The sequence below is a fragment of the Nocardia sp. MDA0666 genome, assembly GCF_003023875.1.
GTDB lineage: Bacteria > Actinomycetota > Actinomycetes > Mycobacteriales > Mycobacteriaceae > Nocardia > Nocardia aobensis.
The window spans coordinates 57672-145046 of the sequence record NZ_PYHT01000018.1; the positions used below are offsets into that span (position 1 = coordinate 57672).

Below are 87375 nucleotides of genomic sequence, written 5' to 3' on the forward strand. Positions count from 1 at the left end.
GGTTGCCGCGGCGGCAGAGTCGTCGGTCGCTGTCGCGGCGGTGACCACTCCGTATGCCGCGGCCGGCTCGGCGGGAGCCGGCCCCCGTGTGGTCGACGATGTGTTTGCCGCGGTCGTGCTGGCGGCTGAAGGGGTCGGTGCGGTCGAATCCCGGGACGACGTCGCGGGAGAGTCGACAGTCGGCGAATCGGCGAAAGCCGCCGTGCCCGCTTCGCCGGATGCCGGAACCGGCGATTCGAACGCCACCGAAACGGCCGGTGCGGTGCGCGCGGCGGACTGCGGTGGTGAAGACACGGGTGCGGGCGCTGCCCCGGCCGCGTCCACCGTCGCGGCCGTAGGCCGGCAACTTTCCACCGCGTCCGCGAGCAGCAGCGAGGCATTCCATCCCGCCACCGACACAGGTTGCGGCACAGCCGTCGACGGGAGCTGTGGATAACTGGGGAATTCCGCGGTCCCGGCGGATTCGGGCAGCGGACGCGCCTCCGCCCATTCGGGAAGGTCGTCGGGCCGGTAGCTCGGGCGGTACCCGGTCGGCGGTAGGTCGGAGTCGATGTCCTCCATCGGGATGTCGTCGATGAGCTGGGCGTAGCGCGCGGAAACCCAGGCGTGCAACCAGATCACGACGCCCACCATGACGGGGGCGACGGCGGCCTCGGCGGCGCGTGCCGGTGCGCCCGCGACCAGATGGGGGCCGGCGTTGAGGGCGATGGTGACGCCGAGCAGCGCGGTTTCGAGGAATACGACCTTGCCGCGGTCGATATCGCGGCCCCACCGGGCGGCGGTGGTGGCGACCACCATGATGGTGATGATCGGGATCGAGATCATCGCCTCGAAGCCGTAACTGAGCCAATACAGCGGATCCGACATGTCGCCGCTGGGCACGAGGTTGTGCTGGACGTTCACCCCCGCCCACACCATGCCGAGGACGACGACGCCGATCAGTGCCCGCGACGACCATTCGGCGCGGCGGAACAGTTGTGCCAGGCGCGCATCGGGATTCGACACCCGCATACGCGCCGCGCGGGCCCGCCGGTGCCAGCGGGCGTCCGCGTCGTCGGCCCGGCGCAGGGCCAGGGCGACACGGCGATCGCGCTTCTCGGCCGACAGCTGGGCCGTCACCGCGCGTTTGCGTTGCCGGCGGCGCTGGGTGCGAATCCATTCGGCGAGATCGCGTTCGGCGGCGATCTCCCGGTCGGACAGTTCGGCGAACAGCGCCGGGTCTGCCTGCAGGGGCAGCTTGCCCCGTGCGGTCGCCACCCGGCGGGCCAGCGCGTTGAGCTCCGCCTGCGGGGAGTGCTCGGTGGCGCCCCGCCGCCGGGCGGCCTTCGGCGAGGCCGGGGGCAGTGCGGCGTCGTGGGTCGGAGGGTGCGCGGAGTCCGCCGGAGGGACGGCGGTCGTGGTGGTCGACTGCTCGTCGAGCATGGCGTGCCTTTCCCGGCAGCAACCGCGCTACCGAGGTCGATTACCCGAGTACTCGAACATATGTGTGATCGAAGTGAGAGAGTAATCGCCGACCATCGGCGCGGTCAACGCTTTCACCGAACATCAGTTCGGGTGAATATGCAAATGGGCTGTTCGGCCCGGCGATTGGCGAATTACGCTGCGACAGCGGAATTTCAGTGCACCGCGGTATGCCAGACAATCGCCGCCGCGAGCGCGCCCGCCCCGTTGAGCGACCAGTGCAGTGCGATCGGCGCGAGCAGACTTCCGCTGCGCCGGCGCAACCAGGTGAAGATCACACCGGCGGCCGCGGTGGCCAGGACGGCCAGTGCGATTCCGGCGATCTGCCCGCCGACACCACCGCCGAGCAGTGTGCTCAAACCGCGGTTCCCGCTGGTCAAGCCGAGTGACGAGGCGATATGCCAGCAGCCGAAAAGCAGTGACCCGACGATGAATACACCGCGTGCGCCGGTCGCTCGATCCAGTGCGCCGTGCAGGACGCCGCGGAAGGCGAGTTCCTCCGGGATCACGGTCTGCAGCGGAATGACGATCATGGAGGCGATCAATGCGCCGGACAGGGTCGCATATCGATTGGCGAGAAAGAACGGCCGCGTAATCGGCAGCAGTGCGCCGATCACCACCGCGCCCACGACAATCGCGACCGCGCCGAGCGCATAGAGCGTTCCGCGCCGCCACTGCCGCGGCGAAAGTCCCAATTCCGCCCAGCCGAGCCCGCGTCGCCGCATCAACAGCACGAGAATCACCGCGGCCGCCGGAACGGTCGCGATATTCGCCCATTGCGAGGTGAAATGCGCGATGAGATTCGTACCGGCGAGCACCGCCACCACGACGGCGACGTCGAGGTAAGCGTGTAACCGGCGCCCCGGGCCGACCGGGGCCGAGGACTGCGCAACCCCGTTATCGTTTCGAGACATCGCCGCCAGTCTACGTTCATCCGGGCGGGCGTGCCGTGTTCGGCGGGTCACGATCGACCCGTCGGACGCCGGGGCCGCGGCTCGCGGGCGAACGACCATTCGCGCTATCCGGTCGATTCGCCGCTCCAGCCCGCGTAGTCGGTCCACGCCTGCAGGGTCCGCGTGGTCTCGAACACCCGCTCGGCCCCGCTGATCGGGTCGGTGAAGGCGAGTCGCGCGGCCAGCAGTTGCAGCGGCCGGGTGAAATCGTCCACGGGGCGATCGGTGAGGTGGGGATAGAAGTCGTCTCCGAGGATCGGCACCCCGAGCCCGTTCATGTGCAGTCGCAGCTGATGGGTGCGGCCGGTGTGCGGGCTCAGCCGGTAGCGGCCGAGGCCGTCGCGGTGGTCGATCAGCTCGATCAGCGTTTCCGCGTTGGGTTCGCCCTCGACCTCGAAGGCGCGAAGGATCGTGCGCTCCTTGACGATTCGGCTGCGCACCGTGCGGGGCAGGGCCAGTTCGGGATCGTAGGGCGCGATCGCCTCGTACTGTTTGTGCACCCGGCGCTTGTGGAACAGGGTCTGATACGCCCCGCGCCGCGCCGGATCGACCACGAACAGGATCAGTCCGGCCGTGGTCCGGTCCAGCCGGTGCGCGGGCACCAGATCCGGGAGGTCCAGATCGCGCCGCAACCGGACCAGTGCGGTCTCGAGGATGTGCTGTCCGCGCGGAATCGTGGACAGGAAGTGGGGTTTGTCGACCACCAGCAGATGGTCGTCGCGATGCACCACGGTGACCTCGAAGGGCACCGGTGTCTCGTTCGGCAGATCACGGTGGAACCACACCGCGCCCCCGGGGACATAGGGCGCGTCCGGCTCGATCGGACCGTCGAGGTCGACGATGTCGCCGCCGGCGAGCATCTCGTCGATGCGCGCGGCGGGGACCCGGGGGAGCCGATGGACCAGATGGTCGCGAATCGTCGCCCAGGTTCCGTCTTCGGGTAACCGCAGCCGCGCCGGATCGAGTCCGTGGCGCTTGGGCAGCGGCGGCTGTTGCCGGCGTCGCACGTAACGACCCTAACTACAGCGCCGCAGTGCCTCGGATCAGAGGTCGCGGTCCCGCGCAGCCGATCGGTCGTCCGCCATTCGATAGTGGCCGGCCTCGAGCCGCTCCAGCACGCCGGCCGTCCACTGCGACAGGCTGTCGAATGTGCCGCTCCACAGCTCGAGCAGGTCGGCGGAGTGCGGAGCTTCGTACCGAGGCGGGTAGTCGGCCTTCATGGCGAGTAGTTCGTCTCGCACCTGCGCACTGCGTTCGCGTTGCTGTCGCAGCAGACCGATGACGTGCGATCGCGGCAGGGTGTCCATGAACGCGATACCGGCGCCGAGTTCCTCCATATCGATGCTGACCAGCGCCGCGTCCAGGAGGGTGCGGAACTCGGCGTCACCGGCCTCGGTCATTTCGAAGAGGGTGCGGCCGGGCCCGGTACTGCTGGCTTCGGTTCCGCTCGCCTGCAGTTTGCCCTCGTGGGTGAGCTGTTTGAGGGCGTGGTAGATCGAGCCCGGCTTCACATTCGTCCACGTGTCGGCGCGCCAGGACAGCAATTCGCGCCGAACCGCGTAGCCGTACGTCGGCTGCCGCAACCGGATCACGCCGAGGACGAGTAATCGCACTGTGGACACGAATGGATGATAGCCTCCACTAGTCAAATTTGAATACTGGAGGTATGTGGGATGCCCGAGAGTGCGGTGCCGTTGTTGTGGAGCCGTAAGTCCGAGCTGTCCGAATTGCTCGACTTCTACCGCGGCCTCGGTTTCGAGGTCACCTATGAGCAGACTCGCCCCTACGTGTACGGCGCGGTCGCGCGCAGCGGGTACGAACTGCACTTCACCGCCCGGCCCGACGGCGTCGACGCGGAACTCAGCTGTTTGATTCTCGTCGACGACGTCGGCGCCTATCACGGCGAATTCACTGCCGCGCTGCGCGCGCGGCTCGGCAAGGTACCGGCCAAGGGGATGCCGCGAATCACGCGGTTCAAGCCCGGGCAGACCCGCTTCACGATGGTGGATCCCGCGGGCAATCACGTGCTGGTGATCCAACGGGACGAGCCGCGCGAGCTGGAGTACGGCGGGTCCGCGGCGCTCGAAGGTCTCGCTCGGGTGCTCGACAATGTGCGTATACTGCGTGATTTCAAGAACGACGACGCGGCGGCGCTGCGAGTGCTGGAAGTCGGCCTGCGCAGATACGGACAGACCGCCACGCCGGAGGATCTGGAGCGCGCGCGGCGGGAGCGGACGGAGTTGTCGGGCGAGTTGCCCTAGCGTCCGCGATGGCGGTCCCGGGCACGACGGCGGGCGCCCGGGACCGTTTCGTGCGCTAGACGGTGCAGGGCAGGTTCGCGTAATAGGCGATCGTGCACTCCGATTCGCGGGTCAGCTTCCAGGTGCCGTCGATGTCCTTCCACTTCAGCTCGATGTACATGGCATCGAAGCCGGGGACATTGATCTGCAGGTTGTGGGTGAGGGTGTCGCCCTGCACGTTCACCGGAGCGACGGCCTGCCACTGGAATCCGGGCACCGAGGCCATCACGCCGCCGACCTGGTCGACCAGGCTCAGACCGGCCTCGCCGGCCTCCAGCTCGTTGGCGCGAGCGGACCGCGAACCGTTCGGGTCGAGCACCAACTGCAGCTTGCTCTGCAGCTCGCCGACGCCCGGAGCGGCGGCGTGCACAGGGGCGGCGATCGGCGCGGCGACGGCCGGGGTCACGGAGGCGACGCCGCCGGCGAAGACCACGGCGGCCAGCGAAAACGCCGCAACGGCACGGGATTTGATCTTGATCATGGTCGTATCCGATCAGTTGGGGGACAGGAGTGCCGTGCCTCGCAATCGTTCCGCAAGGGCTGGCACCACCAAGCAATATAAGGTAAGCCTATGCAAAGGTAGGTAATACTCAGTCGACTTCGGGCGGATCCGCTCTTCCCGAGATGTCGGATCTGCGCAGCTGAACGCCCCGGCGACCGGCTGGGTGGTGGCTGGAATCACAGAACGGGAGTACCAGTGAAGACGCTTCTCGTGGTCGGAGCCGGGCCGAAAGCGATGGCAGTGGCGGCGAAGGCTCGGGTGCTGCGGGACCTGGGGTTACCCGCTCCGCGCGTAGTCGTGGTGGAACCGCATGCGGTGGGCGGCAATTGGCTGCCCAGCGGCGGATGGACCGACGGCCAGCACCGGCTCGGTACCAGCCCCGAAAAGGACATCGGCTTCCCGTATCACTCCACCTGGGCGCGCGGCCACAACCGCGCGATCGACCGGGCGATGATCGCCTACAGCTGGACGTCGTTCCTGGTCGAGAACGGCACCTATGCCGAATGGGTCGACCGGGGCCGGCCCAGTCCGCACCACCACGTCTGGGCCAACTATCTGCAGTGGGTCGCCCGCAAGGCCGAGGTCGAGATGGTGACGGGCGCGGTGCGCCGGATTCGACCGGCCGCCGACGGCTGGCTGGTCGCGGTAGCCGACAACTCCGGCGTGGAGACCGAAATCGATTGCGACGGGCTGATGATCACCGGCCCGGGCGACAGCCGGCGCGCGCTGGCCGAACATCCGAAGGTGCTGAGCATCGCGGACTTCTGGGATCTCGCCGGTAAGCGCCGGTTGCCCGTCTCCTCGCGGGCGGCGGTGATCGGCGGCGGTGAGACGGCGGGGTCGGCGGTGGACGAACTGGTCCGCCACGACGTCCTCACCGTGTCGGTGATCTCGCCCGCGGCCACCATCTACACCCGCGGTGAAAGCTATTTCGAGAATGCGCTGTTCAGCGATCCGGCGAAGTGGCGGGCGCTGAGCCTGCAGGAGCGCCGCGACGTCATCCGCCGCACCGATCGCGGGGTGTTCTCGGTGCGGGTGCAGGAGAACGTGCTGGGGGACAATCGCGTTCATCATCTCCAGGGACGCGTGGTGCGGGTGACCGAACGCGGCGAGGGAGTGGCGCTCACCTTGCGCAACGAATTGCGCCCCGATCAGATGCACGCCTTCGATCTGGTGATCGACGCGACCGGCGGTCAGCCGCTGTGGTTCCTGGATTTGTTCGATGCCGATGCCTCGGACCTGGTGGAGCTCGCCGTGGGCGGTCCCGTCACCCATGCCCGGCTGGAGGCGGCCATCGGCCACGATCTGGCGGTGTCCGGCCTCGACGCCAAGCTCTACCTGCCGAATCTCGCGGGGATGGCGCAGGGGCCCGGTTTCCCCAATCTCAGCTGCCTGGGCGAACTTTCGGATCGGGTGCTGGGTGAGGTGCCGGTTCGCCGGGCCGCCGCGGTGGCGCGGATCGGGGCCGGGCAGCGCCCGGAATGATCACCCGGGAAACTGTAGGCTAGGCTACCCTTAGTTCGAGGGAAGAGGTTCGGTTCATGCGTATCGTGTCGTTCGGTTATCAGACCTGGGGTCGTAAAACGCTGCAGGCCCTGATCGATTCGGAACACGAGGTGGTACTCGCGGTCACCCACCCCGCGAGTGAACACGCCTACAAGGGCATCTGGTCCGATTCGGTCGAGGAACTGGCGCGCGAACACGGCATTCCGGTCCACCTGACCGAGCGCGCCGATGCGGAGACCATCGACCTGGTCAAACGCGCCGAACCCGACATCATCGTGGTCAACAGCTGGTACACCTGGATGCCGCCGGAGCTGTATCTGATGCCGCCGCACGGCACGCTGAATCTGCACGATTCGCTGCTGCCGAAGTTCACCGGATTCTCGCCCGTGCTGTGGGCGCTGATCAGCGGCGAATCCGAATTCGGCCTGACCGTGCACCGGATGGACGAACAGCTCGACACCGGTGACATCCTCGTGCAGCGCTCGCTGCCGATCGGCCCCACCGCCACCGGAACCGAACTCGTCCTGGCCGGAATGGAATTGATTCCGGGCGCGCTCCAGGAGGCGCTGAGCGCGATCGAATCCGGCACCGCGAACTGGCGGCCGCAGGACAAGGCTGAGCGCACCTATTTCCCCAAGCGGTCCGAGCGCGACAGCCGCATCGACTGGCACTGGGACGCGGTGGATCTCGAGCGTTTCGTGCGCGCGCTGTCCGAGCCGTATCCGCGGGCGTTCTCCTACTATCGCGGCGAGAAGGTGGAGATCACCGCCGCCACTCTGTCGCGGGCCCGCTACGGCGGAACGCCGGGCCGCGTCGTCGTGCAGGAGGGCGGTGGCGTGGTGATCTGCGGGCCGGACGCACATCGCGGCGGCAATCCCGGCCTGGTCGTCACCCGGGTACGCACCGCCGACGGCGCCGAGCACGACGGCGCCGAATTCTTCGCTCGCGGTGGATATCTCACCGACGCCCCGCGATGACTGCGCTCTCGGCGCAGCAGCCGGCGGCGGGGCAGCTGTCGGCGGGGCAGCGTCGGATCTGGTTCCTGCAGAACCGCGATCCGGAGGACACCACACTCAACTGCTGTGCGGTCCACCGGCTCGAGGGTGCGGTGGACGCCGCCCGGCTGCGGGACGCGATCACCGAAACCGTTGCGCGGCATCAGGTTCTGCGCACGGTGTACACCATCGACGAGGACGACGAGCCGCGGGCGGTGGTGCGTCCGGACGCGACGCCGTCCTGGCAGGAGGTGGATCTGCGCGATCTCGCCGCCGCCAGTCGCGAGCGCCGAGCCGAGGTGCTGATCCGCCGCGAGGCGGGGCGCCCCTTCGATCCGTCGTCCGAGACACCGTTGCGCTGCCTGCTGATTCGCACGGGTGAGCGGCAGTATGTTCTCACCCTCGTGGTGCACACGATCGCGTGGGACGACGACTCCTGGCAGATCTTCCTCGACGAGGTCGGTCAGCGCTACGACGCGGGCGCGACCGTGCGGGCGTCCCGCGAAGACCGCGCGGTGCGCAGCCGGCGCGACGGCGCACCCGTCCCGGCGGCCGAGGCCGATCGCACATACTGGCGAAACGCACTGTCCCCCTTGCCGCAACCGCTGGAGCTGCCCGGCCGCGTCGTCGCGACCGTGCCCTCGCTGCGCACCGGCCACGTCCGCGCCGGGCTCCCGGCCGACGTGGCCGCGCGGGTAACCGAGTTCGCGCACCGGCAGGGAACCACACCGTTCGTCGTGCTTCTCACCGCCTTCGACGCGCTGATCCACCGCTACACCGCCGCAACCGATTTCCTCGTCTGCGTACCGGCCACCGTGCGGCACGCCGACGACACCGGTATCGGGTACTTCGGCAATACGCTGCTCCTGCGTACGACGGTCGACCCGGCGGACAGCTTCCTCGACTACCTGCGTGCGGTGAACGTCCGCACCGCAGCGGCTTTCGAGCACCGCGGCACGCCGATCGACCAGGTCGTCGCCGACCTCAACCCCGAGCGGGGCAGTGGCCGCGACGGCCTGGAGCAGCTGGCCCGCATCGAATTCGGCGTCCGCCGTACCGCGACGCTCTCTCTCGACGGCATCGCGACCGCTGCGGTCGATGTCGGCTGCCCCACGACGCGGATGCCGCTGTCGCTCACCGTGATCACCGCCGGCGACATACCCGAACGCATCGACATCGCCTATCAGGCAGACGAATTCGACGCCCGCATCGTCGAACAGTTCCTCACCCACTATGTGCGGGTGCTCGCGGCGGCGATCGCCGAACCCGAGCGTCGCGTCGGCGAGCTGGATATCTTCGGGGCTCGCGACCGCGAGGGAATTCTGGAGCAGTCGCACGGCGAACTCGTCGCCGTCGCTCCCACCACGCTGGTCGATCTGTTCGAGCGGCAAGTGGCGGCGAATCCCGAGGCGGTCGCACTCGTCGACGCCCGCGACGGAGATCGTGAACTGAGCTACGACCACCTCGACCGGCGCGCGAATCGCCTGGCGCATCACCTGATTCGACAGGGGATCGGCACCGAGGACGTGGTGGCGCTGCGGCTGAATACCTCGGTGGAGTTCGTGGTCGCCGTCGTCGCGGTGTTGAAGGCCGGCGCGGCCTATCTGCCGATCGATCCGGCCTATCCGGCGGATCGGGTGGAATTCCTGCTCGCCGATGCGCGGCCGGCGCTGGTCCTGGATGCCGGTGACCTGGGCGCCGCCGAAGCGGCCGCCCGCACATCGCCGCAGCACGATCCGCGCGACAGCGACCGAGTACGCCCGCTGCGGCCCGGCAATCTCGCCTACGTCATCTACACCTCCGGCTCCACCGGAACGCCGAAGGGGGTCGCCGTCTCCCACGCCGCGATCGCCGAACACGTCGTGGGATTCTGTGCGCAGTGGGGTGTGGGCGCGCAGGATCGGTTGCTGCAATCCTCGTCGATCGGTTTCGACGCCTCGCTGCTCGACATTTTCGTGACGCTCACCCTCGGCGCCGGCCTGGTGATTCCGAAGGTGGACGCCTTCGACGACATACCCCATGTGGCGGAACTGATTTCGCGCTGCGGCGTGACCGTGCTGCATATGGTGCCGTCCATGCTCAGCACCCTGCTGATGCTGCCGGAGGTGAGTCAGTGGCGCGCGCTGCGCCATGTGCCGGTCGGTGGTGAGGCGCTCTACGGTGAGGTCGCCGACCGGTTCGCCGGCGTCTTCGAGGCCGAACTCCGCAACCATTACGGGCCCACCGAGGCGGTCGTCTCGGCCACCCACCTCACCGTGGAGGGCCCGCAGGGAACCGGGATCGTGCCCATCGGCCGCCCCAACCGCAATGTCGATCTGTATCTGCTGGACGAGCGGCTGCAACTGGTGCCGACCGGCGTGGTGGGCGAAATCTGCCTCGGGGGAGCACAATTGGCGCGCGGCTATCTCGGCCGGGCCGCCGCCACGGCCGAACGTTTCGTGGCCGACCCGTTCGCGCCCGGGCAGCGGCTCTATCGCACCGGAGATCTGGCGCGCCGCAACGGCAACGGTGAACTCGAATTCCTGGGCCGCGCCGACGAACAGGTCAAGGTGCGCGGCTACCGCATCGAACTCGCCGAGGTGCAGGCCGCCGTCGCCGCCCATCCGGACGTGGCGCACTGCGTGGCCGCCGCGGTGGCCGACGAGACGCTCGGCACGGTACTCGCCGCCTACCTCGTACCCGCGCGCCGCGAGAACGGCAGCGCCGCAGTGGATGTGGAGGCGGTCCGCGTACACGCCGCAGCCGTCCTGCCTCCGTACATGGTTCCGGGCGCCTTCGCGATCATCGACGAGATTCCGCTGACCGAACACGGAAAACTCGATCGCCGCGCCCTGCCGCTGCCACAGCGGTCGCCGGTGGAGTTGTATCGGGAGCCCAATACCGCGGTGGAGACGCGGATCGCGGAGTTGTTCGGCCGGATGTTCGGCCGCGAGCGGATCGGCGCCGAGGATTCGTTCTTCGAACTCGGTGGTCATTCCCTGCTGGCAGTGCGGCTGCTGGCCTGGATCCGAGCCGAATTCGGCGTGCGGATCGGCGTGCGCGCACTGTTCGAGACTCCGACCGTGGCCGGATTGGCGGCCCGGGTCGAGGCATCGACGACAGTGTTAGCTTAGCCTAAGCTACGATTCCGAGAGGCCGGGATCGCGAGTCGCCCGGAGCGAAGTACAAGGAGCTGTGCAATGAACCCAGGTCGAACATCCGCGCGCCGCGGCATGCGCGCACGCGGCGCGGTGCTGCGAACCACGGTGCTGGCGCTGATCCTGGGTCTGGTGACGGCCGTGGCCGCCTGTGGATCCGGTTCGGACGAAGCCGATTCCGGTGGGGCCGTGACGATCGAGCACAGCATGGGCACCACCACCGTCGACGGCACGCCCAAGCGCGTGGTGACCCTCGGCCCGGCCTGGCTGGACGCGGCCGTCTCGCTCGGGGTCACCCCGGCCGGCTATCTGGTGCCCGGCGCCGGGGCCGGGATGACCGTGCCGTGGCTGCCGCCGTCGCTGCCACAACAGTCCAAGGCCCTGAACATGGGCGGCGATGTCGTCGAGCAGATCGCGGCGCTCGAGCCCGATCTCATCGTGGCGCCGGGTTACCTGATGGACAAGGCCATGTACGACAAGCTGTCCAAACTGGCCCCGACCATCGGGCCGCTGTCCTCGGCGCAGATCGATCCGTGGGAGGACCAGGTTCAGGCCCTCGGCAAGGCATTGCACAAGCAGGACCAGGCCGAGAAGGTGGTCGCCGATGTGCACGGCAGGATCGACGCGGTCGCGGCGAAACATCCGGGCCTGAAGGGCAAGTCGTTCCTCACCTGCATGCTCACCACGCCCACCCAGCTGATGGTGCTGGCGGATCCGAAAGACGGTTCCGCGCAGGTGTTCACGCGGCTGGGGATGACGATGCCGGCGAAACTGGTCGCGGAGGCCCCCTCGGGCGGACGGCTGGCGCTCTCGCCGGAACGGCTCGGCGATCTGACCTCCGATCTGCTGGTGTGCGGCGCGGCGCCGGGCCTGCAGGAGAAGTTCACCCAGCTGCCCGGCTACGCGGATCTGCCGTCGGTGCGCCAGGGCGGCATCTCGTTCGTCGACATGATCACGATCAACGCCATCAACCAGCCGACCGCACTGTCGGTGCCGTATCTGCTGGACAAGCTCGAACCGACATTCGCGACCGTCGGCAAGTAAGGACTGATTACCCATGTCTGATTCGCCCGTGCCGAAGACGACCGCGCCGGCCCCGTCTGCTCCGAAAACCGCTGCGGCCGGGACGGAGTCGCGAACGAGCGGGCGGGGCACCCCGTTGTCCCCGGCCCAGCAGGCCGCCCTGCTGCCGGAACGACTGCGCGGCGTCGCGGCGACGAATCTCTTTCTCGCCCTGGAGATCACCGGTGACCTCGGTCCGGCCGATCTGGACCGTGCCGCGGTCGCCGCGGTGAGCCGGCACGACATTCTGCGTACGGTCTATCCGGACGATCGCCGGATTCCCTACCAGCGTGTCGTCGACGCGCCCGACACGGTGGTCGAGACGGTCGAGACCGCCTCCGCGGACCTCGACGCCGCGCTGCGCTCCGACGCCGCCCGTCGCATCGATCCGGTGCGCGAGCTGCCGATCCGGATCAGACTGCACCGCACGCCCGATCGAGACATCCTGTCCGTCACCGCTCATCCGGTGGCCGCCGACGATCGCAGTCTCGAACTGCTGGTCGCGGAACTGGTCGAGGGGACGGTCGCCGAGCCCGTGACGCAGTACCGGGGCTACGCGATGGCACAGATGAAGTCGCTGGTCGGCGATGCCGCCGCCGATCCTCACCTCGGATATTGGCTGGATCGGCTGGCCGATCTGCCGGAGCGGGCGACCGTGGCGGTGGCCGCTGGTGCGGAATCGGGACCGGCCGCCGCGACGCGCACCCTGCGGATCCCGGCGGCTGCCTTCGGCGACCACGACGTCGAACTGTCGGTGGTCGCCGCACTGGCCGCGGTGCTGGGCGCGGCGGGTCTCGGGGACGATGTGCCGATCGGCATCGCCGACGCGGGACGTACCGGCGCACAGCAGGATTCGGCGCTCGGCGCCTACGCCAACCATCTGGTGCTGCGCGTCGACACCGCCGCGGCGGCCACCCCACGAGCACTGCTGGCGCAGGTCGCGGAGCTCGCGGCGCCCGCGCGCGCCCATGCCGCGGCCCGGATCGAGCGGATCACGCATCAGCTGCGCGGTGCCGCCGCCGTCGCCGCCGGTGCGCCCTTCCAGGCCCTGGTCACCACCCGAACCGAGGTGACCGGCGCGAATGCGCGCGAGATCGCCCGGCGGGTGGCGCGGCCGCACGGCGTGGATGTCGTCGCCGATGTCGTCACCGGAGCCGAGGAGGTGGCGGTGATCCTCGAATTCCCGGCGGTATTCGCCGGGAGTGCTGAATTCGACGCGCTCGCAGGCGGAATCGAGCGATGGCTGCTGAATTGCGCTGCGGCCTCGGAGAATCCGCTGCGCGATGTGGACCTTCCGGCGGTGTTCGAACGGAACGCGGCATATTCCGGTGGCACCGGCCTCGGTGGAGAGCCCAATACCGATGCCGAACGGTTGATCGCCGACACCATTCGCGAGGTGCTCGAACTGGACGCGGACGACGAGGTCGGCCGCGCCGACACCTTCTTCTCCCTGGGCGGTGACAGCATCGCCGCACTGCGCATGGTCACCCTGCTCGGTGAGCGAGGCTATGCGCTGGACGTGCAGAAGGTGTTCGAATTCCCGGCTGTGCACGAAATGGCCGCACAGCTGACCGAGGCCGAGGCGGCCCCGGCCGCCGAACAGACCGCCCCCGTCGCGCCGATGAGCGCTTCCGGTCTGGATCCGGCCGCGCTGGCCGCACTCGGCAAGAAGTTCGCCGCACGGTGAGCGAAGTGGAGATTCTCGACGTCGTCGCGCTGTCGCCACTGCAGCGCGGGCTGTATTCGGTCAGTTCGATGGCGCAGGGCATCGACCCCTATCTCGTCACCTTCGCGGTGCGCGTGGAGAATCTGGCCGATCCGGCGGCACTGCGCGCGGCCTTCGACGGCGTCCTGCGACGCTACCCGCATCTGGGCGCGGCGGTACTGGCCGAGGATGTGCCGCATCCGGTGCTGGTCATCACCTCGGAGGGCCGGATCGGCTGGCGCGAGGTCGATCTGCGCTCGGCCCCCGATCCCGAGGCGGCGGCGCGGGATCTCTACTGGCAGGAAGCGCGCCGGCGGCTCGACCTGGACCGCGGCCCGCTGTTCCGGGTCGTCGCGGCGCGGGTCGGCGAGCGCGAGTACGAAGTGGTGTGTACCGCACACCATATCGTCGTCGACGGCTGGTCGATTCCGCTGTTGTTCTCCGATCTGATCGCTCTGCATCGCGGGGAGGGCGCGGCGCTGCCCCCGGCTCCGCCGTTGCGGGAACACGCGGCCTGGCTGGTGAGCCGCGATACCGAGGCCTCGGCGCGGGCGTGGGCCGCGGCACTGGCGGGTCTGGCGCCGATGCCGATGCTCGGGCCGCCGGCTCCGGCGGATCTCGACCTGCCCGTCGTGGGCGAGGCGCGTGTGGACGCGGCGGGCACCGACCTGCTGCTCACCTGGGCGCGGGGGAACGGCCTCACGCTGAACACCGTGCTCCAAATGGCTTGGGCGCGTATTCTTTCCGGCCTGACCGGGCGCGACGACGTGGTCTTCGGTCAGACCACCTCGGGTCGCGATGCCTCACTGCCGAATGCGGAGCGCCTGGTCGGTGCGCTGGTCACCACCATTCCGGTGCGGGTGCGGATGGACGAACGCGCGCCCGCGCAGGTCGGCGCCGAACTGCAGCGCTCGGTGGCGCAGTTGCGGGCGCACGAATATCTGGGCATCGCGGAGATCACCCGCCACGCCGGCGCCGGGCAGTTGTTCGACAGCCTGCTCGTCTTCGAGAACTCACCGGTCGGCGCGGTCGCACAGCGAATGCCGATGGGCGGCGGCGCCACCATGACCGCCCGCCGCGTCGATTCCCCGAGCCACTATCCGATCGCCGTCGTGCCGGTACTGGAACACGGCGAGCTGATCTGCCGCGTCGAAACCCGCCCCGACCTGCTCACCACCTTCGACCCCGACCGGATGGCGCGCCGTTTGCTCGCCGTCGCCACCCGGATCGTCAGCGCGCGGCAGTGTAGTGCGGTCGATGTGCTGCTCGACGACGAGCCCGCCGCCTTGATCGCTGAATATGGCTGTGGTGCGAAGCCTTCCGATACCGCGAAAGAGACGGTCGGCTCGTCCGTCGCCGAAACGGGTGCCCCCGCATACGCGCAGGCGGCGCCGGGCGGTGCGGCGAGTTCTGCCGCGACGGTTCCGGAAGCGTTGCTCAACGCTGCTCGTGCGGCCGCCGATCGGATCGCGGTCGTCGACGCGGCGGGCGAACACAGTTTCACCGAATTCGGTTCCGCGGTCCGCGCCTTGGCCGACCAACTCCGAGCAGCCGGTGTCGGCACCGGTACCGCGGTGGCGGTCATGCTGCCCCGTGACCGCCGAGTCCTGCACGCTCCCTTCGCCATCGGTCTCGCCGGTGCCACGTGTGTTCACGTCGATCCCGCCACACCGGCCGACCGTCTGGCCTATCTGCTGAGCACCAGCGGTGCGCGGATCGTCCTGGCCGATGCGGATCGCGCCGAGACGCTGGCCGAGGTCCGCGCGCAAGCGGTGGAATGCCGCCACGGGATCACGGACAGCGACGGCCGCCTCCTGTTTCCGGGCTCCGAGGCGGTTTCGGCGGGCGACCGTGGTGGGCGGGGGGTACCGGCGCCGGAACGGAACGGCGAGTCGGTCCACGCGACAGACCTTGTGCCGCACAAGCATTCGGACGCACCGTTCTACGTGGTGTTCACCTCGGGCACGACCGGCAGGCCCAAGGGCGTCGCGGTATCGCATCGCGCGCTGCTCAACCACTGGGGCAATCACGAGCGGCGGATCTTCGCGCCGATCGCCGCCGCCACCGGGCGCACGCTGCGCATCGGGCACGGCTGGTCCACCGGGTTCGATGCGGCGTGGCAGCCCACGGTCGCCCTGCTGAGCGGCCATACCGTGGTCCTGCTGGGTGACGAGGTGCGCACCGATGCCGAGCGCATCGTCGGCGCCATCGGCGAATTCGGGATCGACATCTTCGACACGTCGCCGTCCATGCTGAACCGGCTGATCGCCGCCGGACTGTTCCGCGCCGATCCGGAGTCCGGCGCCGAGTGCTGTCCGCTTGCCGTGCTCGCGCTCGGCGGCGAGGCGATCAGCCCGGACACCTGGCGGCGCCTGCAGGGCTTGGCGACCACCCGGGTCATCAACTTCTACGGCCCGACCGAGGCGACCGTCGAGGCGCTGATGGCCGATGTGCACGACCATGCCGCGCCCACCATCGGCCGCCCGTTCGACGCGATGACCGCCGAAGTGCTCGATCACCGGTTGCGACCGGTGCCGCCCGGCGGGCAGGGCGAGCTCTACCTTTCCGGGCCGCAACTCGCGCTCGGCTATCTGCGGCGGCCCGCCACCACCGCGGCCGCCTTCGTCGCGGGCGAGGACGGCGAAAGAAGGTATCGCACCGGCGATCTCGTGCGCCGAGCCGACGACGGGACCGTGGTCTACGAGGGTCGCGTCGACCGGCAGGTGAAGATCAACGGATACCGTGTCGAACCCGACGAGGTCAGCGTGGTGTTGCGGGAACTCGACGGCGTCCGCCACGCGGCGGCGCTGGCCTTCACCGAGAACGGACGGACCCGGCTGGGCGCGCTGGTGGTCGGTGACGGCACCGTCGCACGGCTGCGTTCCGATCTGGCCCGGCGGCTGCCGCAGTTCCTGGTCCCCACCCGCATCGTGTTCGTCGACGAGATTCCGTTGAACCGCAACGACAAACTCGATGTGCACGTCGCGACCGAACTGCTGGCCCGCCCGGACGGCACCGGCGCCCACGCCGAACCGCGCACCGAGACCGAACGCACCCTGCTGGCGCTGATCGAGGCGATGGGCGCGGGGTCGCGGATCGGCATCCTGGACAGCCTGGTGGACCTGGGGATCGACAGTATCGGCGTGATCGATCTGGTGTCGCGGCTGCGCGGCGCCGGCTATCGCGTCTCGGCGCGAGAAGTGCTGGCGGCGGCCGATCTTCGCGATCTGGCCGAGCGACTGGACGAACCGTCCGAAGCCGCCCAGGCCGATGCCGAGGTGACACCGGCGGGAACCGTACTACCGCTCACCGCCCTGGCGCACGAGATCCTCGGCTACGGCGACTATCGCTTCCTCGCCCAAACCCAGGTGATCTCGCTCGATCCGGAGATCACGCACGAGGCGATCGTGCGACGGCTCGAGGACTTGGCCACCGCCCATCCCACCCTCCGGTCTCGCCTGGAGTTCGGCGACGACGGGCGGCCGGTCCTGATCGCGCAGGACCGCTCGAGCGCGGCCGCATCGTTCGCCGTCGCGGCGCCGGACGAAAGCCGGAGTGCGGCAGATCATCTGGCGGCGACCGTGCAACGGCTGGATCCGGACGCCGGCCGGATGGTGGCCGCGACCTTGTTGCCCGGCGACCGGCCGCGACTGGTGCTGTCGATCCACCATCTGGCGGTGGACGTGGTGTCCTGGCTGATTCTCGTGGACGATCTGCGCCGGCTCGAGCAGGGCGATGGCGCGGTGAACGAGACCGGGGCCGAACGGGTTTCGGATTCCGGCCCCGACGGCGTCCGGTCCGGCATTCCGCCGACGCTGGGCACACCGCTCGGCGGCCGCTACACCGATCCGCGCAGCGATCGGGCCGGTAAGGCCATCCAGCGAATCGTCGAACTGGGCCCCGACGACACCGAGGCGCTGCTCGCCCGGTGCGCGGACACCGATGTCCCCCTGGACGATCTGTTGCTGGCCGCGTGCGCGCGACTGGTCGCCGATACCGCCGACGCCACCGGTCGCATCGCGGTGACCCGCGAATCGCACGGCCGCGACCCCGGAGACGACACCCGCCGCGTCGGCTGGTTCACCGTCGAGGAGACGGCATTGGTGCCGGCGGCCGAACTCGAGACCTGGACGCCGGCGACCGGCCGGGCACCGGTCCACGATCGAACCCCGCACGCGCGCGGGCAGATTCGCCTCAACCACCTGGGCCGCTTCGACGTGCTGCAGTTCGGCAGCGGCCCGTGGACGCCGGTGCCGTTGCCGGAGCTCACCGCCGAATTCGGTGCGTCCGGACATCCGGATCTGCCGCTGCGCTTCACCATCGACCTCAACACCGCGGTGGTGTCGAAGGATGCGCGTCCGGTTCTGGTCGCGCACATCGACGTGAACTCGGCGGTGCTGGACGAGGCCGGGGCAGACGCGCGAGCCGAGCGCTGGCGCACCATACTGTGTGATTTCGCCGTCGGAATGTCCGAATCCGGTGCACAGCGACAGGCAGGGTGACAGCTATGGGAGGGAAGGACTGATGACGGTTCAGACCGTGGATCCGGCCGAGCCGGAGGCGGCGCGGCAGGTGCCGCCGAGCACGCCCGACGCACCGCTGGAACCCGACCGGGTCGCGCTGAAACAGCAGCGCCGCGCCGACGGCCTGGCCCGCAAACAGGTGCTCGCGCCGGTGAACGGCGCGCTGTCGCTGGCGAGTCTGGTCGTCGTGGTCTCCTCGATCTGCGCGGTGGTGCCGTTCATCCTGATCGTCGAGGCCTGCCGGGAACTGCTGTCCGCGCCGATCGACAAGGACCGGGTGTGGACGCTGGTGATCGCCGCGGTCGTGGTGCTGGTGCTGCGCGGCCTGCTGCAGGCTGCGGCGCTGGTCTGGACCCACATGGTCGACGCGAAATTCCAGCTCACCCTGCGACAACTGCTGGCGGCCAAGCTGACCCGGGTGCCGCTGGGCTGGTTCACCGATCGCAGTTCCGGTGAGGTGAAGAAGTTCCTGCAGGACGATGTCGAGGCCCTGCACTATCTGGTCGCACACGCGCGATTGGAATTCGTCGGTGCGGTGACGGTGCAACTGGTGGCGCTGATCTACCTGTTCACCGTCGACTGGCGGCTGACGCTGATCCTGCTGGTGCCGCTGGTGCTCTACACCCGCGGCCTGGCGGCCATGATGGGTAAGGCGCATCAGGAACGCTTCGCCGTCTTCGACGCCAACGAACGCGCCATCGAACAGTCCATCATCGAATTCGTCGACGGCATCCAGGTGGTGCGGGCGTTCGGCCGGGCCCGCAAGGCGCACAGCACCTTCCAGCGCGCGGTCGACAACACCGCCGAGAGCCTGCTGGCGTGGAAGACGCCGATGACGAAATTGCAGTCGGCCGCCGAGATCCTGCTGACCCCGGCGCTGCTCATGCTGGTCGTGGTGGTGGCCGGCGTGGGCTTCGCCGATCTGGGCTGGACCGATCCGGTCGACATCCTGCCGTTCCTGCTGCTCGGGATCGGTCTGGGCAGCGCGCTGCTGGGCATCGGCTTCGGCGGACAGGCGCTGCGCGAGGGCGGTGCCGCGGCGTTGCGCCTGCACCAGTTGCAACAGACACCCGAACTCGAGGTGCGGGCCGACGGCGACGAGGCTGCCGATGCGGATGCGGCCGGTGACCCTGCCGCCACGGGACTCGCGGTCCGGTTCGAACAGGTGAGCTTCGGCTATCGCGCCGACCGCACCGTCCTGCGCGAGGTCGAATTCGAACTCGCGCCCGGGTCTATCACAGCCCTGGTCGGCCCGAGCGGTTCCGGCAAGTCGACCCTGGCCCGGCTGCTGCCGCGCTTCTACGACGTGACCGCGGGCCGGATCACGATCGGCGGCAAGGATGTCCGGGAGTACTCGACCGCCGAGCTCTACCGCACCGTGGGATTCGTCCTGCAGGACGTGCGGATGATTCGCGGCACGATCCGCGACAACATCGCGCTGGCCCGGCCGGACGCGGATGCGGCCGCCGTCGAGCGAGCCGCACGCGCCGCCCAGATCCACGATCGGATTCTGGAACTGCCGCGCGGCTACGACTCCGAAATCGGTGTCGACGCGGTGCTGTCCGGTGGTGAGGCGCAACGCCTGTCGATCGCTCGCACCCTGCTGGCCGATACCCCGGTGCTGGTGCTGGACGAGGCCACGGCCTTCGCCGACCCGGAATCCGAGGCCGCGGTGCAGGACGCGCTCGCCGTCCTGGTCGCCGGGCGCACGGTACTGGTGATCGCGCATCGGCTGCACACCATCACGGGCGTCGACCGAATTCTGGTGCTGGACAACGGCGAACTCGCCGAAACGGGTGACCACGCGACGCTGTCGGTGGCCGGCGGGCTCTATCAGCGCCTCTGGGAACAGAATCAGGCGTCGGTGGGCGTGCCGGCCGTTTCCGACTCCGAAGGAGAACTGCGGTGATCAGGAAGATCTTCGGCCTCATTCCGCCGGAGCTGCGCCGCTACGTGCCGCGCCATCTGGCCCTCATCGGCGCGGGCGCGCTGGGCCAGATCGCGGCCTATCTGCTGCTGATTCCGGTGCTGCAGGCGCTGTTCGACGGTGATTTCGGACGCGCCTGGCGCTGGACCGCCTGGCTGGCGCTCGCGGTGGTCGTCGCCTCGGTCTGTTCGTATCAGCAGTTGCTGGTGGGCCTGCGGATCGGCGTGGGCATGCTGCGCGGCGTGCAGACCCGGCTGGGCGACCATCTGAGCACGCTGCCGCTGGGCTGGTTCGCCACCGCCAACGCCGGATCCCTCTCCCGCATGGTGGTCGGCGGCGTGCGCGAAATCCTCAGCGTCGTCAACTATCTGCTCGCACCGGTACTGACCGCGGTCCTGGTTCCGGTGGGCGTCGCGATCGGGGTCGCCTTCATCGACTGGCGGATCGCGCTGGTCATGCTGGTCAGCCTGCCGGTGCTGCTGGTGGTCAGCAGCTGGGCCAACAACAGTTACACCCGCGCCGACCGCAGGCTCGATGCCGCTGCGGCAGAAGCCAATTCGCGGGTCGTGGAGTTCGCGCAGGCGCAGCCCGTACTGCGGGCCTTCGGTGCGGTGGGCGCGGGCAACCGGGCACTCACCCGGGCGTTGCGCGACCAGGAGGCCGCGTCCAAGCGCATGATCGTGGCCAGCGTGCCGGGGCTGATGGTGTTCGCACTGTGCGTGCAGATCGTCTTCCTGATCGTGGTGTCGGTGGTGGTGGCCCGCGGGACCGGCGGCGACCTCTCTATTCCGGCCACGATCGCGTTGATCGCGGTGACCTCGCGGTTCATCGAACCGATCAACCGCGCCGCGCAGCTCAGCACCGCGATCCGCAGCGCCGGCGACGCCGCCGACCGGATCACGAACTTCCTCGCCGAGCACGATCTGGCCGAGGCCACCGAACCGGTGACCCCCGGTGCGCCCGAGATCGTCTTCGACAATGTCGAATTCGGCTACCGTGCTGGTGAAAAGGTCGTCGACGGTGTGTCTTTCACCGTGCCGAGCGGCACCACCACGGCGATCGTGGGCCCCTCCGGCGGCGGTAAGACCACGCTGCTCAAGCTGGCCTCCCGATTCTACGACGTCGAATCCGGCAGCATCACCGTCGGCGGCCACGACGTGCGCCGGCAGCCCTCGGAAACCCTGCTGCGCCAGGTGTCGCTGGTCTTCCAGGACGTCTATCTGTTCAACGAGACCATCTCCGACAACATCCGCGTCGGCAATCCGGACGCGACCGATGAGCAGGTGCGCCGCGCCGCGGAGATCGCCCGCGTGGACGAGATCGTCGGCCAACTGCCCGACGGCTGGGACTCGGCGGTGGGCGAGGGCGGCGCGGCGCTGTCCGGTGGTGAGCGCCAACGGGTCTCGATCGCCCGCGCGCTGCTCAAGGACGCACCGATCGTGCTGCTCGACGAGGCGACCAGCGCGCTCGACCCGCACAGCGAGGCGGCGGTGGTGCGCGGCATCCACGAACTGACGCGGGACAAAACCGTCGTCGTGGTGGCGCATCGGCTCGACACCATCGCCCACGCCGATCAGATTCTGTTCGTGGAGGCGGGTCGGATCGTCGAACGGGGCACGCACGCCGAACTTCTCGAACTCGGCGGCCGCTATGCCGGGTTCTGGTCGGAGCGGTCCCGCGCGACCGGCTGGCATCTGGTGCCGGCCTAGGCTTTTCGCGCCGGACGGCTCACCGCCAGTAGCCGCGGGTGGCGATATTGTGTTTCGGCAGTTTGGCTTTCAGCGATTTGGTGATCGCGCGCGTGGTGGCGGCATCGCAGGCGGCCCAGCCGAACGCGTCGGGGGAGCAGGTCACCGAGTCGGCCGCCTGTCGCAGCAACTGGCCGTAGTTCACCCGCTGCACCCACGTCACCTCGGTCTTGGGGCCGGTGCGCACCGGCAGCGACTGTTCGGACTCCTCTTGCCATTCCAGCCAGACCCGGGCCGGCGTCTCACCGATCGCATCCAGCAGCGAATTGATCGCAGGCAGCGAGGCGCTGTCGCCGAAGATCAGGAATTCCGACGGAACCGGTTCGGGCACCGCGAATTTCGAGCCCATGACGGTGGCGTCGATCTCGTCGCCGACCACGGCGCGTGCGGCCCACCGGGAGGCCGGGCCGCCGTGCAGTGCGAATTCGATATCGAATGCGTCGTTGCCGGGATCGGGGTCGACGAGGGTGTACCCGCGCTGTTGCAGAGTGCCGCTCTCGTCGGGGAACCAGATGCGGATCCACTGCGTGGGGTGCACGGGATGGTCGGCCAGCAGACCGCCACCGGTGAAGCCGAGTCGCAGGTACTTGTCGCCGATCTGCCTTACGGAGGTGACGGTCAGCCGGTAGTCGTCCGCTCGCAGCGCCTTGAGGATGACGCCGTTGATGCCTTTGCCCATGGGGTTAGGGTAGCTGGGTTAGGTTAGCCAAACCACATCCCTACGGCAGTCGAGGTCGTGTGGGCTACTATGCTTGCAGGTTAGGCAAGCCTAGCCTTTGAAGTAGGTGGTGAGGCCCGATTTCCGGCCGGTGAGGAGTTTGTCTGATGCTCGGCAAGGCTGACGTTCGTGACATCGTGGCGGCGGAGCTGGGCATCCGGCCCGAGGCGATCGGATACGACGACGATCTGGTCGGCCTGGGCATGCATTCGATGAAGCTGATGCGCCTCGCCGGTCGCTGGCGCAAACAGGGCCACGAGGTCCGCAGTTCCGAACTCGCGCTCGCGCCGACGATCTCCGCGTGGGCCGAATTGCTCGGCGCCACTCCCGAACCCGCGCCCGCCGCCACCCCTGCCGAAGGCGGTGCCGCATTCGCCGACGGCGAGGAATTCCCTCTCGCTACCATGCAGCACGCCTACTGGGTGGGCCGCCGCCAGGATCAGCGGCTCGGCGGCGTCGCCGCCCATCTCTACGTCGAATTCGACGGCCGCGGCCTCGATGCCGAGCGCATGGGCCGTGCGGTCGAACGCCTGGTCCGGCGCCATCCCCAGTTGCGCGTGCAGTTCACCGATGCCGGCACGCAGCGCGTGCTGCCCGAGCCGCTGCTCCCGGTGTTCCGGGTGGAGGATCTGCGCGCGGCCGCCGATCCGGACGCGGAACTGGAACGCCTGCGCCAGGCCAAAAGTCATCAGCGGATGGATGTCGAGGCCGGCCAGGTCGTCGACATCACCCTCACCCTGCTGCCCGGCGACGCCCACCGCGTGCACGTCGATGTGGACATGCTCGCCGGAGATGCGTTGAGCTACCGGCGAATTCTCGACGATCTGGCCGCGCTCTACGACAGCGACGCCGATCCGGCCGATACCGTCGGCTACACCTTCCGCGAATACCTCGACGCCAGAGCGCGCCACACCCCGGACAATTCGGCGGCCCGGGCCTGGTGGGAGCAGCGACTCGCCGACCTGCCCGATATCCCGTCTTTGCCGGTCCTGGCCGAGGACGAGCGCGCCGACCCGAGCCGCAGCATCCGGCTGCACCACTGGTTCGAACCCGAGGCCAAGGCCGGATTCGACAAGCTCGCCCACAGTCACGGTGTCACTCCGGCGGTGGCGTTGGCCACGGTGTTCGCCGAAGCCATCGCGCGCTGGTCCGCGCGGCAGCGTTTCCTGCTGAACGTCCCGCTGTTCGACCGGGAGCCGCTGCACGACGATATCGACCGTGTGGTCGGCGACTTCACCAATTCGGTTCTGGTCGACGTCGACGCCCGCGCGCCGGAATCGATGGTCGCCCGCGCCAAGCGCCTGCAACGCGAATTGCACACCTGCGCCGTGCATTCCGTATACGAGGGCCTGGATGTGCTGCGCGATCTCGGCCGCTTGCGCGGCGGTCCGGTGACGCCGTCGGTGGTCTTCACCTCCGGCCTGGACCTGGGCGAGCTCTTCTCCGAGCGGGTCACCACCCTGTTCGGCGAGCCGGTGTGGATTCTGTCGCAGGGCCCGCAGGTTGATCTCGACGCGCAGGTCGCCGAACTGGGCGGCGGTCTGCTGGTCAACTGGGATGTGCGCCGAGACGCCATGCCCGAGGGCGTGGTCGCGGCGATGTTCGCCGAATTCCGCCGCCTGCTGCTGGCCCTCGCCGAGCCGGGTGCGGACTGGACCGCACCGCTGTCGATCGAGCTGCCGGCGCAGCAGCGTGCGGTGCGCGAGCGGGTGAACGACACCTTCACCGACTGGCAGGCCCGCACGCTGCACGGTGACTTCTTCGACCGGGCCCGGCGCAAGCCGGAGGCCGAGGCCCTGCGCTGGCGCGGCGGTGCCTGCGACTACGGCGATCTGGCCGATCAGGCGCTCGCGGTGGCCGCCGCGCTCACCGATGCCGGTGTGCGGCCGGGCGATACCGTCGCGGTGGTGATTCCCAAGGGCCACCGGCAGATTCCGGCCGTCCTCGGTGTGCTGGCCGCGGGTGCGGCCTATGTGCCGATCGGTACCGGTCAGCCGCCGGCGCGACGCGACCGCATTCTGGCACGCGCGGGCGCCCGGGTCGCGCTCACCGATGCGGCCCTCGAGCTCCCGGCCGACGTCACCGCCGTCGAATTGACCACCGCGCTGGCCGGCCGTCGCCTCGAGCGCGCCTACGCCAGTGATCCGGACGCCGTCGCCTACGTGCTGTTCACGTCCGGATCCACCGGTGAGCCCAAGGGCGTGGAGGTCAGCCATCGCGCCGCCGCCAACACCATCGACGCCCTCGCCGCCTCTTTCGGCCTGGATGCGAGCGCTCGGCTGCTGGGCCTGTCGTCGCTGGAATTCGATCTGTCGGTCTTCGACAGCTTCGCCCCGCTCGCTCTGGGCGGTGCGCTGGTGTGCGTGGACGCCGAGATCGAGCGCGACGCCCAGGCGTGGGCCCGGCTGATCGCCGAAGACGAAGTGAGCGTGCTCAATTGCGCGCCCGGCTTGATCGGGATGCTGCTGGACTCCGCCGACGCGGAGGCATTGCGCACACTCCGGGTGGTCGTCACCGGCGGCGACCGGGTCGACGCCGAACTCGCACATCGCCTGCGCGCCTCGGTGCCGGGCCTGCGTTTCGCCGGTCTCGGCGGAGCCACCGAGGCCGCGATCCACTCGACCGTCTGCGAAGTGACCGACGACTTCCCGGCCGACCGTGCCACCGTGCCCTACGGCACGCCGCTGGCGAATGTGGCGATGCGGGTGGTGAACGAGCGCGGCGAGGACTGCCCGGACTGGGTCGTCGGCGAATTGTGGATCGGCGGAACCAGTGTGGCCGACGGCTACCGCGGCGACCCGGAACGCACCGCGCAGCGCTTCGTCGAATACGGCGGTCTGCGCTGGTACCGCACCGGCGACCTGGCCCGCTATCTGCCCGACGGCACCGTCGACTTCCTCGGTCGCGCCGACCATCAGGTCAAGATTCGCGGCTACCGCGTGGAACTCGGTGAGGTCGAAACCGCGCTGACCACGCTGCCGACCGTCGCGCAGGCCGTCGCCCTGGTGACCGGTTCCGGCCGGTTGGCCGCCGCGGTGCGGGCCGGCGGTGTCACCACCGACGACTTGCGGGCAGCGCTGCGAGATCTGCTTCCCGCCCACATGATCCCGGACCTGATCGAGATCGTGACCGAGATCCCGCTGACTCCCAACGGGAAACTGGACCGGGCCGCGATCCGGCGGCTGGTCGAGGCCGGCGCCCCCGATGCCGGCGCGTCCGCGGTGCCGCCCGCGAACGAGATCGAGGCGGCGCTGGCCTATATCGCGGCGCAGATCCTCGGTGTCGAGACGGTGGGTGTGGAAACCGATTTCTTCGAGATCGGCGGCAACTCGATCCTGGCCACCACGCTCACCGCCAAGGTGCGCGGACTGCTCGCGGTCGAGAAATTCGGTGTCACCGCGGTGTTCGGCGGACGGACCGTGCGCCGCATCGCCGCGCAGCTGCAGGCCGACGAGACCACCCCGGGTCGCTTGGCGCAGGTGTCGCGAATTCTGCTGGAGCTGGCCGAAGTGCCTGTGCCCCAGATTGATTCGACCCTCGCTCCGCCGCGGAACTGAGCTCCCCGCAGCACCGGGCCCCGAGTTTTCGTTGTAGACAGATTGGTTCGTCAGATGCGTTCGCTGGAAGACCTGCAGGTAGCGATGGCGGCTCGGCTCGCCGAGGAAGGTTTGGCCACCGCCGCGGCGGTGCCGGTACGCCGGAATCCGCAGCGGGCGCCGTTGTCGTTCGGACAGCGTTACGTGTGGGCGCATCAGCAGATTTCGCCCGGCAGCTCCGCCTACAACCTGTGCCTGGCGCTGACCTTCGAGAGCGCGGTGCACGCCGAGCCGATCGATGTGGCGGCGCTGCGCACGGCCTTCGCCGCGCTCGTCGAGCGGCACGAGGTGCTGCGCACCACCTATCACACCGATGAGGACGGTGAGCCCTATCAGCGGATCCACGCCGACCTGCCGCCCCGGCTGGTGGAGGAGGATCTGTCCGGTCTCGCCGAGGAGCAGGCCCGGCGGCGTTTGCGCGAGCTGACCGAGGCCGCGGCCCGCGAAACCTTCGATCTGACCGCGGAATCCTCGCTGCGAGTGACCTTCGTCCGGATATCCGCCGCGGAACTGGTCGCGGTGGTGGTGATTCAACACATCGCGTGGGACGGGATGACGCTGCCCGCCCTCTCCCGGGATGTGGAGAACTTCTACCGGCAGGCACTGACCGGCCCGGTCACGGTGGAGCCGCTGCGGTTGCAGGTCGCCGATTTCGCCGAATGGGAGGCCGACCGGTTCGCCGCCGAGGACCATGCCGAGGATATTCGCTTCTGGCAGAGTCGCTTCGACGGTGAACTCCCGGAGCTGCAACTGCCCTACGATCGCCGTCCCGTGGCGGCCGCCGAACGCGGCGCCCGCTGCGATCGCCCGCTGAGCGCGGCCGCCGACACCGCGCTGCGCCGCCTCACCGCCGAACTGCGCACCACCCCGTTCTCGGTATTCCTCGCCGCCTACTATGTCGCGCTGCGCGAGATGACCGGGCGCGGCGACATGGTCATCGGCACCACCGTCGCCAACCGCGAAGAGTCCGGGATGGAGTTGCTGATCGGCAATCTCAGCAATATGCTCCCGCTGCACATCGCCGGCCGTGACGATCAGCGCTTCGCCGAGCTGGTCGAACAGGTGCGCGGCGTGATCACCGACGCGTTCGGGCACAAGCATTTCCCGCAGGAAGGCATCGTCCGCGCGGTGAACGCCGCGACCGGCAACGTCGGCTCGAACCTGTTCGACACGATGGTGCTGTTCCTGCACCAGAAGATCGACGGCCCCCAGCTGCCGGGCGTCACCACCAGCTGGGAGCTGATGGACAACGGCGCCGCCCTGCTGCCGCTGGTGGTGGAGACGTTCATGCACGGTGATCGGACCGACGTCCAGATCACCTATCGCACCGACCTTTTCGACGCCGTCACGGTCGATCGCCTGCACGAGTACATCGATCTGGTGCTCGCCGCCGCGACCGCCGATCGGCGGGTATCGGAGCTGGCCACGCTGTCGCCGACCGACCGCGCGGCGCTGGCACAGTGGTCGCACGGCGCCGCGGTGCCGATCGAGGCGGAGACCGCCGACGCGATGATCCGCGCCTCCGCGCGCACCTATCCGGACCGCACGGCCGTGGTGTTCGGCGATATCGAACTGACCTACCACGAATTCGATACCCGGGTGAACCGGCTCGCGCGACTGCTGCTGGAAGACGGGGTGCGACCCGGCGATCGCGTCGGTGTGTACGCCGAACGCAGTGAACGGCTGCCGATCGCGTTCGCGGCGGTGCTGCGCGTCGGCGCGGTGTATTTCCCGATCGACCCCAGCTACCCGATCGACCGCATCGAGTACATGCTCGGCGATGCCGAACCGGCGCTGCTGCTGACATCGGCCGACAAGGCGCTGAGTGTCGAAACCGTGGTTCCCGCAATCGATCTCACCGCCCCGCAGGTGATCGAACGATTGTCCGCACTCGACGGCTCGGAGCTGTCACAGGCCGCACTGCCGCGGCCTCTGCATCCGCTCGACCCCGCCTATCTGCTCTACACCTCCGGCACGACCGGCCGCCCCAAAGGTGTCGTGATCCACCACCGCGGCATCGCCAACCACGTGCAGTGGATGCGCGACTATCTCGGCTTCGGCGAAGAGCGCATCCTGCAGAAGGCGCCGATCGGCTTCGACGTCTCGGTCTTCGAACTGGTGAACGCGCTGTGCACCGGATCGGCGACGGTGCTGCCGCCGCCGCAGTGGTGGCAGGCCGACGTGGAGGCACTCGCCGAGATCATCCACCGGCATCGCATCACACAGATCTCGTTGGTGCCCAGCGTGGTTCGCGCCTTCATCGACGCCGGACCGGATCCGGCCCGGCTGCAATCCATGCGTTACGTATACCTGGGTGGCGAGGCGGTACCGCCGGCGCTGGTCGAGGAATCGAGCCGCTTCTTCGGCGGAACGGTGCTCGGCCTCTACGGCCCCACCGAGGGCTCGATGGACCTCATGCACGAGGACTTCGCCGGCCGCACGACCACCGAAGCCACGGCCGGCGCTGCGCTCGAGCCGGCGCTCATCGGCCTGCCCGAATGGAATTCGTCGGTCTACGTGCTGGACGAGCGGTTGCGGCAGGTCCCGCCCGGCGTGATCGGTGAGCTCTACCTCGGCGGTGTGCAGCTCGCGCAGGGCTACCACCGCCGCCCCGATCTGACCGCCGGAGCCTTCGTGGCGTGCCCGTTCGCCGGTGAGCCCGGTGCCCGGATGTATCGCACCGGCGATATCGTGCGCTGGAATTCGCAGGGCCGCATGGAATATCTGGGCCGCGTCGACGATCAGGTCAAGGTGCGCGGGCATCGCATCGAACTCGGTGAGATCGGCACCGTGCTGCGCCGCGTACCCGGCATCGCCTCCGCCGTGGCGATCACCGTGCCGCAGAATGCGCAGAGCCACGACCTGGCGCTGGTGGCCTACTATGTGCCCGAAGCGAATTCGGAATTCGCCACCGGCGGCGACGCCGAGAACACCGAGCGCATCAAAGCCGCACTGGCACAACGCCTGCCGGAATACATGATCCCCACGGCACTGGTGAAACTGGGGGCACTGCCGCTGACCGCCAACGGCAAACTCGACCGCCGGGCACTGCCACAACCGGATCTCGGTGGCAGCACCGGCCACGGCCGGGAACTGCGCGCGGGCGCCGAAGCCGCGGTCGCGGAGGTGGTGCGCGCGGTGCTGCACCTCGGCGATACCCCCGCGCTGGCGGCCGACGACGACTTCCTGGCTTTGGGCGGCGATTCCATCAGCGCGATCCGGATGGCGTCGGCGTTGAAGAAGTACGGATTGCTGATCACCACCAGCGCCCTGTTCGACGCGCGCACGATCGCCCGCATCGCCGCGGCGTGCGAGCCGATCGTCGAGAACAGCGGCCCGGCCCTGGTCGAGGCGGACAGCCCGGCCGGCTGGATCCCGCTCAACCCCATCGCGGCCCTGCTGACCGAACAATCCGGCGACTACCACGCCTACACCCAGGCCACCGCGGTCGTGGCCCCCGCGCACAGCACACGTGAGCAGATCGCCGAGGTGGTCTCGGCGCTGGCCGCACGCCATCCGATGCTGCGTGCCCGGCTCGGCACCGATCCACAGGGCGCCACGGCCTATTACGTCCCGGAACCGGACGAGCCGGCCGCCGCGCCCACCGTCGCGGAGATCGTGATCGGCGACGAGAACTGGGATCGCACCGCGGGTGCGCGCCTGAACGAGCAGCTGGCCGAGTTGAGCGCGCAGCTGGACCCCGCCGCGGGCCGCATGCTCGCCGCCGCCTGGGTGCACTCCGCCGACGGAACGCAGGGGCGGCTGCTGCTGGTCGTCCACCACCTGGTGGTCGACGGTGTGTCCTGGCGGGTTCTGCACGACGATCTGCGCGGCCTGTGGGGTGTCGCGGCCGCGACGGTCGAACCGCAACCGGGGACCTCGGTCAAGACCTGGAACACCAGCCTGGTGCATGTGGCGAACAGCGACGCCGTCCTCGCGACGCTGCCGTACTGGCGCGCGGCCGCCGAGGCGGTGGATCCGCTGCTCGGCAGCCGCGCGCTGGACCCCGCCGTCGACACCGTCGCGACCGTCCGCGAGGTCACCGCCACCCTCGACGCGGACGACACCGCGTTCCTGATGAGCACGGCCACCACGGCTTTCGGCTGCGACTTCCTCGACATCCAGGTCGCCTCGCTGGCCGTGGCGATCCATCGCTTCCGCCGCCGTCGCGACCGGGACGCGCAGGCGGTGGCGGTGACGATGGAACGGCACGGCCGGGTCGAAACCTTGTTCAGCGGAGTCGATCTGGCCAACACCGTCGGCTGGTTCACCACCACCTATCCGGTGTCGCTGCGTATCCCGGATGCGGGCGAGCAGGTCGAGTCCGCGGTGAAAGCGGTCAAGGAGCAACTGCTCGCGGTGCCCGAATCGGGAATCGGCTGGGGACTGCTGAGCCGGCTCAACCCCGGCACCCGCGCCGAGCTGGCGGGTTCGCCCTCGCCGCAGGTGAGTTTCAACTACATGGGCCGCTTCGCCACCTCCGGCGCCGCCGACAGCGAATCGGTCCGAACCTGGGATGCCGCACCGGAATTCGGCTATATGGGTGGTCACGCCGATCCGGCCATGCCGGCCCCCGCCCTGCTGGACATCAACACCGTGGCACTGGCCGACGGCGACAGCGTGCGGTTGCATGCCTCCTTCCGCTTCCCGGCGGGACCGGTGTCCGACGACGAAGCCGGCGAACTGGCCCAGCTGTGGACCGAGGGCCTGGGTGAACTCGTGAAGACAGTGCGCGACAACCCCATTCGCCGCCTCACGCCCAGCGACGTGGTCGCCGACGAGGTGTCCCAGCTGGATCTGGATCGCTGGCAGGCGCTGTATCGCGGCTGTGTGGACATCTATCCGCTGGCGCCGCTGCAGGCCGGCTTGTACTTCACCGCACTCGGCTCCGCGGGCAACGACGTCTACAACGTGCAGACGCTGATCGGGGTGCGCGGCGCACTCGACCTGCCGCTGCTGGCCGCATCCTTCGACACCGTCCTGAACCGCTATCCCAATCTGCGCGTATCGATTTCGGTGTCCCATGCCGGACAGCCGTACGCGGTGGTCGCCGACCACATGCGGATCCCGGTGCGCGAGATCGACTTCGCGGACCTGCCCGACGCACAGCAGCGGTTGCGGGAGTTCTTCCGCGCCGACCAGGCCGAACATTTCGACCTCACGCACGGACCGCTCCTGCGGGTGACGGTGGTGCATCTTCCCGACGACCACCACATGGTCGTCCTGACCTCGCACCATCTGCTCACCGACGGCTGGTCGGGCCAGTTGCTGCCGCGCGAGATCTTCGCCGAATACGCCGGTCGCGGCGGGCAGCCGCTCGGTGATCCGGAGACGTTCGCGCGCTTCCTGCGCCGCACCCGGGATCGGGAGCAGGCCACCGAGGCGGCCTGGCAGAGTTATCTCGAGGATGTGCGACCGTGCCTCGTCGCCCCGGCCCGCACGCCCGACAGTGGCGGCGTGCCGGAAGGACGCACATTCGTCCTCGACGACGACACGGTCGCGCGCGCCACCGAACTGGCCGCGGAGCAGGGCGCCACCTTCAGCCTGGTTTGCCAGCTCGCCTGGGCGAACGCGCTGCGGTACGTCACCGGCGAGCAGGCAACGGTGTTCGGTGAGGTGGTGTCGGGCCGGCCCGCCGATCTCGACGGCGTCGACCATGCCGTCGGCTGTTTCGCCAACACCATCCCGGTCGCGATCGACCTGGCCGGCGACCGCACCTGGCGCGACCATCTCGCCGAGATGCAACGTCATCGCGTGGAACTGATGGAGTACCACCAGTACCGGCTCACCTCGGCGATGCGGGCGGCGGGACGATCCGGCCCGGCGGCGCGCAAGCTGTTCGACAGCATGTTCGTCTTCCAGTCCTATCCGCCGGGCCGCGACGAGCTGGAAACCTCGTTGCGCGAGGGCGGTTTGGAGCTGGTGTCGTTCGAGGGCGGCGGCGCCACCGACAACGCCCTGCTGCTGATGATCTTCCCGGCGAATTCCCTGCTGCCCGGCGACGCCGTGCAGGCCGTGGTGTTCTACGCCGAGGACAGCTTCGAAGCCGACGATGCCCGCATCGTCGAGACCGCCTTCCGGAATACGTTGCGCGCCATCGCCGAACAGCCCGACCGCGCCGTCGCCGACACCACCGTGATCGACGACGAGGATCAGGGCCTGCTGGTGATGCGGCGGATGTGGCAGTGACAGACATGAGGAGTCATACGAGCATGGCAGCAGCACCCGGTTGGATCCGGCAGTTCCACGCACCGCGCGGCGCGAGCGCACCGCTGATCATCTGCCCGCACGCGGGCGGCGGCGCATCGACCTACCGGCCCTTCTCGAAGCAGTTGCGCGAACATTTCGATGTCGGTGTGCTGCAGTACCCCGGGCGCCAGGACCGGGCTCGCGAGGCCGCGTTGCAGACGTTGCCCGAGATCGCCGAGGGCGCCTTCGACGAATTCGCGCTCTCCCCGTGGAATCGCGACGAGCCGATCACGGTGCTGGGCCACAGCATGGGGTCGATCGTGGCCTTCGAATTCGTGCGCATCGCCGAATCCGAAGGAGTTCCGGTGCGATTGCTCGCGGTTTCGGGCGCGGTGCCACCGGGGCGGGTCGCCGAGATGCCGAACCATCCCACCGAGGACGAACAGTTGTTCGACCATATGGCCGGGCTGGAGGGCACCGGCTCGGATCTGCTCGGCAATCGCGAGCTGATGCGGATGGCGCTCCCGGCGCTGAAGGCCGACTACGCCGCCTTCGACCGCTACTCGTGCCCCGAGGATGTGCGGGTGCAGGCTCCCATCCAGGCGATGGGCGGCAACGACGACGAGTACGTCACCATGGGCGACCTCTACGGCTGGCAGCAGCACACCGACTCGAACGTGTCGGTGTCGATGTTCGACGGTGGCCACTTCTACCTGCACGACCACGTCGAGGGCATCGCGGAGCTGCTGATCGCGGAACTGGAGACCACATCATGAGCGAGGCGGATCCGATCGTCGTCAGCGGCCTTGCCGTCGAGGCGCCCGGCGGCATCGAGACGCCCGGCCAGTATTGGGCGGCGCTGTCGCAGGCCCGCGATCTGACCGGGCCGTTCCCGCGCGACCGGGGCTGGCCGCTCGCCGAACTGCTGAACCTGTCGCGCCACGAAGGCTGGGCCCCGGTCTGCGACGCCGGCGGATTCCTCGCTCGCGCAGCGGAATTCGATCCGATGTTCTTCGGCATCACCCCGCGCGAGGCCGTCGCGATGGATCCGCAGCAGCGGGTGGCGCTGCGGGTGGCCTGGCGGGCGCTGGAGAACGCCGGCATCGATCCCGCGGCCGTCGACGGTGACGAGGTGGGCTGCTATATGGGCGCCTCACCGACCGAATACGGTCCGCACGGCGCCGAGGTCAACGACTACTCCGGCTACCGCGCGGCCGGTGCCGCGCTCGGGGCGGTGGCGGGGCGGATCTCCAACTGTCTCGGTCTCGGCGGCCCGTCGATCGTGGTCGACACCGCCTGTGCCTCGTCACTGTCGGCGGTGCATATGGCGGCGGCGGCGATCCGCGCCGGGGAATGTGACTGGGCGCTGGCCGGGGCCGTGTGCGTGATGGGTTCGCCCGCCGCGTTCTTCGAATTCTCCAAGAACAACGCGCTGGCCGCGGACGGGCAGTGCAAACCGTATTCCGATGCCGCCGACGGCACGCTGTGGGGCGAGGGCGCGGGCGTTCTCGTACTGGAACGCGAATCGCGGGCCCGTGCGGCCGGTCGCCGGATCTACGCCCGGGTGCTCGCCACCCGGGTCAATCACAACGGCGCGGGGGCGCCGATCGCCGTGCCGAGCAGCCGCGCCCAGGAGCGGCTGATCCGCGCGACCGTGGCGGCAGCGGGTATTGCGCCCGAGGTCGTCGGCATGATCGAGGGACACGGCACCGCGACCGCGGTCGGGGACCCACTTGAACTCGAGGCGCTGGACCGCGTCTACGGTTCGGGCTCCGCGCGCCTGGGCTCGGTGAAATCGAATCTGGGCCACGCCCAGGCGGCGGCGGGCATGCTCGGCCTGATCAAGGTGCTGCTCAGCGGTCTGCACGGTCAGATCGCGCCGACCCGCTTCGCCGACAATCCGACCGGCAAGGTGGATTGGGACGCGACCGGTTTGCGGCTGGCCGCGAAGCTCGAGGACTGGCAGCCGCACGACGGTGTGCGCTACGCGGCGGTGTCGTCGTTCGGCGTCTCGGGCACGAATGCCCATGCGCTGCTGGCCGTTCCGGCCGAAGAGGAGAGTCATGTCTAGCTACCGCCTGCCCGACGGCAGCGTTCCGATCCTGCTGTGCAGCGACAATCCGGATCTGCTGGGATCGGAGGCGGCCGCGATCGCGGACTACCTCGCCGGCCATCCCGAGGTGACGCCGGATCGCGTGGCCGACATGCTGTTTCGCACCCGGTCGCCGCGCCGCCACCGTGCCCTGGTGATGGCCGATGCGCAGACCGACGTGATCGCCGCGCTGCGCGCCGTGGCCGACGGCCGCCCGCATCCGGCGGTGGTGCGATCGGAGCGCGCCGCGACCGCGCAGCGTGTGGCCTACGTCTTTCCCGGTCAGGGCAGCCAGCGCCCGGGCATGGGCGCGATGCTCTACGAGCACTCATCGGCCTACCGCGACGCAGTCGACGAGTGCGACAAGGTCTTTCACGATCTCTACGGCTGGTCACCGCGGGCCTATCTGCTCGAGGCCGACCGGCAGGCCGACGACAAGGCGCTGACCGTGCAACCGGCACTGTTCATGCAGATGGTCGGTGTGGCCGCGATGTGGCAGGCCGCCGGGGTCGCCCCGGCAGTGACGGTGGGGCATTCGCAGGGGGAGATCGCCGCAGCCTGTGTGAGCGGGGCCCAGACCCTGCGGGACGCGGTGCGGATCGTCACCACCCGGGCGCAGATCGTCGACGATCGCAAGCTGAATGGCTATTCCATGGCGGTGCTCGGCATCGATCGCGACGAGTGCGAGGACCTGATCGCGCGGCAGGCCGACTTCGTGGAGCTGTCGGTGATCAACTCCCGCCACATCATCGCGATCTCCGGCGAACGCGCCGCGGTCGTGGGCATTGTCGAAACACTGAACGCCGCAGGGAAATTCGCGAAGGAAATCCGCGTCCAGTATCCGGCGCACACCTCCTACGTGAGTACCGGGCGCGAATTGCTGGCTGCCACGGTCGGTCCGGAGATGGACAACCATACCTTCGCCGACACCGAAATCGACTGTATCGGCGCCACCATGGGCGACCGCATCCATTCGGGTCTGTCGATCGTCGACTACTGGTACCTGAACCTGCGCAACCGGGTGCGTTTCGACCTGGCGATCCGGAAAGCCGCGGACGCCGGGGTGACCACCTTCCTCGAGATCTCCGAACATCCGACGCTGATGTTGGCGATGCAAGAGAATCTGGCGGAGATTTCGGGGCAGCGGGAATTCCAGGCGCTGGGCACCTCGCGCCGCACCGCCGCGGATCTGCGGGAATTCACCCGCAATCTGGCGACCGTCGCGGTGCACGACGCGAATTATCGATGGGAGGCGCTGCGCGAACCCGGCGACGGGGGTGTGCCCGCCCTGCCGCTGCTCGACTTCCCCAATACGCAGATGAGCGCCAAATCGCTGTGGGCGCCGTTCGATTACGCACGCGCCGCGCACAAGCCGCTCACCGACAGCGATTCCGACGACTCGACGGTCGCCCCGCAACGGGTGGTGGAGACCTGGACCCGGTTGCAGCGGCGAACGATGGTGCCGCCACGGACCTTCGTGGTGATCGATCCGGCCGGCGCGAACGAAGAACTCGCGGCTGCCGTCCGCGCGGCCGCGCCGCGCCAGGGCGCCACGGTCGTCGAGCCGGGTTCCGGCACAAGGCCGGACACCGTGGTGGTGCTGGTCCCGCCCTCGTCGGCGAACGGGCCCGTACCCGACGTCGCCGAATTCCTCGGCGCCCGAGCCTGGTTGGACGACCTGGACGGCATCGGCGATATCTGGCTGGTGACCAGCGGCGGCGAACAGGTCGTCGAATCCGACCTGCCGGATCCGTTCCATGCCGCAGTGCAGGCCGGATTCCGTTGTCTGGCAGCCGAACACGTGGGCGTCGCCTTCCGGCATGCCGATCTGGGCGCCGGGGTCGACGCCACCGCGGCGGCCAAGGCGCTGCTCGGTGCGATCCACGTCGCCGCGGAACCCGAACTGGCCGTGCGCGACGGCGGCTTCTACGCCAAACGGCTGATCCTCGACGACACCGTGGGCGATGCCCCGTTGCGTGCGGAGGAGTTGCGCGAGGTCGTGATCGTCGGCGGCACCGGCAAACTGGGGCTGGATTTCTGTGCGCAGTTCGCCGCCGCGGGCGCGGGCCGGATCACGCTGATCAGCAGATCCGGCGGTACGGCCGCCGCCGGGGCGCGCATCGCCGAGATCGGAGCCCGGTACGACACCGAGGTCGTCGTGCGGCGCTGCGACGCCGGTGATCCGGAGGCGCTCGGCGCCCTGGCGGCGGAATACGCCGCGAGTCCGGCGACCCTGATCGTGCACGCCGCCGTGGACTACGAGGCGGCGGCCGCCGATCCGGACCCGGCCGCCATCCGCGCGGCGGCGACCGCCAAATCCGTTGTGCTGCACAATCTCACGCGCATCTTCCCGCGCACCGACGACGGCCGCATCGTGGTGTGCTCCTCGCTGTCGGCCACGCTGGGCGGGCGCGGGCACATGGTCTATTCGGCGGTCAACCGCATGCTGGACGCGCAGGCCGCGCACTACCGGGCCGAGGGCATCCGATGCTCGTCGGTGCAGTGGGGTCTGTGGCGGGCGGTCGGCGCCGACCACGCCGAGGCGCTGGCCCGCATCAGCGGCACCGGATTGCTGCCGATGGACCCGGCGGTGGCGGTCGCCGCCGGTTTCGCGCCGCGTGCGGCCAACGTTCTGGTCGCCGCCGCGCAGTGGGGACGGATCCGAGACCTGTTCTCGGTCTTCGGTTTCGCACCGCTGTTCGCCGCACTACCCGACGACGAGCCGGAACCTGCGCCGCCCGCCGAACCCGCCGCCGAACCCGAGCCAGCCGCCGAAGTTCCGGCCGCGCCACGCGACGTCGCCGACTCCGTGCGCGATGCGCTGCGCGTGGTGATGGGGCTGGAGCCGGACGAAGCCGTCGACGGCTCGGTTCCGCTGGTGGCGCTGGGTCTGGATTCGCTGCAGGCGCTCGATCTGCGCAAGCGGGTCGAGACCGAGTTGCGGCGGGACCTCCCGGTCACCGCCATCCTCGGCGGCGCCTCCCTCGACGAGGTGGTGACGCTCCTCGGCTGATGTCGAAGCGGTGGAGTTCGTCGAATAATCAAGTTAGCCTTACCAAAGTAAAAGGGCGGGCGCTCGGACGGAGAGCATGGTGTCGAATTCAATGGGTGGTCCGGCGGATACGGACGACGCGATCGTCGTCGACGGCGTGGAGAAGACCTTCGGCGCGGTGCGCGCGCTGAGAGGTATCAGCTTCAGCGCCCCCGCGGGCAGTGTGCTGGGCGTGCTCGGGCCCAACGGCGCGGGGAAGACCACCACGGTGTCGGTGTTGTCGACGCTGATCCGGCCCGATGCCGGCAGTGCGCGGGTGGCCGGCTTCGACGTGGTCACCCAGGCCGCGCAGGTGCGGTCGTCGATCATGCTGACCGGGCAGTACGCGGCGCTCGACGAAATGCTCACCGGCCGGGAGAATCTGGTGCTCTTCGCCCGGCTGATGGGATTGCGGCGCAAGGCCGCCGCTCAGCGCGCCGAGGAACTGCTGGAACAGTTCGCGCTCACCGAGGCGGCGCAACGACGGGTCGGCCAGTACTCCGGCGGTATGCGCCGGCGCATCGACATCGCCTGCGGACTGGTCCGCCCGCCACGCGTCGTATTCCTCGACGAACCGACCACCGGCCTGGACCCCGTCAGCCGCCAGAGCCTGTGGGCGCTGGTGCGCTCGCTCAAGGAACAGGGCGTGACGATCCTGCTCACCACCCAGTACCTCGAGGAGGCGGATGCGTTGAGCGACAACATCATCGTCGTCGACAAGGGCACCGTGATCGCCGAGGGAACCGCCGATCAGCTCAAGGCCCGCTCCGGCGACAGCTACTGCGAGGTCGTTCCGGTCGACGCCGCGGATGTGCCGGCCGTGGCCGCCGCGCTGGCGAACCTGGGCGAGGTCACGATCGCCGAATCGCAGGACCGGGTGTCGGTGCCGGCGCCCGGCGGCGCGGTGACGCTGTCGGAGGCGCTCGACCGGATCAACACCGCGGGAATCGAATTGATCGACATCGCGCTGCGCCGCCCCTCCCTCGACGAGGTCTTCATCCAGCTGACCAAACCGGCCGAAGAGGTATCGGCATGACCGCGGCGACCACCGAAACGCCGGAACTGTTCCGGGTTCCGGCCGGTCTGCAGTGGTCCGCCCTGAGCGGGCGCATGATTCGCAGCGCCCTGCGCGAAGGCGATCTCGTGCTGGCCTTCGCGGCGCCCGTGGTGTTCTTCGTCTGCTTCTATGTGCCGCTGCGGCATTCGATGGAAGCCGGCGGTATCGACTACGCCCAGTATCTGCTTCCGCTGATCGCGGTCTTCGCCATGTTCTTCACCTCCATGTTCGCCGGCGACCGGGCGGCGCGAGAGGTCGTCGGCGGCATGGCCACGCGGCTGCGGGCGATGCCGGTGCCGCCGTGGATTCCGGTGACCGCGCGGATGTCGGCGAATCTGGTGCGTGCCGTCGCCGCCTTCGCCGGGGCGCTGGTCATCGGCACGAGTTTCGGATTCCGATTCCACAGCGCGGATTCCGCGCTGGTCTTCGTGCTGGTGGTCCTGGCCTTCGGCGCCACCCTGGTGATCGCCACCGATGCGCTCGGCACCATCACCCGCAACAGCGAACTCAGCGGCACCGTCTTGTTCGGTCCGCAGCTGCTGCTGGTGATGACCTCCACCGGATTCGTTCCGGTCCAGGGCTTCCCGGACTGGATCCAGCCGTACGTGCGCAATCAGCCGGTCTCCCGGATCACCGACGCGCTGCGTGGACTGGCCGCAGGGGAGTACACCTCCGAACTCGGCGTGGCCGCGATCTGGATCGCGGTGCTGTTCGTGGTGGCCGCGGTTCTCGCGGTGCGAGCGGAAGGGCGCCGGGGATGAGTGAGGTGGTGATGGGCGATTCTCCCGTGCTGGGCAACCGGATCGGCGATCTGGGATCGCAGACCCTGGTCGAGACCGGTCGCCTGCTGCGGCGCTGGTCGCGGCAGCCGGAGGTGATCACCAGCACCCTGGTACTGCCGATTCTGCTGCTGCTCATGTACGACCTGGTGCTGGACAAATCCCTCGGCGCCACCGGAGGGGCCGACCCGATCTACGGTTTCGTGCCGATGATCGCCGTCGCCGGAGCCATGTACGGCGCGATGGGTACCGGCATGTCGTTGTACGCCGAGCGGGAAAGCGGTCTGCTGCGCCGGTTCTGGGTGCTCCCGATGCATCGCTGGGCCGGGCTGTCCGGCCGGCTCGCCGCCGAATGCGCCCGCGCGCTCGCGGCGACCATCGTGGTCGTCGCCGTCGGTATGGCGTTGGGCCTGCGTTTCCAGCAGGGCTGGGGCGGTGCGATCGGCGTCCTGCTGGTGCCGGTGATCGTGATCGCCGGGTTCACGCCACTGGTCGTCGCGGTCGGGGTGAGCAGCGCCGGCGACAAGGTGGTGCAGCTGTTCGCGATCGTCGTGCTGGTCGGCATGTTCTTCAATTCCGGATTCGTGCCGGTGCAGAACTATCCGGGCTGGTTGCAGCCGGTCGTGCGGGCCCAGCCGATGAGCTGTGCCATCGAGGCGATGCGCAACTTCACCCTCGGTGGTCCGCTCCTGGTTCCGGTGTTGCAAACCGTCGCATGGTCGGCAGGGCTGATCGTGGTTTTCGGCGCCATGGCCATTCGCGGCTATCGGCGGGCCGTTCAGAGTTGACCGATCCGCGCCTCCGGACAACTTGTTAGCCAGTCGTTAGCGAGACACGCCGACCGTCATTCTGATTCCCCGAAGATCGATACGTCTTTTTCGGTACTGTCGAGATCCGTTTGTTCGTTCCGATAGGCATCCCGAAGCTCAGGAAAGGACGAATCGTGCGGAGCCGGATTCGCAGTTGTACCGCTGTCTTGTTCGGAGCTCTCATCGCAGTCGCGGGCGGAATGGTTTCGGCGCCGCATGCCTGGACACAGCCGCCGGCGCAGGCCGCCGCCGATGATTTCTACGTTCCCCCGGCGCCGTTGCCCCCGGGGCCTCCGGGTGCCATCGTGCGGGCCCAGCCTGCGTCGTTGCTGTTCTCGGCACCCGGGCAACCCGGCGTCGTCCCGGCGATCTCGACACGCATGATGTATCTCAGCAACGACACGCACGACGCGCCGACCGCGGTGACGGGCACGTATCTGCAGCCGATCCTGCCGTGGACCGGCCCCGGTGAACGCCCACTGGTCGCGTACGCGGTCGGCACGCAGGGGCAGGGCGATCAATGCGCGCCCTCGAAATTGCTCCCGCAGCTCGCCCAATACCTGCCGCCGTTCGACGTCATCGCCGAATACGATGTGTTGGCGCTGTATTCGCTGCTGTCGCGCGGGATGGCCGTCGTGGTCACCGATTACCACGGGCTGGGCACACCGGAAATGCACGACTTCCTGAATCGGAAAGCGCAATCCTATGCGGTACTCGATTCGGCGCGGGCCGCACAGCAGTTGCCGAACAACGGCCTGGGACCGCAGTCGCCGGTCATCGTGTACGGCTACTCCCAGGGCGGTATGGCCTCGGCCGGTGCGGCCGAACTGCAACCGAGCTATGCGCCCGAACTGAATATGCGTGGCGCGTACATCGGCGGGCCGGTGGTGGATCCCGAATACTTCATCGGCTTCAACGAGGGACAGCCGAGCCTGTCCGGTGCGGTCGGCTTCACGCTCAACGGTATCGCCGCCGACTATCCCGACACTCGTCCGGAACTCGACGCCGAACTCAACGACGCGGGTAAGGCGCTGCTGCGCGATGCCGAGAGCAAATGCGCCATCGCGGTATCGATCGACAATCCGCAGCGGCAGACGGCCCAGTTCACCTCCAGCGGACAGCCACTCACCACGGTGATCGACCGGTCCCCGGCGTTGAGCCGGGCTTTCGCCGATCAGCGCATCGGCGGCGGCACGCCGTCGGCGCCGGTGCTCATCGCCTCGGCGAGGAACGACGAGGGTGCGCCGTTCGCGCCCATCCGAGATGTGGCCGCCGCGTGGTGCAGTCGTGGCGTGCCGGTGCAGATGGACACGAACTCCCAGCTGCCACCGATTTCCGGTGTCATCGGCACCCACGATCTCGCGTTCTTCCCGTCGTTGGCGGCGTCGCAGATGTGGTTGACCGATCGGCTCGCGGCCGCGCCCGCGGCCAGCAACTGCGCCGCGCTGCCGTAGCGGCCCGTGCCCGGATGGGCGAGGGCGTTCATCCGGGCCGCTGATGTTCGATCGCTCGACGCTCGAGATTTATCCGCCGATAACGCAGGGAAGGATCGATCGTGAGGGGCTTGAACCGCAGATGGAACGCAGTTCTGTTCGGCTCGCTCGTCGTTATCGCGGGCGCGGCGATCTCCGCGCCACCCGCGTCGCCGCAACCGGCTGCGGAGGTCGCTGCCGATGATTTCTACATGCCGCCGCCGGTACCGCCGATGCCACCGGGCGCGATCCTTCGCGCCCAACCGGCAGCACTGGTGATGTCGGCGCCCGGCCAGCCGGGTGTCGTGCCGGCGGCGTCGACGCGAATGATGTACACCAGCAGCGACACTCACGACGCTCCGACCGCGGTGGTGGCGACCTATCTGCAGCCGACGCTGCCGTGGACCGGCCCGGGTGAACGTCCGCTGGTCGCATACGGAGTCGGCTCGCAGGGGCAAGGCGATCAGTGCGCGCCGTCGAAGGTGCTGCCGCAGCTGGCCCAGTTCCAGCCGCCGTACGACCTCATCGCCGAATACGACGTCATCGCGCTGACGTCGCTGCTCGCGCGCGGTATGGCCGTGGTGCTGACCGATTATCACGGGCTGGGCACACCCGATGTGCACGACTTCCTGAACCGGAAAGCGCAGGCGTATGCCGTACTCGACTCCGCGCGTGCCGCATTGCAGCTTCCGGGCACCGGGCTGAATCCGAACTCGCCGGTCATTCTATTCGGCTACTCTCAAGGCGGCATGGCCTCGGCCGGCGCCGCCGAACTGCAATCGAAGTACGCGCCCGAACTGAACGTGCGCGGCGCCTACATCGGCGGGCCCATCGTCGACCCGGAGAGTTTCATCGGCTACAACTACGGCCAGCACGGAGTCGGATCCTCCGCGCCGTTCACCCTCAACGGCATCGCCGCCGACTATCCCGAAACGCGTCCGATTCTCGATGCCGAAATCAACGATGCTGGTAAAGGACTGATGAACGACGCTCTGGGCAAGTGCGCCATTGCGGCGTCATTGGATATTCAAATACGGCGAATCACCCAAATCACCAATAGCGGAGAACCTCTCACCGCGGTCATAGACCGATCTCCGGCGCTGAAAGCGGCATTCGACGAGCAGCGCATCGGAACCATGGCGCCCTCGATGCCGGTGCTCATCGCCTCGGCCGCGAACGACGAGGGCACGCCGTATCCGCCGGTTCGTGCGGTGGCCGCCGGCTGGTGCGCCGGTGGCACTGCGGTTCAGCTGGACGCGAATCCGCAGCTGCCCGCTGTCACCGGCGTCGTGGGCACCCACGACCTGGCCTATTTCCCGTCGCTGATGACCGCGAATTCATGGATGACCGATCGGCTGGCGGGTCTGCCCGCGCCGAGCAATTGCGCCGCGCTGCCGTAGCGAGCCCGACAGACGCCGCCCGCCGACCGGGGTGGGCGGCGTCGTGTCGTCTCGGATCGGAAAACGCCCCCAAAAATGCTGTCATACCTTGGTGATTTCGGGGTATCTGCACGTCGATAGGTCTTTTTCGGTGATCTCTGGACAGCCTGGCATGAACGGCTACTCTGGATGTTTCAGGCCTACGCCGCTTCATATTTCAGGCCGGCGCCGCTTCGCGCGGCCGCATTCTCGATCTGGTGTCACTCCTGGACAGCGAGAAGTACATGGCGATCTTCGAACAATCCCGAGCCCGCGACCCCAAGCGCTACCTATGGATGCTGGGGTTGATAGCACCGGCCTGTGCCCTGCTCCCCGGCCCGCTGGTGGTCCTCACCGGATCGCCGGTGTTCTGGTGGATCGGGCCGATCATCGTATTCGTGGTCATTCCGCTGCTGGACTGGACGATCGGGAACGACGGCAGTAATCCGCACGACGAGGACTACGAAGCGCTCTCCAACGACCGCTACTACCGTTGGTGCACTTACCTGTTCCTGCCGATGCAATTCTTCGGCCTGTTCGTCGCGGGTTTTCTGTGGGCGGACCCCGCGCTGTCGTTCGTCGACAAACTCGGTCTCACCGTCACTCTCGGGGTGGTGTCCGGCATCGGGATCAACGCCGCCCACGAACTCGGCCACCGGTCCGAGCATCTGGAACGATGGCTGTCGAAGATCGCGCTCGCGCAATCCGCGTACGGGCACTTCTTCGTCGAGCACAACCGCGGCCACCATGCCCGCGTCGCGACCCCGGATGACCCGGCCAGCGCCCGTTTCGGCGAGTCCCTGTGGGTGTTTCTGCCGCGCAGCATGTTCGGCGGGCTCCGCTCGGCGTTCCGGCTCGAACGGGACCGGCTGGCACGCAGGAACAAGCGGTGGTTCAGCTACGAGAATCATCTGCTGCAGGCCTGGTCGATGAGCGTCGTGCTGTTCGGCGCCATGATCCTGTGCTTCGGCCCGCGCGTGATCCCGTGGCTGGCCGTGCAGGCGTTGATCGGCGCCCTTCTGCTCGAAACGGTGAACTATGTCGAGCACTACGGCCTGCTGCGCGTGCGGCGCGCCGACGGCACATTCGGGCGCTGCTCGCCGCGCGACAGCTGGAACAGCGACAGCCTGGTCACCAACATCTTCCTGTTCCATCTGCAGCGCCACAGCGACCACCACGCGAATCCGGGCCGCCGCTACCAGACCCTGCGCAGCGTCGAGCAGGCGCCACAGCTTCCGATGGGGTATGCCGGGATGGTCCTGCTGGCCGCGGTGCCGCCGCTGTGGCGCGCGGTGATCGATCCCCGGGTGCTGGACCACTACGGCGGTGACCGCAGCCTGGTCAACGTCAAACCGCCGCGCAAACGGCCTGTCGAGGGAGCCGGCGATCGCGCGCGCTGAGTCCCGTCCGCGATCCACCCTGCTGGGCCGCAGCACGGATTTGTGACGTGGTCGAGGGATCGGCCGTGCCGAACACCGTCCAGCGGTTACTCTCGATGATCGAGACGTTCTCGCACGAACGTTGTCGGATAGGCCCACGCACACCTCGAGCCGGATCGGTTGTCGCCGGTGATCAGGGAGGAGCCGTTCGCGATGGTGATGTTCGAGTCGACGAAACGATCTACCGCGCCTGTCGCGGCGCCGCGACACCCCCGAGGGGGTGATGCGCGATGACCGGGCCCTCACCTCTCAACGGCGGCGAACCCGCCCTGCTCAACGGTTCGGTGACGCTGGTCGAGGGCAGCACCTTCTGCCTGTCCGACCGGGTCGGCGATGTGGAATCGGGAACGTCGCAGGGCCTGTTCTATCGCGATGCCCGCGTGGTGTCGCGCTGGGAGTTGCGGGTGGACGGGCAGCGGCTCGAACCGCTGTCGGTGCTCAGTCCGGAGGCCTTCACCGCGCGCTTCATCCTGCGGCGGCCGCCGCGGTCGGGCGCCGCCGATTCCAGTCTGCTGGTGGTGCGCGAACGCCTCGTCGCCGACGGTATGCGGGAGACGGTCATCCTGGAGAATCTCGGCCGCGAACCCACGGCCGTGGTGCTGGAACTGCGCGCCGACGCCGACTTCGTGGATCTGTTCGCCGTCAAGGAGGGCCGGGCCGGGCACGGCCGGGCCGAAATACTGGTCACCGACAACGAACTGCTGCTCAACGACCGCTCCGACCGCGCCCGCGGCCTGGCGGTCTCGTCCTCGGAACTGCCGATTGTGCTGCCCGGCTCGCTGACCTGGCGCATCGTCGTGCCCGCCACCGGGCGCTGGCAGACCGAGATCCTGGCCCAGCCGACGGTCGCCAATCAGCGGGTGCATGTCGCGTTACGCCCCGGCGAGCACTACCGCAGCAGCGAACCGGGCCGCAAGATGGCTGCGTGGCGTGACACCGCCACCAAACTCACCACCGGAGATCCGCAGCTCACCGCCATTCTGCAGCGCACCGAAAGCGACCTGGGGGCGTTGCAGATTCGCGAGGAACGCCGCCATCGCACCTTCGTCGCCGCCGGCGCCCCGTGGTTCATGACGCTGTTCGGCCGCGACTCGCTGCTCACCGCGTGGATGGCGCTGCCGCTGGACTCCTCGCTCGCCCTGGGCACCATGCAGCAATTGGCCGAAATGCAGGGCCAGCAGGTCGACGCCCTCACCGAGGAGGAACCGGGCCGGATCATGCACGAGATCCGGCGCGGTCCGGCGGGCGGACTGGCCCTGGGCGGTGAGGTGTACTACGGAACCGTCGACGCCACACCGCTTTTCGTGATGCTGCTGGCCGAGACCCGGCGGTGGGGTGCCTCGCCGGAGGCCGTGCAGACGCTACTGCCGGCGGCCGACGCGGCGCTCGACTGGATGTCGCATTTCGGCGACCGTGACGGCGACGGCTTCGTCGAATATCAGCGCGCGACCGACCGTGGCCTGATCAATCAGGGCTGGAAGGACAGCTTCGACGGCATCAACGACGCGGCCGGACATCTCGCCCAGGCGCCGATCGCGCTGTGCGAGGTGCAGAGCTACGTCTACGCGGCGATTCTGGCCCGCGCCGAACTGGCCGAGGAATTCGGGCAGTCGGACAAGGCCGAGAAGCTGCGCGAACACGCCGCCGAACTGCGGACGAAATTCTCCGAAGCGTTCTGGATTCCCGAAAAGGGCTGGTACGCCGTCGCTTTGGACGGCAACAAACGCCGCGTCGATGCGCTCACCAGCAATGTCGGGCATTGCCTGTGGTCGGGCATCGTGACCGACGAACATGCCGAGCAGCTGGTGCACCATCTGGCGACCGCCGAGATGGACTCCGGATTCGGTTTGCGCACATTGTCTTCCGGTATGGGCGCGTTCAACCCGATGAGCTATCACAACGGTTCGGTCTGGCCGCACGACACCGCCATCGCCGTCGCCGGTCTGCTGCGTTACCGTCACATCCCAGGTGCGGTCGGACTGGCCACTCGCCTGTCCAACGGATTGCTCGACGCCGCAACCGCTTTCGGTGGCCGCCTGCCCGAGCTGTTCTGCGGCTTCCAGCGTTCTCGGTTCTCGGCGCCGGTGCCGTACCCGACCTCGTGTTCCCCGCAGGCCTGGGCCAGTGCCGCGCCGTTGCTGCTGGTCCGTTCGTTCCTCGGACTCGAACCCGATGTGCCGCACCGCACGGTGACCGTCCTCCCGCACGTCCCCGCGCGCTGGGGCAGAGTGGAACTTACCGATCTGCGCCTCGGCGGTACAGCGGTGGATCTGGCGGTGGACGGCGAGCAGGTGACGGCCGCCAACCTTCCCGAGGATTGGCGACTGATCACCCACTGACCGGTCGCGCGAAGCTCACAGAGCGACGCGCTGATCCTCGGGAAGGAAGAGTTTGTCCGACGGCTGGACGCCGAAGCTCGTGTAGAACTCCGGCAGGTTGCGCACCACCTGGTTGCAGCGGAATTCGCCGGGGGAGTGCGGATCCGTCGCGACCTGCTGTTCCAGCGACTGCTGGGTCTGCTTCTCGCGCCAATTGCGGCCCCAGGACTGGAACATCGGGGTGTAGTCCGGGGCGTTGCGGCCGCTCTTGGCTTCCTCGATGCGGAAGGCGGCCAGCGCGATCATCAGTCCGCGCAGGTCGGCGAGGTTCTCGCCGACGGTCAGCTGACCGTTGACGTGATCGCTGGGCGGCAGTCCCTCGGGCACCAGCGCGTTGTACTGATCGATCAACTGTTTGGTCTTGGCCTCGAACGCGGCCCGGTCCTCCGGGGTCCACCAGTCCTCGCGATTGCCGTCGCCGTTGTACTTCGAACCCTGGTCGTCGAAGCCGTGGCCGATCTCGTGGCCGATGGTCGCGCCGATCGCGCCGTAGTTCACCGCCGGTTCGGCGTCGGTGTCGAAGAACGGGGCCTGCAGGATCGCGGCCGGGAAGTTGATGGAATTGGAGGTCGCCTCGTAGTAGGCGTTGACGGTCTGCGGCGACATGCCCCATTCGGCCTTGTCCACCGGCGTCCCCAGCTTGTCCATCGACCGCTTCGCCTCGAAAGCCTCGATGGCGAGCAGGGATTCGACCAGTTGGCCGCGGGTGACCTTCAGCTTCGAATAGTCCACCCACTTGTCCGGATAGCCGATCTTGACCGTGATCTTGTCCAGTTTCGCGATCGCGGCCTCGCGGGTTCGCGGCGACATCCACGAGGAGTTGCGGAAGTTCTCGCGGTAGGCGGCGAGCAGATTGTCGACCAGTTCCTTGGCCCGCGTCTTCGCCTGCGGCGGAAAGTATTTCGCCGCATACAGCTTGCCCAGCTGCTCACCGAGATTCGCGTCGACCACCGCGACCGCCGACTTCCACAGCTCCGGGCGCTGCTCGATTCCGCTGGTGGCCTTCAGGAAATCGAAATTCGCGTCCGAGAGTTCCTTGTTCATGTACTTGGCGTATTTGCGCAGCAGGCTGAGTTTCAGCCATTCCCGCCAGGTGTTGATATCCACCTCGGTCCACAGCTGACCCGCCGCGGTGACGAACGACGGTTCGCCGACGACCATCTTCGCGAACAGATCCTTGGGCCGGTCGGTGCTGCCGGCGAGCCACGGCTCCCAGTCGAAACCCGGTGCGAGCGTGGTCATCTCGTTCCACGCCATGAGGTTGTAGGTGGCGTCGGCGTCGCGGGTGCGGACGTTGTCCCAGTAACCGGCGGCGATGCGCTTCTCCAGGTCCAGGGTGCGTTCGGCCGCACCGTCCGGATCCGGGAGGCCGGCGCCGGTCGCCAATTTGTGCAGCAGCGTCTGGTACGCCGAAAGATATTGCGCGAATTCGGGTTTCCGGTAGTACTGCTCGCTCATGCCGAGGCCGGACTGTCCCACCGCCGGAATGTAGGCGTTCGAATTCTTGCGGTCGATGCTCACGCCCAGCCCGATCAGACCGCCCAGCGGCAGCGCACCCATGACCTTCGCGAGATCGGCCCTGTTCTGCGCCCCGTCGATCCGGGCGAACAGCGGTTGCAGCGGGGCGGTGCCGAGCTTCTCGAGCGTGTCCAGATCCATCCGCGCGTCGTAGAGGTCGCGGATCTGCTGGCCCTCCGACCCGTCCTTCGGATCGTGGATCCCGTCGATGACCTCGCGTAGCTGTCCTTCGACCCGATCGGACACCTCGGCGAAGGTGCCGTAGGAGACCTTGTCCGGCGGCAGCTGGTAGGTGCGCAGCCAGGTGCCGTTGATATTGCGGTACAGATCGTCCTGCGGCCGCACCGCGGGGTCGACGCCCGACAGATCGGGGCCGGTGAGAGGTTTGGGCTTCGTGTCGTCGCTGTTGCACGCCACCAGGGCGGTGGCCACCGGCACCGCGCCGAGGGCGATCAGGAACGAGCGGCGACCCAGGCGGACCTGGCGACCGGACGATGTCACAGAAAATCCTCTCCCCGACTTCATCGTGCACCTGCGCGACGACACCGTGGCCCCACCCGGAGGCGGGGCCGGTCGCGTCGGTGAGAGGCTAACCGAACCTGCTGAGTATCGGCTGAGTTCGACCGCCACCTGTGGGGGCCGGCCTCGCCCGATGCCTCGCTCGCCCCTGATTTGGGCGCGACCTGCGGCTTCGCTACACTTGTCGGGTTGCCTGCGGGCATTGTGCCCGCACTTCGGCCGCGAACCCACAGTGGTTGATCTTCCCGATCGTGCAAAACCGCTGGCAGGCGCTGCCCCGCTACTGTGCGGGAGCGGGCCGTCAAGGTCCGTCGAAGGGCAACTGACCATGCCCGTCGGGTCGGCAATCCGGCGTGCATTACGTCCAGGTCTAGGAGGAGCTGAAGTGATTCAGCAGGAGTCGCGACTGCGCGTCGCCGACAACACGGGTGCCAAGGAGATTCTGTGCATCCGCGTGCTCGGCGGGTCGTCGCGTCGCTATGCCGGTATCGGCGACGTCATCGTCGCCACCGTCAAGGACGCCATCCCCGGCGGCAACGTCAAGAAGGGTGATGTCGTCAAGGCGGTCGTCGTGCGCACCGTCAAGGAGCGTCGTCGTCCGGATGGTTCGTACATCAAGTTCGACGAGAACGCCGCGGTGCTGATCAAGGCGGACAACGATCCGCGTGGCACCCGCATCTTCGGCCCCGTCGGCCGCGAGCTGCGTGACAAGCGGTTCATGAAGATCGTTTCGCTGGCCCCGGAGGTGCTCTGACATGAAGGTGCACAAGGGCGACACCGTGATCGTCGTCTCGGGTAAGGACAAGGGCGCCAAGGGCAAGGTCATCCAGGCCTACCCGGCGACCGACAAGGTCCTGGTCGAGGGCGTGAACCGGATCAAGAAGCACGTCGCGAACTCCGCGAACCAGCGCGGCGCCAGCTCCGGCGGCATCGTGACCCAGGAGGCGCCCATCCACGTGTCCAACGTGATGGTTGTCGACTCCGACGGCAAGCCGACCCGGGTGGGTTACCGCACCGACGAGAACGGCAAGCGGGTGCGCATCTCCCGTCGCAACGGGAAGGACATCTGAGCATGACCACCGCAGAGAACATTCAGCCTCGTCTCAAGCTGCGCTACCGCGCGGAGATCAAGGACGCGCTGAACAACGAGTTCAACTACGCCAACGTGATGCAGATCCCGGGCGTGGTGAAGGTCGTCGTCAACATGGGTGTCGGTGACGCCGCCCGCGACGCCAAGCTGATCAACGGCGCCGTCAACGACCTGGCCCTGATCACCGGTCAGAAGCCGGAGATCCGCAAGGCCCGCAAGTCCATCGCGCAGTTCAAGCTGCGTGAGGGTATGCCGATCGGTGCGCGCGTCACGCTGCGCGGCGACCGCATGTGGGAGTTCCTGGACCGCCTGGTGTCCATCGCGCTGCCCCGTATCCGCGACTTCCGCGGCCTGTCGCCGAAGCAGTTCGACGGCAACGGCAACTACACGTTCGGCCTGAGCGAGCAGTCGATGTTCCACGAGATCGACGTGGACTCCATCGACCGTCCGCGCGGTATGGACATCACGGTCGTGACCACCGCGACCAACGATGAGGAGGGCCGCGCCCTGCTCAAGCACCTCGGCTTCCCGTTCAAGGAGAACTGAGCACATGGCTAAGAAAGCTCTCGTCAACAAAGCCGCCGCGAAGCCGAAGTTCGCCGTTCGTGGCTACACCCGCTGCCAGCGCTGCGGCCGCCCCCGCGCGGTCTACCGCAAGTTCGGCCTGTGCCGCGTCTGCGTCCGTGAGATGGCGCACCGCGGTGAGCTGCCGGGCGTGCACAAGAGCTCCTGGTGAGCTCGCGCTGCTGAGGCAGCGCCCGCGTTCCGCGCGATAACCGAATCGAGAAAGGGTACGGACTCCGAGGAGTCCGTACCCTTTCTTGTGTTGAGGAGTTCTGCTCGGACGCCGACGACCTTTAATACTTGAATATGCGGCCAGCCCGTTGACCACGGCTCAGAACTCGAGGTCCGACCACGGGATCTGAATGGGGAAGGGGAATTCGGTGTCGATCGCTGCCGAGACCTTCGGTGTCCACTTGGCCGTGAGCAGGTAGTTGGCCGGATACAGGGGATGGACGCCGGCGGGCAGTGCGCCGTGGGTTCGTTCCAGTGCGAATATGCGGATCATGGCTATCGCGCTCTTCTCGCGTTCCGAAGTGACCTCCCAGTACCAGGGGATCCCTCCGCGCGCGTAGCGGGCCCGCTTATCGTCCATATCGGTTTGAGAATTCGAGGGATACAGCACCTCGCCGACCAACAAGACATCGGCGGCACGGACATCCTGATAGGGGTTCGGCAGACAGCGGGTGACGAGAAAATCCGGCGTGACGAAATCGGATTTCCCCGTCGACCCGAAGAAGACATTCGTCTCGGTGCGCGCTCGCCAGCACTGTCGTGCAAACCTCGGCCGAAATGTGGGAAAACCGCAAAATTCGGCGAGGTTTGCACGATTAGTTCAGCGGACTGGCTCGCCGCGCGCAGTGGTTATGTTCAGCCGACCCGGTACATCGCGGAGGAACTGGTGCGTAGAGCCGGATCTTCGGGTTCGCCGGGGTCCGGTTGCTGGGGTTCGCCCGACGATGCAGCCTCCCGCAGGTTGCGATCGTAGACGAGCCCGGCGATCGCGATCACCACGCACACCACGGCGGGCAGCAGCAGCGCGGCCTCGCCGATCTCGGTCCCCAGGACGGTGCCCACGATACCGCCGACGATGAATGTGACGACGGTGGCCGAAAGTACGGTGATCCGCCAACTGTCGACACCGTGCCAGCGGGAACGTCCGATGATGAGGCCGAGATCGGTGACGGTGCCGGTGAAGTGGGTCGTGCGCAGTTGCATGGTGCGCAGGCTGGAGGTCGTTCCGTTCTGCAGTCCGCAGGCGACCGCTGCGAAGAAGATCGACAACGCATAGTGCGACCAGGTGAAGGCCAGCACCAGCAGGAATGCTTCGACAGTCATGACTGCACTGTGCCGGGCTCCGGCATGGGGCTTGGTCGGTGACAGCGTCGCGCCGGCGGCGGCCGCTCCCATCAGGAATCCGATGAGGATGAAGGCGAGCAGGCCGCCGTCGAACAACCACGGGTTCGCGGCGTCCATGCCCAGCTGGGTGGTTGTTCCGGTCACATTGGCGACCGGAAAAGCCAAAGTGAGGATGGCCACGGCATTGACGAAGCCCGCGACTGTGGCGAGCAGCGATCCGTACCCGAGAACGAGCGCACGGTGCTTGGGGGTGAGGCTCATGGCAGGCATACAGCTCCCTGAGTTGTTGTCTGTCGTGGGCGAATGGGACAAATCGTATCGGGTTCGCCTCAGAAAAAGCTGTGAATTTTTCGCCGGGTTTCAACTGGAACATGTTGCATCGCAGAGCATTTGGTGACGCTCGCCGCGCCGGTCGACGGCTGCACGGGCGATCGGCCCCGAGTGCGGCGGCGCCACCGACTCCCGCGCCGGATGCTCGGCGATTGCTCGATTTCGGTTCCGGGTCACGGGGTCACATCGCGTCGCGCTCCGCGGCGGGGGCGCATCGGAATGTCCGATACCCGCCAATGATCTTGTGGCACAGAACATTTGCCTGCGATTCCGGTCATTCGACATGCGGGTGCGGCCGGTGATGTGTAGCGTCGGCGTTTCAGATAGCCCGAACTCGACGAGCGGTGGCGTGTGATCAGTATCGACGAATGCCTGCGGCGGATCATGGAGATTCCGGGGGCGCGCGGGGTGACGCTGGCGGACGGGGCCAGCGGGCTCGCGATCGCCGCGGCCGGTCGTCGCGATTCGATCGACGAACACGAAGATGCCGCTGCCGCAACGGATGTGGTGCGGTCGGTGCTCGCCTGCCCGGCGCTGGCCACCGAGCACGGCGACGACGACGTCACCGAGATCATCGTCTGCGGGACCCGCGGTTATCACCTGCTGAATCTGATCGACGGCGATTTCGACGGCAGATTGTTCGTGCACGTTCTCTTCGACGAGGAATCCGGGAATCTGGCTTTGGCGAGATTTCAGTTGCGGGGGATTCTTTCCGAATTGACCGAGGGGAGTCATGGGACTTGAACTGGCGGTAGCACTGCGCAGGCTGGAGGAAGAGGGAAGTACGGGGGTGCTGCGCGCAGGGGACGGATCATTTCATCTCACCAGGGGGGCAATCGTTTCCGCCGATTGCCGGCGCACGACCGGTCTGGACCGGCTCGTCGTCGAGGCGGGTGTGGCCACCGCCGAGGATTGGCAACTCGCCGGGGCCGGCGACCCGGGACATGTGCTGGCGCAGCCGCAGCTGGAAACACTTGCGCTGCTGTCGGTTTTCGATGCCGCCTACTTCCTGCTCGCTTCCCCGGCGGTGCCGGAATTCGAGCCGGCGCCCGAACATTGGCTGGCGCCGGTCTGTCATATCAACCCGCGGCTGCTGGTGGACGAATGTGCACGCCGCGGTGATCCGGACGCGGGGCCGTGGCCGGCCGATGCGGTCGATCGCGTGCCGGTCGTTCCGGTCCGCCGGGTGCGGCGTCGCCGGATCGCGCTCAGCGGTGGACAGGCTGAGGTTCTGGCCGCCGCCGACGGTCGCCGCACCGTGGCCGATATCGCGCAGGAGCTCGGGCGCACGAGCTACGGCTGCCTGGTGGCGGTCCGCGATCTCACGCATGCCCAACTGATCCAGCCGCCGGGGCCGTCCTCCTTCGAGCCGCTCGCGCCACCGGTCCGACCGCGCGATGCGCCGGCCGGGGCGCCGCCGCTGGTCCGGCGCCGCAGATTCGCGACATCCGTTGCGCCACCGGACCATTGGGAATCTCCAGTGGATGTCGACGTGCTCGTCCGCCTGCGGGCGGCGTTGGAGGAACTCGAGTGACCGTGCGCAAGAAGCTGCTCGGCGATCTGATGGGAAGGCTCAGCAAGGTGACAATGTCGGGACCCGAGCCGAATGCGGCGGTTCTCGCGGAATTGAAGGCGTTGCGCGAACGCGTCCCCGGGCTGATCGGTGCGCTGGTGGCATCCAGCGACGGCCTGCTCATCGAGCACGATCTGCCCGCCCATATCGAGCCCACCGGTATGGCCGCGCTGTCCGCCTCACAGCTGGCGCTCTCGCATCGACTGGCCACTACCGCGGTCGGCGGCGGATTCCACGAGGTGGTGGTGCGCGGCACCGGCGGCCACGTCGTGGTCTACGGCGCCGATTGGACCTCGCTGACGGTGTTGGCCGAGCCCGACGTGAATGTGGGCCGGCTGCATCTGGAATCGCGCCCCGCCGCCCGCGCGATCGCCGACCACCTCACGGCCACCCCGACCGGCAAGCACAGCAAAGACCGAACCAGTAATACCGATTGAAAGGAAGAGAATGTCCAATCTGGATCTGGCGCTGAAGGAAATGATGGCGATCGACGGCGCTCTGGGAGCCTCCGTCGTCGACTACAACAGCGGTATGTCGCTGGGTATGCTCGGCAGTTCTAAATCCTTGGACCTGCAGGTGGCCGGGGCCGGCAATACCGAGGTGGTGCGCGCCAAGCTGCGCACGATCGAACAGCTCGGCCTCAACGAGGACATTGAAGACATCCTGATCTCGCTGTCCGGCCAGTACCACATCATCCGCCCCATGACCGGTCGCTCGGCCAAGGGGCTTTTCCTCTATCTCGCCCTGGACCGGGGTCGCGCCAACCTCGCGCTGGCCCGCCACCGGCTCAGGGGCATCGAAGAAGAGCTGGAGGTGTAATCGCGCCGGTACGCGGCGAATCTTCGGCTCGGCGGCCTCTCGTCGCCGAAAACAATGCCCGGCTGAGCGCGCTCGGGCCCCGATTTTGGCTGTTGGAGCGGCTCGCCTACACTAGACCGGTTGCTCGGGCACCCTCGTGCCCATATGCGTGCGCATTGCTCCGGGTGACAGCATTCCGAATCCGGTCGGCAAAGGTGTCGGCCGGACCAGCCGAAATTGTCGTAGGCCCACGACCGCCCCGCGTGACGGTGCTGTATGGGAACCGCGGCGAGAAAGGTAACGGTCAACACATGACCATGACTGATCCGATCGCAGACTTTCTGACCCGTCTGCGCAACGCCAACTCGGCGTACCACGATCAGGTGAAGGCTCCGCACTCGAAGCTCAAGGCGAATATCGCCGAGATCCTCAAGCGCGAGGGCTACATCGCCGACTACCGCACCGAGGATGCGCCCGTCGGCCAGACCCTGATCGTCGACCTGAAGTACGGCCAGAGCCGGGAGCGCAGCCTGCAGGGTGTGCGCCGTGTCTCGAAGCCGGGTCTGCGGGTGTACGCGAAATCCACCAACCTGCCCAAGGTGCTGGGCGGTCTGGGCGTGGCAATTATCTCCACGTCGAAGGGCCTGCTCACCGACCGTCAGGCCAAGCAGCAGGGCGTGGGCGGCGAAGTCCTCGCCTACGTCTGGTAAGGGAGGTAGGAACAATGTCGCGTATCGGTAAGAAGCCGATCTCGGTTCCCGCCGGCGTCGAGGTGACCATCGACGGCCAGCAGGTGTCGGTGAAGGGTCCCAAGGGCACCCTCTCGCACACCGTCGCCGAGCCGATCACCGTCACCAAGGCCGAGAACGGTGAGCTGGAGGTGGGCCGTCCGGACGACGAGCGCCGCAACCGCTCGCTGCACGGCCTGAGCCGCACCCTGATCAACAACATGATCGTCGGCGTGACCCAGGGCTACGAGAAGAAGATGGAAATCTTCGGCGTCGGTTACCGCGTGCAGCAGAAGGGTTCGAACCTCGAGTTCGCCCTCGGCTACAGCCACCCGGTTCCGATCGAGGCCCCCGAGGGCATCACCTTCCAGGTCGAGGCCCCCACCAAGTTCTCGGTGTCCGGCATCGACAAGCAGAAGGTCGGCCAGATCGCCGCAGTGATCCACGGCCTGCGCAAGCCCGACCCGTACAAGGGCAAGGGCATCCGCTACGCCGGTGAGGTCGTTCGCCGCAAGGTCGGAAAGACGGGTAAGTAAGCCATGGCACAAACTGAAGCTCAGCAAGCCGCCCGCAAGCCGGTCGGCAAGGATGCGTCGACTCGTCGCCGGGTGTCGAAGACCCGTCGGCACTTCCGTCTGCGCAAGAAGGTCCTCGGCACCGCCGAGCGTCCGCGTCTGGTCGTGTTCCGCTCCTCGCGGCACCTGCACGCCCAGGTGATCGACGACTCCGTCGGTAAGACCGTCGCCTCGGCGTCCTCGATCGAGGCCGATGTGCGCGCGCTCGACGGTGACAAGTCCGCGAAGGGCAAGAAGGTCGGCGAGCTGCTGGCCGCCCGCGCGAAGGCTGCCGGTGTGGAGGCCGTGGTGTTCGACCGCGGTGGCCACGACTACCACGGCCGCATCGCCGCTCTGGCGGATGCTGCTCGCGAAGGTGGGTTGAAATTCTGATGCAGATTCAGCTCATGGACCGAATGAACATGAACGGAAGGAACGTCTGATGCCGGGACGTCAGCGGCGTGACGGCGGCAGCGGACCCGCCGGACAGGGTGGCAGTGGCAACGAGCGCGATCAGCGCGGCGGCGGTCGTGACCGTCGCGGCGGCGGTGACCGTCGCGACAATGCCGCCGAGAAGAACCAGCTCGAGCGCGTAGTCGCGATCAACCGCGTCTCGAAGGTCGTGAAGGGTGGTCGTCGCTTCAGCTTCACCGCCCTGGTGATCGTGGGCGACGGCAACGGCCTGGTCGGTGTCGGATACGGCAAGGCCAAGGAAGTTCCCGCGGCCATCCAGAAGGGTGTCGAGGAGGCTCGCAAGGGCTTCTTCCGCGTCCCGATGATCGGCAGCACCATCACGCACCCGGTGCAGGGTGAAGCTGCCGCCGGTGTCGTCATGCTGCGTCCGGCCTCGCCCGGTACCGGTGTGATCGCCGGTGGTGCGGCGCGTGCCGTGCTGGAGTGCGCCGGTATCCACGACATCCTGGCCAAGTCGCTCGGTAGCGACAACGCCATCAACGTCGTGCACGCGACCGTCGCTGCCCTGAAGATGCTGCAGCGTCCGGAGGAGGTGGCCGCTCGCCGCGGTCTGCCGATCGAGGACGTTGCCCCGGCGGGCATGCTGCGTGCGCGTGCCGGACAGGGAGTCTGACATGGCACAGCTCAAGGTGACCCAGATCAAGTCCACGATCGGCGCCAAGAAGAATCAGCGGGAGTCGCTTCGCACCCTCGGCCTGCGCGGTATCCGCCAGACCGTGGTCCGCGAGGACAACGCCCAGAACCGCGGGCTGATCAACGTCGTGCGCCACCTCGTTTCCGTTGAGGAGGAAACCGCATGACCCCCATCAAGCTCCACCACCTGCGGCCCGCCCCGGGCGCCAAGACCGAGAAGATCCGCGTGGGTCGCGGTGAAGGCTCCAAGGGTAAGACCGCCGGTCGCGGTACCAAGGGTACGAAGGCTCGCAAGAACGTGCCGGCCCGTTTCGAGGGCGGCCAGATGCCGATCCACATGCGCCTGCCGAAGCTGAAGGGGTTCACCAACCCGTTCCGCGTCGAGTACCAGGTCGTGAACGTCGGCGATATCGCGCGCCTGTTCCCGCAGGGCGGCACCATCGGCAAGGACGAGCTCGTCGCTGCCGGTGCCGTGCGTAAGAACCAGTTGGTGAAGGTGCTCGGCGAGGGCGAGATCGGTGTGGCCGTTCAGGTCAGCGCCGACAAGTTCTCCGGCTCCGCCAAGGAGAAGATCACCGCCGCCGGTGGTACCGCCACCGAACTGGGCTGACAGTTACTGGTAATACAGTCGGGGCGCCGGACGGGTGAGAGCCCGTCCGGCGTCGCTGTTAGAGTTCAAGTGTTGTCTGCCAACCAGTCTGCCCCGTTGTCGTGGCACAGGACCGGCCCTGCCCTGTAGGGCACCGGTATGTGCCGAGGTGACGGAAGTGGGCGTGACCCCCGTGTCGTCAGCCAGGAGGATCTGTGCTTTCCGCCTTCGTGTCGGCCTTCCGGACCCCGGACTTGCGGCGGAAGATTCTCTTCACGCTGGGCCTGATCGCGCTGTACCGCGTCGGCGCCTCGCTACCGTCGCCGGGCGTCGACTACAAGGCGATCCGCCATTGCATCGACGTCGTCTCCGGCGGTGACAATGCCGGTATCTACCAGCTGATCAATCTGTTCTCAGGTGGTGCGCTGCTGCAGCTGTCGGTGTTCGCGATCGGGATCATGCCCTACATCACCGCGAGCATCATCATCCAGCTGCTGACGGTGGTCATCCCGCGGTTCGAGGAACTGCGAAAAGAAGGCCAGTCCGGCCAGAACAAGATGACGCAGTACACGCGGTATCTGTCGATCGCGCTGGCGATTCTGCAGGCCACGGGTCTGGTCGCCTTGGCCGCGCGCGGTCAGCTGCTGCGCGGCTGTCCCCAGGACATCCTGGCCGACACCAGCGTCTTCGGCATGATCATCATCGTGCTGGTGATGACGGCCGGCGCGGCGTTGGTGATGTGGTTCGGCGAGCAGATCACCGAGCGCGGTGTCGGCAACGGTATGTCGCTGTTGATCTTCGCCGGTATCGCCGCCCGCATCCCATCCGAGGGCAAGCAGATCCTCGACAGCAAGGGTGGCCTGATCTTCGGGCTGGTGTGCGTCGCCGCCTTCGTAGTGATCGTCGGCGTGATCTTCGTCGAACAGGGCCAGCGCCGAATACCGGTGCAGTACGCCAAGCGTGTGGTCGGCCGCAAGATGTACGGCGGATCGTCGACCTACCTACCGCTGAAGGTCAACCAGGCGGGTGTGATCCCGGTGATCTTCGCGTCGTCGCTGCTGTACCTGCCGAATCTGGTCGCCCAGTTGACCCAGTCGTCCAACTCCGACGGCTGGTGGCAGAAGATCATCCAGAAGTATCTGGTGAACCCGGGTAATCCGGTGTACGTCCTGATCTACTTCGCGTTGATCGTGTTCTTCACCTACTTCTACGTCGCGATCACCTTCAACCCGGAGGAACGCGCGGACGAGATGAAGAAGTTCGGTGGCTTCATCCCCGGTTACCGTCCGGGTAAGCCGACCGCCGACTATCTGAACTATGTACTGAGCCGAATCACCCTCCCCGGTTCGATCTACCTCGGTGCTGTTGCCGTACTGCCCAACCTGCTGTTGCACATCGGTGCCGGCGGTGGCGGTTCGAACTTCCTGCCGTTCGGCGGCACGTCGGTGCTGATCGTCGTGAGCGTCGGCCTCGATACGGTCAAACAGATCGAGAGCCAACTGATGAACAGAAATTACGAAGGGTTCCTCAAGTGAGACTCGTACTGCTCGGACCGCCGGGTGCCGGTAAAGGAACACAGGCCGAATTGCTGTCGGACAAGCTGGGTGTTCCGCACATCTCCACGGGGAATTTGTTCCGTGCGAACATCTCCCAGCAGACCCCGCTGGGTCGTGAGGCGCAGAAGTACCTCGACGCGGGCAATCTGGTGCCCAGTGATGTGACCAACCGCATGGTGGAGTCGCGCATCGCCGAGCCCGACGCCGTCAACGGCTTCGTGCTCGACGGCTACCCGCGCACCGTCGACCAGGCCGAGGCCTTGGAGAAGATGCTCAAGGAGTCCGGCCACGCGCTGGACGCGGTGCTGAGTTTCGAGGTCCCCGAGGAGACGCTCGTCGAGCGTCTGGTCGAGCGCGGCCGCACCAGCGGACGCAGTGACGACAACGAGACGATCATCCGGAACCGGATGAACGTGTACCGCGAGGAAACCGAGCCGCTGCTCGAGCACTACGACGGTCTCGTAGTGGCGGTCGACGGCGTCGGCGAGATCACCGAGGTCAACACGCGCGCCCTCCGAGCCCTGGGTCGCTGAGGCGAATGGTTTTCGGCCTCAAGCAGAAGAAGGTGGTGCCGTTCCGCACCGCCGGTGAGCTCGATGCCATGGCCGCGGCCGGGGCGGTCGTCGGGCGCGCGCTGGTCGCCGTGCGCGCCGCCGCCAAGCCCGGGGTCTCGACCTGGGAATTGGACGAGGTCGCCGAGCAGACCATCCGGGAAGCGGGCGCCGTCCCGTCCTTCAAGGGCTATCACGGTTTCCCGGGATCGATCTGCTCCTCGGTGAACGACCGTGTGGTGCACGGGATTCCGTCGAAGGACGAAGTGCTCGCCGAGGGCGATCTGGTCTCCATCGACTGCGGTGCGATTCTCGAGGGCTGGCACGGCGATTCGGCGTGGACGTTCGGCATCGGCGAGGTGATCGAGGCCGACCGGCTGCTCAGCGAGGCCACCCGGCTGTCGATGGACGCCGGTATCGCGGCCATGCTGCCGGGCAATCGCCTGACCGACGTCTCACATGCGATCGAGCTGGGCACGCGCGCCGCGGAGAAGGAACACGGCCGCGCCTACGGCATCGTCGACGGCTACGGCGGACACGGCATCGGCCGTCAGATGCATATGGATCCGTTCCTCGCCAACGAGGGTGCACCCGGACGCGGTCCGAAACTGGTGGTCGGTTCGGTGCTGGCCATCGAGCCGATGTTGACCCTCGGCACCACGGAAACCACTGTGCTGGAAGATGATTGGACCGTCGTCACCACCGACGGCAGTCGCGCCGCACACTGGGAGCACACCGTGGCGGTCACCGAGGACGGCCCGCGGATCCTGACCGTTCGCCCCGAATAATTCGTTTCGCGACGCACCCGTGGCCTCGTCGGCGCGGGTGCGTCGTGCTGTCGGCGGCCCGTTACGCCGTGCGCCCGGTCATGGTGGTGAGTGGAACCACGCCCGTCCAGCCGCACGGGCGGTCGCAGCTGGCGACGACGGTGGGCGCCCCGGCGAAATCGGCCGAAGCCCGTGCGGGATAACCGCATTCGGGACATTTGCCGAAGTAGTCGAGAACCTCGTGCATTCCGGGGTTCATGGCGATACTGCGTTCGGTCACGGGCCCTCCTCTCAGTCGGCGTACGGTGTCGTGACCGCACGTGTCGATGAATATCTGCTGGTCGTGAACCTAACTCCCGGGCCGGTGCGATCGATCGGTTCCGGTGTGCGCATTGGACATCTCACAAGCGGTGCGGCGAGGCGCTGCGGGTGTGCCACAGCGGTGCCGGTCGCGCCGGGTCGATTAAGCTGATTCCGTAGTCGTATGTCGAGGGGGAGACTGTGGCCGGTTCGGTGATGGCCGAGGGGAACGATCGGGAACTGGCGGCGGCGATCGGCGATCTGGCCGCGCGGTCCGGGCTGGGCCGGCATCAGCAGACGTATCTGCCCCGGTCGCCGCGGACGGGCGGCAAGATCGTGCTGATCGTGCTCGCCACCGCCGGGGTGATCGCCGCGGTGGTGTCGTTCGCGGTGAGGCAGCCGGTGCTCGGCATCCTGGCCGCGATCTTCCCGATCGTGTTGGTACCGGCGCTGATTCGGGCGTTCCGGTACACCCGCAGTTACGAGGGCGCCCGCCTGGACCTCTACGAGCGGGGACTGGTCGCGGCCCTGCTGGGACGGTTGTGGGCGGTGCGCTACGACAGCACCACCGTGTACCAGAACATCGTGCGGCATATGCGCAACGGACATCACATCGGCACCACCTACGCCTACACCCTCACCGATCTCGCCGGGACGAATTTCGTTGTCGGCGACGGCATATCGGATCCGCAGCAGTGGGGTCCGGCGATTCAGCGGGCCGTCACCGACGCTCAGCTGCCGCAGGCGCTGGCAGCCCTGCAGGCGGGGCATCGACTCGTGTTCGGCGAGCTGTGGATGACGTGGTACGAGGTCGGCTCGCCGCGCAAGTCGGCGCCATGGACGCAGGTGAATCAGGTGTCGATCTCCGACGGCCGGCTCAGCGTCGACGTCGCCGGGCGCTGGTTCGCGCTGACCTCGGCAATGGTGAGCGATATTCCGAACTTCCTGATCTTCGAGGCGCTGGCCACCCATCTGTCCCGGGTGCACGGCGGTAGTCGACACTGAATTTCCTTGGGCGCCACCGGATATTCAATCTGGTGTGCTGTTGTTGCTACTGCGCGCGTCGACGGTGGAGGTGGCAGTGGTCAACGAACGGCTCCATGCCGACATGATGACGGTGCTCGAGGGGCTCGACGAGCAATTGCGCGGGATCGCGGAGATCCAGTTGCGACGCTCCCGTCTGACGGCCACTGCGAGCACTTGTGAGCAGCGAATTCAGGTGACGGTCAATGCCGACGGACTGCTGATCGAGACGAAGTTCGCCGACGATATCGCGGATCTGACCTACGACGAGATCGCCGCCGGGATGACCGCGGCGGTGCAGCAGGCCGCGGCCGAGGTGCTGCGCCTGGGCGCCGAACTGATGCAGCCGCTGCGTGAACGCAAACTGCAGTTGCCCAAATTGTCGGAATTCGTCGACGGCGCACCGGATCTCGGGCAGATGATGCCCATCGCGCCACCGACGCCGACCAGGGTCGAGGATTATCGCGACGTCCCGCCCGCGCATCCGATGGACGGTAGCGCGCACCGCTCGATGGTGTCCGACGAGGACTGATCCGCCGTGAGCCTGTACCTGCCCCCGCCCGTACGTCCGATCGCCTGGGTTGCCGGTGCGAGCTGGCCCGACGGTGACGAAGACAAGATGTGGGCGGTGTCGCGGGCCTGGGAGCAGGCGTCCAAGGATCTCGCAGCGCAGGTCCCCGGCATCGAGAGCGCGAAAACCGCGGCGATGGCGGCCTTTCCGGCGGGTGACGCCGCCGATCAGATCGGCAAGCTGTTCGACGTCTTCCTGCAGGGAGACCAGTCGCTCGCGACGCTGGCCGAATCGTTCAAGACCATCGGCGATTCGACCTTCGACGTCGGTACCGAACTGCAGTCGGCGAAGATCAACATCATTGTCTCGCTGTGCATTCTGCTGGTCGAGATCGCCTGGGCATGGCTGTTCCCCCCGACCGCACCGGCGGTGGAGGCGGCCGCGATCGGCACCACCCGATCGATCGTGAAGTTCATCGCCGACGCACTGCAGAACGCACTCGAACGCGCCTGGGCCAAACTGGGATTCGCGACCCGCGGCGAACTCAACGGTGCCTCCCGGTACTGGTTCAAACACATCCTCTCGTCCGATACCTGGAAGGGGATGAAGGGGCAGACCTGGAAGTACAAGGCCAAGACGATTCTGCCCACCGCCAAGGGCATGGGCGTCTACACGCTGAAATTCGGCGAGGGGGCGCTCTGGGCGCCGGTCACCAACGCGATCGTGCAGGGCGCGCAGATCGCGGACGGTAAACGGCACGGATTCAACTGGAAGGAATTCGGCGCCTCCTGGGCGGCGTCGGCGTTGAGCACCATTCCCAGTCGCGAACTCGGCCGCTACATGGGCTTCGGGATCGGCAATCTCGACAAGAAATTCGGCGGCGCGATCACCAATATGCCGTTCCGGTCGGGAATGTTCTTGCAAGGGGCGACCATCGGCGCCACGGCCGGTGTCTTCGGCAACATCTTCGGCAATATCGGCGCGGGCGCTGTGACCGGCGATATCGCGGGCGCCTTCGCGGGGCCGGAGGGGTGGGTCGGTAGCGCGGCCCGCGGTGGCATGGTCGGTGGTATGCGCGGTCTCGGTACGAAGACGACCACCGATACCGAGGGGGACCCGCGATTCAACCTGTGGATGAATGCGAAAGCGCCGTGGGCTCCGCCGAAGACACCACCCACCAACAATCCGCTGACGCCGCGGCCGGTGCCGGGACAGACCGAGTCGACGTCGACGACGCACCCGGGCACCACGACGAATATCGCGACGACGAATACGGGCGGAAATCACCAGCAGGGTGGTGGTTTCCGTGATTCGTCCGATCCGAACTATATGACCCCGTCGCGTCCTGCTCCTGCCCCGCCGGTGAACGGTGGGCACGGTGGTGGGGGTTTCCGCGACCCGTCGGATCCGAATTACATGACGCCGTCGCGCCCGGCTCCCGCCCCACCGACCCAAGCGGCCGGAGCCGGTGGTGGCGGAAACCATTCGGGCACAGCGGGGTTCGGTGGTCAGCACCAGTCGACGTCCGGAGGGCACGGTGGTGGTGGTTTCCGTGACCCGTCGGACCCGAACTTTATGACGCCGTCGCGTCCGGCGCCCGCTCCGCCGGTGAATGGTGGTCAGGGTGGTGGGGGTTTCCGTGATCCGTCGGATCCGAATTACATGACCCCGTCGCGTCCGGCGCCGCAGCCGCCGGTGAACGGTGGGCAGGGAGGTGGTGGGTTCCGCTCACCGTCGGATCCGAACTATATGACGCCGTCTCGCCCGGCCCCCGCTCCGCCGGTGAGCGGTGGCGACGGATCGGCGCCGCATCCGGGCGGCAGCTCTGCGAACGCGGCCCCCGGTTCTCGCCCGGCGCCCTCGATCAACGCTGCGCCGGCGGGAAATTCGAATAATCCGCCGAACTTCTCGCGGCCGTTCACGCAGCCGGGCGCGTCGGTGGGCGCGCCGGTGAGCTCGTCGTCGGCACCGATTCACGCTGCGCCGGTGGAGAATTCGGCAGGACATCCGAGTGGCCCGCCGAACTTTTCCCGGCCGTTCACCCAACCGGGCCCGCCGACCGGCCCCGTGCCGAATTCCTCCACCGGAGGGCAGGTCGGTGGTTTCCGCGACCCGTCGGATCCGAATTACATGACGCCGTCGCGCCCAGCTCCTGCCCCGCCGGTGAATGGTGGTCAGGGCGGTGGTGGGTTCCGCGATCCCTCGGACCCGAACTACATGACGCCGTCGCGTCCGGCCCCCGCCCCGCCCGTGAATGGTGGGCAAGGTGGCGGTGGTTTCCGCGACCCGTCGGATCCGAATTACATGACCCCGTCGCGACCCGCACCGCCGCCGCCGGTTGACGGTGGTCAGCGCGGTGGTGCGTTCCGCGATCCGTCCGATCCGAACTACATGACGCCGTCGCGTCCGGCTCCTGCTCCGCCCCCACCGTCCGATCCGGCCGAGCCGCAGGATCCGGGCAGACCGCTGGGGCCGGGTAAGGACTATCGCGCGAAGTCGCGGCCGAAGAAGGTGCCGGATATCGGTCCGATGCCGGCGCATTACGACGCTCCGGATGCGCCGGGCGAGCAAGCGTGGCTGGAGGCGGCCGAACCTCCACCTGCACCGCGCGCGGCGGCCACAGACGATCCGGGTGGGGGCGATCCGGGCGGGGGCGATCCGAATGTCGACAAGCCGTTCCAGATGTAGGCACACAGGTAGGGACTGACAATGGCGGAGAAGATCGAGGTGGATGTCGACGCGCTGACCAGGGCCGCCGACCTGCCCGAGAACGTCTCACACAAAGTGCGGGGTGTGATCGATACCCTGCACAACACGCTCACCGGAATCGAGAACGACTCCACCAACCAGCCGTGGGGAAACGACAAGTCCGGCAAGAAGTTCGCCGACGGTGACAAGGGGTACAAGGCGACGCGGGCCAATATGGTCGACGGCGGCTACGGCATGGCCGATGCCCTGTTCCAGTTCGCCGAGGGTGAGCGTTCGGCCGCCGACCAGTTCAGAGCCGCCGAACAAGGTTCGACCGAAGGCCTCGGAGGCTGATCATGACGTTGCCGAATGCGGATACCACCGAGTGGACCCAGATTCTGGGCGCGGCGAATTCCGGTGTGCTGCAATTCGATACGAAGGACATCAAGGCCGCCACCGATGCCGCGGCGCAGCTGATCGCCAATCTGGAGGCATTGGCGCAATCGGTCCACGACACTCGCGCGCACGAGGTCGGCGCCTTCAGTATTCTGCAGTCCAGCCGCGATCTCGCCGGTGTCTACAGCAATCACGGTGCGGCACTGTACAACTCGCTGATGACGCATGCGAATGTGGTTCGCGATCAGTTCGACACCTTCGTCGCCGCCGGTAAGACGTTCGCCGCGCACGAGCACAACTCGACGTTCAATTTCGACACGATCGCCAAACCCAAGAACGTCACCAGCAATGTGACGCCGCCCAAACTCTCCTCGAACGGGGGGAGTCTGGTCGCCGACCTCAATCAGGATTTCGTCGACGACAGCTGGTCGATGCCGAGTTTCCCCGAGGCGATTCAGGGCTACGGCGGTAAGACCGATTCGGTCACCATCAACATCGAGAATCCGGACAGCCTGGACTGGGATCAGATGATTCAGCTGGGCCAGACGATTCACGCGCAGCCGCCGATGGATCTGTCCGGTTTCTGGGATTCGATGTCGAAACTGATATCGAGCAATATGGCCACCTACGCGGACCAGATCGCGAAGTTGCAAGCCAGCTGGACCGGTGCCGCGTCGGCCGCAGCGGTGACCGCCGTGCGCAATTACAAGGACAGTACGCAGGATCTGATCGACGCCATCAAGGTGACCGGTGCGAGTTTGCGGTACACCAGCGACTGGCTCGAGGCGACCCGCAAGTCGATGCCGACTCCCGGGCAACCGGAGAAGACGGGCTGCAAACATCACCACACCGACGAATACCGCGCCAATTACAAGAAGTACTACGCGGATCCGATGAAATCGACGATCTCGACGATTCCGACGATCGCCATTCCAGGGCAGACGGGCGGTGGCAGCACGTCGGGCAGTGGATCCGGTTCGGGGAGTGGTTCGGGATCGGGCAGCGGGACCGGGAGTGGGTCCGGTAGCGGGTCCGGGAGTGGTTCGGGCTATGGAAGCGGTTCGGGTTACGGCAGCGGATCCGGCTACGGCAGTGGGTCCGGCTACGGCAGTGGTTCGGGTTATGGAAGCGGTTCGGGTTATGACAGCGGTTCCGGGTACGGGAGCGGGTCGGGTTACGGCAGTGGGTCGGGTTACGGGAGCGGGTCGGGCTACGGCAGTGGGTCCGGGTACGGCAGTGGGTCGGGGTATGGCAGCGGTTCCGGTTACGGCAGCGGGTCCGGCAGCGGCGCCACATCGCAGCAGCTCCAAGCGGCCTACGAGCAGGGCTACGAGGCCGGATACCAAGAGGGGTCCCACAGTTCGGGTTCGGGGAGTGGCTCCGGCTACGGGGGCGGCTACGACAGTGGTTCGGGCTATGACAGTGGTTCCGGTTACGGGGCCGGTTCGGGCTACGGCAGCGGCTCCGGGTACGGCAGCGGCGAGGGCTATGGCAGCGGGCAGGGCTACGGCAGCGGCGCGGACTACGGCAGCGGTTCCGACTACACCGGCTCGGGTTACGGAGGCGGCACGGGCGGCGGCTACGGCGGCGGAACCGGGGCGAGTTCGGGTTCCGGCAGGACGAGCAAGAGTTCGCAGATCCCGAGCAACTACGACAGCATGCCGGGTAGCGGCGAGTCGAATCAGCAACTCCCGAATCTGAGCGACCTGCTCAATTCCGCCGGACTCGGTGACACCGGTGGATCCTCCGGCGGCAGTTCCGGTCCCAGCAGCACACCGTATTCGGGACCCAGCGGCAGTGGCACCGGTTCGTCGACCGGTACCGGATCCACCTCGGGGACGGGTTCGTCGACGATTCCGTCGAATCTCGGCAAGACGCAGCAATCGGGGGCCGGCGCGGCCAAGAACGGCCAACAGCAACTGCCGTCGCTCGACGATCTCCTGTCCGGGCTTGCGGGAGAACAGAATACGGAAGCCGGAACCGGTACCACCGGCGACAGCCTCGGGCAGACGGTGCCGTCCTTCGGCGATTCCGCGACGACGGGAAGTGCGAATCCGCTGGAATCGCTGCTCGGTGGGACAGGTGCTACGAACCCGCTCGAATCGCTGCTCGGCGGGACCGCGGGCAGCTCCAACCCGCTCGAATCGCTGCTCTCGGGCGGCGAACAGGCGCTGAACCAGCTCGGGCAGACCGCCCACGACAGCCTCACCGGCCTAGGGCAACTGCTGTCCGGCATTCCCGGATTCGACCAGTTGCTGGCGAGCAATCCGGATCTGAGTCATCTCCTGGCCGGTATCCCCGGTCTGGACCAGTTGGTGTCGGGCTCCACAGGGTTGGATCAGCTGCTGTCCGGCAATCCGGATCTGAGTCATCTGCTCTCGGGCATTCCCGGTCTGGATCAACTGTTGTCGGGCACGGGCGCCACCGATCCGCTGCACTCGCTGGCGGAACGGCTGCGCGACCTCAGCCACACGCCGGGGATGGAGGGACTGTCGGATATCGCGGCACAGCTGGATCCCGGTGGTGGAGGCGACAGCGCCGGTGGCGCAGGCGCCGATGCCGGCGGGGGAGCAGACGGTGGGGTCGGCGACGGTACCGGGCCCGACGATGTCACGCCGCCAAGGCAACTCGACCAACCGCGGCAACCGGACAAGTTCCCGCGCGCATCGCTGCCGGCGGACGTCTCCTCCTACGGTGCGGGGCAGCATGATTCGTACGAGCAGCAGGCCGGCCAGCCCGGACAACCCGGTCAGCCCGGTATGGCGGGGACCCCGGCCTCGAGTGCGGGCAATTCCGGACCGCAGGGCCAGCACCGGCGGCCGAAGTATCTGACCTCCACGGACTGGCTGGACGACGCGATGGGCGACACCCCGTTCCGGGTCAAGCCGGTGATCGAACCATGAACGAGGACATGTGAACAGGTGGACTCTGACGGACCTGGAATTCAAGGTGTTGTGCGACACTCGATTCTTCGGTCTGGTGCCGTCGATGTTCAGCATCACCAGCCGCATTCCATATCTGGACGACTACGAACGCGAATGGCGCCGCACCCGAGCGGAATTGGAGAGCCGCGGCGACAGTGCCTTCGAAGCGATCGTGGACACCATGGTGCTGCCGGAGGTGCTGGTCGGCGGGGAGGCATGGGAGGACTCGGATTTCGATAATCCGGCCAAGCGGGTGCGCTTCTACGCCGGGCGGCTCGGTTCCCGTGGGTTCGTGGTCGTCCAATTGCCGGGTGAAACCCTCGAGCATGCCGAAGGTTTCACCATTACCGCCTGTGATCCGCGGGCGCTCGGTGAGACCGTCGTCGGTCTGCTGCCGGCGGCCGAACCGGGACGGCGTGGGCCGATCGAGATCGAGATCGGCGAGAGCGCGGGCCGGCCCTGGGGCGGCGGTTCCATGGTCGCCGACGACGATGACGATTACCGCGGCCTCAGCAGCGCGGCCTTCTTCGACATTCCCGCGACTCACACCGGCACCGTCCGATTGACGCAGGGCAGATCGAAATTCGGTCCGCGTGGCCGCATCTCGGTCGCCCGGCTGTGGCGGGATCTGCCCGGCGACGGCCGCTACGTGATTCCGCTGGAGGAACCGGCGCCGGTAGCCGTGGGGATGGGTTCGGCGGGGCTGATCGACTGGATCGATACCGAGGCCGAACACATCGTGCAGCGGATGAACGACTATCAGGAGGTGGACGAGTGAGCGCGCCGCTCACGCCTCGAGCAGCAGCGTGACCGGCCCGTCGTTCACCAGCGACACCTGCATGTGCGCGCCGAAGCGGCCGGTCGCGACGGTGGCGCCGAGGTCGCGCAGTGCGGCGGCGAATTCTTCGACCAGCGGTTCGGCGACCGATCCGGGCGCCGCGGCCGACCAGGAGGGCCGGCGGCCCTTCGTGGTGTCGGCGTAGAGGGTGAACTGGCTGACCACCAGAATCGGTGCACCGAGATCGGCGGCCGAGCGCTCACCGTCCAGAATGCGCAGACGAAAAAGCTTGTCCGCCAGAGTCTTCGCGAGTGCGGCGGTGTCGGTGCCGGTGACACCCACGAGGGCGAGCAGGCCGTGCGGCACGCCCATCGCGGGCGGGTCGATCTGTCCCACCACCTCGTCGTCGACCGTGACCCGGGCCGAGCTGACGCGCTGTACCAGGATTCGCATGCCCTCCATCATCGGATACCGGCCGCGGAGACGGGTTTCGTGGTGGCTTCCGGGACCGGCCACCGGGTGTTCACGTCGGCGCCACTGACGATTTTCCCGCGACTGCCATCGTCGAAGTCCAGCGTCGACGGGCGCCGGCCGGCAGTGCGATGGAGGGACGGACGATGGCGGACGAGATCGAGGTCGAGGTGGCGAAACTCCGCACGGCCGCCGGCAAGACGCAGGATGTGCGCGACCACATCGAACAGGTGCTGACGAGATTGCAGGGCAAGACCACCGCGTACGGAAACTGCTGGGGGGACGACAGTCTGGGCAAGCAGTTCGCGGGCACCGGCAGTGGCGACGGCTACCTCGCCGCGCACGACAACATGGTCACCGGCGCGCGGAACTTCTCCACCGCCTTCCAGAAGTTCTCCGACGGCCAGAACGACAGCGCCACCTATCTGGAGACCATGGAGCACGGCAACACCTACGGCTTCCAGTGATCGAGCGGCTGCGGATCGATCGCCCATGACGAACGAGCATATGAAGGCCGAGCTGGCGGGGATCATCGGCGAGGCCCAACAGCAACTGCGGGTGATCGCCGAAATTCAGCGTGACCGTGCGGAATTGACCGGTACCGCGTCGGTGCGCAAGAACCGGGTCACGGTCAGCGTGAATGCCGACGGCACCGTCATCGAGACCAAATTCGGCGCCGGGATCGAGGATCTGAGTTTTTCCGAGATCGCCCGGGCGGTGACCGAGGCGGCCCAGCAGGCATCGAAGAACCTGGCACAGCGGCATCGCGAATTGATGGCGCCTCTGCGGGAACGCCGGGCCCGGTTGCCCAAACTCACGGATCTGATCGAGGGCATGCCGGATGTGCGGCTGCCGACGGCACCGGAACCCTCACTGGCGCCGCCGGATTCGCCGGAACGCACGGCCGCCTACGGCGAGGACGAGCTCCGGTTCGCGGATGCGGAGACCTATCCGGTCGAACCGGAACGCCGGGTCACCGACTCCAGTTGGTGACCCGGGGTAACGGCGCATGATCGAGTTTCCCAGCTGGCTCGAGTGGCTGGGTGCGGCCATCGGAATGGAATGGCCGCACGGCAACGAAGACGATATGTGGGCGCTGGCGGGCGACTGGCACACCGCCGCCGGCGAGCTGCGCGAAATCCTGAGCCTGATGGACGACGCCAAGTCCGCGACGCTGGCCGCCTATCCGTCCGGCGACGGCCAGCAGCAGATGATCGACACATTCGACAGCATGCGCCACGGCAAGGATTCGCTGGAGGCGCTGGCGGGATACTTCGATCAGGTCGGGGATTCGGTCTACGGCGGCGGTACGCAGATCGAATACACCAAGCTGATGTTCTATTCGACGCTGGTGATCACCGCCGCCGATATCGCCGCGGTGTGGATCTTCCCGCCGACCGCTCCCGCGGAGGAAGCCGGCATCATCGTGGCGACCCGCGTCGCGGTGCGGATGATGATGCGCCGGATGCTCGACGCGATGGCGGGCTGGGCGGGTCGGCTGGCCGAGAACGCGTTGGTGCGCTTCATGTTCCGGCATGTGCTGCTGAACGCGGCCCTCGGGGCGATTCAGGATTTCGCGGTGCAGCAGTGGCAGGTGTGGGAGGGGCACCGCAAGAGCATCGACTGGCAGCAGCTCGAGGTCACCACCTTCGCCGCCGGTGTCGGTGGCGCGGCCGGTGGCGCCTTCGGTGAGGCGATGGGCAAGAAGTTCGGCAACGCCTTCCGTAACGAGGTCGGCGACGTCACCTCGAAATGGGGCGTCAATCTGACCCGCGCGGGAATCGGTGCCGGATCGGGCCTGGTCAACTCGGTGGCGGCCTTCGGCGGCTCGGTCGGCTGGCAGTTCGCCTCCGATCTGGCACACGGTGACCTGGATACCGCGCTGAAGAACCTGAAGAACACCCACGTCGATTGGCGCATGTTCAGCGCCGGTGCGATAACCGGCGGGGCGTCGGCGCTGAATCACAACTTCGCGCACAGTCATTTCGAGAATTCACCGTTCTGGAAGCTGAACGCGCCGCGCGCGGATCTGGGCAATATCGGGGACCTGCACGGCTTCACCCACGACGGCACCGTGCCGAACGCGCACGTCGATCTCGCCAACGGCAACGCTCCTGTACCGCACGGGGATTCGACTGCCGGTACGGGCGGCGAGCGGGGATCTTCCGGGCCCGTGCGCGGCGGGCCGGTGACCAATGGTCACGACAGTCACGCGGGTGCGCCGACCACGATGGCGGGCACCCATGAACGGCCAGTGACCGATTCCGGTGGTACGCCGGAACAGACTGTGCCACAGAATCGTTCGGAAACCACCGAGAGCGGCCCGTCAACTCCGGCGGAGCGTTCCGGGTCGGAGGGGTCCAGTTCGCCGTCCGAATCCGCGACATCCAGCGGTCCGGTATCCGACTCCTCTCCCACTCCGCCGGCCCGCAACGAGGTGCCTGGCGGCGCACACGACTCCACGACCGCGGACACCACTGCCTCGTTGAGCGGCGGCGGCCCGCACGAAACCGCCGCTCCGGCAACGACACCCGGTTCGGAATCGGCATCCCATGCGTCGGGCGCCACCTCTGCCCCGAGCGAAGCTGGTGCGGCGGCCGGCCCTTCCGCCTCGTCCGGCCCGGCCGAGTCGGCGAATCCCGCCGCTGCGTCGGGTCCTGCCGCCTCTTCCGGCCCGAGCGCGTCGTCGGGTCCGAGCGCATCCGCACCCGGAGCGTCGACAGGTTCGAGCGCGACAGCCGGCACATCGACGGGATCCACTTCCGCTTCCGGCGCCTCGCCGATCGACGCCCGCGGACCCGCGTCCGGCGGTACCGAGACTCCCCGGACCGGCGAGGTTCGCGCTCCGGACGCCCGAACCGCCACCGACGGCCGCGCCGCCTCCGATCTCGGCCGAGGTTCCGCCACCGACGCCCGGCCACAGGGCAGAGCCGGTGCCGCCGACGCGTCCGCGGCCCGCCCCGCCGCCGATCCGCGCGTCCAGGCCAAGGTCGGCGACTCCGAGGGCCCGCGCGCCGCGAGCCGAGCCGGTGCGAGCGATGGCGAGCGGATCACCGCCAAACCGGACCGCGCGGACACCGCCCAGCCGCGAGACCGCGGAGAAGCCCCCCAGCCGCGAGACCGTGGCGAGACCGCCCAGCCACGGGACCGCGCCGGTGCCGGACCGCGTACCGAACAGGGACGCGGTACCGAACCGGCGCGCGGTGCGGGCGAACGCCCCGAAACCACCCGCACGCCAACCAAATCCGATCAGCCCGTCGCACAGAGGCCCGAGCGAGCAGCCGCCCGCGACGAGATCAGAGACGGCGACCACGAGTCCACGCCACTCCACGATCCTGAAGCGGCCGGGACGCGTGACGAGGTCGGAACACGCGACGAGGTCGGGACGCGTGACGAACCCGGGACGCGTAACGAGGCCGCGCCGCGTAACGAGGCCGCGCCGCGGGACGAGGCCGGGCCGCGGGACGAGACGACCGTGGGTGACGAGCCCGGAGCGCCTCGTGCCGACGAACCGGAGTCCGGCGATCGGGATGCGGCACAGGGTGATCGGACCGCGCGTTCCGACGATCCGGCGGAGCAGTCTGCCGATACCCTGCGCAGAGACGGCGAAGATCCGCGCGATACGGCCGAGCCCGCGCAACGGGACCCCGAGCGGCGTGATACCGACACATCCAGCCCGCGCGACACCGACAGCGCCGAGCCTCGAGTGTCCGAGCATGCCGGGCCGAGGGATGCCGAACATGCCGGTCCGCGTGATTCGCTCCCGCACGACGAGCGTGTGCCGTCCCGCGAGTCCGACCAGGCCGGACGAAGCGCAGACGAGTCCGTTACCGCCCGCGACGCCGACTCGTCGGTCCCTCGGGATGCGGATACCGCCGTTCCCCGCGACGCCCACTCGTCAGCAACCCGCGACGCCGATGCGGCCGCACCCCCCGATGCGGATGCGGGCGCGTCGAACCGCACGGACGAGCCGGGGGTGCGACACGATACGGCCGACGACGCCGCGGGCACACCGCGCGACGACACCGGCGATCCGGCGCGAGACCGGTCCCACTCCGACAACTCGCACGCGGAACATGATGGCACGCAGGAGAAATCGACTGAACCGGACGGACCGCGACGGCGGCCGGCGGCCGATACGAACCACGACGGTACGGTGCGCAAACCGGTCCGCGACGAGTCCGGCGAAGACGGCGCCCGGCACGACCGCGACGACGCGGACCGCGACCGGCCCGAAGATCAGCTGGTGCCGGGTGCCCCGCCGATGCCGGCGCAGGTCGGTGATCATCAGCCGGTGCGGTCCGGGCGGAGCGAGCAGCCCGATCACACCGGTGCACCCGAAGCGGCGAAACCGGCCACCGCTCGTCCGGAGTCGACCCGCGGTCGCTGTGCCGAATTGGCGCTGAAGCTGATTCGCGATCTCACCGGCAGCAAGACGATCCGGCTGCCCGAGCGGGCGGTCGGGCCGGAGGGTATGACCGCCGCGGAGGTACAGGCGGACGCCGGTGGGCGGATGGTGAAGGTCGGCGACCACGACGCGATCGCGCGGCGTCTCTCGCGGATGCGCAAGGGTGCGTCGGCCCTGGTGGTTGACGGTTATCACGCCGGTCCGGGCCGCCGAGTCGTCGGTGCGCACGCCTACGTGATGGTCCACGAGGGCGGCGGGCGGATCGTGGTGCGCGATCCGAGTACCGGGGTGGTGACCGACCACCCGGCGAGCGTGCCTGCGGATCTGCACGACACCCACATGATCCTGTTCGACCACCGTGGCCGCCCCATCCATCCGCTCACCCCGGAACACCGCGAAGCCCTTGCGCGACAGCAGGATCCGTCCGCTGTGCGGATTCGGCAGGCGCTCGACGACAATGTCGGCCGCGTCCACGAACTGCTGCTTCGAACACCCACCGGCAGAAGGATTCTCGGCGAACTCACCGACCGCCGTTACCGGGAGCACATCGATCAGGGGTCGCACAGCGACGGCAGATCCGGGTCGTTCCGGCGCCGCGACATCACGGCGGTTCTGTACGCCGAGGGACGCGGCCAGATCGCTCAGGCACTCACTCTCGCGCACGAGAGCGTGCACGCCGAGCGGTATCTCAACGGCGAATCGCCCGCCGATCGGCCTCTCGAGCTCTCGCGCGACGACTATGTGCGCGAGATGGTGCACGAGGAGGCGATGGCCTCCGGACGCCGATTCCAGTTGGCGGCGGAGTTGCGCGAACTCGGCTACGACATCGCCGAACATCCTGCCGAGGTCGCCTATCGCCAGGCCTACGAGCGCGCGTTGCACGGACTCGAGGGCCCGGGAGCGCACGAGATCGCGCACGAGGTGGCGGTCGATCATCTGCGCAACTACCTCGAACATATCCCGCCCAACGACAGCGGCCGGACCTACGCCGATCACTACCGCGATATCTGGGATCGCGCGCACGACGGCGCCCGCACGCCGGCCGATCGGAGCATCCGCTACGTGCCGGACGATCCGGTGGTCCGCGACCGTATCCGCTCGGCCGCTCTCGAACGGCATATCGCCACCGTGCGGTTGAACGAGCATGAGCAGGAGCTGGCCCACGTCGCCGATCGGGTGGCCGATCGCATTCCATACGACCCGACGATGCGCCGGGATATGTTGCAGCACTTGATCTCCGATCAGCTGCGCACTATCGGCCGCGAACTCGGGCGCGACGGGCTGCCGCCCGAGCGCCGCGCCGAGTTGCGGCGGCTGGCCCACGATCTGCGGCGGATGTCGGATCTCGTCGATCGCCATCACAACGCCCTCGCCGAGGTCGACCGGCTGCGGGCGAGCGCCGCGGCGGACGTCGCGCGGCGGCTGCTCGGCGACATGATCGCAGACGCCCCGGGTGCGGAATTGGTCGGCGATCACTTCGCGGTGATCCCCGGTGAGCCGGAACGGATCATGGTCGCCGCGGCGCCCGGCGATCACGAGCGGGTCATGCGGGCGGCACCGCCCGAGATCGTGGAGCGACTGGCCCGCCCGGGTGCCGAGGCCGAACACCTGAACGTCGATACCCGTCACAACGGCGAGATCCGCTACGAGCGGGTCGACCAGCCGGGGCCCGCTCGGGACGAACCGGCCGAACCCGTGGACCCGCAGGACCTCGCGGCCCAGGCGTCCGAGGCGATCATCGGCGAACTGCGGCGGAAGCTGGCGGAGGTGCCGGTGGGCGCCTGGGCGGTCGACACCCTGCACGCGCGGGGCGTGACCATCGAACACGACTCCGGCGGCGGTGATCGCTACGAGCCCGCCCGCAACCGGCTCACCCTCGACATCGGCGGCACCGACGGCGAGCAGATGGCCGCCCTGGTGCATGCCGCCATCCATGCCGAGCGGGCGCACGAGCGCAGCACCGGCGACGGTGTGCTCGACCGCGACCGGATGTCGCGGGACGACTACGTCTCGCACATGCTGGACGAGGAAACCGACGCGCACGCAATGGAATACAACGCGCTCGCGCAGCTGCGCGCGGCGGGCCACGACATCGCGACCAGCCCGCTCGAGCGGATCTACCGCGACGCGTTCACCGCGGCTCGCGAACGGGCGGCCACGCGGGACGATCTGCCGGGCGATGCGACGACGCGGGCCGCCGAACTGGACCGGATCGCGAACCAGGCCGGCGTCGACGCGATCCGCCCGGCCATGGGCGATCACGCGCCCGACGGCGGTGCGAGTTACGCGCACGGTTACGGCGAAGCATGGGATTCCGCGCATCCGCCCCGCGAGGATGCGCCCACCGGGCAGTCGCCTCGCCCGCCGGCCGGTCCGCCCGAGCCGCGCGACGGGGGCAGCACAGGCTATGCCAACCACTACGGCGGCGACACCGCTTACGGCATCAAGGGGTGGGTGACCGAGAGCGGCGTGCTGCACGTCGAGGTGCGTGTGGGCCCCGATACCCCGTCCGGGCGCGAGATGTTCCGGGATCTGATGAACGAACTCGGCGACCGCGTCGAGGCGATCCAGGCCGAATGGTTCGACGGCGGGGCGCTCACCGACAATCTGGACAGTTTCAACGCGGGAGTGCAGGAGGGGCTCACGCCGGAGGAGGCCGCGCGCCGGACCTTCACCGGTACCCTCGCCGAGGAGCTGGGCTACACCGAGGTCACCTTCGGGGATCCGGATCTGCCGGGCGATTCCGGGCTCGAAGGACGGTTGGGCGAGAACACCGGCGTCACAGTACTTTTCCGGCATCCCGAACGGGTCGACGGCGCACCGCACGTGGACAGTCCGGAGTTGCCCGACGGTGCCGGCGGTGCGGGTCGTCCGCCCGGCGAGACGCCTACGCCGGGTGCGGCCCCCGGTGAGCCACCGCGGCGAGCTGAGGTCGTCGTGTCCGTCGACGGTGAGCACGTGCGGTTGCGGTTGGTCGCCGACGGCGGCGGGCGGTGGCGGGTCGAGTCCGTGGAGCCGGTCCGGGAAGGCGAGCAGGCGGCCGGCGGTGAGGTCGAGCCGGCGAAGCCCGGCCGGCTGCGTTCGCTGTGGCAGCGGTTCACCGGCGGGTACGAGGGGCACTATCCGAAATACCCGTCGGGCAGTGGTCAGGACGGCAAATATCAGACCGAGATGACCGAGGATTTCGGGCATCTGTTCGATATCCATGCGCTCGAGACCCTCGGCGACCACGACATCAGCATCAATTACGCGCGGTTGCTGAAGGAGTCGTTCACGCTCTGGATCAACCGTGAGCACGCGCCGTTGCTGAACCACCTCACCGCTCGGATGGATCTGCAAGCGGGCGAACACATTCCGATGCACGCCCGCGACGGGCGGGAGTACGCGTACTGGAACGAGGACGCGGACCCGGCCGAGGTCGCGGCGATGCACAAGTATCTGCGCGATATCGGCCTCGGCGATCTGGTCGACGAATCGCAGCCGCACGACCTACCCGGCCGTGCCGCGCCGCAACTCGGCGAACCCGAAGCGCCGCAGGGCAATCCCGCCGACGATTTGCGTGCCGCCGCCGATCGTCTGGGCGTCGATCTGTCCGATATCAGTCCGGAAACGCTGCGCCGCGCACTCGATACCGCCGGATACCAGAATCTACGCCGGGCCGCCGTCATCGAAGCCCTGCGCGACGCGGCACATCGCTACAACGCCGAACACGCCGATATCCCGTACCGACCGCAGTCGATCACCGACCACAATCCGCTCGGGCGCTTCCTCAAGGAAGTGATCATCGCCCAGGGTGCCGATCCCGGCCTGCTGAACTGGCGTGGCGTGAACAACGGCGCCGAATCGGGCCGCGACTTCGACGTGCTGAACGTCGAGAACCCGGACGAGCGCATCGAATACGACCCCGACGACGAGTCGGGCCGCGACCAGGGCCTGCGGACGTATTTCGAGAACGCGCTGCGGCGCGACCAGATTCGCGACGAACGCGCGACCTGGGCCGACCTGCTCGCCGCCGAACTGTCCCGGCTGGAACCGGATCAGCTCGACCGCGCATTGAACGACCTGCGCGACGGCGTACACGAACGAGCCGGGGAGATCCGCGATTTCGCCGACCGGGTCGCGCAATTCCGGGAACGCTTCCCCGCCAACGATGTCCGGGAGTTGCCGCCGGAGCGGCCGGGTGAGCCGGGCCGGTTGGTGATCCTCGACGTGCACGGCGACCACGAACAGACGCTCGCCGGCGCGCTCGATCGCCATCCCGGGCTCGCCGCGCGCCTCAACAACGGTGAGGTGCGGGCGGAGAAGTGGACCGTCGTCGTCGACGCGAACAATCAGGCGCACATCCGCCACCTCGGCGATATCGAGGGACGGGCGATCTCGGTGGACGTCGAGGGCCGGCATCTGGACGGACTGCTGGTCCGCGACGCCGACGGCAACTGGCACGTCACCCAGCCGCCCGCCGAGCCGGCCCCGGTCGCGCGGCACGCCCGCACACCGGAGCAAATCCGTTCCGTGCGAGACGATCTCGCGCACGAGCTCGGCCTGGACCCCGACCGGATCACACCCGAACTCATCGAACACGAACTTCGCGCCAACGACCTGCGCGCCCTCCAGATCGAGGCGCTGCTCGACCACGCGCGCAGCAGCGACGCCATCGAGACCTTCCACGATCTGGCCAACGCGCGCGACCGGCTCGCGCAGACCAGCGGTATCGACGACACGCAACACGCGACACCGGAGCGGGTCGCCGACTCGATCGCCGACCGCGGCACCCGCAACGCACTGCGCAAACAGCAGGTCGAGCAGCTGGTCAAGTACTACGACAAACTGGCGAGCTATCTGAAGGGGCGCGGCGAGGAGCCGGCTCACCTGGTCGAGGCCCGCGACAACCTCGTGCGGGCACTGGGCGGCGAACCGGAGGACGTGTTCCCGAAGAAGTACTCGAAGGAACTCGACCATCAGCGGAATCCGCAGGGAATCGACCCCGGTGAGCTGACCTCGCTGATCCGCGGGCGGCTCCGCGACCCCGGCACCGCCGCGGCGCTCGCGGATTTCATCCGGACCCTCGCGGACACGGACCCGTTCACGAACGGATTGCGTTTCGACCCCACGACGGACCCGCGGGTATTCGACGGTGAAGTGCCGATGCACGATCCGGAGGCGCTGCCCCACCTGCGGGAGATCATCGGCGACGGGCAGCGGCTGTTCGGCACGCCCGACCCGGATCAGCCGGTCGCGTCCGGATCACGGCCCAATCGCGATTGGGCCCGGCTGCTCGGCCACGACCTCACCGACGCCACGCCGGAACAGTATGTGCGGGCCTACGAGGCCTACCGCGACGGCAAGATCGAGAAGCACGAGCGGCTCACCCCGGCGCAGCGGGAGCAGGTGCAGCGCGAACTGCGCGACGAGGTGCGGCAGCGGGCCGCCGATCTGCGGGCGCTGGCGGAACTGAACGACCGCTACCACCAGGCCGTCGCCGACCTGCCGGAGAACCGGCAGGCGACCATCGATCGGATCAGCCGGGAATGGGCGGCGGCGTGGACCGAGCGCGAACGGGCCCGCAGCTATATCGAGGGCCATGCCCACGAACTCCGCGTCACGCCGGAGGAATTGCTGTCCGACGACCTGAAAGATGGCTCGGCCCTGCACGATCTGTTCGGCGAACTCGGTTCACGCACCGTCCGGGGTGAGAATCTCGCCGACTATCGACGGCGGTTCGAGGAGTTCTCGCGCAGGCACGACGCGCTGTTCGAGGCGACACGCAGATTCCACGACAACGATGTGCGGGTCGCGGATCTGGACGCGGAACTGCGCGCCGCCGTGGAACGCGATGTGGAGCTGTCCGAAGGCGACGACGGGGATGACGGCGCGGCCGCCACTCCGCCGCAAGGACCTCCGTCGAAGCCGCCCGGTTCACCGGGTGAGGGGGCGCAACCGCCGGAGCCAGAGGGCGGGGACCCCGACGGTGCCGATTCCGGTGCCACCGCACCTCCGCGTATCGAATCACCTACCGAGTGGGGCATGCGGATGCGCGCGGAGAATGCGAGCTGGGACGCGCGCATGGCGGGCCGGCATGCCGTGCGCATGCGCGAACTCGCCGACGAGATGGTCGCGCGCGATCCGGACGGTCCCGAGGGCGCCCGGTCCTGGGCCGCTCGGATGCGCGCCGATCAAGCGGAATGGGAGGCGCGGCAAGCCGCCGAGCACGCCGACTGGCTATGGACGATCGTCGGCGACCACCTCGGGCCCACCGAACCGCCTCCTCCGCCGGCGCGCGACGAGCCGAAACATGTTGCGTCCGAACCCGAATTGGGCACACCGACGACAATGCCGGAGGAAGGCGGAGACGCTGCGGCTCGAAAGTCGGACGCCGACGAGCCGGGGCCTGGAGACGTCGCCGCGCCGAAGCAGGTGACCGACGGTGAGCCCACACCGAAGACGGATGACGACGCACAAGCGAAGCCGGAAGAGACTGCGCCCGCGCCGAAACCGGAGGCGGCATCGGCCGAACCGTCGCCGGAAGAGAATGCCGGCGGGGAATCGCCTCACCGAACGGCGAGAGTCGAAGGCCCACAACAACCTGATCCGATCGACGCGGCGCTCGCCCGGCAGGTTGCCGCGCACAACGAGTTGCGCCGGATCGCAGGAGAACTCGGCCTCCCCGATCACGGCAATACGCGCGATCTGGAGGCGGCGATCCTCCGCCGGATCGAGGAGGAGTCGGCCGACCATCAGGCCACCATCGCCCGCAACGATCTGCGTCCGGACCAGTGGGCCGCCGCCCGCGATCGGGCCCAGCAGCGGCTGAACGAGCTGTACCGCCTGCGCCGCGAGATGATGCGCGCCGCCCGGGACTACCAAGCTGCCCGGATCGAGGAACGGCAACTGCGGGCCGCGAACCCGCAGCGCGCACAGGCGGCTGGTGACGAATCTGTCGCGAAACCTGATGAGCAGCAATTGCCGACTGTCGACGAGCGGTCCGCCACCGAACGCGGAGACGAGGGCGAGGAGCCGGGTGCCGATTCCGGTGGCGACGGCACGGGTGGCTCGCCTGCGAAGCCCGGCGGCGACCGGCCCGGCGGCGCGGCACCACAGGCCGAGACCGAACCAGGTGCGAAACCCGCACCCGATGCGGCCGGTGGTGGGACCGATGGCGGCCCCGGTGGTAAGCCTCCGACGGGTGGAGGTTCCGACGACGGCAGCCCGCCGCAGAACGGGGGTGACAGCTCCGAAACCCTGCCGGTGCAACAGGCTTCGGCCACCTTGCCGCTCCCGCACCAGTCGGACCCGCCCGCGCCGCACGGTGGCGAGCGGCCCGCGCGTGAGGCGTGGGACCAGACCGGTCCGCAGCGGGAGCATCGTCCGGTGACGCGTGCCTTGCGTAAGGCGCTGCGGGATCTGGCGGATGCCGGTGCCACGCGGGCCCGCGCCTGGACGCGAATGACCGCGCGTGCTCATGATCTCGGCTTGCGGCCGGAGGAGATGCGGCGCGAGATCCTGCGCGAGACGATCGCCCGCACCGCCGATGCCCCCGGCACCGCGCCGGCGATCCGCGGCGAATTGCGTGATCTGCTGCGCGATCTCGACCGCGGGGCGCCCCGGCTCGAGGTGGATCGGCGCGCCGCGCGCCTGGGTGTGGCGCTGCCGTCCGACCATCAGGTCGCCGATGCGATCCGCGATCGGCTGGCACCGCCGGCCCAGCGGCGTGCCGAACTGTCCATCGAACTCAACGATCGGCGCACCGTCGACCTGGGCCGGCTCGAGCGGCTCGCCCGCGAATTCGGCGTCGATCCGGACGGGCTGTCGCGACCGGAACTGCAACGTGCGGTCCGGGATGCGGTGAACGACCATCGCGATCCCATCTCCGAGCGGCAGCGCCGCGCGACCGTCGAGCTGGTGGACCGGTATCGCACGGCGGCGGCGAACGAATCCGCTCGCCGGGCCGCCGCCCAGCATGCCGCAGAACGCGAAATGCTGCAGCTGCGAGCCGGTTTCGACGATCGCGGCCCGCGAATCTCCGGCGTCTCCTATCGCCGCTTCCGTTTCGACGCCCCCAACCACATGCGGGTGGACGGCGCACCGGGCGAGCGCGGCCGGTGGGTCGGTGTCGGCGCGGGCCGCGATCCGGAGCTCCGGTTGCCCGCGCGGGAGCGGGTCCGGCACGCGGCCGAGGGGTTCGACGCCGTCTACTACCGGCTCGAACTGGACCACAACGGCCGGATCTGGGTGAGTGAGCACCATCCGGCGTCGACGGAACCCGTTGCCACGCGGCCGGATCCGGCGCGCCGCCCCGGTGACTGGATCGCCGGCGGCGACCACGAACACGAGCCGAGCACCCGGGCGTTGCGGCGACAACTGCGCGACCTCGGCGCGGAGCTGGGCCGGCGAAACGATGAGGTGGACAAGAACTTCGCCAAGATCGTGCAGCTCGCCGAACATCTGGGCATCGACGACGCGTGGCGGATGCGCCCGCGCGAGCTGGCCGGTGCGGTGCGCGATCTGATCGTCCAGCGCCGGGCGCGGGCCGACGAACTGTGGAACCGCGCGGACATCCCACGGGCCGATCTGCGGAAGTTCTTCGAGGACCGCCGCGCCGAGGAAGCGCGAGCCGAGGAGACCGAATCGCTCGGCAAGGCCCTGCTGGGGCTGTTGCGGGTGCACGATCAGACGTTGGTGGCCGCGCGTGACCGGGTGGCGGCCGACGCGGCGCTACTCGCGGCGCGCGATGTCCTGGCCGGCCACGACGGTATTCCGCTCGACGCCGGCGGGCGCCCCGTGGACCCGGCGAATCAGAAACCGGAAGTGGCGCGGCTGGTTCCGGGCGGCGACGGCGCACCCGACCGGCTCGTGGTGGTGGCGCCGGGCGCCAATCCGGATCATGTCCTGGATCCCGCTGTCCGCCGCGCAGTGCTCGGTGACGACGGCGAATTCGTGTTCCAGCAGATTCGCGTGGATGCCGACGGACGCGTTCGGATCGACGACATGCACCAGCCGCCACCGGAACTCGACACGGCCGGCCGCCGGCCCGCCGAACTCGAGCAGCCGCAGCGGACCGGAACCGAGCCGCTAGCGCCGGAATCCGCCGGGCCGCATGCGGACGGCCCCCGCCCGGCGGAGACCGCGCCGGTGGCCGACCCGCAGGCCGCACTCGACGCCAAGGTGCGCGAACGTGCCCATGTGGCAGCCGATCTCGAGTTCTGGCGCACCAAGGTCGACCATCGCGCCGACCCGTTCGGCGATGTGGATCTGAGCCGCAACCGCTGGTCGGAAACTCTGCGCCAGTTGCGCGCGGACACCGGGCGCTACGTCAGCGACAGCGCGGGCCCGGACAGTCCCGACGTCGCCCGGCACGAGCAGCTCAATCCGGAGCAGGAGCGCGAACAGACCGACCACGTGGACAAACTGGCCGAGGCGCTGGACCGGCTGTTCCATTTCGAGGACCGGCTGGACGCCATCGACCGCGAGATCCACGATCTGGAGCAGCGGGGCGCGCGCCACGACGCGTCGCAGGCCGAGGCGGTTCGCGACGAACTCGGCCGTGTGGCCGACGACCATCGCGCGGCGGTGCAGCGCGCGAAACCGTTGCGCCGCATCAGGGATGAGTTGTCGAGACTCCTCGACGACCCCGCGCAGCGCACACCGGAGAACCTGCGCCGGCTGGCCGACGCCGAGGAAGCGGTGGAGCGCGCCGAACACCAGATCGACCGCTTCAACGACGAGCGGGTCGCGCTCACCGGTGCGTGGCCCGATGCCGTCGCCGACCACTGGCGGGCCGCGGTGGGCACGGACGAGCCGCCGGCATTGCGCCGGATCAGCGAGAACGTGTGGTTGGACCACGGTCGTGCACCCGATGAGGACGGCACCGGCGGCCGCCCGGCGCGCTTCATCGTCGTCGCCGGACGGGCCGGATTCGATCATCCGGACGTGCCGGTCCGCGCCGACGATCCGGCCGGTCCGCGCCGGCCCGCCGACGATCGATTCGACGCGCCGCTGCTGGATGCGCTTGCCCGGCATCCCGATCTGGCTCCGCTGCTGAAGGATCCGGCCACCACGATCGATCGGCTGACGGTCACGGGTGAGCTGGCCGGCGGCGATCGCGACGGCGCCGGTCAGATCCGCGCGCGGGTCGAGACCATGGCGCCGGTGGAGATCGAGCGCACGGGGCTGCCGGCGCACGGCCGCCTGGGCGAGGACACTCTGCCGTTCGCCGGCGACACGATGGTGCGCTGGCGCGGCGCCGACGGACAGTGGCACGACACGAGAGAGGGCCGGGCCCGCGGTTTCCGCGCCTACCAGCCGGAATTGCCACGCGGCACCAAGCTGGACAAATTCTGGCAGAAGGAGGTCGACGGCTGGCGGCTGCCGCCCAAGGGATGGGCGGCCTTCGGCGGTACGGACAACTCCCACATCCCGTACCGGCAGCGCGAGGAGAAGATGCCGGACGGGTTCAGCGGCACACTCGGCGCCGAACCGTTCCAGAACATGTTGGAGCCGTTGGTACTTCGGCTGCTCACCGATCACTGGCCGGAACTGAGCTATGAGCAGATCCTGACGTTGAGCGAAGCCGGGCGCGCCGAACTGTGGTGGCATCAGGGACCCGGACCGAAACCGGAACCGCCGCCGGGCTGGGACGAAGAGGCCCATCACGGCATGCCGCTCGACGGCGCGCTCTACACCATCGGCAAGCGGTGGGTGCAGCTCTACGACATGGCTCGCAAACACCCGTGGGTGCTGGGTCCGCTGCAGCGTCGGCCGGAGATCGGGGAGTGGGTGCGCGGGCACACCACCTGGCTGCCCGACGGCGCGTTCGATCCGGATCATCCGGTGCTGCGCAAGATCCCGGTCGTGCGCTCGTTCCGCGGCTGGAAGGGCTGGCGAGCCGGGCCGCGGATCGATCTGCAGCCGCCGCATCGACCGTGGTCGGCCGCCGATCACGTGCCGCCCCGCGACCGGGTGGAGTGGTCCACACCGCGTCAGGACCGTGATGTCGCGCGCTGGGATGCGGTGCAGCGCTGGGCCGATCGCGTGATCGGAGGATTCGCCGACGATGCCGGCAATGCGGATGTGCACCGGATCGTCGACCTGCTGACCCGGGCCCGTGATCCGCTGCTGGACCCCGCCGATCCCGGCGGCGCCCGCCTGGAGGCGCTGAACCTGGCGCGGCATCCGGACGGCACTCCACTCACCCGTGCGGAACTGACCGAGCGCATCCAGTTGGTCAAGGACCACCTCATGCGCAACGAGATGTGGGTGCGCGACCACGCCGATCCGACGGGCCGGATGGTCAAGAAGACCTACGACCGGCTCCCGCACGTGGCCGACGCCTGGCTGCGGCTCACCGGTGAAGGCGACGGCGACGGCCGGACCACGCCGTACAACGAAGACCTGCTGCTGCTCGACGACGCCTACGTCGAGGCCAAGTACCTCGCCGACCACGACGACGCCACCTGGCACGACGCCGACCTCGAAGCGGCCCGGCACGGCTACGACTGGGACACCAACCGGCGCCGCCTGAGCGGACATCTCGTGATCCGCGACGGCGTGCCCATCCATCCCGACGAATTGCCGCCCGATGCGCCCGAGCACGACCGCGACAAGACACTGCGGATGTCGCGGATTCCGTACGCGGTCGACGCACCCGCTCCCGACCCGTCGTGGCTCTCCCCGCGCGAACGCCGCGCCGCCGAGATTCTCGACGAAACCGGTGCACGGCAACGCTTCCCGGGGTTGCCGCGTGATCCGGTCGCGGCACTGAAGGAATTGGCGGCGCGCGATGCGGGTCCGCTGCGCGCCCTGCCCGCCCCCGGTGCCCGAGACCCGCTGCTGGATCTGCTGCTGCGTGCCGGCCGCGTGGAACAACTCGCCGACGCCGCCGACCCGGGCGAGCGCTTCGTCTGGGCCGAACGCCTCGGCGAAACCGAAGCCGCGGTCGAGCCGAGGCAACTGCCCGACACCCTCCGGCGCCTGCGCGGCGATCTCACCCGCCGATTGGACGACCTCGGCGCGGCCGGGCCCGATGAGCGGGCGGGTGAGCCGAATCGGACCCCGCCCGCCCTCGATGACGGTGCGGGCGAGAGCAGGACGGGCCGTCCCGATACCGGCGAGCGTGGTCCGGACGAGGGGGATACGGGTGCGAGCGGTGCGAAACCGGATCACCCGGATCGCCCTGGTTCGGATTCCGGTGGTGCGGTGGTGCCGCATCCGGGTGAGGGCCGGCCGGCATCCGGCGACGGCGCGCTGCGGCAGCCCGGGCCGATGGAACCACACGAATTGACCTCGGGCCGAACCGAAGTCGAGCGGCTGGCGACCGAACGTGCCCGTCTCGCCGACGACCTGGGGCTGTTGCGCGCCGAACGGGACGCCGCCACCGGCAGCGAGCGGGAGCGCGCTGCACGAGCCTACGAGGAGGTACGCACCCGGGTCTTCGCCCTCACCGAGCGAATCACCGATGTGGCCGGACCCGATTTCCTCGCGGCGCAGGGTGCGCGGCCGGTGACGAACCGGGTCGGAATCATCGACGGCGACCATCCGATCGTGATCGTGGTCGGCCTGCGCTCCGACGGTTCCGGTGGGTTTCCGCACCACGCCGAACTCGATGCCGCCGCTGATACCCACCCCGAACTGGCCCAGGCTCTGGCCCATCCGGACGTGGAGATCCGCTACATCCGCCTGGCCGTCGATGCCCAGGGCCGGGCCTTCGCCGCTCCCCTGGAAGCGCCGCCCGGCAACGCGACTCCGCCGCATTCGCGCCCCGAAACCACGCCGCGCAGGGCAAATTCGAATACCGACCGCAATCCGTCCGCGCCCGGGAACCCCGCTGCCGCCCCGCAGCGACAGGATCGCACCCAGCGGGAATCCATCGCCGATCCCGCGGCTGAAGAAGCCGGGGCCGAGCAGACCGGCGTCGCGAAAGATGCGATGGGCCACGCTGCTCCACCGAACCTCGCTGCGGACGGTGAGCGTCGGGAGTCCGGCGCGGCCGGCGCGGGTGCCGAAAATGGACCCGGCTTGGCGCGACGTACCGACGGTCCGGCCGAGAGGGGACGCGGTGAGCCGCGTGGCGCCGACAGTGGTGTCGAGAGTGGGCGTGTTGTGTCGGGCGGTGTCGACGGTGGTGTCGGCAGCGCGCGTGGTGAGCGCGGTAATGCTGACGGCGTACTCGGCGAGGCACGTAGTCGGCCGAATGAGGACGACAACCGGACGGGTAAGCCGGGAACCGGCGAAGCTTCGGAAGGTAATCGGAGCCAGCCGAAGGGGTCCGAGGACGGTGGTGAGCCCGATCGTGCGGGCGCCACGAACCCGCGCCCCCGAGATCCGCGCAAGCCGTACATCACGCCGGTCCCGCACGTTCCGCACAACGCTGAATTCGAGTGGCCGGACTACACACCGAAGCCCATCGACGTCAACCTCCCTCCCGCGCCGATCCCCACCTGTCTCTTATACACATCTCCGAGCCCACGAGACCGATCAGTATCC

The 87375-nt window shown here is 68.3% G+C and carries 56 protein-coding genes and 2 pseudogenes (1 of these 58 cut by a window edge); 47 read left to right on the forward strand and 11 right to left on the reverse strand.

Annotated features, from left to right (window positions below):
- From C8258_RS32680 to C8258_RS23005, 4 genes are all read right to left on the reverse strand, one after another.
- Nucleotides 1-1422: the 5' portion of a hypothetical protein gene (locus C8258_RS32680; protein WP_158271298.1), read on the reverse strand. 639 nt of this gene lie to the left of the window's left edge; only the first 1422 of its 2061 coding nucleotides appear in the window; the start codon lies at nucleotides 1420-1422; its stop codon lies beyond the left edge, outside the window.
- 194 nt (nucleotides 1423-1616) lie between these two features.
- Entirely contained in the window at nucleotides 1617-2375 is a 759-nt protein-coding gene (locus tag C8258_RS22995) for a CPBP family intramembrane glutamic endopeptidase (protein WP_036498206.1), read from the reverse strand.
- A gap of 104 nt (nucleotides 2376-2479) precedes the next feature.
- Entirely contained in the window at nucleotides 2480-3421 is a 942-nt protein-coding gene (locus C8258_RS23000) for an RluA family pseudouridine synthase (RefSeq protein WP_106956962.1), read from the reverse strand.
- Nucleotides 3422-3457: 36 nt separating this feature from the next.
- The gene (locus C8258_RS23005; protein WP_106956963.1) at nucleotides 3458-4036 is read right to left on the reverse strand and encodes a PadR family transcriptional regulator; all 579 of its coding nucleotides are present in this window, start codon (nucleotides 4034-4036) and stop codon (nucleotides 3458-3460) included.
- 51 nt (nucleotides 4037-4087) lie between these two features.
- Between C8258_RS23005 and C8258_RS23010 the strand changes: the two genes are divergently transcribed.
- Nucleotides 4088-4675 (forward strand): glyoxalase, encoded by a 588-nt coding sequence (locus C8258_RS23010; protein WP_106956964.1) that lies wholly within the window; start codon nucleotides 4088-4090, stop codon nucleotides 4673-4675.
- A 55-nt stretch (nucleotides 4676-4730) separates the two neighbouring features.
- On the opposite strand, the gene C8258_RS23015 is transcribed toward C8258_RS23010, so the two are convergent.
- Nucleotides 4731-5195 (reverse strand): hypothetical protein, encoded by a 465-nt coding sequence (locus tag C8258_RS23015; protein ID WP_036498181.1) that lies wholly within the window; start codon nucleotides 5193-5195, stop codon nucleotides 4731-4733.
- A gap of 255 nt (nucleotides 5196-5450) precedes the next feature.
- Between C8258_RS23015 and C8258_RS23020 the strand changes: the two genes are divergently transcribed.
- The 8 genes from C8258_RS23020 to C8258_RS23055 all read left to right on the forward strand — a co-directional run bounded on the left by C8258_RS23020 (nucleotide 5451) and on the right by C8258_RS23055 (nucleotide 21780).
- Entirely contained in the window at nucleotides 5451-6701 is a 1251-nt protein-coding gene (locus C8258_RS23020) for a SidA/IucD/PvdA family monooxygenase (RefSeq protein WP_106956965.1), read from the forward strand.
- 56 nt (nucleotides 6702-6757) lie between these two features.
- Nucleotides 6758-7699, forward strand: coding sequence for a methionyl-tRNA formyltransferase (locus tag C8258_RS23025; RefSeq protein WP_106956966.1), 942 nt, complete (start codon nucleotides 6758-6760; stop codon nucleotides 7697-7699).
- On the forward strand, nucleotides 7696-10830 hold the full coding sequence (locus tag C8258_RS23030; RefSeq protein ID WP_106956967.1) for a non-ribosomal peptide synthetase: 3135 nt from the start codon (nucleotides 7696-7698) through the stop codon (nucleotides 10828-10830). Before C8258_RS23025 ends, C8258_RS23030 begins: the two co-directional genes overlap by 4 nt.
- Before the next feature lie 66 nt (nucleotides 10831-10896).
- Nucleotides 10897-11898: an ABC transporter substrate-binding protein gene (locus tag C8258_RS23035; protein WP_106956968.1), complete on the forward strand. Its 1002-nt coding sequence runs from the start codon at nucleotides 10897-10899 to the stop codon at nucleotides 11896-11898.
- A gap of 13 nt (nucleotides 11899-11911) precedes the next feature.
- On the forward strand, nucleotides 11912-13603 hold the full coding sequence (locus C8258_RS23040; RefSeq protein ID WP_106956969.1) for a condensation domain-containing protein: 1692 nt from the start codon (nucleotides 11912-11914) through the stop codon (nucleotides 13601-13603).
- On the forward strand, nucleotides 13600-18123 hold the full coding sequence (locus C8258_RS23045; RefSeq protein WP_233225271.1) for an AMP-binding protein: 4524 nt from the start codon (nucleotides 13600-13602) through the stop codon (nucleotides 18121-18123). The genes C8258_RS23040 and C8258_RS23045 overlap by 4 nt, the downstream gene beginning before the upstream one ends.
- A 22-nt stretch (nucleotides 18124-18145) precedes the next feature.
- On the forward strand, nucleotides 18146-20053 hold the full coding sequence (locus C8258_RS23050; RefSeq protein WP_106956970.1) for an ABC transporter ATP-binding protein: 1908 nt from the start codon (nucleotides 18146-18148) through the stop codon (nucleotides 20051-20053).
- On the forward strand, nucleotides 20050-21780 hold the full coding sequence (locus C8258_RS23055) for an ABC transporter ATP-binding protein (protein ID WP_106956971.1): 1731 nt from the start codon (nucleotides 20050-20052) through the stop codon (nucleotides 21778-21780). The genes C8258_RS23050 and C8258_RS23055 overlap by 4 nt, the downstream gene beginning before the upstream one ends.
- 19 nt (nucleotides 21781-21799) lie before the next feature.
- Here the strand turns inward: C8258_RS23055 and C8258_RS23060 are convergent, their stop codons facing one another.
- The gene (locus C8258_RS23060; RefSeq protein WP_106956972.1) at nucleotides 21800-22498 is read right to left on the reverse strand and encodes a siderophore-interacting protein; all 699 of its coding nucleotides are present in this window, start codon (nucleotides 22496-22498) and stop codon (nucleotides 21800-21802) included.
- 146 nt (nucleotides 22499-22644) lie between these two features.
- On the opposite strand from C8258_RS23060, the gene C8258_RS23065 reads away from it, so the two are divergent.
- The 12 genes from C8258_RS23065 to C8258_RS23120 all read left to right on the forward strand — a co-directional run bounded on the left by C8258_RS23065 (nucleotide 22645) and on the right by C8258_RS23120 (nucleotide 46758).
- Nucleotides 22645-26094 carry a non-ribosomal peptide synthetase gene (locus C8258_RS23065; RefSeq protein WP_106956973.1) on the forward strand — a complete coding sequence of 1150 codons (3450 nt, stop codon included), beginning with the start codon at nucleotides 22645-22647 and terminating at the stop codon, nucleotides 26092-26094.
- A 54-nt stretch (nucleotides 26095-26148) separates the two neighbouring features.
- Nucleotides 26149-32322 (forward strand): non-ribosomal peptide synthetase, encoded by a 6174-nt coding sequence (locus tag C8258_RS23070; RefSeq protein ID WP_106956974.1) that lies wholly within the window; start codon nucleotides 26149-26151, stop codon nucleotides 32320-32322.
- Between the two features lie 23 nt (nucleotides 32323-32345).
- Nucleotides 32346-33098: a thioesterase II family protein gene (locus C8258_RS23075; RefSeq protein WP_106956975.1), complete on the forward strand. Its 753-nt coding sequence runs from the start codon at nucleotides 32346-32348 to the stop codon at nucleotides 33096-33098.
- A complete protein-coding gene (locus tag C8258_RS23080) occupies nucleotides 33095-34393 on the forward strand; it encodes a polyketide synthase (protein ID WP_106956976.1) in 1299 nt (432 codons plus the stop codon). Before C8258_RS23075 ends, C8258_RS23080 begins: the two co-directional genes overlap by 4 nt.
- Complete coding sequence (gene nbtC, locus C8258_RS23085) at nucleotides 34386-37427, forward strand: nocobactin polyketide synthase NbtC (protein WP_106956977.1); 3042 nt, start codon at nucleotides 34386-34388, stop codon at nucleotides 37425-37427. The genes C8258_RS23080 and nbtC overlap by 8 nt, the downstream gene beginning before the upstream one ends.
- 76 nt (nucleotides 37428-37503) lie before the next feature.
- The gene (locus C8258_RS23090; protein WP_233225272.1) at nucleotides 37504-38481 is read left to right on the forward strand and encodes an ATP-binding cassette domain-containing protein; all 978 of its coding nucleotides are present in this window, start codon (nucleotides 37504-37506) and stop codon (nucleotides 38479-38481) included.
- Nucleotides 38478-39263, forward strand: a complete 786-nt coding sequence (locus C8258_RS23095) for an ABC transporter permease (protein WP_106956979.1) — start codon at nucleotides 38478-38480, stop codon at nucleotides 39261-39263. The genes C8258_RS23090 and C8258_RS23095 overlap by 4 nt, the downstream gene beginning before the upstream one ends.
- Nucleotides 39260-40069 (forward strand): ABC transporter permease, encoded by an 810-nt coding sequence (locus C8258_RS23100; RefSeq protein ID WP_233225273.1) that lies wholly within the window; start codon nucleotides 39260-39262, stop codon nucleotides 40067-40069. Before C8258_RS23095 ends, C8258_RS23100 begins: the two co-directional genes overlap by 4 nt.
- Before the next feature lie 326 nt (nucleotides 40070-40395).
- Nucleotides 40396-41544 carry a lipase family protein gene (locus C8258_RS23105; protein WP_158271299.1) on the forward strand — a complete coding sequence of 383 codons (1149 nt, stop codon included), beginning with the start codon at nucleotides 40396-40398 and terminating at the stop codon, nucleotides 41542-41544.
- 101 nt (nucleotides 41545-41645) lie between these two features.
- Nucleotides 41646-42962, forward strand: coding sequence for a lipase family protein (locus C8258_RS23110; RefSeq protein ID WP_146161310.1), 1317 nt, complete (start codon nucleotides 41646-41648; stop codon nucleotides 42960-42962).
- 314 nt (nucleotides 42963-43276) lie between these two features.
- Nucleotides 43277-44380, forward strand: coding sequence for an alkane 1-monooxygenase (locus C8258_RS23115; protein WP_106957001.1), 1104 nt, complete (start codon nucleotides 43277-43279; stop codon nucleotides 44378-44380).
- A gap of 269 nt (nucleotides 44381-44649) precedes the next feature.
- Nucleotides 44650-46758, forward strand: a complete 2109-nt coding sequence (locus C8258_RS23120) for a glycogen debranching N-terminal domain-containing protein (RefSeq protein ID WP_036498201.1) — start codon at nucleotides 44650-44652, stop codon at nucleotides 46756-46758.
- Nucleotides 46759-46773: 15 nt separating this feature from the next.
- Here the strand turns inward: C8258_RS23120 and C8258_RS23125 are convergent, their stop codons facing one another.
- Nucleotides 46774-48816: a M13 family metallopeptidase gene (locus C8258_RS23125; protein WP_369974805.1), complete on the reverse strand. Its 2043-nt coding sequence runs from the start codon at nucleotides 48814-48816 to the stop codon at nucleotides 46774-46776.
- A gap of 403 nt (nucleotides 48817-49219) precedes the next feature.
- On the opposite strand from C8258_RS23125, the gene rplN reads away from it, so the two are divergent.
- From rplN to C8258_RS23145, 4 genes are read left to right on the forward strand one after another with little or no spacing between them, the layout of a single operon-like run.
- Nucleotides 49220-49588: a 50S ribosomal protein L14 gene (rplN, locus tag C8258_RS23130; protein ID WP_030513395.1), complete on the forward strand. Its 369-nt coding sequence runs from the start codon at nucleotides 49220-49222 to the stop codon at nucleotides 49586-49588.
- Between the two features lies 1 nt (nucleotide 49589).
- Entirely contained in the window at nucleotides 49590-49904 is a 315-nt protein-coding gene (gene rplX / locus C8258_RS23135) for a 50S ribosomal protein L24 (RefSeq protein ID WP_036498213.1), read from the forward strand.
- A 2-nt stretch (nucleotides 49905-49906) separates the two neighbouring features.
- The gene (rplE, locus tag C8258_RS23140) at nucleotides 49907-50470 is read left to right on the forward strand and encodes a 50S ribosomal protein L5 (protein WP_036498214.1); all 564 of its coding nucleotides are present in this window, start codon (nucleotides 49907-49909) and stop codon (nucleotides 50468-50470) included.
- A gap of 4 nt (nucleotides 50471-50474) precedes the next feature.
- Entirely contained in the window at nucleotides 50475-50660 is a 186-nt protein-coding gene (locus C8258_RS23145; protein ID WP_025347225.1) for a type Z 30S ribosomal protein S14, read from the forward strand.
- A 159-nt stretch (nucleotides 50661-50819) separates the two neighbouring features.
- Here C8258_RS23145 and C8258_RS23150 read toward each other — a convergent pair.
- Both C8258_RS23150 and C8258_RS23155 read right to left on the reverse strand, forming a co-directional pair.
- Nucleotides 50820-51224 (reverse strand): annotated as a pseudogene (locus C8258_RS23150) (Uma2 family endonuclease); the annotation flags it as partial.
- A 131-nt stretch (nucleotides 51225-51355) separates the two neighbouring features.
- Nucleotides 51356-52114: a YoaK family protein gene (locus tag C8258_RS23155; protein ID WP_233225274.1), complete on the reverse strand. Its 759-nt coding sequence runs from the start codon at nucleotides 52112-52114 to the stop codon at nucleotides 51356-51358.
- Between the two features lie 411 nt (nucleotides 52115-52525).
- On the opposite strand from C8258_RS23155, the gene C8258_RS23160 reads away from it, so the two are divergent.
- The 13 genes from C8258_RS23160 to map all read left to right on the forward strand — a co-directional run bounded on the left by C8258_RS23160 (nucleotide 52526) and on the right by map (nucleotide 60418).
- Entirely contained in the window at nucleotides 52526-52918 is a 393-nt protein-coding gene (locus C8258_RS23160) for a hypothetical protein (RefSeq protein ID WP_106956984.1), read from the forward strand.
- The gene (locus C8258_RS23165; protein ID WP_106956985.1) at nucleotides 52908-53708 is read left to right on the forward strand and encodes a hypothetical protein; all 801 of its coding nucleotides are present in this window, start codon (nucleotides 52908-52910) and stop codon (nucleotides 53706-53708) included. Before C8258_RS23160 ends, C8258_RS23165 begins: the two co-directional genes overlap by 11 nt.
- Nucleotides 53705-54184: a roadblock/LC7 domain-containing protein gene (locus C8258_RS23170; RefSeq protein ID WP_233225275.1), complete on the forward strand. Its 480-nt coding sequence runs from the start codon at nucleotides 53705-53707 to the stop codon at nucleotides 54182-54184. Before C8258_RS23165 ends, C8258_RS23170 begins: the two co-directional genes overlap by 4 nt.
- 10 nt (nucleotides 54185-54194) lie before the next feature.
- Nucleotides 54195-54566: a hypothetical protein gene (locus C8258_RS23175; protein WP_106956986.1), complete on the forward strand. Its 372-nt coding sequence runs from the start codon at nucleotides 54195-54197 to the stop codon at nucleotides 54564-54566.
- A 290-nt stretch (nucleotides 54567-54856) separates the two neighbouring features.
- Nucleotides 54857-55255, forward strand: coding sequence for a 30S ribosomal protein S8 (gene rpsH / locus C8258_RS23180; protein ID WP_030513400.1), 399 nt, complete (start codon nucleotides 54857-54859; stop codon nucleotides 55253-55255).
- 14 nt (nucleotides 55256-55269) lie between these two features.
- The gene (rplF, locus tag C8258_RS23185; protein WP_030513401.1) at nucleotides 55270-55809 is read left to right on the forward strand and encodes a 50S ribosomal protein L6; all 540 of its coding nucleotides are present in this window, start codon (nucleotides 55270-55272) and stop codon (nucleotides 55807-55809) included.
- Between the two features lie 3 nt (nucleotides 55810-55812).
- Nucleotides 55813-56220 (forward strand): 50S ribosomal protein L18, encoded by a 408-nt coding sequence (gene rplR / locus C8258_RS23190; RefSeq protein WP_106956987.1) that lies wholly within the window; start codon nucleotides 55813-55815, stop codon nucleotides 56218-56220.
- Nucleotides 56221-56269: 49 nt separating this feature from the next.
- Nucleotides 56270-56914, forward strand: coding sequence for a 30S ribosomal protein S5 (gene rpsE / locus C8258_RS23195; protein ID WP_039776501.1), 645 nt, complete (start codon nucleotides 56270-56272; stop codon nucleotides 56912-56914).
- A 1-nt stretch (nucleotide 56915) separates the two neighbouring features.
- Entirely contained in the window at nucleotides 56916-57101 is a 186-nt protein-coding gene (gene rpmD, locus C8258_RS23200) for a 50S ribosomal protein L30 (RefSeq protein WP_030513404.1), read from the forward strand.
- Nucleotides 57098-57544, forward strand: a complete 447-nt coding sequence (gene rplO, locus C8258_RS23205) for a 50S ribosomal protein L15 (protein WP_030513405.1) — start codon at nucleotides 57098-57100, stop codon at nucleotides 57542-57544. The genes rpmD and rplO overlap by 4 nt, the downstream gene beginning before the upstream one ends.
- A 194-nt stretch (nucleotides 57545-57738) precedes the next feature.
- On the forward strand, nucleotides 57739-59058 hold the full coding sequence (secY, locus tag C8258_RS23210) for a preprotein translocase subunit SecY (protein WP_036498217.1): 1320 nt from the start codon (nucleotides 57739-57741) through the stop codon (nucleotides 59056-59058).
- Nucleotides 59055-59612 carry an adenylate kinase gene (locus C8258_RS23215; RefSeq protein ID WP_036498218.1) on the forward strand — a complete coding sequence of 186 codons (558 nt, stop codon included), beginning with the start codon at nucleotides 59055-59057 and terminating at the stop codon, nucleotides 59610-59612. Before secY ends, C8258_RS23215 begins: the two co-directional genes overlap by 4 nt.
- Before the next feature lie 5 nt (nucleotides 59613-59617).
- A complete protein-coding gene (gene map / locus C8258_RS23220) occupies nucleotides 59618-60418 on the forward strand; it encodes a type I methionyl aminopeptidase (protein ID WP_106956988.1) in 801 nt (266 codons plus the stop codon).
- A gap of 61 nt (nucleotides 60419-60479) precedes the next feature.
- Here the strand turns inward: map and C8258_RS23225 are convergent, their stop codons facing one another.
- Nucleotides 60480-60677, reverse strand: a complete 198-nt coding sequence (locus tag C8258_RS23225; RefSeq protein ID WP_030513409.1) for a hypothetical protein — start codon at nucleotides 60675-60677, stop codon at nucleotides 60480-60482.
- Between the two features lie 221 nt (nucleotides 60678-60898).
- Here C8258_RS23225 and C8258_RS23230 point away from each other — a divergent pair, with 221 nt between their 5' ends.
- The 6 genes from C8258_RS23230 to C8258_RS23255 are packed head-to-tail and all read left to right on the forward strand — an operon-like array spanning nucleotide 60899 to nucleotide 69017.
- A complete protein-coding gene (locus tag C8258_RS23230; RefSeq protein WP_106956989.1) occupies nucleotides 60899-61702 on the forward strand; it encodes a DUF6585 family protein in 804 nt (267 codons plus the stop codon).
- 34 nt (nucleotides 61703-61736) lie between these two features.
- On the forward strand, nucleotides 61737-62252 hold the full coding sequence (locus tag C8258_RS23235; RefSeq protein ID WP_106956990.1) for a hypothetical protein: 516 nt from the start codon (nucleotides 61737-61739) through the stop codon (nucleotides 62250-62252).
- Nucleotides 62253-62258: 6 nt separating this feature from the next.
- Nucleotides 62259-64919, forward strand: a complete 2661-nt coding sequence (locus C8258_RS23240; RefSeq protein ID WP_106956991.1) for a hypothetical protein — start codon at nucleotides 62259-62261, stop codon at nucleotides 64917-64919.
- Between the two features lie 21 nt (nucleotides 64920-64940).
- Nucleotides 64941-65273 (forward strand): hypothetical protein, encoded by a 333-nt coding sequence (locus tag C8258_RS23245; RefSeq protein WP_106956992.1) that lies wholly within the window; start codon nucleotides 64941-64943, stop codon nucleotides 65271-65273.
- A gap of 2 nt (nucleotides 65274-65275) precedes the next feature.
- On the forward strand, nucleotides 65276-68218 hold the full coding sequence (locus C8258_RS23250) for a PPE domain-containing protein (protein ID WP_106956993.1): 2943 nt from the start codon (nucleotides 65276-65278) through the stop codon (nucleotides 68216-68218).
- A gap of 10 nt (nucleotides 68219-68228) precedes the next feature.
- Entirely contained in the window at nucleotides 68229-69017 is a 789-nt protein-coding gene (locus C8258_RS23255) for an ESX secretion-associated protein EspG (protein ID WP_106956994.1), read from the forward strand.
- 9 nt (nucleotides 69018-69026) lie between these two features.
- Here C8258_RS23255 and dtd read toward each other — a convergent pair whose 3' ends face one another.
- Nucleotides 69027-69470, reverse strand: coding sequence for a D-aminoacyl-tRNA deacylase (gene dtd, locus C8258_RS23260; RefSeq protein WP_106957003.1), 444 nt, complete (start codon nucleotides 69468-69470; stop codon nucleotides 69027-69029).
- 164 nt (nucleotides 69471-69634) lie between these two features.
- On the opposite strand from dtd, the gene C8258_RS23265 reads away from it, so the two are divergent.
- The 3 genes and pseudogenes from C8258_RS23265 to C8258_RS23275 all read left to right on the forward strand — a co-directional run.
- Nucleotides 69635-69955, forward strand: coding sequence for a hypothetical protein (locus C8258_RS23265; protein WP_146161311.1), 321 nt, complete (start codon nucleotides 69635-69637; stop codon nucleotides 69953-69955).
- Nucleotides 69956-69980: 25 nt separating this feature from the next.
- The gene (locus C8258_RS23270) at nucleotides 69981-70481 is read left to right on the forward strand and encodes a YbaB/EbfC family nucleoid-associated protein (RefSeq protein ID WP_106956995.1); all 501 of its coding nucleotides are present in this window, start codon (nucleotides 69981-69983) and stop codon (nucleotides 70479-70481) included.
- A gap of 16 nt (nucleotides 70482-70497) precedes the next feature.
- Nucleotides 70498-87375: pseudogene (locus C8258_RS23275) on the forward strand (DUF6782 family putative metallopeptidase); the annotation flags it as partial.

Excerpts from the sequence above, each read along its gene's own strand:
- C8258_RS23050 (WP_106956970.1), top strand. The coding sequence starts at position 18,146 with ATGACGGTTCAGACCGTGGATCCGGCCGAGCCGGAGGCGGCGCGGCAG.
- C8258_RS23120 (WP_036498201.1), top strand. The coding sequence starts at position 44,650 with ATGACCGGGCCCTCACCTCTCAACGGCGGCGAACCCGCCCTGCTCAAC.
- C8258_RS23090 (WP_233225272.1), top strand. The coding sequence starts at position 37,504 with ATGGTGTCGAATTCAATGGGTGGTCCGGCGGATACGGACGACGCGATC.
- C8258_RS23265 (WP_146161311.1), top strand. The coding sequence starts at position 69,635 with ATGGCGGACGAGATCGAGGTCGAGGTGGCGAAACTCCGCACGGCCGCC.
- C8258_RS23020 (WP_106956965.1), top strand. The coding sequence starts at position 5,451 with ATGGCAGTGGCGGCGAAGGCTCGGGTGCTGCGGGACCTGGGGTTACCC.
- rpsE (WP_039776501.1), top strand. The coding sequence starts at position 56,270 with ATGCCGGGACGTCAGCGGCGTGACGGCGGCAGCGGACCCGCCGGACAG.
- nbtC (WP_106956977.1), top strand. The coding sequence starts at position 34,386 with ATGTCTAGCTACCGCCTGCCCGACGGCAGCGTTCCGATCCTGCTGTGC.
- dtd (WP_106957003.1), bottom strand. The coding sequence starts at position 69,470 with ATGCGAATCCTGGTACAGCGCGTCAGCTCGGCCCGGGTCACGGTCGAC.
- rplR (WP_106956987.1), top strand. The coding sequence starts at position 55,813 with ATGGCACAAACTGAAGCTCAGCAAGCCGCCCGCAAGCCGGTCGGCAAG.
- C8258_RS23250 (WP_106956993.1), top strand. The coding sequence starts at position 65,276 with ATGACGTTGCCGAATGCGGATACCACCGAGTGGACCCAGATTCTGGGC.
- rpsH (WP_030513400.1), top strand. The coding sequence starts at position 54,857 with ATGACCATGACTGATCCGATCGCAGACTTTCTGACCCGTCTGCGCAAC.
- C8258_RS23060 (WP_106956972.1), bottom strand. The coding sequence starts at position 22,498 with ATGGGCAAAGGCATCAACGGCGTCATCCTCAAGGCGCTGCGAGCGGAC.
- C8258_RS23030 (WP_106956967.1), top strand. The coding sequence starts at position 7,696 with ATGACTGCGCTCTCGGCGCAGCAGCCGGCGGCGGGGCAGCTGTCGGCG.
- rplX (WP_036498213.1), top strand. The coding sequence starts at position 49,590 with ATGAAGGTGCACAAGGGCGACACCGTGATCGTCGTCTCGGGTAAGGAC.
- C8258_RS23175 (WP_106956986.1), top strand. The coding sequence starts at position 54,195 with ATGTCCAATCTGGATCTGGCGCTGAAGGAAATGATGGCGATCGACGGC.
- C8258_RS23100 (WP_233225273.1), top strand. The coding sequence starts at position 39,260 with ATGAGTGAGGTGGTGATGGGCGATTCTCCCGTGCTGGGCAACCGGATC.
- C8258_RS23065 (WP_106956973.1), top strand. The coding sequence starts at position 22,645 with ATGCTCGGCAAGGCTGACGTTCGTGACATCGTGGCGGCGGAGCTGGGC.
- rplO (WP_030513405.1), top strand. The coding sequence starts at position 57,098 with ATGACCCCCATCAAGCTCCACCACCTGCGGCCCGCCCCGGGCGCCAAG.
- C8258_RS23075 (WP_106956975.1), top strand. The coding sequence starts at position 32,346 with ATGGCAGCAGCACCCGGTTGGATCCGGCAGTTCCACGCACCGCGCGGC.
- C8258_RS22995 (WP_036498206.1), bottom strand. The coding sequence starts at position 2,375 with ATGTCTCGAAACGATAACGGGGTTGCGCAGTCCTCGGCCCCGGTCGGC.
- C8258_RS23040 (WP_106956969.1), top strand. The coding sequence starts at position 11,912 with ATGTCTGATTCGCCCGTGCCGAAGACGACCGCGCCGGCCCCGTCTGCT.
- map (WP_106956988.1), top strand. The coding sequence starts at position 59,618 with ATGGTTTTCGGCCTCAAGCAGAAGAAGGTGGTGCCGTTCCGCACCGCC.
- C8258_RS23165 (WP_106956985.1), top strand. The coding sequence starts at position 52,908 with ATGGGACTTGAACTGGCGGTAGCACTGCGCAGGCTGGAGGAAGAGGGA.
- C8258_RS23080 (WP_106956976.1), top strand. The coding sequence starts at position 33,095 with ATGAGCGAGGCGGATCCGATCGTCGTCAGCGGCCTTGCCGTCGAGGCG.
- rplE (WP_036498214.1), top strand. The coding sequence starts at position 49,907 with ATGACCACCGCAGAGAACATTCAGCCTCGTCTCAAGCTGCGCTACCGC.
- C8258_RS23115 (WP_106957001.1), top strand. The coding sequence starts at position 43,277 with ATGCTGGGGTTGATAGCACCGGCCTGTGCCCTGCTCCCCGGCCCGCTG.
- rpmD (WP_030513404.1), top strand. The coding sequence starts at position 56,916 with ATGGCACAGCTCAAGGTGACCCAGATCAAGTCCACGATCGGCGCCAAG.
- C8258_RS23070 (WP_106956974.1), top strand. The coding sequence starts at position 26,149 with ATGCGTTCGCTGGAAGACCTGCAGGTAGCGATGGCGGCTCGGCTCGCC.
- C8258_RS23095 (WP_106956979.1), top strand. The coding sequence starts at position 38,478 with ATGACCGCGGCGACCACCGAAACGCCGGAACTGTTCCGGGTTCCGGCC.
- C8258_RS23025 (WP_106956966.1), top strand. The coding sequence starts at position 6,758 with ATGCGTATCGTGTCGTTCGGTTATCAGACCTGGGGTCGTAAAACGCTG.
- C8258_RS23010 (WP_106956964.1), top strand. The coding sequence starts at position 4,088 with ATGCCCGAGAGTGCGGTGCCGTTGTTGTGGAGCCGTAAGTCCGAGCTG.
- C8258_RS23270 (WP_106956995.1), top strand. The coding sequence starts at position 69,981 with ATGACGAACGAGCATATGAAGGCCGAGCTGGCGGGGATCATCGGCGAG.
- C8258_RS23155 (WP_233225274.1), bottom strand. The coding sequence starts at position 52,114 with ATGCCTGCCATGAGCCTCACCCCCAAGCACCGTGCGCTCGTTCTCGGG.
- C8258_RS23035 (WP_106956968.1), top strand. The coding sequence starts at position 10,897 with ATGAACCCAGGTCGAACATCCGCGCGCCGCGGCATGCGCGCACGCGGC.
- C8258_RS23015 (WP_036498181.1), bottom strand. The coding sequence starts at position 5,195 with ATGATCAAGATCAAATCCCGTGCCGTTGCGGCGTTTTCGCTGGCCGCC.
- rplF (WP_030513401.1), top strand. The coding sequence starts at position 55,270 with ATGTCGCGTATCGGTAAGAAGCCGATCTCGGTTCCCGCCGGCGTCGAG.
- C8258_RS23245 (WP_106956992.1), top strand. The coding sequence starts at position 64,941 with ATGGCGGAGAAGATCGAGGTGGATGTCGACGCGCTGACCAGGGCCGCC.
- C8258_RS23145 (WP_025347225.1), top strand. The coding sequence starts at position 50,475 with ATGGCTAAGAAAGCTCTCGTCAACAAAGCCGCCGCGAAGCCGAAGTTC.